We start from the raw sequence: 115,343 nt of genomic DNA, 5'->3' as shown, positions 1-115,343 counted from the left end.
TTGGCACGGTCTAATAAACCAATCCAAAGACTTTTAATATCTGGAATACGATAACTCGGCAACTCCATTAACAAAGCATGTTCAGATTTGTCTTTTTGGAAAAATTTCAACACAGTAGCAACCAACAAGGCACTGACAATACCAGACATATACAATGCAAATAGCACTAGACCTTGTAAGTTGAGGAATCCCCAAACTGTTGTGGATGGAATAAATGCCGCAATCAGCAAAGCATAAACAGGTAAACGTGCAGAACATGTCATGAGTGGTGCAACAAAAATCGTGGTTAAACGATCTCGTGGATCACTAATACTTCGTGTCGCCATGATCCCAGGTACTGCACATGCGAAACTTGATAATAATGGAATAAAGGCACGACCACTGAGTCCTGCTTTAAACATTAATTTATCAAGTAAAAATGCCGCACGTGGTAAATAACCTGATTCTTCTAAGACTAAAATAAAGAAAAATAGGATCAGAATTTGAGGAAGGAAAACAACAACGCTGCCTGCCCCTGCAATAACCCCATCAACGACTAAGCTATGTAGCAATGGATGCGAAATATATGCACCAATTGTTTCACCTAACCATCCAAAAATGGACTCAATCCCGTCCATGAATGGTGCTGCCCAAGAAAATACGGCTTGAAACACCACAAACATCATCAAGGCAAGACTGACTAAACCCAATACTGGATGTAAGAAAATTTTATCGAGAAAGTCTGTTCGCTTATCTTCTTGATCAACAAAAACCACCACATCTTTTAAGATTTGATCGATTTTTTCATGGTTTGAACCTGAAAGCTTAACATCACTCAATTCAACATCTGGTGTTTTGAATTTTTCATCGTCCAAAGCAGCCATCAAGTTTTCAATACCTGCATTTCTCACCGCAACGGTTTCCACAACGGGAATACCTAAACGCTGTGATAATTTTTGCGTATTGATCTGCATACTACGACGGCGTGCTTCATCCATCATATTCAGGACAAGGAGAATCGGCTTACCTTGCTCAATAACCTCTAAAACCAAACCAAGATGAAGTTTTAAGTTTGTCGCATCGACAATACATAAAAATGCATCTTGATCTTGTTCTTCCACAATTTTGCCCATCACTACATCACGTGTGATTGCTTCGTCAGGACTTGTTGCATTGAGGCTGTATGTACCAGGTAAATCGAGCACCCGTACCGTGCGGCTTGACGGTAAGGTAAATGTTCCCACCTTGCGTTCAACAGTAACACCAGCATAGTTCGCAACTTTTTGCCGTGTTCCTGTTAAATGGTTGAAAAGTGATGTTTTACCGCAGTTAGGATTACCGACTAAAGCAATACGTAAAACTTCGCTCATGTCGATGCTCCTTCTACTGTTATTTGAATCTCAATCTTTTCAGCTTCAATTTTGCGTAATGCAAAGCGAGTAAAACCAATTTGGATCAAAATAGGGTCGCCACCAAAGATACCTTTGGTGATCACTTGCACATATGTACCAGGTACAAACCCCAATGTTTCCAAACGACTCGCTACTAAATCTAGCTGATTGACATTATTTTCAGAGGTACGATTGACCTTGCAAATAATGGCAGTTTGCTTCACTTTCAAGTCAGACAAACGCACTGAAACTAACCCTAAAATTAATTCGATAATGATTTTATTATACATACAAATGAGAATAATTACCAAATAAGGTTTGATTACAATTCTCATTTACCACAATCATTCGACTTCACTAATTTTTTAGTCTACATTCCCACAATAAAATGATTTCTACATTACATTAAGCCCATGCTCAATAAAAAACCACGTATTCCTGTCGCTGTGACCATTCCAGAAAATTTAAGTTTTTTACAAGGATTCCGCGATTATTTGATTGCGCAAACGGTTAGCCCACATACACGCAATGCTTACTTATCAGATTTAATTCAAGCCAGTCTCTGTGTAAAGTCACATCTCCCCCAATGGACACATGACGATATTTCGGATGTACTGATTGAGTTGACCAAACTAGGTAAAAGCCCACGTTCGATTGCACGCACCCTCTCTGCTCTGCGTTCATTTTATAAATTTTTACGTGAACAAAAAATTCGTTTAGATAACCCTGTTGCAGCACATAAAACACCGAAACTAGGTCGGGCTTTACCAAAAGATTTGTCTGAGCAAGATGTTGAAGCATTAATTCAAGCACCGAATACTGAAACTGCACTTGGCTTGCGTGATCGTGCCATGTTTGAGGTGTTGTACGCCTGTGGATTGCGTGTTACAGAGTTACTAAATTTAAGATTAGATCTGATCAACTTAAAACAAGGTTATTTACGCATTACAGGGAAAGGCAATAAAGAACGTCTCGTTCCTTTGGGTGAAGTGGCGTGTGAATGGGTTGAACAATATTTAGCGCAATCACGAGGACAGTTATACAAATCATCCACCGATTATTTATTTTTAACACAACACGGCGGCATCATGAGTCGTCAAAATTTTTGGTACGCCATTAAACGCTATGCACTACAAGCAGGAATCCAAATCGAATTATCTCCGCATACGTTAAGGCATGCTTTTGCTACCCATTTATTGAATCATGGTGCAGATTTACGAGTCGTACAAATGCTTTTGGGACATAGTGATTTATCTACAACACAAATTTATACGCATGTTGCTCAAGCACGTATGCAACAACTGCATCAGAAATATCATCCTAGAGCTTAAAATGATGACTTTGGTATGTATCGCCAATTTACATCCCTTAATCAAGTTTTAACGTACGTTTGTGAAAATTTTGCTATGCTCATTCACTCAAAAAGAATTCCCTAAAATCGCGCTGATAAACATAAAGAGTTATTTATGCAATTGAATCGTTCAAAATTGATGCTGGCTTGTCTTGTGACAAGTGCTATGGCATTGGGTGCTTGTTCAAAAAACCAAGATGCCAAAAAAGATGATAATTTGACTGCAACCTCACCTGCCACTGGTGAAGCATCCAATTTAACTGAACGAAATGAAACGCAACGCTTAATTCAAACCTTGCAAGCCAATTTCAAAAAAGCGGACATTAACGCAAAAATTTTAGATGTTAAGCCAACTGAAATGCCAAATATGTATTGGGTCAGCATGGAAGGCATGAGTTCGGTTTATGCAACGGCGGATGGTAAATATTTAATTCAAGGTGATATCATTCGTTTAGGCGATAAAAAACTCAGCAGCATTGGAGATAAAATCCAATCAGGTGAGAATAAAAAACATCTGGCTAACTTAAAAACTGAAGATTTATTGGTTTATCCTGCGCAAGGTAAAACCAAGCAAGTGATTTATGTATTTACCGATGCAAGCTGTCCGTATTGCCATAAATTACATGAACATATTCCTGAAATTACCGCAAAAGGCATTGAAGTCCGCTATATCGCTTGGCCTCGTGGTGAGCAATTTATCCCTGCCATGGAAAGTGTCTGGTGTAGTGCAGATCGTCATGCTGCATTTGACCAAGCAATTGCAGGTGTAACACTTGCACCAGCGACGTGTAAGAATGCTGTTCGTGACCAATATGCTTTAGGGCTTAAAATGGGTGTGAATGGTACGCCTGCTATCTACAATGCAGATGGTGAATATCTAGGTGGTTATATGACTGCTGATGAAATTGAAAGTCGTTTAAATAAATAATTTTTATTAGTAAATTTACTATTATTTATACCTCAAGATAAAGCATATAAAGATGTGCCAAACGCTAGAGTCTGGCGCATTTTTTAGCTATGATCTAAGCTTAATATAATTTATATACATAATTTGGAGTGTGACGTGAAACCAGTTCGTCTGGCAATACTCGGTCTAGGAACCGTAGGCGGTGGAGCCCTTAAACTATTACAAGAAAATGCTGCCGAAATTAGACGTCGCACAGGTCGTGAAATTGAAATTACTCATGTGGGCACTCGTCGTCCGCGTCCAGATTTAAACTTACCTGCAAGTATTAAACAAAGTTCAGACTTGCTCGATATTGTTCGCCAACCCGATGTTGATGTCGTGATTGAGGTCATGGGCGGTATCCACCCTGCCTATGAAGTGATTATGGAAGCCATTAAACATGGCAAACAAGTGGTTACTGCAAACAAAGCCTTATTGGCAGAACATGGGAATGAACTGTTTAAAGCAGCAGATGATCATCATGTCCAAATTGCTTATGAAGCTGCAGTTGCTGGTGGTATTCCAATCATTAAAGTTATTCGTGAAGGTCTTGCAGCCAATAAAATTGAATGGTTAGCAGGTATCATCAATGGTACAGGCAACTTTATTTTGACTGAAATGAGCGAAAAAGGTCGTGCATTTGCCGATGTATTAAAAGAAGCTCAAGAACTTGGTTATGCAGAAGCAGATCCAACGTTTGATGTTGAGGGAATTGATGCAGCACATAAGCTCACCATTCTTGCTTCATGTGCATTTGGTATTCCTTTACAGTTTGATGCGGTTTATACCGAAGGCATCAGTAAAATTACTGCTCAAGACGTTAAATATGCAGAAGAATTGGGCTACCGCATTAAGCACTTAGGTATTGCACGTCGCTCAGATAAAGGCATTGAACTTCGTGTTCACCCAACCCTGATTCCAGAAGATGAACTGATTGCCAATGTAAATGGCGTGAAAAATGCTGTCTTAGTACAAGCCAATGCAGTCGGTCCAACTTTGTATTATGGTGCAGGTGCAGGTGCAGGGCCAACGGCTTCTGCTGTAGTTGCAGATGTGATCGATATTGTCCGTGACATTATTTATACAGAAGATGGCTCAGGTACGATTCCCCAATTGGCATTTGAAGCTTTAAGTGATATTCATCTTTTAAAACCAGATGAAATGACCACTGGATATTACATCCGTATAAATGCAGAAGATCAAACTGGCGTACTTGCAGATGTGACCACGATTTTAAGTCGTGCAGGAATTAGCATCGATGCCATCATGCAACAGCCTCGTTTAAAAGACCTGATCCCTATCGTGATTTTAACCGATCCTGTTGTGGAATCTAAAATGAATGAAGCTTTGGCTCAAATTCAAGCTTTACCTGTGATTCATGGCGAAATCGTAAGAATTCGTTTAGAATTGCTCGATAACTAATCAGGTTTTAAATCCCCCTCAATCTTTCTGCAAGACTGAAAGAAATGCTTAGAACTTAAACTGAATTTAAATTCCTAAGCATTCAGTACTTTATAAAAGCACTGAGGGGTTAAAAGAATATCTCTATTTGCTCTACATATAATTGGAACACCATCATGTCTAATGCCAATCGCTACACAGGACTTGTTGATCGCTATCGTGACCGCTTACCAGTATCTAAAACCACACGTGCTATTTCTTTAAATGAAGGTAATACACCGCTCATTAAATTAGACAATATTCCACGTATTATTGGTAAAAATGTTGAAATTTATGTGAAGTATGAGGGTTTAAACCCAACTGGTTCATTTAAAGACCGTGGCATGACCATGGCAGTAACGAAAGCAGTTGAAGAAGGCTCTAAAGCGATTATCTGTGCGTCTACAGGCAATACTTCTGCTGCCGCTGCTGCTTACGCTGCTCGTGCAGGCATCAAAGCCTTTGTACTTATCCCAGAAGGCAAAATTGCCATGGGTAAAATGGCGCAAGCAATGATGTATGGCGCAGTGACTATGCAAATTCATGGTAACTTTGATGATGGTATGCGTCTTGTTAAAGAAGTTGCAGACCAAGCACCTGTAACGATTGTAAACTCAATCAACCCGTACCGTTTGCAAGGTCAAAAAACCATTGCTTATGAAATTGTTGATGCTTTAGGTCGTGCGCCAGATTACCATTGCTTACCTGTGGGTAATGCAGGGAATATTACAGCACATTGGATGGGTTATACCGAAGCTGTTGCAAACCAATCCGTTGAAGAATTTGAACAAGTGGTTTATGACGCTGAAACTGATAAATTTACGGGGCCAAACCCTGTAGGTCGTCCAGTAATGGTTGGTTATCAAGCTTCTGGTGCTGCACCATTCTTACGTGGCGGTCCAGTTGCAAACCCTGAAACGGTTGCAACAGCAATCCGTATTGGTAACCCACAAAGCTTTAATCATGCAAAAGCTGTAGTACGTGATTCTGAAGGTTGGTTTGATGAATTGACTGATGCAGAAATCTTAGAAGCACAACGCTTACTTTCTATGTATGAAGGTGTATTTGTTGAGCCTGCTTCTGCTGCGTCTATCGGTGGTGCAATCCGTGATATTAAAGCGGGTAAAATTCCTGAAGGTTCTGTTATCGTATGTACCGTAACAGGTAATGGTCTAAAAGATCCAGACACTGCAATTAAGCAATGTGCGGATGCTGTAATGTTGACAATTGATGCTGAAATGAACCAAGTACGTGATTCTATTCTTTCTAATATGTAATTGGCTTGAATGTAATAAAAACCTGCCTCGTGCAGGTTTTTTTTATCTTTACATCTTACCAATCAACAATCCAATCCTCATTTTACATAAGCTATAAAAAAGCCCCGAGATCGGAGCTTTCAAATTCACAAACAAGCTTTCAAGCCAAATCAATCAAAACTGAATGGTCAGAATGAATTAAATACGTTTAGGTAAGTGGCTCACCCAATTTAATAGATTAGTTGCATCGTTAGTACGTGCTTGTGATGTACTCGCACCCAATAACACCACAACTGCAGGACGGTTATTTACAGTGGTGTGCATTACCACGCAGCGCCCAGCTTCATTGATATAGCCTGTTTTTGAAATATTAATATTCCAACCGCCATTACGAACCAATGCATTGGTGTTGTTTGATTTAAGCACTCTATAGCCCAAATTAAAATCATAGTGTGCAGTCGTTGAGAATTGGCGAATCAAGCCATACTGTGAAGATGCACTCACCAAAATGCCCAAATCACGTGCAGAAGACACGTTACGTGGATCTAAACCAGTCGATTCAGCATAATGGGTTGATGTCATACCCAACTGACGTGCTTTAGTGTTCATCGCAGCAATAAACGCCTGACGACCACCGGGATAAGTGCGTGCTAAAGCGGCAGCAGCAGGATTTTCAGATTTCATCAATGCCACAAGTAACATTTCAGCACGGTTCATCGTATCGCCAACTTTTAAAGTTGAACTTGAATTCTTACCACCCGCTCCTGCAAAGTCAATTTGCTGCAGGGTAATGTCCTCAGACATATTTAAACGTGCATCGGCTGTTATCACGCCTGTCATCAATTTAGTAATGGATGCAATTGGCATCGATGTATTGGTATTTTTGCTATACAGCACTTCACCTGTTTTAGCATCCATAACCAATGCAGCACGTGCGTTCACAGAAGGTTGTGAACTATACGAGTTAGTATCAAAAATTTGTACTGCTTTATTGCTACTTGCGGCCGCTACAGAACTTGAAGGACGAATCGTCGTTGTTAATGTTGTTGAACCCTGTGGAGAAACCTCTTCACCATCATCCTCAATAGAGTCATCATTTAACAATTGACTTGCGTCAGCAGAAGACCAGCTGAGTGCAGCTTGCCCAACACCCCCTGAAGAATTTATCACGAGATCTGCAAAACTAGTTGAACTCAAACCGAGTAGCACTGAAATGCTCAGCGCATGCATTAACATATTTTTGGCATTTTTCACGATAACTTACTCATCTCAGGGAGGTTTTCACAAACTTGCGAATTACCTCAAATATGACTTACATTTACACTCAAACGTGACTATATTAAAACAAATATTTTAATCACACTGTATTGTGTATAAATATTGAATGGATATTAGGAATAGCATTGCCAATTTTGTTATGTCATTGCAAGTGTTTTTTGCTTTGTGTAACAAAAATATTGATATTTGGAATTTAAGGAGGTGTACGTGTGATTACTGTTTTAGTGGTAGATGACCATGAATTAGTAAGAACAGGCATCTGCAGAATGTTAGAAGATCAAACTGATATTCAAGTCATTGGACAAGCAGAATCTGGCGAAGAAGCAATTACCATTGTCAGACAGCACCATCCAAATGTGGTGTTATTAGATGTCAATATGCCCGGTATAGGCGGGGTTGAAACTACGCGTCGATTATTACAAACAGCGCCAGAAACCAAAGTTCTTGCAGTCAGCGGCTTAGCAGAAGAACCCTACCCATCATTGCTATTAAAAGCAGGCGCGCGTGGATATATCACCAAAGGTGCGCCGATTACTGAAATGGTAAGAGCGATTAAAAAAGTCATGCAAGGTGGTAAATATTTCAGTGCCGATATTGCTGAACAATTGGCAAGTTCATATTTATCTGACACACAGACCTCCCCATTCGATGCACTGTCTGAACGTGAAATGCAAGTGGCGATGATGGTGGTCAATTGTATTAGCGCACAAGAAATTTCTGACAAGCTTTTTGTGAGTGTTAAAACTGTCAATACATACCGTTATCGTATTTTCGAAAAACTCAATCTCGATAGCGATGTAAAACTGACTCATATGGCAATTCGTTATGGATTGATCAAACCTTAAAATATTTTAAAAATACGGCCTGAGTAAATTTATGTTGCCTACGGTATCTATGCCTATTTATCAAACCATTTACCGTTTAGGCACGCTGTATACACTTTATCGTATTATCATTTCATTTTGTTTAATCATGATCTTCTTGATTACACTTGAGAATCAAACGATACATTATACCTATCCCAGTCTTTATTTTTATTCTGTCGTTAGTTTTACTGCCGTTGCAGTGGCACAAATGGTACTGCTCAAGTTCTATCCTCATGGAATTCGCCGTCAGTTTATCGGTTTATTTATGGTGGATATTCCTTTTTTGAGCGCGCTCACCTTTTCGTTGGGCGGCCCTAATCTTTCCATTGGTATTCTTTTTGTTATTACTGTTTTTACAGCCAATTTTTTACTCAGTAAGAGCCAAGCACTTTTTATTACTTTAGTTTCAGTGATTACGGTTGTTTATCAGCAATTTTTGGGGAGTTTTTTCGATTTCTCTAATTTTAACAATATTGGCAACAGTGCTTTATTGGCTTTTTTATTTTTTATGGTTTTTGGAATAGGTCAAATTGCGATTAACCGTTTCCAACTTTTAGAGTCAATCAATACACATCAATCTATCGAGTTATTTAAACTACAAAATATTAACCGCTATATTCTAGAACAAATTGAAATGGGCTATTTGGTTCTCGATGAACAATGCAAAATTATTGTCAGTAACCCTGCCGCGTGTTTACTTTTAGGTATTTCGCCACTCTATGCACATGAGCAATATCATTTATCTAACTTCCAACCTGATTTATACGAAATATTCAAAGATGCGATTCTACATGATGGTGAGCGCTTCCAATTTGAATCACATCAATCCACTCATATTTTAGATATTCAAGTGCAAAGATTGATCGTCCCGAACCAAGCACTTACACTTTTAATCCTAGAGGATGCACAAAAAATAAACCAAAAAGTTCAACAACTTAAATTAGCGGCATTGGGACAATTATCCGCCAGTATTGCCCATGAAATCCGAAATCCTTTAGCCGCAATTGTTCAAGCCAATGATTTAATGATCGAAAGTGACCAAGAACAACAGCTTATTTTAACTAAAATGATTACCAAACAATCTCAGCGTATTGATAATATTATTAAAGATACGTTGGATATGGCAAAGAATAGAAAAACTACAGCGTCTAAAATCGATCTTAATCATTTCTTTGATGATTTATTTTCAAATGATTTAAAAGATGTTTGTGAAAAAATTAAAACCAATATTCATTCACATTTTTTTATTTATTTTGATGATTCACAGCTCAGACAAGTGTTGATCAACTTAATTCGTAATGCTTTGCGTCATAATGACCCGAATTCTGAATATATTTTGGTGAACGTTTTCAAAAATGAACATCAGCTGTGTATTGATGTGATTGATTATGGCGAAGGCGTCACAAAACAACACCTTTCACAATTATTTCAACCATTTTTTAGTACCGAAATTAATGGAACTGGTTTAGGATTGTACCTATCGCATAGTATCTGCGAAGCGAATCAAGCGAAATTAATTTACGTAGAGCAAAAAAAACAAGGGGCATGTTTCCGTATCGAATGCCCATTCACGGATTAGATTAGGTTTTTGGGGATATGACTACACGACAGCCATTGGTTTTACTTGTCGATGATGAACAAGATTTATGTTTACTCATGCAAATGAGCCTCTCCCGAATGGGAATCAAAACACATATGGCGCATCATTTACAACAAGCCAAATATTTCTTTAATGAATACAAATATGATGCTTGTATTACTGACTTAAATCTTCCTGATGGTAGTGGCCTAGATTTAGTCAAGCATGTATCGCAACATTATCCTAAAACCCCTATAGCAGTGCTTACAGCTTATGGAAATATGGAAATTGCCATTGCTTCTTTAAAAGCAGGTGCTTTCGATTTCGTCAGTAAACCGATTAACCAATCGCATTTACAGCAATTATTGCAAAAAGCATTGCATGTACCCACGATTGATCTAGATGTAGCGACAAGACCCATCGAACAATCTATGTTGATTGGTAAATCACCAATTATTTGTCAGCTTAGAGAATCCATTAAAAAAATTGCGCGCTCGCAAGCACCTGTTTTTATTACAGGTGAATCGGGCACTGGGAAAGAGGTCGTTGCCAATCTGATTCATAGACTCAGTAATCGTAGTGATAGCCCTTTTGTCGCGATTAACTGCGGTGCAATCTCTGAAGACTTGATGGAAAGTGAGCTTTTTGGGCACAAAAAAGGTTGTTTTTCAGGTGCGACGCAAGATAAGCAAGGCTTAATTCAAAGCGCAAATGGCGGAAGTTTATTTTTAGACGAAATTGCAGAGCTTTCTTTAGCCATGCAAGCCAAGCTGCTTCGTGCTGTACAAGAAAAGAAAATTCGCCCACTCGGTAGCGAAACTGAAGTCGAAGTGGATTTTCGAATTATTAGCGCAAGTCACCAAAATATTGAAGCACTTGTCGATCAGGGTAAATTCCGTCACGATCTATTTTTCAGAATCCATGTGATGGATGTCGTGTTGCCTCCGCTCAGACAACGTGGGCAAGATATTCTAATTTTAGCAGAACATTTTATTCAACTCATTTGTGCGGAATGGCAAATTTCGGTGAAAAGCCTGACGGATTCTGCAAAAAAGTTTTTGCTGGAACAACACTACTCAGGCAATGTTCGTGAACTACGGAATATCATCGAAAAAGCCATTACTATGAGTGATGACATCATTCTCGACATTCATCACCTACAGCCTGCTCCGCATCGTAATGTAAGTGGCATCGCATTCCATCGCACAGCACCTTACGCATCTGCCGTAATACCTACTCAAACACCAATGACTGATCCAATCCATACAGCTCAAAACATTCCTGAAGAAGGTTTAGAGCAATATTTGGAAAAAGTCGAAAAAGAAGTTTTGTTGTCTGCTTTAAATCAAACCCATTGGAATAGAACGCTAGCAGCGAAAAAATTAGGCATGACTTTTCGTTCTTTACGCTATCGTTTGAAAAAATTTGGTTTAGATACAGATGACGATGAGTAATGAAAATCGATTTTCATCAATCCTAAACAAAAAAACTGAGACTTAAAATCTCAGTTTTTTTGTTTTAGAAGAGCGCATTCGATAAGACTAGCGATGTTTTAATAATTGATCTGCAACATTATTCAAATAGGTCTCTTCTTTTATATCCAAAGCCCACGGATAATCTAAATTTGGGCGAATACCCTGCCCATCTATCATATTACCGTTGGGGGTGAAATAATGCGAAACCGTCATTTGCACTGCTGCACTATTGGGCAATGGAAATAGTTTCTGCACGACACCCTTGCCATAGCTTTTCTCACCGATCACCCATGCACGATTTTGTTCTTTCATTGACGCAGTAAAAACTTCAGCCGCAGATGCCGAACGACCGTTGATTAAAATTCCTAATTTAATATTGGAAAACTCATCACCCGGTAAAGCTTGGAATTGTTGATTACCTTCAGAACGGCTCTTTGTTGAAACAATCGTTCCTTGGTTTAAAAATAGATCAGCTGTTTCAACGGCGGCAGACAACAACCCACCTGGATTATTGCGTAAATCAAATAAAACGGCTTTCACTCTTTGAGAACTATACTCCTCAATTAATCGTTTAATTTCATTTGCAGTATCTTGCTGAAATACCTTCACTTTTAAAACTAAAACCTGATTATGTAATAAAACAGGTTCAATATCTGCCACGTCTAATTTTTTATTTCTAAGCACAGACAATACTGGGCTTTTTTCATTGAGCTGTAACTGTAAAGTGGAACCAATTGATCCATGCAATAAATCATCAACTTGCTCTGCATTTAAGGTTTTTAATTCTTGGTTTTCAAGTTTAAAAATCGTGAATCCATTTTTTAAACCCAATTTAGCAGAATCAGAATTTTCTTTTAAATTTCGAATTTGCCATTGATGTGTATGGTTATCAAAACCCAATTCAAAATCCACAGTCGCCAGATCACTTTCTGTATATTGCATCAATTGCTTATATTCTTCAGGCGACAAATAACGTGAATAACGATCTAAACCACTAATTAAACCTTTGATTGCTTGTAAGAACAGAACATCATCCGGTTTTTCTTGGACATAATTATCTTTGACAATTCCGTAAATCTGAACAAATTGTTCAATCGATTCAATGGGCACTTCTGTGATGGTTTGCTCCATATCTCCATCAAAATCAAGAGCAGCATTATCTGCTGCCCATACCGAATGGCTTCCACTCGCAAGTAATCCTGTTAAAACAGCAATATATTTCCAAGCTTGAGCCATTCACACACCTGTATCTTTATCTTATTAATTCAACGTAATTAAATTACGTCCTTTCATGTCTGATGGCACTGGAAGATTCATCAACGTTAATATCGTCGGTGCAACATCTGCCAATACGCCACCGTCTGCAATGACTGCATCTGTAGGGCCGACATAAATAAACGGCACAAGTTCAGTGGTATGTTGCGTATGTACTTGACCACTCACATAGTCTTGCATCTGTTCAACATTACCATGATCAGCTGTAATTAACATATGTCCATGTTTTGCTATCACGGCTTCATATAAACGCCCCAAACAGGTGTCTACAGCTTCAACTGCTTTGACTGCCGCATCAAATACACCTGTATGTCCAACCATATCACCATTGGCAAAGTTAACAACCAACAAATCAAACTCGCCTGAATTGACTGCTTTAACCAATTCATCCGTCACTTGTGGTGCGCTCATTTCAGGTTGTAAATCATAAGTAGCAACATTAGGTGATGGAATCAAAATCCGTGTTTCACCTGGATACTCATCTTCACGACCACCACTAAAGAAGAAGGTCACATGCGCATATTTTTCTGTTTCAGCAATACGTAACTGCGTTTTACCTAAATCAGAAAGATATTCTCCAATCGAATTTTTTAATCCATTCGGCATATAAGCAACAGGTGCATCAATGGTTGCTTGATAACGCGTTAACATGACAAATTTAGCGAGATTGGGTACAACTTTACGCTCGAAACCTGCAAAATCTTTTTCAACAAAAGCTTTGGTTATTTCACGTGCACGGTCTGCACGGAAATTCATAAATACAACACTGTCACCATCAGAAATTTTAGCAATTTCACCAATACGTGTTGCTTTAACAAATTCGTCATTTTCATTGGCTTGGTAAGCTTGCTCTAAACCTTCTAGCGCAGAATCCACAACACGGAATGCTTCACCTTCTGTCAATAAGCGATAAGCTTGTTCAACACGATCCCAACGATTATCACGATCCATTGCAAAATAACGACCGATCATTGTCGCAATACGACCTTGATTTGGATATTGTGCAAATACCGCATCTAACTTTTCTAATGAAGGCTTAGCGCTACGTGGCGGTGTATCACGACCATCAAGGAAAGCATGTAAATAGACTTTTACACCACGTTTCAATGCAAGTTCACACATGGCAACAATATGGTCTTGATGTGAATGCACACCACCTTCTGACAATAAACCCATGATATGCACTGCACCGTTCGCAGCATTGGCTTTTTCTACAGCATCAATCAACACTTCATGTTCAAAGAAATCACCCGTACGAATGTCTTTGGTAATACGCGTAAAATCTTGATAAAGCACGCGACCAGCACCCAGATTCATATGACCGACTTCGGAGTTACCCATTTGCCCATCTGGAAGCCCGACATCTTCACCAGAGCCTGAAATTAAACTATGCGGATGCTTGTCTTGCATCATGGTTAGATTTGGCGTTTTTGCTGCTAAAAACGCATTATCTTCGACCGCTTCACGATGACCCACACCATCCATAATCACAAGAACGTGAGGGATTTTGCCAGCAGTTGCATCCGTCATGATTTACACTCTTTTTACTGTTTACAATTTAATCGTCATATCTTACCGTTTTTTTACGGCAGACTCTACGCTCAAACGATGGTAATCATTGATCTCCACCATCTGAATTTTTCATCTATTTTAAATTTTAATGATGGAGCTGAATCCATATTGCAAATTATCGTGCCCGATAAAGCAAATAACTGCCTACACCAAACATGAAGAAGATTGGAATAAAAACAAACCAAGCAGGTGATGGTGCATAAACCAAACTTGCATAGCCCAAAAAGTCTTGGATGTAATAAAAACCTAAGCCTACAAATAAAGCGATAACCAAACGAAAACCCATCGATTGTTGACGCAATGGCCCAAAAATAAATGAACAGGCAATCAACACCAGTGCCAGTAATGCAAATGGGGAACCGATATTTTTCCAAAACGCCAATAAATAGGTTTTTGGAATCTGGCTATATTCATTCATATACGTCATGAAACTGACCAATTGACTCGGTGCTAAATCTTCAGGATCTATCGTCACCATATGTACGTATTTAGGCTGCAATGCCAGTGCTAATGCTTGCTGATCCTGACTCACAACTTGCGATTGACCATTGGCAAGGATATTCACTTCAGCGCTCTTTTGCAGCTCCCATTGTCCATCTTTGACAAACTGACCTTGTTCCGCATTTAATAAGGACTTCAAACGATATTCATCATTAAAATCTAACACTTGAACGTTCTTTAACGTCCCTTGGGCATTGGCATAATCAATATAAATAAAACGCTGCCCTTCTCGTGCCCAATAGCCTTTGACTTCACCCAATGCGGTAACACTGCGATGGCTTTTAATACTTTTTGCCTGCTCACTGGTGTAAGGAACAACAAACTCACTCAACACGAATGAAAGAATCACCAGAAGCAATGCTGAGCGCATCACCCAGCCCACAATCCTCCATAAACTTACACCTGATGCACGCATCACAATCAATTCACTATTGGATGCCATTGAGCCAAGACCAAGCACAGCGCCAATCAATGCAGAAATAGGCAGAATATCGTAAAGATAACGTGGCGCACCCCACAATACATACTGCAAAGCATTCCAAGCCGTATAACCTTCTTTTAAATCACTTAACTCACCGAGATAAGTAAATAAAATCTGCAAGATAGATAACACCGCTGTTGCACCTAACATAGCGAGCACTGAGGTTTTTACTACATATTTTGCGAGAATTCTACGTGCTAACATTATGATCTCACTCGCTGAATGTGTTTCTTAATTTTAGGTGCTAGTTTTTGCTTTCTAGAAAATAAAGCTGCGGCAATGGCATAAACCAATAATACGGCGAGATATGCCCACATTCCCACCTCATCTTTACTGACACGAGTTTTGATTGCCATGAGTGCCACAATCAAACTGGCAAAAATCAATAAGGCTGGAAATAGTTTTAAATAACGACCTTGACGAGGGCTGACTTCACACAAGGCTGTTGCCAACATTAAAGCAACGATCATTGTAAATGGAACAAAAATTCGCCACCCCAGTTCACTCTGAACCACTGGATCATTTTTATTTTCAAGTAACTTTCCAAATGAAAGTGCTTCTACTTCACCACTGTCAAATTTAGCTTCTTTATCGCTTTCTATCCGCAAACGCCATGTTTGAAATTCTGCTTGTGAATACTTGGCAGAGTTCTGATAAATTTCATAACGACGCCCTTGGATCAGATCTACGACACTCGCTGAGTCATTTGCAATCTCTATTCGAGTCGCTTCTTTCGCTAAAATAATTTCGTCAGGTCGACCTTCTTTTTCTGCACGTTTATAAACAAAGACATCTTTTAGATTTTTACGATCTTCAGATAAAGAGCCTGCATAAATGGTATACATACCTGCGGAAATAAACTCACGAGGGCGAACAGAATCGAAACCTGTCTTCACTGCTTGAGTTGATATCAATTGCTCATACTGACGCAACCCCCAAGGTGATATCCAAATCATCAAAACACTTTGTACACATAGGTAGATAACCGTAAGCGGTATTAACAAACGAGCCAACTGAATACGGCTTACTCCACTCCCATTGAGAACTGCCATCTCATGATCGACATATAGACGACCAAAGACCAACATTAAACCAATGAAGAAACCTAATGGAAGAATTAAGGTTAAAAATTCAGGTAATCGATAGCCAATAATACTGAACAATATGCTTGGATCGATACGTCCCATCGCAGCTTGACCAAACCGCTTGATCAATTGCCCGCCCATCATGATGACAGTCAATAATGTAACGACCACTAAAGAAGTCGAAACCACTTGTTTGACGAGGTAACGTCGAATAATCAAATTAATCTTCCAAATAAGAGTAAATCGTGAAGTAGCGTTAGTTTACTCGAAGTTAAAAATATAAAACCACATTGAAATTCTATCATTGGAAGTGGTTCAATGGTTTAATGAATTGCAACCGTTAAAAGGCACCAATACAGCATATGAAACTTACGATAAATACATTGTTTTCAGCGCCTACATCTAGCCAGTCTTTGTTTATTCTGGTGGATTCTGAAAACCTAAAAAAAACCCAAGAAACATATAAAATCAATGATTTAAATACATTGACCGAAACCATTCAGTACAAAGCTGGATTCAATGAAACATTACCATTGATCGGAAAATTGTCGCAAATTACACAATGTACTCTAGTGGGCATTGATAAAGCATCTGAAACAAAATCTGCAAAATTAGCAAAAATTGCACAAACGATTATCAAAGCTTCACAAAAAAAATTCAAACAAATCAGTATTGATATTTCAGCACTACCTGTTGAATTGCATTATTTATTTGCTTTGAATCTGACTCAAGTAGCTTATGGTTACGATGAGTTTAAATCGAAAAAAAATGAATTTAGCTTAGAACAAATTGAATTGATTGCCGCTCAATCTTCTTTAGATGCAGCGCAAATCAAACTCATCGAAGCGATTCAAAATGGACAAAATTTTGCACGTGATTTAGGCAATTGCCCTCCAAATATTTGTTTCCCAGAATATTTAGCAGAACAAGCTCAGGCTTTAGCGACTGAATTTCCAGATTTATTAACAGTGACTGTTTTAGAAGAGCAACAGCTTGCAAACTTAGGCATGCATGCTTTTCTTGCTGTGAGCAAAGGCTCAGAACGTCCAGGTCGTGTGATTACCCTTGAATATAAAGCCAATACAGATCAAGCACCTATTGTTCTTGTCGGTAAAGGTGTGACGTTTGATACAGGTGGTATTTCATTAAAGCCAGGTTTAGGCATGGATGAAATGAAATACGATATGTGTGGTGCGGCATCGGTTCTAGGTACAATTCGCGCATTATGCGAAGCCAAACTTCCGATTCATGTCGTGGGTGCAATTGCTGCGGCTGAAAATATGCCTTCTGGACATGCAACTCGCCCGGGTGACATTGTGACCACTATGAGTGGGCAGACTGTAGAAATTTTAAATACCGATGCCGAAGGTCGTTTAGTACTTTGCGATACATTGACCTATGTTAAGCGTTTCAACCCAGCTTTAGTCATTGATATTGCGACATTAACAGGTGCTTGTGTTGTGGCTTTAGGCTCAGTGGTTTCAGGTTTATTCACGCCAGATGATGAATTAGCTGAAGAATTAACAATGGCTGGTCAAACTGCATTTGACCGTGTGTGGCGCATGCCTGTGTATGACGATTATCAAGAACAACTTGATTCTCCATTTGCAGATATTGCCAATATTGGTGGTCCAAAGGCAGGGGCTGTCACAGCAGCATGTTTCTTACAACGCTTTACTCGTGATTACCGTTGGGCGCATTTAGACATTGCAGGTACAGCATGGAATTCTGGTGCAAATAAAGGTGCAACAGGTCGTCCAGTACCCTTATTGATGCAATTTATTGCCAATCGTGCGCAATCAAATGGCTAAAATTAGCTTTTATTTGTTTGAAAAAAGCCCTGAACGACAGGTCGAAAGTGCCTGTCGTTTATGTCGTAAAATTTTGCGAAATACAGCTAAAATTTGGTTGTATTGCCCAGATGTAGAAATGCAGCAACAACTCGATGATCGTTTGTGGAGCTTTGATCCTGCTAGCTTTTTAGCACACGGAATTGATCAAACACATGCACCAATTTGTATTTCTGCACAGCTGCCTATGCCGACAACGTCACCCGACTCGAGTTCTAGTGAATGGATTGTGTTTAATTTTAACAATCAGCCACTTGAACAAGTGACGCATTTTGGTCACATTATAGAAATTGTTGAAAATAATGAGTCTGCGAAGCAAATAGGTCGTGAAAAATACAAAGCATATCGACGGATGGGGACAACACCTCAAACTTTCAAACTCTAATTCATTGAGATTTAATATTTAAAAGTCAAGGAGATGCGTGGTGACATTAAATGTCGGTCAAGATTTTAAAAAGCGTTGGTTAGATACGCCAGTTGCCGTGCGCCAAACTTTTGTCGATGACCTCAATCGCATCTGTGACCTTTTAAGCCCAGTAACGGACATTCAAAATTGGCATAATAATGATCAACGCCAAATGCAAGTTGCACAATTGCAAGTTGAAAAGGCCTATGCCGATTTAAAAGCACAACTGATTGAAGAAGCACGTGTGCGTAAACAACTGGCTTTAGAAAATTCTTTAGCAGAAAAACGTGCCCTGCAACAAGCTTATGATGTGCAGTTGCAACAAGATGAAATTCAACAATTTGCCAAGCAAAAATTGACCCTTCAAAATCTTCGTCAACAAATTGATACTGATATTTCACTATATAGTGAAAAATATTGTAAAAACCCAGACACCCCTGCAACAGACTATGCCAATGGTCAGTTGAGAATCGCCGATGCACAAATGCTGTCTGAATTAGACAGTGTACGTTTACGGCTTGAACTTGAAGCTGAAACTCTCATAGAACAAACAGTCAATGCTTTTCGAGCTAAACTTGAAATAGCGGCTAAAGAAGAAATAGATTACGTGCTCGCCAATTCAAACTTTTCAGCCGAATAATTGCAGCGGTTATTTACTGTAATTTTAAAGTAATTTTTTAATGTCATTAAAATGCAATATTTATGTCACAAGATAGTCATGCATCACGAAGCGATAATCAGTTTAGTGTTGGGGATAAAACTATTTAAGCGATTTTTTTTATCAATACGATTCATTATTGATACAAAATGAACCATCGCATTCAGTGGGATAAACAAAATGGATCTGTTAAACCAAATTTCGAACCAAATTGAACAACTTAATTCAGGTGAAAAATGGACTGTATCTGTGCAAGATTTATTGATTAGTCGTGCAGATTTTCAATCTGTTTCTGTTTTTTTGAGTCGTGAGTCCGAAAAAGGGCTATTCTCTTTGTCTGACTTAGGAACAATCAAAGCTAGATTTGATCAAACATCTTTAACCATCATTAAGAATTAATACCATATTGCACTAAAAAAGCCCTATATGGGCTTTTTGTATTCTCAGAAGAGCAAAACTAAAAAGAATCAATAATGAGCGATAGTAAATTACCTGCCCCATAACCAATGCCTAACAATAATGCGATCCAAATCCAGCCACCCAATACGTTATACAACATAAATACAGGCATCTTCATATGCCCTGCGCCTGCCGCAAACGGTGCAAATGAACGTACAAAAGGTACAAATCGAGCCACAAGGATAGTTTTACCACCGTGCTTTTCAAAATAATGATTGGTTTTTTGTATATATTCAGGCTTAAACCAACGCGAATGCTTGTGAAAAAACTTAAAGCCCAAAGCTCTCCCAGTATAATAATTCACGGCATAACCCAAGATTGAAGCACTAAATAGCAGTACACCCATATAATGTAAGTGCACAGACTCGGCTGTAGAACACAATGCTCCAATTGCGATCAGCAAACTATCACCAGGTAGAAAGAACATAAATACCGAGCCTGTTTCTGCAAAAATAATCAAAAACAGAATCGCATAAATCCAAAGCCCATAATTTTCTAATATGGTGGGCAGTAATTGTTCTAAATGCAGTAAAAAATCGAGCAATATACAATTCTCTTTAATGGACTCTTTGCAATATATTCGTCTATTTTGACGATGTAAATATGAAAAAGCCTAAATTAATTAGGCTTTTTCATATTTAGTGCGAATTTTATTATTTCAAAAAGCCGTTCTGAGCCAAAAATTCCATGCTTAATTTTGACTCTGCTTTCGGTTCAGCCGCTTTATCACCTAACAATAGACGCTCAATATAACGTGCCAAAATATCAACTTCTAAATTTACTTTCGCCCCGACTTTCCATGTCCCAATATTGGTACGTTCAGCTGTATGCGGGATAAGATTTAAACTCAGCACATTTCCACGTAAATGATTAATGGTCAAACTAATACCATCTACGGTCACAGAGCCTTTTTCTGCTAAATATTTGGCAATTTCAGCAGGTGCAGTCACTTCAAAGTAAAGCGAGCGAGCATCTGAGCGCACCACGGTAATCTCACCTACGGCATCGACATGACCACTGACAATATGCCCACCAAAACGTGTTGTTGGTAACATCGCTTTTTCTACATTAACAGATTGACCGACCTTCCAACTGGCTAAAGTCGAGCGATTCAAACTTTCACGAGATACATCGGCAGCGTACCAATTATCACCCCATTCAATCACGGTTAAACAAATACCATTGGTCGCGATAGAATCACCTAAATGAACATCAGACATATCTAAGCCTGTGTGAATACGCAAACGTATATCACCACCAACACTTTGTAAACTCTCGACTTTACCTAAACTTTCAATGATGCCTGTAAACATAATTCTACCCTGCTACCTCGGTGAATGAGGCTTTTAAAACATGTACTATGGTGTAGCATCTACCTTTTTTAAAGGAGAATATTCATTTTACCAGAGTGCTAATTGCGTACTCGCACCTGAAGTATCCACACCACCTAATTCTGCAAAATGATAGAGCTGCCCCAATAACTGACGTAATGGTGGCCCAGATTTGGCATGTGTATCAGTAATAACAATAAACTCAAGTACTCGTGCACGTTCAGACTGGCGCTGTTTACTTACCCGATAACGAGGTACATCTTGTGTCAACAAAGTTACTTTGCCACGTTTTAAATTTGCTGCCAATAAATCTTTAGCTTCAATATTTCCATCAGTGGAATAACTGGTGAGAATATAGCGCGCATTAATCGTTTCCAATAATTTCTCATATGCTTCTTGTGCATATTTTGAAGAATTATATTGGCTCGGCCGTTCCTTACGCCAAGCACGGTCAATCCCGCTTTTAAAGCCCTTGGTATCAGGTGTCGGTAAATCTGCTTGATCCCAAAGTGTTAAGGAGTTGAGTACATGATAATTACTGCTATAAGCGTGTTGATTATAAGGTGGATCTAAATATGCCACATCAACTTCAAAACTACTCATTTGATTGGCTAAATGCTGTGCATCGACACACCACATTTCAGCCATAGGTGTTTTTTGCTTATTATCACCGACTTCACTGAAACGGCTTGGTGTGAGCCAAAGCAAAGATTCTATTCGCTCTAAAGCAGTTTGGGTTTTCCCACCCCAACCATGGTGAAAGCTTTTGAATACGCCACTGGTATTACTCACAAAACTTGCTGAATAAAGTAATGGAGCAAGCAGAGCACTCATTTCCACATCATCAATTGCACCCTGTGCCTGCCAAGTGGCAATCTGCTGACGAATAGCATCTATACGCATACCATTACGGCGTTTAAAGAATAAACGGTCACGTGCAGGATCATAAATTTCATCATTACGGGGGCAAAGATTATGGGTCACCCAACCTTTCACTTCAGGTAAGCGATTTAAATAATCAATAGCTTTTTGATAACCACCTAATTCTTTAAACGCAGGCGCATCAGTACAGGCAAGAATCGCATGGTTCAACGCATGACTATACGGTTCCCAATCATTGGCAATCACACGATAACCATTTTGACGGGCTAAACGTGAGACCACACCACTTCCTGCAAAAAAATCTGCAAAAATCGGGGCACGTTTACTGCCTGTATTTAATGTTCCAGTGATTTCCAGTGCTTCAAGAATCAGATGTAACAAACGACGTTTGTTCCCCAAATAAGGAACAAGCTGATGAAAAAGATATTCATCTGTTGTACGCGCAGAATGGCGACGTTTGTGATAAACCGATGGTGATGGCGACTCTGAATTCATACTGACTCTTGGGAAGGGATGAGTCTTAAGCGAATATCATCACCCAATTGAGTGACGTCTTGTAGCTTAAAACGAAGTTGTTGCGCCATATGTTCAAATTCTGCATTGAACATAGCACGTGCTGATTGACCTAAAAAGGTAGGGGCAACATAGCTGATCAATTCATCAACCAAATTTTCCTGCAAAAATGCAGTGGATAACGTTGCACCTGCTTCAACCAACACATCATAAATTTGAAAATCTTTTAAAGTGTGCAGCAAATCTGTTAAAGATTGAACGTCTAATTGTACCACGCCTAACTGTGCAAGTTCCTTGCGAAATGGTCCCATGACCATGACTGTTTCAGGCTGTTGAAGAATCTGTGCCGTTAAAGATAAACGCCCCTGACGATCTAAAATAATACGTGTGGGTTGGACAATATTTTCTATATCAACATTTGGTAAAGAACGGACATTTAATAACGGATCATCGACTAAAACGGTATCAATACCAGTAATCACTGCACCAGAAATAGCACGCCAATGTTGCACATCTTGGCGTGCTTCTATACCTGTAATCCACTTCGACTCACCAGAAGCCATTGCTGTACGACCATCTAAACTTGATGCTATTTTCAAACGTACATAAGGCATATTGCTTGCCATTGCTTTTAAAAATCCAAGATTTAATTGTGTAGCTTGTTGTTCGCAAATACCTGTTTCAACTTGAATTCCAGCTTGACGTAAAATATCTACACCCTTGCCCGCGACCAATGGATTCGGATCTGAACATGCGATGACCACTTTAGCAATGCCTGCTTCGACCAGACCTTTTGCACACGGCGGTGTACGCCCATAATGCGCGCAAGGTTCTAAAGTCACATAAGCTGTTGCACCAAAAGCAGACTTTCCTGCTTGGCGCATTGCAAAAACTTCTGCGTGTGGTTGCCCTGCTTGAGGATGAAAACCTTCACCAATCAATTGTCCATCTTTGACAATCACACAACCGACATTGGGATTAGGACGAGTGGAATATTGTCCAAGTTTAGCCAGCTCAATCGCTTTCTGCATCCAAACTTGATCCGAATTAACATCTACATGCTTTGCATTCTGATTTAATTCAGACATAGTGTTCCTAAAATTGCTCGTAAATAGGCTGCAAATAAGACTTGGATTTTACTCATCTTGATCACGATATTGCATTTGTTCAATTTGATGACGGAAAGCGTCTATATCTTGGAAATCTTGATAGACTGATGCAAAACGTACATAAGCCACATGATCTAAAGCAAATAGAGCCTGCATAACAATTTCACCAATGGTGCGTGAACGTACATCACGCTCACCCAAACGGCGAATTTGTAATTGAATATCACTCAAAACTGTTTCAATCTGCTCTTGAGTAACAGGTCTTTTTTGTAAGGCATGCATTAATGAACGGCGTAATTTTGCCTCATCAAAAGGTTCATTTTTTCCGTCAGACTTGGTGACACGTGGCATAACCACTTCATAACTTTCAAATGTGGTAAAACGCTCACCACAATTAATACACTCACGACGTCGACGAATCTGACAGCCTTCAGCTGCCAAACGCGAATCGATAACTTTACTATCAGCGGCGTTGCAAAATGGACAATGCATAGTGGTTTAATTGAACAAAATTCGTAATTTGAACTAGTGTAGCAAAAAAATCTGAGGTTGTTGAACATTTCGCAATATATAGAAAAAAAACAGCCCAAATGGGCTGTTTTACACAATATATAGTTATTGCCTATAAATTACACATCATTGATATTATTCAATACGTTCGCCATGCTGACTGAGGTCTAGGCCCATACGTTCATCATCAGATTCAACACGAATGCCTATCACTACATCAATGATTTTTAAGATGATAAAGGTTGCAATACCTGAGTAAGCAATCGTTGCCAGTACACCTTCAACTTGTACCCATAATTGATGCATCATATCTGTAGGCGCTTTATCACCCATGATAAATGAGCTTGCAAATACAGCAGTTAAGATCGCACCGACAATACCACCAACACCATGTAGACCAAAGGCATCTAAAGAATCATCTGCTTTAAGAATACGTTTTAGACCTGAAATACCCCAGAAGCATACAACGCCACCAATGATACCCATGATCAATGCGCCACTGACTGTGACGAAACCTGCTGCGGGTGTAATCACCACTAAGCCTGCTACCGCACCAGATGCCGCACCCAATACAGAACCTTTACCACGTACAATTTTCTCAACAATTAACCAAGAAATTGCTGCTGCTGCCGCTGCGATTTGAGTTGTTACCAAGGCATACGCTGCTGAGCCATTCGCACCAAGTGCAGAACCACCATTGAATCCGAACCAACCTACCCACACAAGGCTTGCACCTAATACAGTTAAAGCTAAGTTATGTGGCGCCATAGATTCTTTGCCTAAACCCATACGCTTACCGAGCAAATAGGCTGCCACTAAACCTGCAACACCTGAGTTAATATGAACAACTGTACCGCCGGCAAAATCAAGCGCACCATCATTCATTAACCAACCACCACCCCATACCCAATGAGCAATCGGTGCATACACCACGATGACCCAAACAGTAATAAAGGTAATCCAAGCACTAAACTTCATGCGGTCAGCGACTGAACCACTAATGATCGCAACCGTAATAATTGCAAAAGTCATTTGGAAAATAACGAATAAAATTTCTGGAATCGTACCACTAAGCGAATCTGTAGTTATACCCGATAGCATGACTTTATCGAGACCGCCAATTAAGGCATTACCTGATCCAAATGCCAATGAATAGCCAATCACAACCCATACAATACTGACAACTGCAGCAGCACTAAAGCTATGCGCCATCGTACTCAAAACATTTTTTTTACGAACCATACCACCATAGAACAGTGCTAAACCTGGAATGGTCATCAATAAAACAAGTGCTGTAGAAACTAAAATCCAAGCCGTATCACCAGTGTCTGCTTTTGGCTTTACGTCTGGTATTGCTGTAGGTGTCGCCTCAGGCACAACAACAGGTACTGTAGCGGTAACTACTTCACTTGCAGCAACTATAGCTGTTGATGCGGGTTCAGTTACGTTTTCTTCTGCCCACGCAACTGACCCGCCAAGGAGTGCGCCAGACAGGCTGAGCGCTAATAGCATTTTTTTCATTCGTATCCCCCAACCCAATTTTGTAAGTTATGTATTGATATACACAACAAGCAAACTTTATGCCAAATTAAACAGCATCTGGCCCTGTTTCACCCGTACGAATACGAATAACTTGCTCTAAATTAGTTACGAAAATTTTTCCATCACCAATTTTCCCAGTGCTAGCAACACGCGTGATCGACTCAATGACCGAGTCCACCATGTCATCACTAATTGCAATTTCGATTTTTACTTTAGGTAGAAAATCAACAACATATTCTGCACCACGGTACAGTTCAGTGTGACCCTTTTGACGACCAAAACCTTTAACTTCAGTTACGGTAATCCCTTGGACGCCAATTTCTGACAATGCTTCACGTACATCATCTAATTTAAACGGTTTTACAATTGCGGTTACGAGCTTCATATTGTTTTCCTTCGGCTTATTTCACCAGTAAGGTTTTATGTTCAATTTTCATGCCAATCTTCTCAGCGGTTGGGGATGCTCATCGGATTAACATGATTAGTATTTATAACCTATTCTATACACTTAGGAGAAGTTTGAGATTTAAAAAATAAACATTTCTACAAGAATATTAACGATTAATCATCGGATTATTCTATTTGACCTCATTATTACTTAGGCAAAAAAAAAAGAGCGATGGTACACTAGGCCAATAATATAAACCTTTCGGATTCCTCATGATTGAAACATTATTACAAGCAATTCTGGAACAAGTCGATCAACCTAAAAAAGACCTAGAATATAACTTACGCGCACTACTCAATGAAGCTGTATCTAAAATGGATCTGGTATCTAAAGATGAAATTGAACGTCAAAAAACTGCACTTAATAATGCCAATCAACGACTCAATACATTGCAAGAACAAGTAAAAGCCCTCGAAGTTTTAATCCAAAAGAAAAGCTAATTATTTTTTGCACAAATTTAGTGCATAAAAAACAATAAAACGATTAAAAATAAAGCAAATTGGAATAACAATAATGTCTTTTGCAAAAATTTATACCCGAGGTTTACTTGGATTACATGCGCCTTTAATTGAAGTTGAAGTACATGTCAGTGCTGGACTGCCCTCTTTAACCATTGTCGGTTTAGCCGAAGCTGCCGTTCGTGAAAGTAAAGATCGTGTACGTTCTGCCATTATTAATAGTGGTTATCAGTTTCCAACCAAACGTTTAACTATCAACCTAGCACCAGCCGATTTACCCAAAGATGGTTCACGACTAGATTTACCCATTGCTTTAGGTATTTTAATTGCAACGGGACAGTTGCCTGAAAATGTCACAGATGAATTTGAATTTATTGGCGAATTGGCTTTAGATGGACATTTGCGTCCAGTCACAGGAACGCTGACAATCGCAATGGCTTGCCAATCTGCAAAACACCAACTCATGCTTCCTAAAGAAAATGCAGATGAAGCTGCGCAACTGCCTGAGTTTCAAGTTTTTGCAGCAGGACATTTAAAACAAGTCTGTGAACATTTTTTAAGCTCGAAAAAAATAGATGCGACTATTTCTAAAAAAGCTGAACAATCAAGTTATTACAAATTCGATTTAGAAGATGTTAAAGGGCAACTCCGTCCAAGGCGTGCATTGGAAATTGCGGCAGCAGGCGGACACTCCATCTTATTTAAAGGTCCGCCTGGTACAGGAAAAACACTACTTGCATCACGTTTACCCAGTATTTTACCTGCGTTAAATTCGCAAGAAAATTTAGAAGTTGCCAGTATTTATTCCGTTGCAAATGCCCAACATCATTTTGGGCAACGTCCGTTCCGAGCACCACATCATACTGCTTCCGCAATCGCATTGGTCGGTGGTGGTTCTCACCCTAAACCTGGTGAGATTACTTTAGCTCATTTAGGCGTTTTATTTTTGGACGAGTTACCAGAATTTGACCGAAAAGTTCTAGAAGTTCTGCGACAACCACTGGAATCTAAAGAAATCATTATTTCTCGTGCCTCACGACAAGTAACCTTTCCTGCAAATTTCCAACTCATTGCAGCAATGAATCCCTGCCCGTGTGGTTATGCTTTTAATCAAGATAGTCGTTGTCAATGTTCTGCCGAATCGATCAAACGCTATCAAAATCGAATTTCGGGACCATTATTAGACCGCATTGATTTACATATCGATGTGCCGCCATTAAAAACACAAGAATTACAAAATGATAATGCTGTAGAGAACTCTGCAACGGTGAGAGAGCGTGTCATTCAGGCCTTTCATTGGCAAATTCAAAGACAAGGTGCATTAAATCACTCACTTTCACCTAAGCAATTAGAAGCTTATGTCATTCTTGATGAAGCTTCGAGAAAAATGATTGAAATGGCACAACAACGCTTAAATCTTTCTGCTCGTGCCTATCATCGTATTTTACGAGTTGCAAGAACCATTGCAGATTTGGCACAAAGTGAACAGGTTCAGAGTATCCATTTAACAGAAGCTTTATCCTATAGAGGAAGCCAAGCCTAAATTTTTAAAATTGAATGAGGACACGCTATGCTCAATTTAACTTTACGCAACGAACAAGTAGATGATACTGAAGCGATTTTCAATCTCACCAAGCGAGCTTTTGAAAATGCTGAACATACAGATCATAATGAACAATTCATTGTTAATGCATTACGTAATGCTCAACAGTTAACAATTTCCCTTGTTGCAGAACTTGATCAACATATTATTGGACATATAGCTGTTTCACCTGTAGAAATTTCTTCTGGAGCAAAAAACTGGTATGGACTAGGACCTATTTCTGTTGCGCCAGAATATCAACGACAAGGGGTGGGATCTACTTTAGTGCAACATGCTTTAGAGCAACTCAAACAATTTTCTGCGGCTGGATGTGTTGTTTTAGGTGACCCTAATTACTATTCAAACTTCGGATTTAAGGTAGTTTCAGGGTTAATTTTAGCGGATGTTCCGATTGAATATTTTCAAGCTATTTCCTTTGATGGAACCTTTCCACAAGGTGAAGTTCAATATTCCCAAGCTTTTGCAGCAACAGCATAATTTACAGGCTCATTGAGGATATTTTTGCAAATAAAAAAGGTGACTTAAAGTCACCTTTCCTAAACGTCACGATCAATTCATCATGCTTAGAATGCTTTGGTTAGGGTAAATACTGCACCCGTTTCCACACCGCGTTTACCTGCATGACTTAAACCATCAGTATCGATATTACTACCAATTGCAGCCAATTCTGCGGTTACAGTTGGAATAGATTTGAGTGTATACGTTACACCAGCTTTCCAATCGACATAGTTGTCTTTACCATTGAAGCTATATTTATCTTCATCCACAGTGGTATAGCCCACATTCGCAACACCGCCAAAACCTGTTGCACCAAATGGTACTGAATAACCTAAATTAATATTCCAGCTATCTGCTTTAGCGCCCGCATAATCATTGGTATAGTTAATATTGGTTAAAATGCTATCGCCTTCAGTAAGCGCATTTTTAAAGATTAATTTCCCGTACAATTCTGCCCAATTCAGGTCGCTTGCACTTGGATAACCATAATACCAAACACCTACATCTAAAATAGGTTTTCCAGCAAAGCTGTCTAAAGCTGTTGAATAACCAATGAAAGGATCAAGCTCTAAGTGTGGATCAGGGCCGCCAAAATTTACATTTGAACCCCATAAGCCACCATACAATCCTGAGCTATGAGACAAAGTAAAACCAGCTTGCACAGCAGGATCATTTGCCGTTTGCGTAATCCCTCGATAACGATAATCACTCGTTATGGCAGCGCTACCAGAAAAACTTAAACCTAATTTAGCAAGTGCATTATCTTCAGCCATTGCCATTGTTGCTGTAGAAGATAAGACCGCCAGTACCAGTGCTTGAGTAGAAAATTTCATCTTGAGTGCTCCCCCATCATACGATGTCTATTTGTTTTGCTTAAATTTGATGAACTCGTAATGTATTTAGCAATTGCTATGCCAACTTTGGCTGTATGGTGTAAAAGCACATCACTGTAAGATGCTAATAATTTGTTATTTATAATATTATTTTTTTTAAATAGTCGTAATTGATGTGCATGGTGCTGTTGATGAAGTTCTATTTCATTCAATACAGCAGTGAGAATATACATATTGACCTACTTTGATCCTAACGCTAAGAGAACAGCAGTATCGAAGCGCAGCCCGTAAAATTGCTATTTCCAAAAACAGTAGATACGTAAAAATAAAGTAAAATAAGCAAATAGACGGGTATCCTATAATTAAAAACTTGGTTTTGTATTATTTTTGAACATAAGTTGTGATGAATTTTATAAAATGCTTAAAAAAAGTGCATTATTCATTCCAACAATGCACTTTTCACTATCATAACCATTTTCTAACCATCATTTGAAAATGGTTTGAGTTCGAAGAATCGAATCCAAATGCTCGAACTTCAAATTAAATTAGAAACTGTAATTTAAACCCAAGACAGCATGATTATCCAATTCTTCACCTAAGCGATCCTCACCACCGACCACATAGTCAAATGAAGCAGTTAAACCAGTATTTGTAAAACTCTTACTCACTCCCACACGCGCTTCATTAAAAGCAAAATTTTGAGTGGTTTGGATAATATTGTCATCACGTTGACTGTTATAAACCGAACCGCCAATTGATGCATTAAACAGAAAATCTTGCGGCAAAGCATGGCTATAACGTGCGCTTAAATAAGTATCTCCAGCATTGCCAAAAGAAGCATCTGCCAATATAACCGCAGCATTCAAGCTAAGATCTTTATAAGCAACTTCGGCAAGTACATCAAATGCTGTAGTACGACGATGATCATTTCCTTCTGTATAAACCGTCCCACCATTTTGGTAAAGATATGCCGTCGTTTGTAATTTATAGCTCCAATCTTTGCTGATTTGATGGTGATAAGCTAGATAAATGTCATGTTCAAAACCATGGTCGTGCTGCTCATCTGTAGAATCATAATCTAAAGTTGATCCCCAATAACCCACAGAGAAACCACTTTTATGGGCATATTCCACACCACCTTGTATGGCAATGTCATTATTTTCCACACCACCACGGTAGATATACTGAGAGACTAATCCTACATCTCCAGAAATTATGCCCTCTGATGTCGAAATCTGGCTTTCTTCTGCAAATGTGGAACACGTAAGTATACATATAGGCACGGCCCATACGCATTGAGTGAGTAGTGAATTCATGAGGTCAGTAAAAGTAGGGAGAAAAATAAAGCAGAATTTTACTATTTTTTTAAACTTTTGGTAAAATATTACTTTAAATCGCCCATTTTTTTAAATGAATTGTATCTTTTCTGATTAATGAAAGATTTTCGCCCTCCTTATACTTTTTCCGTATAAGTAAATGACTTAATATTCAGTAAATATATTACAAAAATGAAATATTCTTGATCAAAATAGATTCTTTTTTATAGATTAATTATACAATTCACCTATTATCTGTTCTGAATTTAATCAGACGGTACTATATTATCTCGCTTACGAGGCAACTCATGTTGAATGTTCCAAAACTTACTTTAGCGGTATTAATTAATGCTGCAATTTTTACTCCTGCCTTTGCTAGCGAACAAAGTGATGCAAAAGGTTTTGTGGAAGATGCAAATGGTTCAGTATTATTTCGCACGGGTTATATCAGCCGTGACAAGAAACATGGCATAGAAGACCAAAATTCATTTGCACAAACGGCAATTGTTGACTTAGATTCAGGCTTCACTCAAGGTATCGTCGGTTTTGGTATTGGCGTCGTTGGCGATGGTTCTTTTAAGATTGGCGATAACAACCATTCTAGCAACAACATGATCCCACGTGATAATCAAGGTAATCCTTATGATCATTGGGCGCGTGGTGGTGCAAATGTAAAAGCTCGCTTCTCAAATACCACTGTCCGTTATGGTACACAAGTTTTAGATTTACCTGTACTTGCCAGTAACACAGGACGTTTAGTTCCAGAATATTTCGAAGGTACGTTATTAACCAGCCGTGAAATTAAAAACTTAGAATTGGTTGCAGGTAAATTTACTAAAGATCAAATGTCGGATCAAATCAATAGAGATTCTGATGTGAATGGCAATGGACTCGATAGTGCTATTGTTTGGGGTGCCAAATACAAATTTGATGACCAATTAAATGCATCTTATTATGGTTTAGATTCTAAAAACACTTTAGAGCGTCATTATATCAACGCCAACTATAAATTGCCTTTGCAAAACAAAAGCTCTTTAACATTTGATTTTAGTGGTTATCACACTGAATGGGACAAAGCTGCAGAAACTTACTCATCATCTATTGGCAATAAAGATGTAGATGGTCGTAGCAATAATATATGGGCTCTATCAGGTACATATAACCAAGGCCCTCATTCTGTGATGTTGGCTTACCAACAAAATACAGGAAATACAGGTTATGACTATGGTCAAAATGCTGATGGCTTTCAAAGTATTTATCTACCGAACTCATATTTGTCTGACTTTATTGGTAACCATGAAAAATCAGCGCAAGTACAATATAACTTAGACTTTAGCGGTTATGGTGTTCCCGGTTTAAATTGGACGACTGCATTTGTTTATGGTTGGGACATTAAAGTCCGTAATGTGACGGATGAAGCGCAAGAACGTGAATTCTTCAACCAAGTGAAATACACCATGCAAAGTGGTTTTGCCAAAGATGCAAGCTTACGTGTACGTCACTCTTACTACCGTGCAAGTGAAGCTTATAATCCTGTCTATATTGGTGATACCAACGAATGGCGTGTATTCCTTGATATTCCTGTGAAATTATTTTAATTCTCAGACAAAATATTAAGTTAAAGAAACCTGCATTTTATGCAGGTTTTTTATGAATCATATTCTATATAAGATGTATGATATTCACTGTATAAAATCAAAAACATATTTTATGAACAATATAAATATATTTATGAATCAAATTTTTATAGATATTTATGGACTGATCTATTTTGAGTCAAGTAATGGTGATTTTTCTGTTTTTGACGATTCAGATATTATTGAATATGAATTACATTTCGATAAAAATATTCTTAACATTCGAGGAGATCAACTCGCTATGGGTGTAGATACATTTATCAATAAAAAATGTAAGGATTTAGATATGGATGAATTTGGAATACTAAAAAAAATAAAATTAAACGAAATGACGAGTGTAAAACAAGCGATTGGAGAACCGCTTAGAGCCATACAAAAAATTGTTTATCAATCCACTCAAACAGGTATTTCACTCATATTCAAGGATATGAAAATGATATTTATAAACCTTGGCGACGAAATTTATATTTATAATCATCTTACACAAGAATTATTGCATGATGGATACCAAGAAATCTGTGAATAAATGAAAGACTACGTTTATTTTAAAAATTTTCATTAAAAAAACCTGCACAATGTGCAGGTTTTTTTATTTTTAGATCTGAATGTCATCGTTCATTATTCAGCTCTAAAGCAGCTTAGAACATTATTTTTTCGCAGCTTCGATTGATTTGATTACTTCAGCTTTCGCAACTTCAGAACCTTCCCAACCCGTTAACTTAACCCATTTACCAGGCTCTAAATCTTTATAGTGCTGGAAAAAATGTTCAATTTGGTTGATCAACAACGGTGGAAGATCTGTATATTCTTGAACATCTTTATACAACGGTGTTAATTTTTCATGCGGAACTGCGATCAGTTTAGCATCGATACCACCGTCATCTTCCATGTTCAATTTACCCACTGGGCGGCAGCGAATCACTGAACCATGAACCAATGGATGTGGCGTTACAACCAATACATCTAATGGGTCACCATCTTCAGACAAAGTATTCGGCACATAACCGTAGTTTGCAGGATAGAACATTGCCGTACCCATGAAACGGTCTACAAATAAAGCATCTGAGTCTTTATCGACTTCATATTTAATTGGCGATGCATTTGCAGGAATTTCAATGATCACATAGATGTCATTTGGTGCATCTTTACCCGCAGGGATATTGCTATAGCTCATACGATACTCTTTTACAGTGGAGTCTAATTTAAAATCTTGTCGATTATAACGCTAAATTGCGCAAACAGTTGTCGATTATACATTTTGCTGGATCAAAGTGAATATGGCTTTATCGAGAAATCGGTTTACATCATGCGAACAATCAACAGTAATAAAACAACTGGGCACGCCATTGAAAGAAACCAAATAATTGATCGTAATGCAGAAATATTAGCAAGATAACAAATTGCATAGATAATTCTTAGAATAATATAAGCAATACCCAGCATCATAATCAGATGTTGCGGAATCACCATATATTCAGCCATTAAAACCGAGCTGATAAATAAAGGAAGACTTTCAAAACTATTTTGCTGTACTGCATTGGCACGTGCTGCAAGCCCAGTGGTCTTGGCTAGAAATTCACGCGGATTTTTATTATCTGCAACAGTAAACCCACCCGCTGCTTTGGCGATAATGGTAAAAGCATAAGGAAGTAAGCAGGCAATTAAAATTAGATATATGATGCCATCTATCCCAGACATGATTTTTTCTCATGGAGTACGAATGCGAGTTATCATAGCATGGCATTAACAGAATGTTTTTTGTTAAATATAGAGTTTTGATAAATTGTGTAGTAAGGGGCTGTATTGTGCAACAAGATCAAAAAGAGTTGTTTGAGGGTTTATCAAAACAGCAACAACAACATGCAGAAATTGATCGTATCTTAAAAATTACATTACCAATTATGGCTTTTTTGCTTTGTGTGATTTGTGCGAATTATAATTGGCAATCAACACTAGGCACATTGATTATACTCATCTTGGCTTTTTTTGCTGTTGGCATTAAACGAATGAATTTATATTTATGGTTGGCCATTATAGCGGTGTATTGCCTCGTAGATATTTATTTTAGCTATGGAACAATCAATCCTTCTGCCTTAGGTCGTCAAATGGGGACGATGCTCACATTTACCGCAATTGTCGGGCTCAGCCGTCCTTATTTCGACAGTTGGTATAGTAATTCGAAAAAATATCAGCTTTAAAATAAAATCGGATTCAACCATACATTTTAAGTCTAATTTGTATTTTCTACAGCTAATCTTTAAATAGAAAAAGCGCCAATTTTGGCGCTTTTTCAGTATCTTACGAGCAATATCTAACGTGTGATTACTTACGTAAATCTTTACGCAAGATTTTACCTACATTTGATTTTGGTAATTCATCCAAAAATTCAACATAACGTGGACGTTTATAGCCTGTTAAATTCTCTTTTGCATATGCCAAGATTTCTTCTGTCGTTAGTGTCGGATCTTTTTTCACTACAAAGAGTTTCGGCACTTCACCTGATTTTTCATCAGGTACACCAATCGCAGCAACTTCCAATACTTTTGGATTTAGTGCAATGATTTCTTCAATTTCAGAAGGATATACATTGAATCCTGAAACTAAAATCATATCTTTTTTACGATCTACGATTTTAAAATAACCACGAGCATCCATCACGCCAATGTCGCCTGTACGGAAATAACCATCTGCGGTCATTACTTTGGCAGTTTCATCTGGACGATTCCAATAGCCTTTCATGACTTGCGGACCACGAATCGAGATTTCACCTTGCTCACCTTGAGCTAAGTGATTGCCATCATCATCCAGAATTGCAACATCGGTTAAAGGCAATGGAACGCCGATTGTACCGCTGAATTCAGTTGTCGCAGGTGGATTTGCTGTTGCAACAGGTGAAGTTTCAGATAAACCATAACCTTCAATAATGATTGAACCCGTTAACTTTTTCCAAGCATCTGCAGTTGACGGCAATACAGCCATACCACCGCCCATCGCCATTTTCAATTTACTGAAATCAAGCTGTCTGAATTCTTCATTGTGTACTAAAGCATTAAATAATGTATTTACTGCTGGGAAGAAACTTGGTTGATATTTACGTAACTCTTTAATCACTGCAGGTAAATCACGTGGATTCGGAATTAAAATATTCGCTTGACCTTTGTACATGCCATACATTGCACAAACCATGAATGCAAAGATGTGATACAGCGGCAATGCACAGAAGATACGATCATCTTTCGAGCCATCACCGACACCAAATTTACTTTGGAAAATACCATCACACTGCAGCAAGTTTGCAACAAGGTTACGATGCGTTAACTCAGCACCTTTCGATACGCCTGTTGTACCACCAGTATATTGTAATACTGCTGTATCGCTCAGGGTCATCGTTGGGCGTTTGTAGTTATTTGGATTCACTTTTGCAAGTGCGGTATTAAATTTCGTGTGACCTGGAATATTCCATGCAGGAATTTGCTTACGTACAGTACGTAAAACAAAGTTCACCAAAGTACCTTTTAGCGTTCCAAGCATGTCACCTACAGAAGCAACAACAACGTGCTTCACAGGAGTTTTACCTAAAATTGCTTGGTATACAGTGGCAAAGTTTTCAACAATAACCAATACTTCTGCAGCAGAGTCATTTAATTGATGTTCTAACTCACGTGCAGTGTAAAGTGGATTCACATTCACTAAAACTAAACCTGCGCGGAACACAGCCAATGCAACAACTGGGTATTGCAATACGTTCGGCATCATCACTGCAACACGAGAACCTTTTGCAAGTCCAAGGCTTTGAAGATAGGCAGCAAATTTACGGCTAGCAAGTTCAAGTTCACTAAAAGACAGCGTTTTATCCATAAAGATAAAAGCGTCACGTGAACCAAATTTCTGGAAATTTCGCTCAAAAATATCAATAAGCGAGGTGTTTTCCGGTGGCAATTCTACTGTCTCTGGAATCCCAGTTTTTTGGTATTCAGCGAACCAAATCTTTTCCATTATGCCATGTGCTCCAATCAATAATCCTTGGTTTTAAACTATTTTTTTCAATATTAAGCTTCATTTTTTAGTTTCTGTCTGCTTAATATTACATCCATATCTACGAATACTTTCCATATATAACGTATTTCGTGCTATGGATGCTAGTTTTATCTTTGAATCAACAGTCTATTTGCTTTTTGATAGCCACGTGGTAAGAGTTGCCCCTTTGACGCGCGCTTCCCTATATATTTTTGTAAATCATCGCCTTTTAATTTTAGTTGCTGCTGCCCTGCAAGCACTTGAATTATTTCATCTAAATTTAAAGTTAGCATAAATTGGATGAAATCATTACTTTCAAGTTGTATCAACTTGTTTCCTTTGCCTTTGCTTAGCGTTGGCAAATCTGACAAATCAATTAAAAGTAAACGACCCGCTGAACTAAGTATAGCCAAATGCGTATGATTGCCAACCGCTTCTATCGGTAAAGCTTTAGCACCATCGGCAACAGTTAGGAACGACTTGCCTGCTTTAGCATTGGTATCCAGTTGTTTTGCTTGGGTTTTAAACCCATAACCATTCGAGCTGACAGCGACAATTTCATTATCATCTTCTTCAATGACAATTTGAATAAAGCCGACACCATTTGCAGGTGAAAGTTTTGAACTCAAGGGTTCACCTAATCCGCGCGCGGACGGCAAACTATTGATAGCAAGTGCATAACTGCGGCCTGTTTCATCCAGTATATAAACCTTCTGATTGGTCTTACCCTGCGCTGAACTTAAATACTGATCGCCTGCTCGGAAGTTCAGACTGCTTGCATCAACATCATGCCCTTTTGCCGAACGAATCCAACCTGCTTCAGAAAGTACAACAGTTACGGCTTCAGCAGGCATTAAATCCTGTTCGCTGATAGCTGTTGCTTCAGAACGCTGCACGATTGGCGAACGACGATCATCACCAAATTTTTTCGCATCATCTTTAAGTTCTTCAATGATCAAAGATTTTAAAGATTCAGGATTTTCTAGTTGTTCACGAATAATCGCTGCTCTTGCTTCTAATTCATCCTGTTCACGGCGCATTTCCATTTCTTCAAGTTTCGCCAAATGACGTAACTTGAGTTCTAAAATGGCTTCGGCTTGAATTTCATCAATATTGAAACGCATCATCAATACAGGTTTAGGCTGATCTTCTTCACGAATGATGCGAATGACTTCATCAATATTTAAATAAGCAATGATTAAACCACCCAAAATATGCAGGCGTTTTTCAATTTTATTTAAATGATATTGTAAACGGCGAGTCACTGTATTTTTACGGATTTCAATCCATTCAAGCAAAATACGTCGAATAGATTTGACCTGTGGACGACCATCTGCACCAATCATGTTCATATTGACACGATAGCTCGACTCTAAATCTGTCGTTGCAAAAAGATGACTCATCACTGCATCTGCATCAATACGATTTGAACGTAGCACGATCACTAAACGTGTTGGATTTTTATGATCAGATTCATCACGTAAATCACTAACCAATGGCAATTTTTTCGCCTGCATCTGATCTGCAATCTGAGTGATGAGTTTAGAACCTGACACCTGATACGGTAATTCAGTGATCACAATTTCATTTTTTTCAATAGTATAAACCGCACGAGTACGGTAACTACCACGACCTGTGATCTGTATTTTCAACAATTCTTCTGGTGGGGTAATAATTTCCGCTTTGGTCGGTAAATCTGGTGCAGGAATGTATTCAGCAATTTTTTCATCAGTCAGATTTGGATTACGGATTAAAGCAATCGTGCCTTTCACCACTTCACGTAAATTGTGCGGTGGAATATCAGTTGCCATCCCAACAGCAATCCCTGTTGTACCATTAAGTAATATATTGGGTACACGAGCAGGTAGGTTGACTGGTTCTTTCATTGAACCATCAAAATTATCCTGCCAATCACACGTTCCTTGTCCAAGTTCTGACAATAGTACTTCGCTATATAGCGATAATTTTGCTTCGGTGTAACGCATCGCAGCAAATGATTTAGGGTCATCGGGTGACCCCCAGTTACCTTGTCCTTCGATAAAGGGATAACGATAACTGAAAGGTTGTGCCATCAATACCATGGCTTCATAACACGCTGAGTCGCCATGAGGGTGGTACTTACCCAACACATCACCCACAGTACGTGCAGATTTCTTCGGCTTACCACTATTTTTTAAACCGAGTTCGCTCATCGCAAAAACAATACGACGCTGTACGGGTTTTAGACCATCACTAATATGTGGTAATGCACGATCCATGATCACGTACATGGCGTAATTGAGATATGCCTGTTCGGTAAATTCTGCTACGGAACGATTTTCTGTCGCATGATGCGCAAGGCTTGTCATAACAACCTGTTATCCTAAATAAATGCGAGCTAAATGTGTTTTTGGTTCTATGTTCTATGCTATGTCGCAGGGTCTGACGACACAAGAGCAAGCGTGTGACACAACGACAATTTGCGTCTTCAGATGTTTCTAATGTCGTAAAATTATCCATTTTTAAGGAAATGAGCAACTGATTATTTTTATTTTAATAATTACTCTCGCCTTCAATTAATTTTCACGATATTGAAAACCAGATTAATATGAACAAATCCATGACCAGTACAGGAACACCATCGCAAATATTACTATCACATGGCAGCAAAGATACCCCTATTAAAAATTGATATAAGACGTACCCTTAATTCAACAAAAGAGCTGTGTTACTTTTGCTTCAAAAAGTAAGAATACCCCTACAAAAATCTATTTAAACTTTCCAATATAAGATGAAGTGATATTCATCTTTTAGTCATTTAACAATCTGGATAAAGCATCGAAATATTCAAATCAACCTACAATCCAATCTCTTCCAACGTCTTGCCTTTGGTTTCTTCACCTAACACTAAAATCACGGCAGCAACCGCCAATAACACCGCAGTAAACATCATAAAAATAGCGCTAAAACCATTACTTGCCACCATCATATGCGTGACCACCAATGGTGCAACAATACCGCCCATACGCCCAACCGCAGATGCCCATCCCGAACCAAAAGCACGAATATTTGTCGGATACTGCTCAGGTGTGTAGGTATATAACACGCCCCATGCACCAAGGTTAAAGAACGACATCAAACAGCCCCACAGCATGATCGTATTGACAGACGTTGCCTGACCGAAGAAATAAGCAGATACAGCACACATGCCAATAAAACCTGCCAATGTTGGCTTACGTCCAAGTTTTTCCACTAACCATGCGGCGACGATATACCCCGGAAGTTGTGCCAAAATCATTCCCAAGACATATTCAAAAGATTGCACAATGGTAAAACCCTGTTGCACTAACAGACTTGGTAACCATGTAAAAATTCCATAATAAGAATAAACAATACCGAACCAGATTAACCACAACATGAGTGTACGTTTTGCAAAAGCGCCTGACCAAAGCTGTGAAAACGAAATATTCTGCTTTTCTGCTACAGGTTTGACTTCAATAATTTTAATCACTTCTACGCCACATTGACGTTCAAGTTTTTGTACCAGTGCATGTGCTTCTTCAATCCGCCCACAGTTGATGAGATATGGGACAGATTCAGGCACATTTTTTAAAATCATAAATACATAAATGGCAGGTAAGCCACCAATTAAAAAGGCAATGTGCCATCCATACGTGGGAATGACGAAATAGGAAATTAAAGCAGCTACAAGCCAACCGAGTCCCCAAAAACTTTCTAATAGGACAATAAAACGACCACGAACATGTGCAGGTATGTACTCACTCACCAAAGTCACAGCAACAGGTAATTGCCCACCTAAACCTAATCCAACAATAAAACGAAAAATTAAAAGCCATGTTAAATTCGGTGCAAAAGCACATAAAGCCGTGGCAATACTATAAGTCACCAATGTAAGAGCAAATACAGTACGACGACCAATCCTGTCCGCTAAACCACCTGAAAGCACAGCACCAATCGCCATGCCGACAAAGCCGATAGATACAACCCAGCCTTTTTCCGAAGGTGTCATTTGCCATTCTTCTGCCATTTTTGTCAGGATGAATGAAATGAGCCCTGTATCCATGGCATCGAACATCCAGCCGAGTCCGATCACCCAAAGTAAGGTGTAGTGAAATTTACCAATCGGCAGCCGTTGTACCCGTGATACTAAATCCATAATGATTTCTCTGAATAAGTGAAAATGGAGGTACTGCTTTCACAACAGAATTTATTGTTTTGTATATTCTTTTGATCATCTGAATTTAAAGCTAAAAACAAATCATCCGTTTTATTCAAAATTAGATAAGAATTGAATAAACATCTTACATAAATCCCCTAAATTTCACTTAAAGAGCAAAATGAAGAGGATTATAAATGATGTGAGAAGTCTATTATAAATCAAGTTTCATCTTTAGAAGATGCCGATTGTGCATCATCATCTTTATAAATAAATTTCGGCATTTCCAGCCCAAAATAAATCGCTATACAGCGCAGTGAAAATCCAAAAACCAATGTTGAAATCACTGTAATTTCAAGAGATAGCCCCATTTTTATACAGAACCAGTAGAAAATTACCGCAACAAAAGAGATCGATGCATAGAGTTCTCGACGGAACACCAAAGGTACATCATTACATAAAATATCACGCAGAATACCACCCGACACCCCAGTTAATACCCCAGCTACAGCACATACGACAAAGCCATGCCCCATCTGTAAAGCAATCTGACAGCCAATGATGGTAAAACCGATTAAACCAAGTGCATCTAATAATAGAAAGATAGAATGTAAGTGCTTCATCCATTTGGCAATGAGAATGGTGAAAAAGGCTGCACAGCATGTAAGTACTAAGTATTCGGGATGTTTAACCCAAGTCAGTGGATAGTGTCCTAGCAACACATCTCGGACGGAACCGCCACCCAAAGCTGTGACACATGCGATCAGCACTACACCGAACCAGTCCATGCTTCGTCGTCCTGCCGACAACGCTCCTGTCATGGCTTCCGCTGTAATTGCGATAATATAAATAATGGTGAGTAACATTGCCCTTCATCCACTGAAGGTAAAAGATGCACGCTATTTTAAGTTAAATTGCATGAAAAGCTAGAGATATTGTGCGCAACATTGCTTAAATTTTTTGCCTGATCCGCAAATACAGGGCTGTTTCATCGTAAGCTGCTGATCTGTTGTTGGATCGAGAAAATACCAAGCACCATCATGTTTTACAAAATGCGAAACTTCATGGTGAATTTGCTCTTTTTGCGAATTGTCTTTCGCATCTGCATAGTGTGCTTTAAATTCAACTTGAGCATGATTTTTATCAAGTTTTTCTTGCGCTTGCACGATTTCCAGTTTGAGCCACTGATTAGCTTTGCTCCAATCTGCAATCGCTTTGATATCTAAGCTTTGCTGTTGTCCAATTGCCGTGGTTTCAACAATGTAATCAATCTCTTCTTTTGCAAATGCGCTGTAACGTGAACGCATCAGTTGTTCTGCACTTTCTGCTTTTTTCTGACCTAGATGTAAAGGCTGGCAGCATTCGCTATAGAGTGGTGAACCGCAGGGGCAAGGAAGATTGTACATAGAAAAACCATATTAGAAATACTAAAGTATAAAAACTTAATGAATCACTTTCATCACACTCTAAAATTATTTTTAGCATTTAAAAAGCAAAATTTATAAAGTATTTTACAGTTTACATTAATCCACCTACTTTAGAAAAGAACCTCAAAAACCATCACTAAAAGCAACACATATCACTGAATATAAAAGAAAAAATGAATTAAAAATCACCAATTTCAGGTATATATATCCACCATTCATATTGATAATTTTATATTTCCTCCACACGGAATTTAAGGAAATAAAATGAAAAAGTTTTTTCTGGCATCATTAGCCTTATCACCACTTTATTTATCTACACAAGTGATACATGCTGAAAAGTTCACACTCGCCGTTATGGGAGATCCACAATATAAATGGTCTTGTTCTGCTGAACAGTCTATATATCCAAAGGATGTAGATATAAACACGTTATCTGATTATTGTTACAGTGTTCAAGGACAAAAAATAAATCAAGAAAAAGATAGTAATGAAAAAGCTATTAAAGCGATTAAAAATTTAAGAGATAATGCCTCTACACCATTTAAAGGACTTATTATTAATGGTGATCTAACATCTTTTGGTCATGACTACGAAAGAGAGTTTTTTCATAATAATTACACCATACATAATCCGAAAAAAGATGATTTACTTATTTATCCTGGGCTAGGTAATCATGATTACCAAAATAATGTTAATGACTGTGGCGCCAAAGGTACTCAAGGTCGAAATAATTGTGCTGGTGGTATGATGCATATAATGGCTGATTGGATATTAGGATATAAAGGATTAGATAAAGGGAAAACACCTGTTTGTAATAAATTACTTATATCATGCGATATATACGCATTCAACAAAAACCCTTGGCAAACCACAGGTAATCGAAATGTTAACGGAAGCCTTGCTTACTCATGGGAAATAGGAGATTTTAGATTTATACAATTACAAAACTACCCTCATTATACCGTGACATTTAAAAGAGGTTGGAATAAAGGCGCATCTTCGTGGACTATGCAAGCCAAGAACTCAATGGTATGGTTAGGAAAACAGTTAGAAGATGCTCATAATAATAATAAATATGTTGTTTTAAATTTACATGATATTCAGTATTATTTTAATGAAAATGGCGATCAGAAAAAAGAACTTGAAGACCTCATTAAACAGTATCAAAAGAATATCCGAGCAATATTTGTAGGTCACTTACATCAGAGAATTGGAAAACATGGTTCATTAGGAGGTGTTGATATTATTTATTCAGGAGCACCTATTGCTGGAAGATTCCTTAAAGTTGAATTTGACTCAACTAAAACCGATCCAACTAAAGACAAAACCTGTATTACTGTTACTCCTACAATGACCGTTGCAGGTACTCCTCTAAATCCTCTAACTTCATTTACAATAAAATGTGAACCTCTGCCTGAACCTACACCTACTACGTAAACTAATCAAAAAGGGAGCTTTTAGCTCCCTTTTTGATATTAAACAGCCCGACATGATTTGACGCAGTTCTGTCACATTAAGGAATAAATTAAGATTTTCTAAAATTAACATAATACACCTTATGCGAAATAAATAATTTATTTTGTTATAAATCAAAATCTTACAAACAACATAAAAGCCCAGCCTCAACAGTTTTGGCTTTTTTTCGGATTCTTCACGTTCCACGTCTAGTATTTTATCATTGTTCCACAATTTTCATTAGGTACAGTAAACAAACTACTCAATAAAAAAGCCAGTCTTTCGACCAGCTCTTTTTATTCAAAAAATCACTTACTCATCTTCAGATGGTTCAAGTGCCACTATATGCACTTTATCAATCTTATGACCATCCATTGTGACCACTTCAAAACGATATCCATCAGCTTGAAGCTTTTCGCCATTTTGTGGTAAACGACCCAAATGAGACAAGATATAACCTGATAATGTTGAATACTGTTCAGATTCATCAACCAGATCACGACCTAATAACAATGACACATGACGAATATCAGTAGAACCGTCAAGCATTAACGAACCATCGGCTAGACTTTCTGCTGCTGTCTCAAGTTCATCTTCATCAGGAAACTCCCCTGCAATCGCTTCCAATATATCAATTGGAGTTGCAATTCCTTCAATTGAACCATATTCATTTAGGACAATCGCAAGCTGTAAGGGCGCTTGACGCAGCTGTTCCATCACCATTAACACTTGCGCATTTTCATGCACAATCACAGGTTCACGTAAATGCTTTTCAAAATCGAGTACACCTGTTTCGATATAATCATTCAACACTTTATGCGTGAGCACCACACCTGCAATATTGTCTAACTCACCATGTGCCACGATTAAACGTGAATGTGTCATCGACATCAAATGTTGTTTAATTGAGATAGAATCATCATCTAAATCAATCCATTCCAACTCTGGACGTGGTGTCATAACGGATTTTACTGGACGCTCAGCTAAGCCTAAAACCCCCTGTACCATCACACTGTGATACACACCATTTTCAGGGTCAAACATTTCATCTGCCAACGCTTGCGTCGCAAGTACATTTTCAGATTTATGATGTTGATGATCGGCTGTACTTAAGCTTTTTCCACCCAGCATTCGCATGACTGCCGAAGCTGTGCGAAAGCGTAAATCTGTCGTCGTGACTGTTTTTTCTTGGTTTTTACGCATGGTTTGATTCAAGAATTCAATCATGACCGAGAAACCAATGGCTGCATACAAATAGCCTTTTGGAATGTGATAACCAAAGCCTTCGACAATCAATGAAAAACCAATCATCATGAGGAAACATAAACACAAAATCACAATAGTTGGGTGTTTATTCACAAATGCCATGAGTGGTTTTGAAGCCCACAACATGATTCCAACTGCAATCACTACGGCAATGATCATTACCGAAAGCTGTTTCACCATACCAACAGCAGTAATCACACTATCGAGAGAGAAAACAGCATCTAACACAACAATTTGAACGATCACCATCCAAAAAGCAGCATGTACTGGATTTTCTTCTTTAATCGATCCTTTACTTTCTAATTGCTCACGTAATTCCATTGTTCCTTTAAATAAAAGGAATACCCCACCAAACAATAAGATCAGATCTCGCCCTGAAAATGAGTGATCTAAAAAATGGAACAAAGGCTGAGTAAGCGTAATCACCCATGCGATAGATACAAGCAGTACCATACGCATACAAAGTGCGAGTAACAACCCAATAATGCGCGCTTTATTACGCTGTTCTGGCGGTAATTTTTCCGCAAGAATGGCAATAAAAACAAGGTTATCGATACCTAAAACAATTTCAAGAACCACTAATGTTGCGAGACCAACCCACGCAGACGGATCTGACATCCATTCAAGTATCATTGATCTTGCTCCATTGAAGATGTGCAATAGCGATGTTCAGCATATGAGCGCTGTTTATTTGAGAACTGAAGAAGGAACTTTAGTTTATTTTGAAGTTTTGTTTTGTCTAAAGATTGTGCATTTTCGGAGCGACTACAACCACTACCCATGATGATTCATTTGTTGATAAACGTGTATCTAGTATAGGTAAAATCGCCAAAAAATTCATCTTAATTTTTAGCATGGCGCAATACTTACTGTTCTTTACAGTCACATTACAAAAAATTTAAAACAGTTCACTTTTTCCAATATCGTTGTCATATTTGTGACCTAAAGTAGAGCTAAAAGACAGAACATGCTAAGTTAAGGTGAAAAATAAATTATGAATAGCGCACTTAAATCTATGACCAATGAAACTGAAATGCTTAACCCTGAAATTAAAACCAATCAACATTTAATTGCTTTGTATTGCGGCTCTCGTTTTGGAAATAATCCAATTTATAGGCAAACTGCTATTGAGTTGGCGCAAGGCATTGCAGAATATGGCTTTGGTATTGTCTATGGTGGTGCAAGTATTGGCTTGATGGGTCAAGTTGCAGATACCGTGATTGAACATGGTGGTGAAGTGGTTGGGGTTATCCCTGAATTCATGTTGGATTATGAAATTGCCAATAACGATTTAACTGAATTACATATTGTCAAAAATATGCATGAGCGCAAAGCGATAATGGCAGAACGTGCCAGTGCCTTTGTTGCTTTACCCGGTGGATTTGGTACGTTTGAAGAGATTCTAGAAATTGCCACTTGGGGTCAATTGAATCAGCACCAAAAACCAATGATGCTTTATAACGTGAATGGTTTCTATGACCACATGATTGCACAATTAGACCATGCCGTTGCAGAAGGTTTTATTCCCCCACAACACCGTGCCAAGCTGATTGTCTGCCATCATGCAGAAGAAATTTACAATGCAATTAAAAATTTAGAAACACCTAAGCAGTTTGTCGTTTAATCCTACTGAAGCGATGGATGAACTTTTTCTGAAGTGATACTGCTTTGTTAATAATTCTAAAATTTTCACCTCCTTATTGTTCAAAGGAGGTAGTTTTTCTTATCTAAAATTATTTTTAATATAACAACTTCTTAAAATTTCTAAATTCATTAGTTTTGGAATATTTGCCAACCATAGATCAAGCCTGCTGCTGCAATAATCCAGCACAGTGTTGCCACACCTAAACACGACCACATCGGTAATTTAGTTGCCAACACATATACCATCAGCAAATAAATAAAATAAGGAATCAAAGACCATAGACCAAACAGTGCCGTTTGTTTTAATGCTTCTGCACCCCGTTGCTGCGTAACAATCACATGCGCGATCAATGCAAATGTAGGAAATAAAGGCACTAAACCTGCAATATAAAATGCCTTACTTTTCGAAAGAATAGAGATCAATAAAACAACAGCAGCGCCTAAAATACATTTTAAAAATAAAGATAACATTGATACTTACTCTATATACAACACAATCATGTGCAGAGTTTACGCCAAGATTGATTCATTTATAAAATATGAGATGTTTTTAAAACAGAAATTGAAAATATCAAAAATGATGCACAACAAATTTCTATGACTATTTAAAATCTATGGCGTAACTTATGACGATAAACAAATGCAAAAAAAGCAAATAATAGCGTCGCACCGAATAGAAAAATTAACTTAACATTCATGTAATTAGAATTAAAATCGAGTTGTTGTGATGATGCAATACGCGTAGCCGATATAGACTGAGTATACGTAGCAGATTGTATGTCTTTAAAATTTAATTCACTGAGCTGTGCAGGTTTTTCACCTTTACCCACCACGACATAAGCCGCAACAATATTAAAGTCGATTGGATTTTGATAAGCAATTTTTACTTTTGTTGGCTCATAACTGTTGTATTCAGGAATCCAATCATTCACTTGGCTATAAATACGAATAGTATCTGTTTCTTCTACAATAGGATCTTCAATTTTTTGATCTGTTTCACTTTCAATCCATTGTTTTAATGCTTTGAATTGGTTAAATGAAAAATAATGAGTTTGAGATAAATCTTCCGCAACCAACGATGTCGTGACTGTATGCTCACTAGGTTTCGCTTTATTTAACAATCCTTGGTTTTGAATGACAAAATCCAATTTCGAAGTTCGTCCTGGATAATTTTGCTGAGCAACCAAATACACAGCCGTCCAAATTTGATCACCTGCTTGTACATTTTCTAATTCTAGAGCGTATTCTTGATTTGGTTTTAAATTGATATTTTGGTCAAATAGAATATCGGATGCTTCTTGCGCAAAAGCATACTGACAAAATGCGCAACAAAGAACCAAAATAACTTTCTGTATATCCATAATCAGAACCAATAAAAATGTGACAAACTTCACAAATATAATATCGCTAAACTCAAATCGCTCACAAAAATTTTGTCTGACAATTTTATTTTCTAGACAAACGGTCGTTTATTTGAAGAATAAAATCATCGTGTTATATAACCTTGATCATTTAGTTTGCAATACATTCACAATAATTTAGCTTAAAATATTTAGGAAAAAATCCTATTATGAATGTAGATTTTAACGATGCCATTTCCTCCAATAAATAAACATCAGCGCCCCTGCAATCACAAAAAAAATAAGAAATTTTGCTTCCATTCTTGCCAGTGTAGATTCTGGGCGATTTGATACATCACGAAATTGTTGTTGTTTTTCTTCGGCACTCAGATTGCTGTTTTGTTTCATTAAATCTGTAATCTGTTGTGGCTTATCACCTTCTCCAACAATCACATAAATTGCCAAAGGTTCGAAACCTTCTTGTATGGGTACACCTACGCTCAGCTTCATCGTTGTTACACCATAGTCAGGTACCCAATCTAATACTTGAGCATAGGTACGAATCACATCACTATCATAAACAATAGGATCTTCAATTTTAAAATCCGTCTGGTCTTCAATTTTATCGGCAATGTCATCAAATTCTTTCAGTGAAAACTTTTTGCGTAACGGTAAATCATCAGCGATTAATAAAGTTTGGGTTACTTTTTCCGTGGGATTGGCTTTATTAATTAAACCTTCTGGCAAAACCACTAAATTCATTTGTGCTGTACGATTTGGAATAATCTGCTTGCCAACAACATAAATCGCAGTCCATGCTTGAGTGCTGGGCGAAACACCCTCAAACTCCATTTGTCCTGCATGTTCTGTATCTAATTTTAAAAATTGTTCGAATGTCACAATTTTGGTTTCGAGTGCAAAGGCATGAAGACTAAAAACCAAAGCCATTCCCAAAAATAATATTTGCTTTAACATGACTGACTCTGCTCTAAACCATTTTATTTTGAATAAATTATAAGTATTTCCGTAACATATAAAAATTAGACTGTGAAAATTGGTTAATATGCCAATAAGTATGTGAATAATAATATTTTATGTTAACTTTACCAAAGCCGTCACATATTTAAATGGTCAGTTAGATGACACAATTTGTCGTTTAAAAACTATTTTTTACAGCTTGAACAAAATTAAATCGCTATCATATATAACCTTCAATTTGCACAATTCCGAGATGTTTTATGAGCCAAAGTCACATCCGTATTCGAGGTGCACGTACCCATAACCTAAAAAATGTGTCCCTTGATATTCCACGCGACAAGTTTGTGGTGATTACGGGGCTTTCAGGTTCAGGTAAATCTTCCCTTGCATTTGATACCCTGTATGCCGAAGGTCAGCGTCGTTATGTCGAATCACTCTCTGCATACGCACGTCAATTTTTATCGCAAATGGAAAAACCTGAAGTCGATTCGATTGAAGGTTTAAGCCCTGCGATTGCCATCGAGCAGAAATCAACAAGTCATAACCCACGCTCAACTGTGGGAACGATTACTGAAATTTACGACTATTTACGTCTTTTATATGCTCGTGTCGGTACGCCATATTGTCCAGAACATGATTTACCAATGGTTGCACAGACTGTTTCAGAAATGGTCGATGCCGTAAAAGGACTGGAGGAAGGTACGGCTCTCATGTTGCTCGCACCTGTCGTCCGTGACCGTAAAGGCGAGTACACCAACCTATTTGAACAATTACAGAGTCAGGGTTTTGTTCGTGCCCGTGTGGATGGTGAAGTCATTGATATCGATACGCCACCTGAACTGGATAAAAAGAAAAAGCATACCATTGAAGTGGTTGTTGACCGTTTCAAAGTCCGTGATGACTTAGGCAACCGTATTGCAGAAAGCTTTGAAACTGCTTTACGTTTAGGCAGTGATATTGCAACGTTATCGTGGATGAATGGCGAACACAGCGACCGTACATTCTCGGCAAAACATTCTTGTCCTGAATGTGAACGTGCTGTTGGTGAACTTGAACCTCGCCTATTCTCATTCAACAATCCATTTGGTGCATGTCCTGTTTGTGATGGTTTGGGAACACGCAGTCATTTCAGTGCAGATAAACTTATTCCAAGTCAGGATGTTTCGATCAGTCAGGGTGCAATTCGTGGTTGGGACAGACAACGTCCTTATTATTATTCCATGATTGAGAAAGTCGCTGCACATTTCGAATTTTCTTTAGATACACCGTGGAATGAGTTGGATGCAGATACCAAAAAGAAATTCCTCTACGGCACAGGCAAAGATAAGATCGATTTAAGTTATGTCGATGAACGTGGTCGTAAACACAGCCGTGTACAACCATTTGAAGGTATTCTGCCGCATTTAGAACGTCGTTACCGTGAAACTGAAAGTAATTATGTGCGTGATGATTTAGCGCAATATTTATCTAATGCTGCCTGCGATGCCTGTGATGGTTCACGCCTGAATGAAATTTCGCGTAATGTCAAAATCTTAGACAAAACTATCGCTCAGATTACCAAAATGTCGATTGGCGATGCCGAAAGCTATTATCAAGATTTACAGCTTGAAGGTGCGAAAGGCGAAATTGCCGATAAGATTTTTAAAGAAATCCGTGAGCGTTTGCACTTCCTTGTTTCTGTGGGTCTAAATTATCTAAGTCTATCTCGTTCTGCGGAAACATTGTCTGGCGGTGAAGCACAGCGTATTCGTCTAGCTTCACAAATTGGTGCAGGCTTAATGGGCGTGATGTACGTTTTGGATGAACCATCTATCGGACTACATCAACGTGATAATGATCGTTTGCTTGAAACCTTGGTACGTTTACGTGACTTAGGTAATACCGTACTCGTCGTTGAGCATGATGAAGATGCCATTCGTGCTGCTGACCATATCATTGATATTGGCCCGGGTGCTGGTGTCCATGGTGGTCATATTATTGCGGAAGGAACTTATGAAGAAATTTTGGCAAATCCAAATTCACTGACAGGTCAATACCTATCAGGAAAATTAAAAATTGAAGTACCAAAAAAACGTATTCAACCACCAAAGCCTGAAGAACAAATCAAGCTCATGGGTGCATCTGGTCATAACCTGCAAAATGTTGATCTCATCATTCCGTTAGGTATCATGACCTGCGTGACAGGTGTTTCGGGTTCAGGTAAATCAACACTGATTAACCGTACTTTACTACCGCTTGCTGCAACACAATTGAATGGTGCAACGACTTTAACCGCAGAAAAATTCGACTCGATTGATGGTTTACAATTCTTAGATAAAGTTGTCGATATTGACCAAAGTCCGATTGGACGTACCCCACGTTCTAACCCTGCAACATATACAGGTTTATTTACCCCAATTCGTGAGTTATTTGCACAGACGCCTGAAGCCAAAGCACGTGGTTATGCCGCAGGTCGTTTTTCGTTTAACGTGAAAGGTGGTCGCTGTGAAGCCTGTGAAGGTGACGGCATGATCAAGGTAGCAATGCATTTCTTGCCTGATATGTATGTGCCTTGTGATAATTGCCATGGTGATCGTTATAACCGTGAAACCTTGGAAGTTGGCTATAAAGGCAAAAATATTTCCGATGTTTTGGGTATGACTGTTGAAGACGCTATGCATTTCTTTGAGGCGATTCCTGTCATTCACCGCCGTTTAGAAACATTGAATCAGGTAGGTTTGGGTTATATCCGTTTGGGTCAGTCTGCAACAACGCTTTCAGGCGGTGAAGCACAACGTGTGAAATTAGCACGTGAATTGGCAAAGCGTGATACAGGCAAAACCATATATATCCTTGATGAACCGACTACAGGTTTGCATTTCCACGATATTGCTAAGCTTTTGGATATTCTTCATGAGCTGCGTAATAAGGGGAATACCATTGTGGTGATTGAACACAATTTAGACGTGATTAAAACTGCTGACTGGGTAATTGATTTGGGCCCTGAAGGTGGTGCAGGTGGCGGTATGATTATTGCGGAAGGTACTCCTGAAGAAGTGGCGAAGTCTAAAGTTTCACATACAGCGAAGTTTTTAAAGCCACTGTTAAAATAAGAATCTCCCCTAGCCCCTCTTTTATAAAGAGGGGAATTCCCTCCTTTGAAAAAGGAGGGTTAGGGAGGATTAAAAGTTAAAAAATTCTCAACTTTTAGGGGGAATAATGCGATTTTCAGAAAGATATGGATATAAGCCTATAAGAGAAATTATTCAAAAAGAAAGTATGGATGAAAACTTACGTAATGGAATTTGGAGTTTATTCATCGTATCAATCTCATGGAAATATAAATACATCAAATTTAAAAACACTCATAATTGCTTATTGGTTTAATTTTTTCAAACAACCCATCGATACGATTCCCATTCAATTTGAAAAAGTATTATGCACAGTCAGAAGTTCTTTTTTAACTGCAAGTGGCATGAGATTTATAGCTTCATTCAAGAAACATTAGAAAACTATCCAAAAGAATTAAAGAAAAATAAGAGTTCTTCATTAAAGAATTAAATAATTGTTTGGAAAAAGAAAATAGCGTATATCGAATAATCAATAATGAAGTTACCCCTATTACTTCCGAACAAGAGATCCAATCCATCGAAGATGCCTTAGAAAATGCAAATCAATATTCAGGTGTACAACAACATCTAAATCAAGCTTTAAAATTGATGTCAGATCGTCAAAATTCTGACTATCGAAATTCAATTAAAGAATCGATTAGCGCTGTTGAATCTATTTGTAAAATAGTCACAGATGATGAAAAAGCAACTTTAGGAAAAGCTTTAAAAATAATTGAAGATAAATTTGGGTTACATTCTGCACTTAAAGGAACTTTAAGCCAACTGTACGGTTATACTTCTAATGGCGATGGTATTCGTCATACAATGCTTGAAGAATCAAACCTCAGTAATATCGATGCAAAATTTATGCTCGTTGCATGTACCAATTTCATTAATTATTTAATTGAAAAAACTAAAATTTAATTTCATTAGGTAAGAGGAAAAAATGAGTAAAACTAAAAAATTTAAATTTCTAATATTAATTCCATTTTCTCTAATGAGTTTAAACGCCCTCGCCGACGGCTATATCAACGAAAACATGCTGATTTTTACTTCATCGTCAGATGGAAGCGATGACCCATGGAAAGAACACCCAAAATGTATCGCAATAATCCAACCTGCCGAAACAGCTAAAACGTGGACAGTTCAATATACCTATGCAGACAATAAGCCACTGACATCACCATTTATCACCACACAAAAACCTTCGACAAAGCCAAATGAATGCGAAAATAAAATCCATTTTCCAGATAATATTGTCGGTTCAGGCATATTTGAAAGCTTTTATCCTAATGGCAAAAAGCGTAGTCGTATTGAATATACCGACGGTACATATCAAGGAAAACTTGAGTTTTGGTTCGCCAATGGTCTAAAAGAACAAGAATCCTATGTACTAGATGGCTCAACTACTGGAGATTACAAAATGTGGCATCCCAATGGTCAACTCGCCCTTTCCATGAAATATAAGAGTGAGCAAGTAAATGGAATGAAACAACGCTGGTATGAAAATGGTGAACCGTGGACCTATGTCCGCTTTGAAAATGGCGTGATGATTGGTGAACTCAAACAGTGGTTTCAAAACCAAAAATTAGAACGCCAAGGACAATATCGCAATGGTTTACGCCAAGGCGAGTACAAAATTTGGTTTAACGATGGCACACCAGAAGCAATCTTAAATTATCAAGCAGGGAAAATTATCTCAGGTCAGTGTTGGAGTGAAAACGGTAAAGAATTGACATTAAAAAAATGTATCAACAATTACGGTGACGAAGAATAACCTACGCATAAATGGTGGTAGCGAAATCACACTACCACTTTATTTTTACCCTGTACTTTTACCTTAAACAAAAACTTATCTGCCTGAATAAAGGCTTAATAGTTTTCTGCTCCAGTCACTACATCGATACTCGCAAATACTTTCAGCAATTTGAATAAGCCAATCTTACCGAGCATGTTCAATCAAGATTAAAAACTCATCTCCACCAAAACTTACAATCGGATTAGATTGGCAATATTCAATACACCTAACTTTTATTAGCGTACATAAAAAAACAAACCTAATTTATCCAAAATATCTAAAGTTAATTGTTTACGTTCCGCAGGATCATCACCCGATTTCATTTGCATATTTAAAGCAAAAGCAGTGACTTTTCCATTGGGTTGTTCCACCCATCCCGTATACCAACCGACTTGTGGTTCTACATCCATTCCCCAACCACTTTTGGCATAAAGTTTTGTATCACCACGACGTTCAATATAAAGCATGTCTTTAACTTGTTGTTGAACAGTGCTGTCAAAAGCCAATTTTTTCATTGCCAGCTGATAAGCAAATTGGGCCTCTTGCTCTGGACTAATTTTTAATGGTCCCACTAACCAAAAACTGTCGATTTGTGATCCAATTTGAGCATTACCATATTGGATTCGTTGTACTTCTTGTTGCATCAGATCATGACCAATACGTCTTGCTAGCACTTGATAGACAGGTACAGCCGAAACCTGCATCGCTTCTGCCAAAGTCATATCTTTTTCCCATGCAGGAATAAAACGCTTTTCACCATTCCATTTAAATAGTTCGGTAGTTGTGACTTTTTGATGTTGTAGACCGATTAACGCATTCAGCATTTTAAAAGTAGATGCAGGAATATATTGCGTATTTGAACGTTTTAAATCGTTGCCATAACGTTTTAATGTTGAACCGTCATAAGTGACAAATACCGCTTGAGTCTGAGCATGATTAAACAATAAAGGAATATCCTGCGCGCGTTGAGTTGTTATAGTCTGACCCTCTTGATGATGATACTGACAACCTGAAAGCAATAAATTCACGAATAATGCACACATGCTTATCTTTTTCACAACACCCATCAATTTAACTCACTGTTCTGAATGACTTTCTCTACTCATATTCTCAAGTTTTGGCTTTTTTATTGGAATTATTTTTAATTTGAATGTAAGAAAATATTTACACGTGCAACATATCAGTGCATAATGCACCTCATTAGGGCGGTTTAGAATGATTCCTCAGCAGAATTTCTAAATCTTCCTCAGATTTTGGCGAAAAATCCCAGTTTTCTTGAAAATTGGGATTTTTTTTGGCAATAATCATGCCAATGTTGATACACCAGTGAAAATAATGATCCAATCTAGTGCGTAATCAAACATATTGGATAGAAATAAATTCCAAAATAAAAAAAAGCCCAGTCTTGGGGAAAACTGGGCATATAAACTTTAAAATCAGTTAAAGTTCAATTTTTAACCAATGAACTTTATTCGTCAATTATGTGAAATAGATCCATATTTGTAAAGTTGATTAAAATGATAGTTTTTGAATTAATTATCGGATTTTTAAATAAATGAGTTTATAAACACATTATAAACTATATGATATGTATTTAATCATTAAATAAAGCTTTACCACAACCGAGTCGACTAAAAAATCCAACTATTGAACACTACCTCATGATTGATAATACCGATTGCTTTCTGATAATTGAAAAAAAATTTAATAGGAAATTTAATATTTTGTCATATTTTTGACATGAATTAAAACTTTCTTATCAATTTACTGTCTTGTTCTGATTGATTTTTTTATAGGGTTGACTTGTAACAAACCATTTGTCTATTTTTTAGACAGCATATTTTTATTTCTTTTTCAATTATTCAATGTTCTTAAACATCATTGACTTAATATATTGTTACAATACAATGCCGTGTGTTTCAACAATTCGTCCTATCGGAAAAGATTATGAAAAAACTCGGTTTAGCCACTGCTTTATTATTAGCCATGACTGGTGCTCAAGCTTATCAATTCGAAGTTCAAGGTCAATCTGAATACATCGATACGACTGTAAATGACAAAGACTTCACTGGCGGTCTTCAAGGTACTTACTTCTTCAAAAATGTTGACTCTTCAAAAGGTCCATTGGCTGAAGCAGCGTTCTTAAACCAAGCGTCTAACGTATCTTTGGCATATAACTATGGCGAATTAGATTCTGACGTTGTTGTACATAACTACGGCGCTAAAGCTGAAGTTTATGTTCCAACTCCATATGTACCTGCATACGCGAGTGCTTCTTATAGCCACACTATCCTTGATGGTAAAAATGGCGCGTCAAATGATCAAGGCGACCGTTTTGCATTTGAAGTAGGTGCTCTTGCTACTCAAAACTTCCTAGTTGCTGTTGGTTACACAAATGTTGCTGACCAAGCTGCTCTAGATGCATTCAATGTTATGGGTAACGGCGTTGCTAAAGCAGTTGCTGAAGCTGTAACAATTGGCGAAGACCAAGATGCGATCACTGCACGTACTAAATACGTTGGTGCTATTGACGGTACTAACATGTCTTTAGCGTTTGAATCAGGCATCATCTATGGTGATGCGACTGCATACCAATTGAAAACTGACCTTTATTTAAATCCTAAATTAAGCGTTGGCGCATCTTATGCAGCTTCAAGCTATGCTGGTACTCCAGATTCAGCTTGGGGTGCTAACGTAAATTACTTCATCACTCCTGCTATTGCAGTTGGTGCTAGCTATGTAAATGCTAACTATGAAGGTAACCGTGCTCAAGACGAAATGCTTGCTGGTGACACTCAAACTGTTGGCGTAAATGCTAAATTCCGTTTCTAATTTTTTAGAAATTGAATCAAAAAAAGGACTCATATGAGTCCTTTTTTTTTTGCGCAAATTATTTAATTTCGAACCACACTTAAGAAATGTAAATGACGTTCATATTGGTCAATAATGTCTTGGAGTAAATCTTCTTGCGTCCACTCCATCACATCATAATTTTGACCACCTTCCCTCAAGAAAACTTCAGCTTGATAAAAATCATCTGATTGTTGATGCATATCATTCATCATAAAACTTGCTGCTACCGTTTTTCGAGCAATGACTTTATAGATAAAATTAAATTCATCATGATGATCTACACTCAATTGCACTCCATCTTCAGTTTCTTTGATCAGTACATTTAAATCACGGCGTTTAAATTCAAAACGCACACTTTCAAATGCTTTCACAACATCTTTTTGAATGTAGTGCTGCACTTCTGCATAGCGATGTGGATAATGCATAATCAGCCCTAAGCGTTGCTGCCAACTTCTTGGGTTCTGCACAGCTCTTGGCGTAATTCGTGCCACTTGCAAGGCTTGCATTTTCATAGCATCTAAACGTAACGCTTTGACTAAGCCCCAACATAGCAGCAACATGATAAAAGTGAATGGTAATGCACTCATCATCGTGGCAGATTGCAAAGCCCCCAAACCACCAACCATCAATAAAATAATGGATAGGATTGCCATAAGCGCTGTCCAAAACAACCTTTGCCAAGTCGGAGAGTGTTCAGTTTTTGCAGTTAAATAATCTGTTACTAACGCCCCTGAATCCGCAGAAGTCACAAAAAATAAAATCACCAAGACTGTTGCGACTAGACTGGAAATCCCTGCAAAGGGTAACTGGGTTAACATCTCAAATAATGCGACAGATGAATCTTTTTGCACTGCCGAAATTAACCCAACATTGCCCTGCTCTAAAATACTGAATAAGGCAGCATTTCCCATGAAGCCCATCCAAATCAGCGTAAATCCTGTCGGAATAAGCAGTACTCCTACAATAAATTCCCGAATAGTTCGACCTTTAGAGACTCGTGCAATAAACATTCCCACAAATGGCGACCATGAAATCCACCATGCCCAATACATAATTGTCCAACCGCCAATCCAACCATTGGATTGATAAGCATATAAATTAAAGGTCATGCTAAATAGATTGGAAATATATTGCCCAGTGTTTTGAATAGTGCCTTGTAGGATATAAACACTTGAACTGGTGAGAAATACAAAAATGAGTAGTAACAATGCTAAAAGCAAATTCAGCTCAGAAAGCCGCTTGATGCCTTTATCTAAACCCATAAAAACAGATAATGAAGCCAGTGCACTGACAAAAATAATCAACATGATTTGGGTACTAATACTGCTTTCCCAGCCAAATAAATAATTCAATCCTGAATTAATTTGGGTCACACCAAAACCCAAAGTCGTTGCTACACCAAATACCGTACCAATGGTGGCAAAGGTATCTACTGCATCACCAATTGGACCATAAATTTTTTGACCAATAATTGGATATAAACCCGAGCGTACTTTGAGAGGTAAGTTATAGCGAAAGGCAAAATAAGCCAAAGTTAAACCGACAATGGCATAGATTGACCATGCATGTAAGCCCCAATGGAAGAAGGTGATTCTCATGGCTTGTTGTGCGGATTGAATACTTTGTGGGTCACCTGTCGGTGGGTTGACATAGTGCATGACGGGTTCAGCGACCCCAAAAAACATCAGTCCAATTCCCATACCTGCGGTAAACAGCATGGCAAACCATGATCCATTGCCATATTCAGGTTGGCTGTGATCGGGTCCTAGTTTGATTTTCCCCATGTCTGAAAAAGCAATACAAATCAGGACAATTAAGAATATGGCGACTGATAATACATAGAACCAGCTAAATGAATCAGTGATCCATAGATTCATTTGTTGGGTCATTAACTCGAAAGCATTTGGTGCAAAAACAACGACTGCTAAAAAAAGTGCAATAATTCCTACAGTGCTGAAAAAAACATTTGGATTGACATTATCAAACCACTTGGCTTTTTTGGAAGGCATAGTTCCTCCAGGTTTTTATATTTGATGGATAGACTTTTTAAAGTCAAAGAAAGGCATTCACAGATGTGAAAAAAGACGAACCCTGCAGAATAACGATTGGGTTCGGGGCATATTATAATTTAAATTATCATTTTCAACAATTTAGTAAATGTAACAACACCTTATTGTTATGATTTAGGTTTAATATCAATATATTGCAAAGCAATCATCCGTGAGACGATGAGGGCAAAATACATCACACCACAAAACATTTGCAACATTGCAAGCACACGAGCTGCGGGTGAAATCGGAATTAAATCGGATAAACCCGTCGCAGATTGCAAACTAAAACTAATAAATAATAGGTCTAACCATGATTGGTAGTCTGCAATATGATTTGGATTTTGAAAACTTTGTGGAACTAATAATTGGCATACACTATATAAAAATGCAAATCCCCAAGCGATCAGAGTAAATACAGCACCCGCAGCAAAAAGTTCATCCTTAGTTAAATAACGGTCTTCAAACATATAACGAATCAAACCATAAGCGGCACAAAAATACGCTGCTGCCTCAAATAAATGGGTAAAAACTTGCAATGTGACTGAACTAAAACCCATCAACATGAGCAATGAGAGTAGAAATGCACCAATGACAAAAGTTAAGCCCAAAATGGTAAATGTCGGGGTTTGTCGGATCACTTTGGCAATCATTAATAATGCAAAAACACCCAATGACCATGTAAGAATCTGATAACTTCGACTGCCACTGGTATATACCGATAAAATAAGAATGAGTAACTGCACCAACAACAACCATGCTGAAGGTAATAATTTAAAGCCTGTCCAAAAGTCGATGATTGAACGCATATTTTTAGATTCTGTTTGTTTTTATCAGTTTTAAAATTAACACATTCATCAACATTGATAAATTTTTTCTGATTTTAAAAAATTAAAACGCCATAAAAAAACACCTCCAAGGAGGTGTTCTTCATATTATCGCATCGTTTCAATTAGTGATCTGAAGTGCCTGAGATACCAATACCTGTTTGTGAACGAACGTATTGTGCATCAAATGCTTTGCGTTCTGCTTCTGCACGTGCTGATTTATCAGTCACAGAGAAGAACCAACAGCAGAAGAATGCAAGTGGCATAGCGAAGATCGCAGGACCATTGTATGGGTTAATTGGTGTATCAGAGATTTTTAATGTATCTACCCAAACTGCTTTAGATAAGATAATTAATGTTACTGCTGTGATTAGACCAGCCAAACCACCAATAACCGCACCACGTGTTGTTAAACCTTTCCAGAACATTGAAAGTACAAGGATCGGGAAGTTTGCACACGCTGCAACAGAGAATGCCAAGCCAACCATGAATGCAACGTTTTGTTTTTCGAAAACAATACCTAAGATCATTGCAAAAATAGCAAGACCTAAAGTTGCAATCTTAGACATACGTAATTCAGATTCAGGGGTTGTTTGACCTTTCTTGAATACGTTTGCATACAAGTCATGAGAAATTGCTGAAGCACCTGACAATGTCAAACCTGCAACAACTGCAAGAATGGTCGCGAATGCTACTGCTGAAATGAAGCCCATGAACAAGTCACCGCCAACAGCATCAGACAAGTGAACCGCAGCCATGTTGTTACCGCCAACAAGTTCTAACTTACCAGTAACCGCCATTTTTGCAACGTCGATGAATTGTGGGTTGTTTGATACGAAAAGGATCGCACCGAAACCAATGATGAATGTTAATAGGTAGAAGTAACCAATAAAGCCTGTCGCAACAACAACTGATTTACGTGCTTCTTTTGCATCTTTAACCGTAAAGAAACGCATAAGAATATGGGGTAAACCTGCTGTACCGAACATCAATGCAAGACCTAAAGATAAGGCATCGAGTGGATTGGCAGCCAATTTACCTGGCCCCATGATGTGGCTTGCTTCAGCGACAGTAACGTCATGTACTTTTGCAAATACATCAATAGACTGTCTGAACATTTCTGCGAAGCTATAACCTACAGAATGCATAACCATGAATGCCATGAAAGTTGCACCTGAAAGTAACATCACCGCTTTGATGATCTGTACCCAAGTGGTCGCTAACATACCGCCAAAGATCACGTAAGCCATCATAAGAAGACCAACGATTACAACTGCGATGTTGTAGTTCAAACCAAATAATAGTTTGATGAGCTGACCTGCACCCACCATTTGCGCGATTAAATAGAATGCAACAACAACCAATGAGCTAATAGCAGCAAGTGTACGTACTGGTTTTTCTTCTAGACGGAATGCAACCACGTCTGAAAGATTATATTTACCTAAGTTACGCAAACGTTCTGCAACTAAGAACAATACGATTGGCCAACCCACCATGAAACCAAGTGAATAAAGCAAACCATCAAAGCCTGAACTAAACACCAATGCGGAAATACCCAAGAACGATGCTGCTGACATATAGTCACCTGCAATCGCTAAACCATTTTGGAAACCTGAGATTCCACCGCCTGCTGTATAGAAATCTGCAGTACTCGTGGTTTGTTTTGCTGCCCATTTGGTAATGAACAAAGTTAAGCCGACGAAAATGGCAAACATGATAATTGCATGCCAATTGGTCGCTTGTTGCTGGGCTTCACCCAAATCAGGGCCAGCTTGCGCAAGGGTAGAAAGCAGTGCAGTAGATGCTAGAGCTGCTTTAGTTTTTAAAGAGTTCCATTTCATCTTAGTGTAATCCTTTCTCATGAGCGATCGCTTCAACTTCTTTCATAGCATCATTGGTCAAATGATCTAATTTATTATTGGCAATGTATGAATACACACCACACAAAATGAAAGATAGAACGATAATACCCAGACCTAAAGGAATACCCCAAGTCGTAACCCCACCAGGAGTGACCGTCGTTAATAAGAATTCCTTGTTGTAACCAACTAAAAGCATAAATCCAACGTAAACAAACAACATAATTGCAGTTAGTGTCCAGCTCAATTTACTTTTTTTAGCAACCATTTCTTTGAATTTTGGATTTTGTAGAATCGCATCTACTTGTCTCTCATCCATAACCATGCTCCTTGTTAAGCGACCAGTCCTCTGGTTGCTTTTTTTAATCATTTTTAACACTGTTAAAATTAACAATGTTGTGGGGTTCTCGTAACTTAGACTTTGGTCGTTAAATTTTGATCAAATTGAACGTGTCAGTTCACCGATGCGCTATTATAGCCATAGCTTTTTATACTGTAGTCCTTATGAACAGTTGGTTAATTATAGGGGTTCTCGCCCTTTACATCCTCATTCTATTCGTCTGCGCCTTCTTTGGAGAGAAGCATGCGAGTCGATTAAGTACACGCGGAAGGATGATTCTCTTTAGTCTAACATTGGGCGTTTATTGCTCTTCTTGGACATTTTATGGAGCAACTGGCGCTGCGGTTCGTGAAGGGATTATTTTCCTCCCCATTTATTTGGGACCACTACTGTTCGTTTGGCTCGGTTATGATATTTGGCGACGTTTAGGCCGTGTACGTCAACATCATGCTATTTCTTCTATTGCTGACTTTGTCGCTGCACGTTACGGCAAAAGTGGAACATTGGCGTCTTTAGTCACCATTCTTGCTGTCGTTGCGATTATTCCTTATCTTGCTTTGCAATTGCGTGCTATTGCGCTCAGTGCATCTGTAATGCTCGATCACAACACAGAGGTCATATCTAGTACAACCAACGGTGTATTGGGCTTAACCGCTGTTTTAGCCATCTTGGCGATGATGTTTGGAACACGACAAATTGCCAATACAGAACAACATGGCGGCTTAATGCTCGCAGTGGCATTTGAATCTTTTGTAAAACTCTTTGCGCTGCTGTGTGTGGCATTTTTCTTTATTTTCGATGCGCCTGAAAATATTGTGCAAATTTCCAAAGATGTACAAAAAACTTTTCATGAAGTTCAATTGTTTGGTGTCCCTGAAACTTTTTGGGTTCAAACACTTTTAGCCGCATTAGCCATTATTTGTTTACCACGACAGTTCCACGTTGCAGTGGTTGAACTACGTGATGAAAAACATATTCGTGGCGCACGACGTTGGTTTGCGGCATATCTAATACTCACAATTATCGCCATTATTCCAATTGCCAGTTGGGCACTGCATGCTGCACCACATTATTTAACTATTCCAGATGTTGCCGTTTTATCTTTACCGATCAGCTACAACCAAGACTGGTTATCGCTCTTAGCCTTTTTAGGCGGATTTTCAGCATCGACAGGTATGTTATTGGTATCGTCTGTTGCCTTGTCTATCATGCTCAGTAATGACTTGATCATGCCTGCATTATGGCAATTTGGCATTCTTTCACGGCATGATAAACGCTTACCACAAGTGCTTAAATTTACTCGTCGAGTCTGTATTCTTGCCGTCATGTTATTGGGCTTTTTATTCTTCCATTTCTTTAATGATATTGATCAGTTATCTACCTTTGGACTATTAGCATTTAGTGCTGTGGCTCAATTCTCCCCTGCCCTCATTGGTGGTTTGTACTGGCGTGGCGGTAGCCGTCAAGGCGTGTATGCAGGTTTAGTGGTTGGCTTTATTCTTTGGTCATATACCTTATTATTCCCAACCATTTTACGCAGTTTACCGAACGAATATAGCCAGCTTGCACACCAACTTTTAATGTATGGACCATTGGGTGTTGAATGGTTACGACCAGAAGCATTGTTAGGTTTTGAATCTTTCGCTCCCCTGACACATGGTGTGATTTGGGCACTGGGTTTAAACATCACGCTATATATCTGGGTTTCTAGAATTTACCGCCCCAGTATTGCAGAACAAATTCAGGCAGAAAGTTTCTTCTATTACGAAACCAAGCCATTGCCTGCACAAAGCACATCCACAGATATCAGCTATTTACATCATGATGTTGCGAAATTAAAAGTTGGCGATTTAATTGCGCTCGCGAAACGCATTACAGGTGATGGGCCAGCCACTCACGCATTTAAACAGTTCTGCACCATCAATAATGTAGTGTTGAATGAAAATAGTAGTGCCAATGGTATGTGGTGGCGTTTTACCGAACAATATTTAGCAGGCACGATTGGAGCTGCATCTGCACGAACATTACTCACCACAGCAATGGTGAATAATGGTTTAGCTTTAGGTCAAGTCGCCAATATTCTTGATCAAGCTTCACAATGGCAACGCTTCAATCAAAATCTCATTATGACCATGATTGACCATATGACCCAAGGGGTGAGTGTGGTCGATGAAAATATGTGTTTGGTCGCATGGAATAATCAATATTTAAAACTTTTTGATTATCCAAAAGATCTGGTTTATGTCGGTTGTCCAATTTCAGATTTAATTCGCTATAACGCTGAACGTGGTGAATGTGGACCAGGTTCCATCGAAGAGCATGTGCGTAAGCGGATTCATTGGATGAAAGTCGGTAGCGCACATGAGTTTGAACGTATCCGTAAGGATGGTCGTGTCATTCAAATGCGTGGTAATCCAATTGAAGGTGGTGGTTTTGTTACAACCTTTGCCGATATTACCGCCTTCCGTGAAAATGAGGCTGTTCTAGAAGCACGGGTATCGGATCGTACTCAACAACTTGGCGATGCATTGACCGAACAACAGTTGGCACGTGAGCAAGCAGATAAAGCCAATATGTCGAAAAGCCGCTTTATTGCAGCAGCCAGTCATGACCTACTTCAACCTATGCATGCTGCACGCCTGTTTAGTACCGCCTTAGAACAAAGTATTCAATCCGATGAAGACAGTAAAACCTTACAACAACTTGATCGAGCCTTACATGGTGCAGAAAGTATGCTGTCTGCCTTGTTAGATATTGCACGTTTGGAAGGTGGCTCTATTCAACCTAAACGTCAAGCTTACCCACTGCACGATTTATTGAGTGATCTAGAATTACAATTTAAGTCTATTGCAGCACAACGTAATATCCAATTTAAAGTCCATGATGTGCAGTTTTGGATTGATACTGATCCGCAATGGATTCGTCGTATTATCCAAAATTTCGTCAGTAATGCCCTACGTTATACTGCACGTGGCCGTGTCATTGTTGGTGTATTACGTGATGCAACACGTCCGCAACATATTAAAATTGGTGTTTGGGATACAGGCCCCGGTATTGCAGAAGAACAACGCATTAAACTGTTCCAAGAATTCGAACGTTGTGGACACACTTCTCCATGGGGTGAGCAAGGTTTAGGACTTGGCTTAGCCATTGTGCAACGTATGACCAGTCTATTGGACTACCCTGTACATGTTTATTCAGAGTTAGGTAAAGGTTCCTGCTTTATGATTGAAGTGCCAATTGTGGCTGCACCAAAAGTCACGACTTCTCCAATTCAAGCGATACCACTCAAGACCAAAGCCTATAAAATTCTATGTTTAGATAATGATGAAACTATTTTAGAAGGTATGTCGACCTTACTGACCAAATGGGGCTATCAAGTATTCAAAGCCACTGAACCTGAACAAGCCTTGGAAATAATTCAGCAGGAAAATATTCAAGTGTGGTTGGTCGACCAACATTTGAATCATGGCAAAATCGGTTTAGATTTTATTGTTGAAAATCGTCAAGAAAATGTCCCATCTGCGTTAATCACTGCCGATTCTGACCCTGAATTACCGCAACGTGTTAAAGATTTAAATGTGGTCTTACTTAAAAAACCATTGAAGCCAGCATCATTACGAGCATGGTTATCGGGTTTGAAAATATCTCAATAATCGGATGTTATATTTCAGCACTTTATGAAGCTTTTTCCTTTAGAGGAGAAAGCTTTTCTTTTTGCACATTCAAATGAATATTCCTCATTTTTAAATATCTAAAAAATTTCTTCTTCATCTTTTGAAACATTTATAAGGATGCTGAACTTAAACAATAGACATATTTTTTAAGTGAAATAGCAAATTTTTCTTGGATTTATGCAAAAACATTCAAAAATTAGCAAAAGTGAATCAGTTTGATTGACCAAAAAATTCAAAGTACCCTTTTCTATGGCAAAGAACATCAAAATACTCAATATACACTTGTATAATTAGTTACAAATTCACATTCCATTGATTTCAATCATTAAAAATACACATTTTCAACCTTGTACAACTTTAGTCGCATTCTTATTGCATCTCAAATAATTCCAAAATTAGAACATTGTTAGAAAACGCTTAAATGTGCAGGGATGCAACGTTGATGCGTCATCAATTTTTTAAATAGGATTTTTGCTATGAATATTTCAGAATTTGTTCCGCATGGAATTCATCAAACTCAACAATTCCATCGTCAATACGGTGTAAATGCCATCTTGCCTGAAATTAATTGGCGAGAAATTTTTAAATTTACCAAGTTGAACGATACCCATATTCAAGCTTTAAATTCACTGTATCAAAGTGCTGTACCACTTGCGTTACAAATTTTTGATGAACTTAAACTTGATGTATTTGCACCGACCGCATTTCATCCACAAGGTTTGGGATTATTTGACAAATTAGCGCAACAAGAAGAAAAACTGGTGCAACGCTTAGAAGATGAATCGAGTTGCCTAAATGACGAAGTACGCCATCAAATTTGGAGTATGTTGCTTCGTGGTGGAGCAGTTTTGGTCTTTAAAGCATGGTTGGCTAAAGTCAAAACCAATGAAAATCAATTGGATATGACCCAATTTGATGAACTTTCTGACCTACTTTTCATTAAAACGTCTCCAACAACATTGGCACACCGCTTAGATGTAAATGCACAAGCAGATTATGACCATATCTTCTTAATGTACGGTAATGATATTTTCCTTGACCGTTTTAATAGCTTAGAAACAGCTGCATTGTTCGTAGATTTAGGCGTTTACGATGCTGCTTTTTTAAGTCTGCGTGATGATCGTGTTGCAGATTATTTAAAAAGCAAAGGCTATGTGACTCAAGATCAGATCGATGATCTAAAATGTGCTTTGAATCCTTTAGGCTGTCCAGACCTTGTTTCTAAACAAGATTGTTTGGCTTAATTCATTCAAAGATCATAAAAAAGACCTCAATTGAGGTCTTTTTACTTTTTATGAGCAGCTTAAACTTTCTTTTCTTCTATATTCAAAGCACCAATCGCTAAAACCGCCTGTGTACGATTCTGTACACCTAATTTACGGAAAATAGCCGTAACGTGCGCTTTAATGGTTGCTTCTGAAACGTCCAATTCATAAGCAATTTGCTTATTCAATAAACCTTCTGCCACCATCATTAACACACGGAATTGCTGTGGTGTTAAAGACTGGATACGTTCAGCCAAAGCCGTTTCATCTGCAGCACGTGGGTCAAAATTCATATTTGCTGTCGGTAAATTTGGCGGTAACCAAAGATCGCCCTCTAGCACTTTACGAATTGCTTCACCAATCAGGCTCGGATGCGCTGACTTCGGAATATAACCCATTGCACCATGCGCAATCGCACGTTGAATAATAGAGGGTTCTTCGTGAGCTGACACAATAATAATTGGAAGGGATGGATACTGCGCACGAACATGCACCAATGCAGAGAAACCTGAAGCACCGGGTAAGTTCAAATCCAATAAGACTAGATCTGGTTCTGGACCATTTTCCAAACGTTCATAAAATTCATTAACTGCCGCAGTTTCATTGATCTGAGCTTGTGGCAAACTATAACGAACCGCCTGAATTAACGCATGGCGAAACAGTGGATGATCATCAACGATTAAAATATTCATAAGCGAAGCGAGAGATCTCTCTAGCACAGTTATTTCATTCTAACCGCACTATTGCTATTAAGGATACGTAAATCTTAACGAATTTTTGGATTATTTATCGGCTTTAATTATTATTCCCTACATTTTTTATGTTATTCAGCAAAATTGAGATTTAAATATCATTTTTAATTATAAAATAAAGATATAAAAATGAATTGCTTATTTGAATTTAAAATAACATTTAGCTTCATGTACTTAAAGCATTTATCTGATGGTTATTTAAACACATTTGAGGTTATCTTAAAAACTGATAACCAATCTGTTTTTGCTTATTTTACAGGGCATCCCACAATATAGATTAATAAATGGTATCCCGAGATTAAGTTTATTAGGTCGCCAACATGTCTATTTTTACTCAACAAAAACCATTAAATATTGTTGCAGTTTCAGGTGGTTTAAATAATCCATCAAAAACAGAAAGTCTAGTTCAAGCAATTATTGATGAACTTGGCCAAGCAACGCCAATTAATGTGCATTTCATTAAATTCAGTGAAATTGGGCAATTATTGGGTGGTGCGATTTACCGCAATCAACTTCCGCAACGTGTGCAAGATGATTTGGCTGCTGTTGAAGCTGCCGATGCGTTGATTGTCGGCACACCCGTTTACCGTGCTTCATTCACAGGTTTATTTAAACATTTTTTTGATTTCGTAGAGCAAACAGCGCTTGTTGATGTTCCTGTTTTACTTGCAGCTTCTGGTGGTTCAGACCGTCATGCTTTGGTCCTTGAGCATCAACTTCGCCCATTATTCAGTTTCTTCCAAGCACAGACTTTACCGATTGGTGTCTATGCAACGGATCGTGACTTTACGCCTGAATACACCATTAAAAGTGAACATCTGCAAGATCGTATCACCTTAGCCGTGGCACGTGCTTTACCTATTTTGGAATGGGCTCCTGCCAAAGGTCAACGTGCAGAAGTGGTCAAAGCCAAAACTGAACAAGCCAATCAAAACTTAGGTATTAACAAACAAATTGAACAGGAAGATGTTTTGCCATCGGCTGCTGTTCCAAGTTTGGATGCTGCGGAGAATCTATTACATGCAAAATCTAAAACTCCACAATCTCAGGTTGCTTAATAACAACCTTATATAAATTGATCATAAAAAATAGAGGATGAGAAAATGTCGAAATATCTCTTTAATAACGATCCATTAAAAAATGCCCCATCAAATAACAATGAAGCCGTTAAATTTGCCTATTGGGTTCCCAATGTCAGTGGCGGCTTGGTAGTCAGTAATATTGAACAACGTACAGATTGGAGCTATGACTATAACGTCCGTTTGGCGCAAGCTGCGGAAAAAAACGGGTTTGAATATGCACTGACTCAAATTCGCTTTACCGCAGGATATGGGGCGGAAAATCAGCATGAATCAGTAAGTTTTAGTCATGCTTTATTAGCTAAAACAGAAAAATTAAAAGTCATTGCAGCAATTCTTCCTGGTCCGTGGAAACCAGTCCTAGCAGCAAAACAATTGGCAACCATTGATTATTTAACAAATGGTCGTGTGGCGATTAATGTCGTTAGTGGTTGGTTTCGTGGCGAGTTTGATGCCATTGGCGAGCCGTGGCCAGAGCATGATGAGCGTTATGTCCGTTCGGAAGAGTTTATCCGTACTTTAAAAGGCATCTGGACGACAGATAATTATAGTTTTGAGGGTAAATATTACCAATTTAAAGATTACACTTTAAAACCAAAACCTGTGCAAAAGCCACATATTGAAGTGTTCCAAGGGGGTAGCTCTCGTGCCGCACGAGACATGGCTTCTCGTGTTTCCGATTGGTATTTTACCAATGGCAATACACCTGCCGAGCTGAAAAAGCAGATTGATGATATCCGTGAAAAAGCCAAATTGAATCATCATTCAGTCAAAATTGGTGTAAATGCCTTCATCATCGCCCGTGATACTGAAGAAGAAGCCAAGCAGGTTCTACAAGACATTATTGATGGTGCCAATGTCGAAGCAGTCAATGCTTTTGGTGATGCAACGCGCGAAGCAGGTGCTGCGTCTAAAGAAGGTGAAGGTAACTGGGCAAAATCTACTTTTGAAGATTTGGTGCAATATAACGATGGTTTTAAAACCAACTTAATCGGTACGCCACAACAGATTGCAGAACGAATTGTTGAGCTTAAAAGTGTGGGTGTAGATTTAGTGCTTTCAGCCTTTTTACATTTTATCGAAGAAGTTGAATATTTTGGTGCAAAAGTGCTGCCTTTAGTTCGTGAATTAGAAGAGGCTCAAAAAAGTCAAATCACCGCAAAATCAGCTTAAAATAAATGTTTGAAAAAATAGTGCTGTGAAAACAACAATAAATAATTAAAAGTTTTGCAGTTTTTCCCTCTTGACTCGGCTTGAGGGATTTTTTTATTTTAATTCTTCAATAATTTTTTTAACTTATCACTATGGAAAAAATCAAATATTCTATTACCAAGTCGATCACTGCATATTTCCAAATGCATATAGAGCTTGTTACTACCTCACACATAGTTGATCAACAGACGCAATTATCAAAACCTTATACATCAAAATTCATATTACAATTAAAGTCCATAAAATACATTTTGATTAATTTAATCCACATCACATTAAAGCTACTTTATATAACACAATTCAATTTAAAAACAAAAAGATAGCTTCAAAAAAACAATACTCAAATCAAAATTCCCCATATAATCGAATGATCTTTTTATGACATTTTTGTCATTATTTTTATTTTGGGGAACGCATCATGGCTTTAAACGCTTTAGCATTTAGAACCACATTATTGGCACTATCTTTATCCATCGGATTAACTGCCTGTGGTGGGGGCGGTAGCAGTAACGGAGATTCTGCTCAGCCAGAAGAAAAACCTATTATTCCGCCTGTGATCGTTCCCAATGACCGTGTGAAACTGGCTTTAGAAACAGGGAGTGCCGCAAATTTAACAGAACAAGATCGCCAAACACTCATCAATTTAGCCTTGAATACCGCAAAACAACAACAGAATTGGCAAAAAAAACTGCTTACCGCTTTGTATAGCAATACCAATAATCAGCCGCTACAGCCCTATTTACAATTTACGCCAAATGCTTCAATTAATATATATCCAACCGATTTAAGTACAGCATTGCCGATTGCAGTCAGTGATAAAAACTGTAACTGGGCACTGACTTTACAGAACAATAAAGGCTGTGGCTTGGGCGTTGCCAGTCAAATTGGCAATGGTCGTGCCCTCGCCTACGGACAGAATATGTTCAATGGTGTATTGAATAGCAATCCAGATTTCACCCAATTTACCGAAGTACTAAACAACAGCCTACGTTGGCTTATTACTGGTGATACCAAACAGGCAGTGAATAAAGTACTAAATGTCTCTGTACAAGGTATGCCCGTTGATCAAGTTAAACGCTATTTGGAACAACAACTTGGAACAACTGTAACATTTCCAGAATGTAATGCTTTAGATCCTAAAAATGCCTGTTGGCAAGACCTTGACCTGATTGTAATCAGTTCCAATATTGCCAACCAAACATTTGAAAAAGAGCTAATTGAAAAATATTTAAAAGCAGGTAAAGCTGTTTATTTTCAAGCCAATACATATGGCATGAATAGTAATATTGATAAAGTGTTGGCAGCAATGAATATGCAAGCCAACAATAGCTATTATCGTAATAAAGATGAAATTCTGCTGTCGGCTAAACTCAGCCCTCAACAACGCTGGGATCAATTCAATCAAATTGATGCAACCATTAATGTCTTACAATATTTTGCAGATCCCGCTGCGGTTAATTTAGGCGAACTGAAATCTGACCATGCCATCATTCAAGGCATCAATACGCTATCCAGTTCATTACAGAATTTGAATAATCAGGGCCTTTCTGCTTTTAGCGAGCAAAATACCAACAGTATTTTAAAACCACTGGTGTTGCTTGCAGATCTATGGCGTCCAAGCGTAAATTACAACAATTTAAAGAAAAATGGTGATGCTCAGGCATTCATGCAAGCCTACGCCTCCGATGCATGGCTCGATTATAAACGTCATGCAACCACAGCATCGCTTACTGGTGCAGGCGACTATATGCCTGTAGAAGCTCAAAATATGCCTGTCAGCAGTGACTGGGAAACCATCACGGTCACCATTCCGCAAACTTCAGGAATTACCGCCATTGGTCGTGCCAGTATTCCTGCCAAAGCGATGAGCATTCAAGTGGTAGATGCTCAGGGTGCAAATCTGTCAGTACAGACCAGTTATTTACGAGCTTGGGGTAATCCATTTGATGATGATGGCTATAAACGCCCACTGCGACCAAACAGTTATAACGTCAAACTGGATACGCAGCAGGACAATGCTTTTATCAGTCCATTTGGTGGACCATTGATGCTAACTTATAACAATGCCAAGGCAGGTAGCACCATTACGCTGAAAATTAAAGGCAGTGCAAAATATGCACATTATGACTTTACCCAAGAGATGTCTCAGGCTGAAAAAAGTCAAGCGACTCAGGTTCTACAAAGTAAAACCTTTGGATGGAATACCTTTAAATTTGTCGGCGGGGAAATTCAGCAGACCAATGCCTATGCCCTTAAAGCGATTGGTAATTTAACACCCGATGTATATATCGAAAGAATCAAGACTGTGATATATGACAGTAACCATATTGCCAATGGTTATAACAACATGCCACTGGATAACAGCACTCAGCAATACTGTAATACACTGGGATGGGATTGTACGGGTACGATTCACCGCGCACCAAATGTTCAGCATTTTGTCGGATGGATTGCGACCTGTGGTTTCCTCTGTTCTGGTAATCCGTCAGATGGTTCAACTGGACTGGATATTGGTTGGGGATGGGTACATGAACTGGGACATAATACAGTTCAAGGTGTTTTAACCATGACCTTCCCATCGACAGAGAATAAGACCACCATCGGCTGCGGTACAGAATGTAATAATAATATTCTGGCGGGTTTGAGCATGCTTCGTAAAAATGAAATTTATGGCTTGGACAATAATGGTAATAACTTTAACCATCCACAGTTATACAACTACATTAAAACCAATCGTGACAGTGGTTTAAGCGGTGAAGCTTTACGCACGAATATGGAAAAAATGCTTTGGCAAGGCAGTGACAATGCCAAACAGGCTGTTCACATGCAACTTGCGCTGAACTATACAAAATTGCATCAGGGCAAAGCGAAACCCAACTCTCAAGGCGTGATGGAATTTATGCGCTTACTGAATATTTCACAGCGTCTATACAATCAGATTGATTTGAGCAAAGCTTCTGAAGCAGACAAAAACAAACTGGGCCTAGGCGCATACAGCAGCAAAAATCTGACCAATCCTGAAATGATTTATGTACTGAGCTCAAAAATAATCGGCTACGACTTGAGTGAGATATTCAAACTCTATGGTTTACCTATCAGTGATACGGCTCATGCATCGGTTGCTATGCTGAATTTACCTGCTGCACCGTTAAATTTCTATGCACAACCTGCCAACCGTTCGAATTACTTAAACGAAGGCACTTGGATCACTTTGCCCTCTACAGGTGTTGTTGCAAATTATCCATATTGATGCTGTTTGAATTAATACATCTTTACTGATCATTTGAATGATCCACAAAACAAAAAGCCCTGAGTCAATATGACTCAGGGCTTTTTGTTGGGTTATTTGAATTGGTATAAATTAGTATTAACACCAAAATATTATGGATAAAGCTTTATGAGTAAAAACTCGGATCAGGCACTTTTCCTGTCAGCACCCACTCCCCAATTTCTTGATATTTATAATCAATTGGATCATGCAAAGTTTGTGTACGCACATTGCGCCAGAAACGATCTAAATTAAGTTGTGCTGTGGTTGCCCTCGCACCCATCACTTGGAAAATATTTTGTGTCACAAATAAAGAGGTATTGGTCGCTGCAATTTTCGCAGTCGCAATAGCAACAGAGACTTCTCCACGCTGCTCAGAAGTCAAATTCTCTCCAATATTCCAAGCATGCTGTAGGGTTTCCACAGCTTTATTTGCCAATAAACGAACACTTTCAAGCTGCACATAGAACTCGGCAAAATGCTTTTGAGTAAATGGGTCATTTACTACATTTTCAACCAATGATTTAGACCATGCTTTTTGGCTTTGCACCGTTTGCTTTGCCACTTCAAAAGCACCTTCTGCAACCCCTAAAAATAAATGCACAAAAATCAGCTGTGCAATCAGCGGACGTAAACTTGAATACGGAGTACTTAATGGCCCAGGATTAAGCAATAGCTCATCTTTATGAATTTTAACCTGTTCAAAGTGACTGCTACCACTGTCCGTTTGGCGCTGTCCCATATTGTTCCAGTCCCCTAAAAAGCTGACACCTTCACGTACAGTAGAAATCGCCGCTATCAGTAATTTTCCTGCATCGTTATAGCCTGAACACAACAAAATGTCCGAATCTATTGAACCTGAACAAAAGCTTTTATCACCCTGAAAAATATATTCATGTTCAGAGATTTGTTCTACTACCGTGCGTTTATCCAAAGGATTTAGAGTATTACCCCAAAATAAATTGTCTTTTGCTGTTTGTTCAAACCACTTCCCATATTGTTCAGGCTGTGCAAAAAGCTGCACTGTTGCGATCAGTAAATGATGAAATCCATATACATGCGCTAAAGAACTGTCCACTTGTGCAATAGTTTGAATGGTTTTGAAAATAGTCGACCAGTCTGCCCCCTGACCACCGTATACTTTAGGGATGGATAAACCGAGCAAGCCACTATCACGAATTAAATCACGTTCCGCTTTAGGATTACCACCGAGCTTATCCCGTGCTGCTGCTGTCTGTGCAAACTGATTTGCCAGTTGTTGTGCAATTTCAAGCGGATGCTGAGTAAAACTCGGTTGTGCTGCGTTCATTATCCAGTCCTTATATCATTCTATTTTTAGCTTAGCAGATCACTGCAATATTCCTTATCTAAATGCCTGCTGTGCTTATTCTATAATTTAAAAACATCAATCAAAAATACCGCCTGAAACATTCAGACGGTATTCAACTTTCAGATAGAATTTAAAGTTAAATGATTAAAACAAAGGCTTTAACTATTGGCTTTTACTTCCGTAATCAATTGATCTACGACACTTGGATCTGCCAATGTTGATGTATCACCGAGACTATCCAATTCGTTTGCGGCAATTTTCCGCAAAATACGACGCATGATTTTACCCGAACGTGTTTTAGGTAATGCAGGTGCCCAATAAATTGCATCAGGTGTGGCAACGGGTCCAAGCACTTTACGCACCCAACCAACGAGTTCCTTTCGTAACTCATTTGTTTCAGCTTCACCCGCCTGTAAGGTGACATAAGCAGCAACGCCCTGACCTTTAATATCATGTGGCATACCCACCACAGCGGCTTCAGCCACTTTTTCATGGGCAACCAAAGCACTTTCAATCTCTGCTGTACCTAGACGGTGACCCGATACATTCAGGACATCATCCACACGACCTGTGATCCAGTAATAACCATCTTTATCACGACGCGCACCATCACCAGTAAAATACGTTCCCGGATAAGTAGAAAAATACGCTTCAATAAATCGCTCAGGGTCACCCCAAATAGTACGCATCTGACCCGGCCAAGAATCCTTAATAATCAGATTCCCTTCGCCCTCGCCTTCAACTACGTTACCATCAGCATCGACCAATGCAGGCTGTATACCAAACAATGGACGAGTTGCCGAACCCGGTTTCAGTGGCGTTGCACCGGGTAATGGAGAAATAAGAATACCGCCTGTTTCCGTCTGCCACCAAGTGTCTACAATTGGACAACGGCTTTCACCCACCACCGTATAGTACCAATTCCATGCTTCAGGATTAATAGGCTCACCCACAGAACCCAGTAAACGCAAGCTGCTGCGATCACTTTCACGGACAAAAGCATCACCCTCACGCATCATTGCGCGAATCGCTGTCGGTGCTGTATAGAGAATCGTAATATTGTGTTTATCGACAATATGTCCTGTACGTGCCCACGTTGGATACTGTGGAATCCCCTCAGACATGACCGTGGTTGTACCGTTAGAAAGTGGACCATACAACACATAAGAATGCCCTGTAATCCAACCGACATCTGCGGTACACCAAAACACATCATTTTGTTTTATATCGAATACTTCACGGAAGGTTGAATTGACATAGGTCAGATAACCGCCAGTGGTATGCAAGACACCTTTTGGTTTTCCAGTTGAGCCTGAAGTATAGAGAATGAATAAAGGATCTTCGGCATTCATCGGTTCAGGTGGGCAAATATCGGTTACCGTCATGATTTCCATGTGGTACCACAAATCACGCCCTTCTTTCATCTCAATTGGATGTCCCGTGCGATGTACCACAATCATATTCTGCACAGAAGATGTGCCATCCAGTTTCAGTGCAGCATCGACATTTTCTTTCAGTGGAATCGTTTTACCACCACGCATGCCTTGATCCGCTGTGATCACCAATTTGGCTTGGCTATCATCAATACGGCTTGCCAATGAGTCAGGTGAAAACCCACCAAAAACCACGCAATGCACAGCACCAATACGAGTACACGCCAACATTGCAATCGCTGCCTCTGGAATCATTGGCATATACAGCACAACACGGTCGCCTTTAGTAATACCTTGTTTTTTCAGGACATTGGCAAAACGACAGACTTCATCATGTAACTCTTCGAAAGAAATGATTTTATGACGTGATGGATGATCACCTTCCCAAATAATTGCAGGTTTAAGCGGATGCTCTTTTAAATGACGATCTAAACAATTTGCGCTGACATTCAATTCGCCATCTGCAAACCATTCAATTTTAAAGTCATTATTGTCAAAACTAGTATTTTTCACTTGCGTAAATGGTTTTATCCAATCCAGTTTATTCGCAGCCTCTGCCCAAAATGCATCTGGATTATCTATAGACTGCTGATATCGTTCAAAATACTGTTGTTCATTTGTTCTTGCTGTTTTTACAAAATGTTCTGGCGCTGGATATATTTCATTCATATTTATACTTCCTTGGTTTTTTCACCCCATCACGGGATGTATGCCTACGTTCTTGATTTTATTACTTGCATGCTGTCAGTATTACGATAGCGCATTTTGTATAACAATTGTGCTTTGGTCGTAGATGCGGCGTTCACTCTAACGACATGAATTTGCTAAGTCATTTGCAAAAATATTCTGATTTTCAATATCTATGCACTTCTTTTGATCTTATAATTTATCTAGGTAAAGACATATGACTTTTTTCAGAAAAAAACATTTACTTATCGAGCATCTTTAATTTGGACAAAACTGTCATGCAAGCTCAAGAATCCGCACCGTTTTTTTCAAAGAAACAAATTTCTGCAACAGATCATCCATTATCCAGCCAAGGACGCTTCACACGCTTAAGTTATATTGCATGGTTGGGCTTATTACAGCTTTTTTTCTCAATTGCAGCACTACTTTTAAGTTTTACATTGGGCGTTGTTAATTTCAGTGCACTACATTTAAGTCAACCTGCACTCAGTTCACTTTCATGGATAGGTGAACTTTCATATTTCATCTTATGCGCTTTATATATTTATAGCTTGGTCATCGTCATTATTCGCAGACTCCATGATCGCAACAAATCTGGTTGGTTGATCCTATTATTCCTCATTCCAATTGTTCAATTTTTTATGATGTTGTATTTACTCTTCGCTCGAGGTTGCAACCGTGCTAATCGTTTCGGACACCCACGCCCTACGACTTTTATTGAAAAATTAATCGCTTGGTCAATGATTATTGTCTTCGTTATTGGCTTATTTACATCTGTAAGTGTTGTGTCGTATTTAGTAGGCTCGGGAAATATTGACAACCCAAGTGTGATACTTCAACAAGGTACTGAATATTTTTAATATTTAATCTTTATGAAAATTTGTTCACTTTTACTCCATAAACTGTGCGGTTATTTATTTGTTCTGCGATAAACTGTAATCAAAGCTGAACATCTCTGAAAATTCAGGCAAAATATCGCGATCATTTTATTGGACATCGTTGTGACTGAAGAAGTAAATACATTAAGTGAAGTCGCACAAGACACCTCGCAATTGATCCACGCTGCAGGTGAAAAAACTGCACAAACGGTCATTCAACATACTGCAAAATATAATGATGCTTATAGCACCATCGATAAAATTATGGATGGTTTTTGGGAGCGTGTACCATATTTATGCATTGCATTAGTGGTACTTATTGTTTTCTGGATATTGTCAAAAATTTTCAAACTTTTTGTTCGTAAAACTTTAGAAAATCGCACCTATACACGTCAAAACCTAGTATTGGTACTGAATCGAGTGGGTAGTACCGCAATTATCTTCTTCGGTTTTCTCATTGCAATGGTCATTGCGATTCCCGGATTTACCCCTGCGCAATTGATGAGTGCTTTGGGGATTGGTTCGGTTGCAATCGGTTTTGCGTTTAAAGATATTTTCCAAAATATGTTGTCTGGTATTCTAATTCTTTTGGGCGAACCTTTCCAAATTGGTGATGATATTATTGTCAATAATATGGAAGGAACAGTTGAAGATATTCAAATTCGCGCAACGTTCTTACGCTCACCAGATGGTCGCCGTATCGTCATTCCAAATGCAACGGTTTATACCAGTCCAGTGACTGTAAATACGGCGTATCACCGTCGTCGTTGTGAATTTATTGTCGGTATTGGCTATGAAGATGATGTGCAAAAAGCCAAAGATATTATTCTACAATTGCTTGACCGAGATATTAAAATTCTCAGTCAACCCGGCTTCAGTGTCAATGTTGCCACTCTTGCGGACTTCTCGATTAATTTGAAAGTCCAATGGTGGGTCAATACCACAGAAACTTCAACTTCCGCTTCTGTCAGTGAAGTGCAAGAACTGGTGATTGAAGCCTTTGCCAAAAACAATGTTTCTATTCCTTACCCTGTTCAGGAAGTGAAAGTTTACCGTGGTGATCCATCGGTAGATGATGCCAACTCAGGTCGCGCCAAATAAGCGCCCCAATACATAGGGAATTGCGCTTTCAGTTCGCAAAATACGGTTGCCTAAGCTCACTGCTTGGCAGCCGTTTTTTATGAGCAAATCAATTTCATAGGGAATAAAACCACCTTCTGGGCCAATAATGACGCTACATGGATGATCGATGGCAAAAGGCATTTTCTGTTCTGCATAAGGATGAGCCACGTATGCAGGATTTTTTTCAGCAATCAATGTCGGTAATATATCTTCTGTAAAAGGTTTAAAGCGTTTATATAATTCAATTTTAGGTGCAAAGGTATCACCTGCTTGCTCCAAACCTAAAGTCACATAATGATCAAGCTGTTGTAAAAAAGGTGTTTGCCAATAACTTTTATCCACACGATAACTGTGAATAAGGATCAGCTTATCTACCCCCAATGTGACAGCATCCATAATTAAACGGCGTAAAACCTTTGGTCGGGGTAATGCAACAATCAAAGTCACAGGCAATTTTTTTGGAATTGATTCTTCTTTTAAAGGCCTAAGTTGAATTGAGTTTTCTGAAATATCAATAATTTCAGTTAAATAGCGTTTTCCCTCACGAATACCAACTCTTAGTGTGTCTCCAATTTTGACATCAACATGGGTTTGTAAATGCTCAATTTGCCTTTTCGAACTGATTGTCCATATGTCCGATTGAGTTTGACGAGGGTCTAAAAGAACAATATTCATAAATACTGATCAATCACAGCAATATGCTTCTGCAAAGAGCCCTTATTCCGATCCAAAACCTCAATTGCATGTTGACTCAATGTATGTGCAAACATTTGATCTTCTAAACAACGTACCAATAACTGAACCACATCATCGACAGACTGCCCTACTGCAACAGCATCGGCTTGTACAAATTCATCCACAATGGCTTGGAAATTAAAATAATTTGGACCAATCACCGTTGCTACATTCAAAGCCATTGGCTCTAGAATATTATGTCCACCACCTGGCTCATTCAATGAACCACCGACAAAACAAGCCTGACTCAGCGCATACCACAGCCACATTTCACCCATACTATCTGCCAAATACACTTGCGTATCCGCTTGAATAGCTTGCTTTAAACTACGACGCTGTGTATTTAAATTGAGTGCTTGTGCCATATTAAACACACCATCAAAACGCTCAGGATGACGTGGTACAACAATACATAACCATTCAGGATGTTCATTCAAATACGGTTTTAAAGCAGCAAGTAACTTCTCTTCTTCTGGAGAATGAGTACTGGCAATGGTGATAATTTTACGTGAATTTAAATTCCAATCTCGTTTTAACTGCTGCGCTTTTTCGACAAAAGATTCAGGTGCAGCAATATCAAATTTAATGCTACCAACCACATTGGTTTTATTCTGTGGAATCCCTAAATCAGTAAAACGCTGCTGTGTTGCGACATCTTGCGCCAATAAACAATCCAAACCCTGCAACATTGGACGGGTTAAACTTGGGACTTTACCATAACCTTTGGCAGACTTTTCCGAAAGTCGTGCATTGACCAAAATACATGGCACATTAAATTGCTTTGCTTGATCAATCAAATTTGGCCAAAGTTCTGTTTCAACCAGAATAAGTAATTTCGGTTGATATTTCTGATAAAAATCAGCAATTAAATAGGTTTGATCGGCAGGTAAATACACCGCTTGAAATAAAGCTTCATACGCTGCTTTTAAAAAGAGCGACTTAGAACGTGCCTGACCTGTTTTAGTGGTATTGGTGACTAAAACAGCATGACCTTGTTGAAGATAATACTCAATTAAAGGCTGTGCAGCATTGGTTTCGCCTACAGAGACACAGTGAAACCAAAGTGTTTGTTTATTTTTGGCGGTTTGAAATGGGCCAAAACGTTCAAGATATTCCTGTTGATACTCTTGCAAATTTTGCGCACGTTTTTTGATTCGCCATTTATACAATGGCTTAACGATTGCGAGTGCTGTGTTATACCAAAAAGGAGTAGCCAAACAAATGCCCCAAAATAGATTTAATCGGCAAATATAACAGAGCTGTATGCAGTTGTTAATCAATAATATTGAAGGATTTGTTGCGTGGATAAAGCACTTATTTATTTTATAAAAATCACAAGTTAAGCCAAACAGTCACTTGTATTTAAAACGATACTTATACCAATCGTTAGAATTAAATTAATATAAATGATTTGTTTTTATTCTTTAATTGGCTGTAAAAATGATTGGAGCTATCGCGATAGGCGACATGGATGTCGCCGTTGGGCAAGGGTGATAGGATATCCCCCTTTGCCTAACAAAGGATTTTTGTTACTTTTAATCCTTAAAAGTTAGGATTAAAAGGCTGCATCTATACATTCATAAACACAGCCTCTCAACTTTAAGCGGGTAATTCACCCTCAATTTTTTCTTCTAAAGTAGGATAATCAATATAACCTTGCGCAGTTTGCGCACCGATCATATTTTCAAATACCAACTCATTCAAAGGTGCATCTTGAACTAAACGCTCAAATAAATCAGGATTGGCAATGTAAGCCTTACCAAAAGACACTGCATCAGCTTGACCTGAAGCCAATAAATCAATGGCATCTTCACGACTCAGTTTCATATTGGCAATATATGGTACACCACCTGAACGCTGTTTCATGTATGCACTCATACTGTCATCGGCTAAATATTCACGAGTAAAGAAGAAGGCTATTTTACGCTGCCCCAACTGTTCCAATGCATAACCAAATGTTTCACGTGGATCAGCATCACCCATGTCATGTTCATCGCCACGTGGCGCAAGATGCACACCTACACGACCTGCACCCCACACTTCAATTAAAGCATCCATCACTTCAATTAAAAAACGTGTACGATTTTCTACTGAACCACCGTACTCATCTTCACGCTGATTGGTCGAACTTTGTAAAAATTGATCGATTAAATAACCATTGGCTGCATGCAGTTCCACACCATCAAAACCTGCTGCTTTGGCTTTGATAGCTGCCTGCTTAAATTGCTCAACAATGGCTTTAATTTCAGCAATATCTAAAGAACGTGGTACGACATAATCACGTTTAGGACGCAATAAACTCACTTGACCCGCTTGTTGTACATTACTTGCAGAGACAGGTGTTTCACCATCAAGTAGATCTGGATGTGATACACGACCCACATGCCAAAGCTGTGCTACGATCAAACCACCTTTGTCATGAACAGCTTGTGTAACCTGTTTCCAGCCTTCAACTTGCGCTTCTGTGAACAATCCTGGGGTATTTAAATAACCATTGGCTTGTTCGGAAATGACTGTTGCTTCAGAAATAATTAAGCCTGCGCTTGCACGCTGCGCATAGTGTTCAGCCATGATTGCCGTTGGTACACGGTCAGCTGTCGCACGGCTACGGGTAAGCGGTGCCATGATCACTCGGTTTTTTAGTTGTAAATCGCCAAGTGTTAAAGGAGAGTTAAGTTCAGCCATATTTGCCTCATCACTCAAACGATAAATTCCAAATAAAATTTCGCATCGTTTTTTAGCCTCTTGTTCATTTTTTCCTAGTCGGAAGAAATACGGAAGGAACGATGTAAATTTTGAATTGTGGATTTACAGTGAGTTTTGTAAATATTCAATATATTGCTGAATGAGGATTTCATTGCGTGAAAAATATGACCATTGACCATATTTTTCTGCTTGAATTAAGCCTGATTGCTGTAATACCGATAAATGATTAGACATCGTAGACTGAGAGACATTACCGAGCTTCTCGATATTCCCTGCACAAATACCACGACTAAAGCCTCCACACTGCTCTTCAGACAAATATTGCTGTGGTTTTTTCAACCATTCCAATATTTGACGTCGAGTCGGATTTGCCAAAGCTTTAGAAATTAAATCAACATCCATACCTACAACTCGTATCAGATATATTCAATACAGAGCAAAGCCCTATTCAGCACCTTTACAATCAATATATCGTATTTTATCGATTTTAATATCGATTTTTTTAGATATATTGTAAAGATATCGTTAAGACTTTGCTTTTATTGAAAATTAAATTAAAGACCTTGCTTTAAACTAGCTTCAATAAATTTATCCAGATCACCATCCAGTACTGCACCTGTATTTGAACTTTCCACACTGGTGCGTAAGTCTTTAATACGTGAATCATCCAGTACATACGAACGGATTTGACTGCCCCAGCCAATATCAGACTTGGTATCTTCTAAAGCCTGTGCAGCATCTGAACGCTTTTTCATTTCCAGTTCATACAATTTTGCACGGAGCTGTTTCCATGCATGATCACGGTTGGCATGTTGTGAACGTTGGTTCTGACAAGCCACCACAATACCTGTTGGGGCATGGGTTAAACGCACCGCTGAATCGGTTTTGTTAATGTGCTGACCACCTGCACCAGAGGCACGGTACGTATCAGTACGAACATCGGCAGGGTTAATATCAATTTCAATATTGTCATCAATTTCAGGTGATACAAATACTGCCGAGAACGAAGTATGGCGACGGTTACCCGAGTCAAATGGTGACTTACGTACTAAACGATGTACGCCAGATTCAGTACGCAACCAACCATAAGCATATTCACCTTCTACACGGATGGTTGCAGATTTAATTCCTGCAACATCGCCGTTAGATTCTTCCATCAATTCAGCTTTAAAGCCATGACGTTCAATCCAACGCAAGTACATACGCAACAACATAGAAGCCCAATCTTGTGCTTCTGTACCACCAGAACCTGCTTGAATTTCCACATAGCATGGATTTGGATCCATTGGATTGCTGAACATACGACGGAATTCAAGTTTTGCCAATTCTTCTTCTGCAGATGTTAATTCAGCCTGAACATCGACCAACAAACTTTCATCATCTGCTTCAACAGCAAGATCAAGCATAGCCTGCGCATCATCAAGCTGTGTAGACAAGCCTTCCAAAACGTTGATTACGTTTTCAAGTTCACCTTTTTCTTTCGCCATCGCTTGTGCACGGCTTTGATCATTCCAGATCGTCGGGTCTTCTAACTCGCGGAGAACCTCTTCTAAACGCTCTTTCTTTAGATCGTAGTCAAAGATACCCCCGTAGTGTTAGACCACGGTCATTTAAGTCTTTTAGCTGAATTAGATAAGGATTAATTTCCACGAGTTTAAATCTCACATTTAACGTTTTTTAATTCGCAGGCATTCTACCACAGAGTGAAAAAAGTTGAGATATCGCTTTTTTGTCAAACAATACGATTGACTCGTGTGTACCTTTTATGAACAATACACACGCTTTGGAAACACTATTACATTTTTTTTACAACAAAAACTTCTTAAGGAAAATGATATGAAACGCTCACTTCTTGCTTTAGCTTTAACAGCAATCGCTACTTCTAGCTTCGCATATGATGCTCAAATTGATGGTGGCTTCACGTATTTTGATTTTGATAGCAATGCAATTGACACTGCTGGACAATTAGATGCTAAAGCTACTTTCTATTTTACACCTGTTCAAACTAAAAATGGCCCTCTTAACGAAGCAGCCTTTTTAGGTCATAACAGTAATGCTTATGGAAAATATACTTATAATTATCTAGATAGCGAACCTTTCTATGATTTTGATGGAAAAAATACAGCTGAAGTAGATGTTCATCAAATTGCTGGTGGTCTTGAATACTTCTATGAACAATTTTATGTCAATGGTGAAATTGGTTTTGGTCAAAGCAAAACTGAAGTAACTGTTGGTGGTAATAAATTTAAGTCGGACGACGACGTTACAACCTATCGCGCATTGGTTGGTTTTATGCCAATCACTAACTTACTCTTAGCAATAGGTGTAGACGGTTATCAAGGTGATGGCGACGATGATGCAAATAATTTTGCGCTTAAAGCGAAATATGTCACTCCAATTGGTCAAGCTGGACAATATTTAAACCTTGAAGCAGATGGTTCTTTGGGTGATGTAGATAATATGACCATTGGTGCAGATTATTACTTGAACAAAACATTCAGCTTAGGTGCAGCTTATAATATCCAAGATGATGGTGATGACAATATTGACTCGTTCTTAATTCGCACTAAATACTTCTTAAATGATGCCTTTGCTGTAGGCGGTGCAATTGGTTTTGGTGATGATATCCAAACTTACAATGTGAATGCAACATTCCGTTTCTAAGTTTTAGACACTTAAAACTAAAAGGCATTTCAAAATTGAAATGCCTTTTTTATTACCAAATATGTCTAATATTCATCCAAAGCCGACTATTCTCCACACTATCCACACAATTTTAATAAAACAAAACATAAATTTTATTTATCTATTTTCAGCAACTTAAGCAATAAATATTACACAAACTCACCGAGATTACACTCCCGTTACCATAGCGTGGTTGACGATAATTATATTTCCCTTAGACTTGAAATTGTAACGAAACATGTATAAATCAATCAATTCTTCATAAGGGCGAAATTCCATGAAAAAATTAGCAATCGCATCTGCAATCTTTTCCGTAGCCGCTTTAACTGGCACTGCACATGCTTATCAAGCCGAAGTTGGTGGTTCATATACATACAATGATCCAGATAATTTTGATGCAACCCATAGTTTTGGTGTAGACGGTACTTACTACTTCAAACCTGTTCAAACCCGTAATGCACCGCTTAACGAAGCTGCGTTCTTAGACCGCGCAAGTAATGTGAAAGCCAATGTCGAATATGCCAATAACGATGGTATTAAAGATACACAATATGGCGCAGGACTTGAATATTACGTACCTAACTCTGACTTCTATGTAAGTGGTCGTTTAGGTCGTGATGAACTTAAGATTGATAACACTAATATCAATGATAAATTAACAACTTATGGTGCCGAAGTCGGTTATTTACCTACAGCAGGTTTATTACTTGCACTTGGTGTGACGGGTTATGACGTTAAAAATGGTGATGATGGTGCAGACCCAACAATACGTGCAAAATATGTCACTAAAGTCGGTCAATACGATGCGAATTTTGAAGCATTTGGTGCTTTTGGCGACTTAGATGAGTATAAAGTACGTGGTGACTTATACTTAGACAAAACATTAAGTGTTGGGGCAGACTACTATAATAATGATCTAAGTGAACGTGATGAATTCGGTATTTCTGCAAAGAAATTCATTAATCAAAATGTAAGCTTTGAAGGTCGTGTCGGTTTTGGCGATGACTACAACACGTACGGTGTTCGTGCAGCGTACCGCTTCTAAGCAAATCGCTTATCGGCATACCGATCAAAAAACCGCTCAATTGAGCGGTTTTTTATTTTCCAATACAGCATTCAAAATTAATGTTCTAAATACAGCATACGTAATTGTAAACTCACATTGCCATTAAATTGATTTTTATCCAATTCATACACAATTCGAACATTTTTCTGCATTGGATCAAAATTAAATTTATTCAATGCATTAAAAGCAATTGCATCTACAGATTGACCATTTGCCAAAGCTAGTTTTAATTTTAGATGAACATCTTTGAGCCAACGATAATCCAATATCTTAAATTGACCTTCAAAAACAGGCGAAGGAAACTTTTGTCCCCACGGCCCTAAAGACTCAATCAAATCTACCGTTTGAATTTGAAAGGCCTGAGCAGGCAATTCTCCATCTGTCCAAAGCGTCGCTTGAAATAATTCATTATCAGATTGAGCAATAAGCTGAGTAAAAATCTGTTTAAATGATTCGAAATGTTGTTTTTGAATGGTTAAACCTGCCGCCGCCGCATGCCCACCAAAATGACTAACTAAATGTGGATATTGTTCAGCCACTTTTTCAATACTGTCACGAATATGAATCCCATCGATCGAACGTGCTGAACCTTTGATGTGAATGCCATCTTCATCGGCAGCAAAAACAATACTGGGACGGTGAAACTGTTCTTTTAAACGCCCCGCGACTATTCCAATAACACCTTGATGCCAATTTTCATCAAACATCACCAATGCCGCAGGTAAATTTTCTTGATCTAATTGTAATTTTTCCAGTTCAGTTAAAGCTTCTTGCTTCATCTGTGACTCGACTTGACGACGTTCTAAATTTAAATCATTCAGTTGCTGTGCAAAAGCATAAGCCGCTTGCATTTCACTGGCGAGTAAACATTCAATACCAATGTCCATGGTATCCATACGCCCTGCTGCGTTAATTCTGGGTCCAAGGACAAAACCTAAATCAGAAGCTTTTAACTCTGCAGGATCACGCCCTGCAATATCCAACAATGCACTAATACCCATACGACATTGATTTTGTTGAATACGTTTAACACCAGCATCGACTAAAATTCGGTTGTTATAATCCAAACTCGCGACATCGGCATAGGTTCCCAAAGCAACCAGATCTAAATATTGGCTGATTTTTGCTGTAGATTTTGCTAATTTTGCACGATGACTCGTTAAATTTGCCAATAAATAAAATGCAACGCCCACACCTGCCAAAGCTTTACTTGGAAATTCACAACCGAGCTGATTTGGATTGACCACCGCTTCGGCTTTTGGCGTTTCTTTAGTGGTTAAATGATGATCGGTAATAATCACCTGCATGCCATGCGTTTGAGCTTGAGCTACGCCTGCATGACTGGAAATACCATTATCGACTGTAATGAGTAGATCAGGCTGATACGTTTCAAAAGCTAAGTCAGCAATTTTAGCGGTTAAACCATAACCATATTTAAAGCGATCTGGAACAAGATAATTTACATTCGCCCCCATTTCACGCAAAGCAAGAATCATCAATGCAGTACTGGTCGCACCGTCCGCATCATAATCTCCAACAATGACAATTTTTTTCTGTTCATCAATGGCTTGATCGATGATTTGAATGGCCTGTTCTAAGCCCTTCATATTCGGTGCAAGTAAATATTTAAGTTTTAAATCGAGTTCTTGTTCAGACTGAACGCCACGACGTGCCAAAATTTCAGCAATGAAAAGCGATACGCCCTGAAATGTATCGGGACGCGTCACTAATGGTCTTTGTTTAATTTGAATTTTTTGCATTATTTTTTGATTACTTATGGCATTAAACGTTGTAATTTCCACGCACCATCAATTTTTTCATAAGCCAGACGGTCATGTAGACGATTCGGACGACCTTGCCAAAATTCATAATAAGTTGGTTCTAAACGATAGCCTCCCCAAAATTCAGGTTTAACCAATTCTGCTTGTTCACCAACACGAGCATGTAAAGCTTGAAAGTTTTGCTGTAAAAGTTCGCGACTTTCAATCACGCCACTTTGTGGAGTGCTGATATGTGCTGCAATTTGGCTATCTCTGGGACGTTTATGATAATAATCTGTCGATTCTTCTACAGATATTTTTCGTACAATACCGCTCACACGAATTTGTCGTTCCAGTTCATCCCAATAAAATAACAATTCAGCATATGGATTTTCAGCTAAATCCAAACCCTTTTGACTGTCATAATTGGTATAAAAATCATAGCCTGCTTCTGTCGCACCACGTAATAAAACAGTTCGTACATGCGGACGACCTTGTGCGTTTGCGGTCGCTAAAGACATAGCATAAGGTTCATGGAGTTTTGCTTCTAATGCGGAATTAAACCAACCGAGAAATTGCTCATGTGGAGCAGCATCCACATATTCCTCATGAAGTTCACCTTTTTGATAAGTGAGGCGAAGCTCGCTTAAATCTTTAATTACATCACTCATGAACCTAGACCTTTCATTCCCCTCTTTACTCAAGAGGGGTTAGGGGGAGATTAACTTACCCATTCACATTTTTAAAAACTGACTTATTAAAGCACCTAGTTTTAAAGTAGCGAGCTTTAAAATCATTAAGCTGCATTTTGACGAACAGCATCAGCCAAAGAATTTGCTAAATCAGTCACTTCTTTTAGATTATCACCTTCAACCATGACACGAATCACAGGCTCTGTACCCGATTTACGAATCAATAATCGTCCACGACCTTTGAGTTGCACTTCGGCTTTATCAAATTCAGCGACTAAAGCAGGTACTGCAAATGGATCAAACATTTGCTCAAGGCGGACATTGACCAATACATTCGGGAAAACTTTAAAATCAGTAACAAGCTCATCCAAAGATTTATCCTGTTCTACCATCACGGTTAAAACTTGTAGCGCGGCAATAATGGCATCACCTGTTGTACTCTTATCTAAAGTCAAAATATGACCTGATGGCTCGCCACCAATGACCCAATTTTTTTCTTCTAAATTTTGTAGTACATAACGGTCACCAACATTAGCACGAACAAATGGCACACCTGCTTTTTCAAGTGCCAATTCAAGCGCCATATTACTCATGACAGTACCCACAATCCCTGCTGGCTTATGATTAGCTTGCGTCGCAAGAATATACAAAATGTGATCGCCATCAATTAACTGACCATGGCGGTCGACCATGACCACACGGTCTGCATCACCATCAAAAGCAATACCCAAGTCTGCTTGATTGTCGATCACAGCTTGTTGCAAACTTTCAGGGTGCGTTGAACCACAATCTTTATTGATATTTAAACCATCCGGATCGTTATACATTGCAATAACTTTTGCACCCAACTCACGGAATACCGCAGGACCTACGCTATACGCTGCACCATTAGCACAATCCACCACAATTTTTAAATGGCGTAGATTATAATGGTATGGGAATGTCGATTTACAAAATTCGATATAACGCCCATTGGCATCTTTAACACGAACACTTTTGCCCAAATTTGCAGTGTCTTCAATCACAATGTCGTTTTCAAGTTCTTTATTGATCGCATCTTGAATTGAATCTGGCAATTTTTTGCCTTCATCTGAGAAAAATTTAATACCATTATCAAAATATGGATTATGCGACGCTGAAATCACAATGCCTAAATTGGCATGTAAAGCACGTGTTAAATGTGCAATAGCAGGTGTAGGTAATGGGCCAAGCAAATGTACATAAACGCCAGCGGCATTCAAACCTGCTTGCAAAGCTGCTTCTAAAATATAACCAGATAAACGAGTATCTTTACCCATGACCACAATTGGTTTTGATTTTGGGCTAATTTGCTTTAATACTTTCCCTGCAGCAAATCCTAATTTCAGTGCGAATTCAGGGGTAATCGGGAGTTGACCAAATTGTCCACGAATACCGTCTGTTCCAAAATAACTCATTCTTTACCCACTTATTATATGTTGTATAACAATCAATTTTTCAATAGCACTACTTTACACCAAAAAAAAAAAGCCGTCATAACTTGACGGCTTTTTCAATTAAATCACAACAAAAAATTAACCCACACGATAGTTCGGTGCTTCTTTAGTGATCGTTACATCATGCACATGAGATTCAGACATCCCTGCAGATGTAATTTTTACAAACTTCGCATTTTGGCGAAGGTCTTCAATCACGGCAGAACCTGTATACCCCATAGAAGAGCGTAAACCACCCATCATTTGATGCACAATATTGCCCATAGGCCCTTTGTAAGGTACGCGACCTTCAATGCCTTCTGGTACAAGTTTCTCTGCACCTGCTTTAGAGTCTTGGAAATAACGATCCGCAGAACCTGTTGCTCCTGCCATCGCACCCAATGAACCCATACCACGGTAAGCTTTGTAGTAACGACCTTGGAAAAATTCAACTTCACCAGGGGCTTCTTCTGTACCTGCCATAAGTGAACCAACCATGATCGTACTTGCACCTGCACCAATCGCTTTTGCGATATCGCCAGAGAAGCGGATACCACCATCTGCGATTAACGGAATTTGATCTTTTAGTGCATTGGCAACGCTGTCAATTGCAGACATCTGTGGCATACCAATACCCGCAACAATACGCGTAGTACAAATTGAACCAGGACCGATACCTACTTTAACTGCATCTGCGCCTGCATCAAGCAATGCCAATGCAGCATCACCCGTTGCAATATTTCCACCAATCACTTGTACTTGCGGATAGTTTGCTTTCACCCAACGTACACGTTCGATTACACCTGCAGAATGACCATGTGCAGTATCCACAACAATCGCATCTACACCAGCTTCAACCAACGCTTCTACACGGCTTGGGGTTTCTGCACCTGTACCAACAGCAGCACCAACACGTAAACGACCTAAATCGTCTTTGCAGCTATTTGGATAAAGTTCTGCTTTACGGAAATCTGTAACCGTAATCAGACCTTTTAACTCATTGTATTCACCAACAACCAGTACTTTTTCAATACGGTATTGTTGTAATAATGCTTGAATATGTTCTTTAGATTCGCCTTCACGAACTGTTACTAGACGATCCTGACCCGTCATGATATTGCTGACAGGTTGTTCTAAATTGGTGACAAAACGTGTATCACGACCTGTCACAATACCGACTACTTTGCCATCTTTAACAACAGGTACACCACTGATGTTATTGGCTTGAGTAATCGCGAATAACTCACGAACAGTTGTTTCTGGGGTGACAGTGATAGGATCTTTCACCATGCCCGCTTCGAATTTTTTCACACGGCGAACTTCTGCAGCCTGTGCAGAAATATCCATGTTTTTATGTAGAATACCAATACCACCGTTTTGCGCCATCGCAATAGCCATACGTGACTCAGTCACAGTATCCATTGCTGCTGAAACCATAGGAATATTCAGATTGATGCCGCGTGTAAGGCGTGTCTTTAGGGAGACATCTTTTGGGAGGACAGTAGAGTAGGCAGGGAGTAATAAGACATCATCGAAGGTCAGAGCTTCTTGAACGATAGTCAACATAACAGTCTCGCTGGTAATTTCCGTGAGCTATTATATACAAATTTCAGTTTAAGTTTCATTTTTTATTGTGATGATTTTTTATTCTCTATCACACTTAATGTTCAATATTTTTTATCTATAAAATAGGCTGTGAATATAAAACGTCTATGAATTCAGCGCTGCCATCACTCTTTTTTTATAATATTTGATTGTAAATTAATCAATTTCTCACCGTTTCGAGACATAAATACAAGCATACTTTGACTGAGGATTTTGAACAGTTAAAAGAATATCACCTGATAAATAACGATATTTTACAAACCAATATATGTCACGATCTGCCAACATGGTTTCAGAAATAGAATAAAGATCGGAGCATTTCGATCCAGCGTTGTAATCGCCATTATATTTCCACCACTGCTGCAGCAATGCTTGATCACTGGTTGCTGTTCTTTGTTGAATAAAAAAGTATAAAAAAAGCAAAACTATGAACAAAAAGATAAGACTGAGGATTTTCATCATCGAGCGCTAACACACCTGATCAAAGTCTTCATCATTACTTGGATATGCAGGTTCAATGTCGATGAGTGGAATCAAATTATATGCAGAACGAGCTTTATTGCATTGTGCATCGCCTGCCTGAACCTCTTTACAACTGGAACTCCGCTGCTCATACATTGTACAACTCACCTGCTGACCAATTTCACCCGAAAGCATGACACAGCGCGGTTGTTGTTGATTGGTGCCTTTCATACAAGAATAAACAGCGGTTAGTGGCTCTACCACTTCTTGCGGCATAACATCCCCTTCTGCCCAATAAAAGGACACTCGAAAGAAGGCACAACACGCTCCACAGCTTAAACACGCATCCTGCGCTGCAATTTGAGATAACATTTCTTAAGATTCTCGTTATCAAATTAAATTTTGTTCGAAAATCCTAAGAACATTGACTTAAAAACTCAATACATTTTTCAGTTTTTTTATTTAGGACAAGTAAAAATCGATTCGTCCATCAAATCGATACCACACTGTAAATTTTCAATCCAATCTAAGAATTGATTAATCATCTCTTTACCAACAAATGGCTTACCGTGTTGTGGCACTATCATTTCAATATCCATTTGGCGCACCATTTTCACCCACAGACGGATAATGCGATTGCTACACATATAACGCTGATGAAAACCGTGCATGCTTGGAATATGTGATAAAAAACTCTCAATCGGTGCAGTCGCATCATCAACAATTGAAGCACCCATATCACCCGAAAATAAAATTTTTGAAATTGGATCGTAAAATTGGAAGTTACCAACAGAATGTAAAAAATGAGCAGGCACAACAATAATTCGAGTTTCGCCCAATGGAATAGAACCGCCTTGGTCAGGTAATTCGATTAAACGCTCCAGCCAACCGCCTTTCATACGATCACTCATAAATGCTGAATTTAAATGTGGTAAAAAGCGTGCCCATAATTTTGAAGCAACCACTTTGGCATCTGTATAAACCAACCAACGCGGCATAGACGTAATAATGTCTGGATCTTGATGTGATGCCATGACATAGTCTAAATTTTGTAAACGAGTATATTTATTCAACTCCATGGTCAGTGGTACATAAGTCAAATCACCACCTGGATCCAACACTGCTGCACGGTCATTATTCAAAATTAAAAACTGATTGGCTTGTACACCTTCACCCTTAACTAAACTGGTAAAACTAATGCATTTATGAATGCCATTATCAAACAAAACATGTGACGTGGTGCGATCTAAAGCCATACCCAAAAACCCCAAAACATTTTTTAAAATAAATCTTTACTTATTCCATACAACATATAAGGTTTTCTTTATAGTTACAATAAAGACACACCCTAAGTTTGATTATTATTTGTGTGATTTTTCTCATAAAAGTAAAAAACCCTAAACTAAGTAGGGTTTTAAATAGAATTGAATGAAATATTTTTAGCTACGATCAGGCTTTAGAAAAAATAATGTTGAACCAATGCAGCAACACCGATAATCAAGAAAATAGCTGCACCAATTTTATGAATTAATGCAATAGGCAATTTATCTGCGAGTTTATTACCAATAAATACTGCAGGCGCATTCACAAGCATGATGCCGAGCGTTGTCGCCAAAGTCACCCAACCTACACTGTCAAAGCGAGCGGCTAAAGCAACTGTGGCAATTTGGGTTTTATCACCAATTTCAGCAAGGAAGAACAATACAAAAGTCGCACCAAACACGCCATATTTTTGCCATTTATTAATGCTTTCAGATTCATCATCCAATTCATCAGGAATCAGCAGCCAACCCGCCATTGCAATAAAGCCCAGCGACACGATCCATAATAATACGGTAGGACTAAGTACAGTGGTGATCCATTGTCCAAGTACGGCAGATACACCATGATTGAGAATGGTAGCGAGTAAAATTGCGAATAAAATAGGAATCGGTTTGCGGAATTTTGCAGCTAGAAGCAAGGCAAGCAGTTGGGTTTTATCACCCATTTCAGATAGCGCAACAACCACTAAAGAGATGAAGAATGCAGATAACATGTTGGGGTCTCTGGCTAGCAATATTTACCGATGACCTATCCCTCCTGCTAGCCAAAAAGAATAGTCGCCTATTCAACGCAGAGTGATAAATCAAAGGTCTTGCCAACAAAAGATAACTGAGGACGCAATAAAACATCATCTTCAGCTAAATTGGTTCTTTGCTATGATGACCACGCTCTGTTGAGCAATTATGTTGATCATCACCTATTCATTCTTTTTGCAAAAATGAATAGCGGCTACTCCCCAATGAAGTGAACTCTATTTTAAAGTGCTTAGGATGACATTTCAATGAAATTCATCCAAGAAAATATATTTCATCGTCTAAAAATCAAAAAACCTGCCGAAGCAGGTTTTTAAATTCATCATATTGATTAATGAAGCTTAAAGCAAAATATTACGAATATCAGCCAAAAGCTTGGTCAATTTATTGCTAAAACGTGCTGCATCTGCACCATTAATAACACGATGATCATATGATAATGATAATGGCAACATCAACTTAGGATCAAAACTAGAACCATTCCATACAGGTTGCATGGTCGCAGGTGAAATTCCTAAAATCGCTACTTGAGGCCAATTAACCAATGGTGTGAATGCAGTACCACCAATTGAACCCAGACTGGTAATGGTAAAGTTTGCACCTTGTAAGTCTTTCGGAGAAAGTTTCTTATCACGTGCTTTTTTGCTCAACTCACCCAATTCAATAGCAATTTGCTTTATCGATTTTTGATCAGGATTGCGCAATACCGGAACAGTCAAACCATCTGGAGTTGCAACAGCAATACCCATGTGGATTTCATTGCGTAATAACACACCTTTTTGATCATCCGCCAAATGCCCTGCGAAATAAGGTTCTTCTTTCAGTAAGAAAGCTACAGCTTTGGCAATGAAAGCAAGGATGGTTAAACTAATACCATCTTGTTTAAATTTACCTTTTAGCTCACCACGCCAAGCTTCAAGCTCAGTAATATCAGCTAAATCAAACTGCGTTACTTGTGGAATAAAGTTATTCAATGACAATTGTGGAACAGAAACCTGTTGCAAACGTGTCATTGCAGCGACTTCACCACCGCCAAATGCACTGAAATCTGGTAATGCAGGCAAACCTGAAGCTACAGCTGTTGTACTTGCTACAGGAGCAACTTGTGGTGCAGTCAGACGAGTTTTCACATAGGCAAACACATCATCTTTGATCACACGTTCATGCGGCCCAGATGATTTTACCTGAGACAGCACAACACCCAATTCACGTGCAAGTTTACGTACCGCAGGACCTGCATACACTTTAGCATTTTCAGCTTGTTGTGCTTTAGATAACTTTTCAGTACCTGCTTGAGCAACTGCTACTTCAGCTTTGGAAGCTGATACTGTCGTTTTAGCAGCTGGTGTTGATGCAGCTTGTAGTACTTGAGCAGCTGGTTTGTCTTGCGGTACTGGTGCAGTCTGACCTTGTGCTTCAATTGTCACTAAAGCCGTGCCCTGGCTCACGGACTGATTCAATTCCACATGAATCGCCGTCACCGTACCTGCAACCGTACTTGGTACTTCTACAGAGGCTTTATCCGACTCAGCAACACATAGGCTCTGGTCTTTTTCAACTGTATCGCCCACATTAACTAAAATTTCAGAAATCGTGGCTTTATCTACACCAAGATCAGGAACAGCAATTTCAACTTTACCCGATTGGGTTGGTGCTGATGACTCTTGTGCAGTAATTTGAGTCGGCGTTGCTGCCGTTTGTGGGGTCGCTTTAGAAGGTTCTGCCACTGAACTCGTTGGAGCTCCTACAGTTTTCACTGTAATCAGTACCACGCCCTCTTTGACACTGTCACCTTCTTTGACAATAATACTTTCGACAATTCCTGCGACTGTACTTGGAACTTCAACTGTGGCTTTGTCAGATTCGACCACAACAATACTGTCTTCAACGGCAATTTCATCACCGACTTTGACTAGAATCTCACCGACCAGTGCTTTTTCCACGCCAATATCAGGCACTTTCACTTCTACTGTTTGCGTTGAAGTAGCTACAGGAGCACTCGCCACTGCCGCAACTTGTTCTGCTTTAACGTCTACAGCAGGTTCAGCTTTCACAGCTGCCTGAACCATTGGTGCGTCGTTTGTCGCAGTTGCATCAGCAGATTCAACTTCAATCAGTACAGCACCTTCTGAAACCTCATCACCTTCAGATACAGCAATACTTTTGACTACCCCTGCCAAAGTGCTTGGCACTTCAACAGAGGCTTTATCCGACTCAAGCAAAACGATGCTGTCATCGACAGAAATCGTATCGCCAACTTTGACTAAAATTTCAGCGACAGTGGCTTTATCTACACCAATATCAGGAGTTTTAATTTGCATTATTATTTCTCCTCACTTGATTCTGTATAAGCTGCAACTTCTGAAACAGATGGGTGCGCTTGAGGTAACCAAGCGACTGGGCGATCTACATCCAATTCAAATGAAGAGATTGCATCTTTCACTAAACGTGCATCTACCTCGCCTTCGTCTGCTAACTTTTTCAATGTCGCAACCACAATGTGAGCAGCATCTACACCAAAATAGCTACGCAAATTACCACGAGTATCTGAACGACCATATCCATCTGTTCCTAAAGCCACGAATGGACGGTTGTCTGGAAGATAAGCACGGATTTGTTCGCTATACGCACGCATATGATCTGTCGCAGAAACCACGATACCATCTGTGTCACGCAACAACTGAGAAACCCAAGACTCTTTACCATCTTCAAGTGGATGTAAACGGTTGTATTCTTCTACAGCCATACCGTCACGTGCCAACTCGTTGTAGCTCGTAACACTCCATACATTAGAATGGATTTGATACTCATCACGTAGGATTTTTGCAGCTTTAATCACTTCACGTAAAATCACACCCGAACCAAGCAACTGAACAGTCGCTTTAGTATCTTGTTCAAGCTGATACATACCACGCTTAATACCGTCTTCTACGCCTTCAGGCATTTCAGGGTGTTCGTAATTTTCGTTCATTACAGTTAAGTAATAGAACACACGTTCCTGATTCACATACATGCGTTTTAAACCATCATGCACGATCACAGCTAATTCATAACCGAAACATGGGTCATAAGATACACAGTTAGGAATAGTATTGGCTAAAATATGTGAATGACCATCTTGATGCTGTAAACCTTCACCGTTCAAAGTGGTACGGCCTGCTGTTGCGCCAAGTAAGAAACCTTGCGCCTGTGAGTCGCCTGCTGCCCATGCAATATCACCAATACGTTGGAAACCGAACATAGAGTAATACATATACATTGGAATCATTGGCAGGTTATTGGTTGAATAACTTGTACCCAGTGCAGACCATGCGCTCATCGCACCTGCTTCGTTAATGCCTTCCTGAAGCATATGACCGTCTTTTGCTTCACGATAGTTCATGAGCTGTTCTTGGTCTTCAGGGGTATAATTCTGACCATGCGCTGCATAGATACCCAATTGACGGAACATACCTTCTAAACCAAAAGTACGTGCTTCATCAGGAACAATCGGTACAACACGGTCTTTAATCGCTTTCTCTTTTAACAAAGCAGCAATTAAACGTACCATCACCATCGTAGTAGATTGTTCTTTACCAGCACTCCCTTTGAGTACACCATCAAAAACTGAAAGTTCTGGAATATCTAATATTTCGCTGTCTTTGCGACGCGCAGGTAAATAACCACCCAATGCTTCACGACGAGCCTTCATATACTTCAATTCAGGTGAATTTTCACTTGGACGATATAACGGTACTTCTTGTAATTGCTCATCTGTAAACGGCAAGTTAAAGCGATCACGTACATATCTCAGCGAGTCAATCTGCATTTTTTTAATTTGATGCGTTTTGTTGACTGCTTCAATTTCTTCAGACAAGCCATAACCTTTTACGGTATGCGCTAAAATAACCGTTGGCTGACCATTACTCTTTGTCGCTGCGGCATAAGCTGCATAAACTTTAGAAGGGTCGTGTCCACCACGATTTAAATTCTCAATATCTTCATCGCTTAAGTCTTTAACCAACTCAGCAGCTTCTGGGTACTTACCAAAGAATTTTTCACGGGTATAAGCACCGCCTTTCACTTGATAACGTTGATAATCGCCATCTACAGCTTCAGCCATACGTGCTTTGAGCGCACCTGAAGTATCTTTATCGAGTAATGAATCCCAATGACGACCCCATACCACTTTAATGACACGCCAGCCTGCACCGCGGAAAACTGACTCAAGTTCTTGAATAATTTTACCATTACCACGAACAGGGCCATCTAGACGCTGTAAGTTACAGTTCACAACCCAAATTAAGTTATCGAGTTTTTCACGTCCTGCCAGTGAAATAGCGCCAAGACTTTCTGGCTCATCCATTTCACCATCACCCAAATATGCCCAAACCTTGCGATCTTCTTCTTTAATCAATCTACGATTCATCAAATATTTTTGAATATGCGCTTGATAGATCGACATAATTGGGCCAAGACCCATCGATACAGTGGGGAACTGCCAATAATCTGGCATCAAATAAGGATGCGGATAGCTTGAAAGACCCTGACCACCGACTTCACGACGGAAATTATTCAACTGATCTTCAGTTAAACGACCTTCAAGATATGAACGTGCATAAATACCAGGTGCACAGTGACCTTGATAATAGATCATATCACCGCCAAAACTATCGCTATTGGCGCGGAAGAAATGGTTAAAACCAACATCATATAAAGTTGCAGAAGATGCAAAGCTTGCCAAGTGACCACCCAAGTCATCACCTGTTTTATTGGCACGCAGCACCATTGCTAAAGCATTCCAACGAATTAAAGCACGGATACGGCGTTCCATATCCTGATCACCCGGCATTGCAGGAGATTCTTCCACAGAGATTGTATTTAAATACGGTGTATTGATACGTTGAATAGGAACATGCTTCGCAATCGCTTGTTGATATAATTTTTCTAATAAAAAAGCAGCACGATCCGTTCCCATATGTTGCAACACGGAATCAAAGGCATCTTGCCATTCTTGGGTTTCTTGAGCGTCTGTATCACCAAAATACGCCATAACACACCTATTCCTTGATCTAAATTCTATATCTTATATGTACCATGTTTTAGGCTTGTTAAGTTATCGTTACAAATGAATGAGGATTGTGTGCATTATTTAGTAACTAAATAGTGACTCACCAAATTTTACACAGAACAACAAAAAACCGCCAATTTAGGCGGTTATTTATACAATACTAATTTCATTTGATGATACTTTGAATATTGTATCTAATTCTTTAAAAACGAGCTGCCAATCTAGTGATATAAAGCAACATTTTATGCCCTAAATACTTTAAGCCATTCAGTCTTAAAATATTTAATCTCTAAATTTAAGGCAACATCGCTAAATAAGAAGATGGGTTCTTACGCTGACCATCTTTCACTACTTCATAATGTAAATGTGGACCCGTACAACGCCCCGTACAACCGACATTGGCAATATGATCGCCCGCTTGCACTTGGTCACCGACACGAGCAACTAAACGTGAAGCATGCGCATAACGCGTGATATAACCATTACCATGATTAATTTCAACATATTGACCATAACCCGTACCCCAACCCGACTTGGTTACAATACCTGGACCAGTCGCATAAATTGGTGTACCACTTGGCGCAGACATATCTAAACCTGAGTGATGTTCAGCACGACCACCCATATTACGACCACCAAAATCTGAACTGACACGCTTAAGATCTGGCAATGGATGAGTGACTAACCATGAATAAGGAGAGTTTCCAGTATAGCGAGAGCTTGAATTCGAATTGGTAGAAGTTGAGCTTGAACCGTATTTTTTGGCAATGCTTTCATTATTCAATTCAATTGGCTTGTCTTGACTACGTAAAGTGACACTCACTTTAGCGCTAGCAGGAAGATCAAGATCATCTGGATGGGTATAAGAGCCTTGAGATAATGTTTTAGATAGTTGTTCTAAACGATCAGGAGCTGATGAATTTTGAGTCTTGACTTGAACCAAATCAGCGAATGCAAATGAAGCAGCTGAAGCGGCCAATGAAAAAGCCAATAAAATACGTCGCGTATGCATAAAAAACCTCTTAAACTGTTCTTAGTTAATTCCCTTGCGTGATCTCATCCTTGATATCAACTGAAATGAGCGCTTAAGATAGGACATCACCATGTAGGAACAATGTATGTCTGAACCAAAAAACGTCTTTCAACCAACAAGACAACACATAAAAACAGGAAACTTATCGTTTCTTACAAAGCAAGTTGCTGAATGGCAAAAACTTACTAAATTAATTCAACCGCTATTACCCCAACCCGAGGTATGGCAAGTTGTCTGTTATCAATACGGTATTTTGACCATCACCGGTGAAAATCAAGCCATGATTAGTCAACTCGGTTATCTTCAAAAACAGTATATTTCTCAATTATCACAAATCAGCGAATTACGTGATTTGCAGAAATTACAAGTTCGTTTACGGAATCAACAACAAGAAACCGAAACACACAAGCAATCCAATAAAACAACAAAAAGCATCGAAGCTGCAACAGCAGATATGTTACAAAATGCCGCCAGCTTTGTGAGCGACCCTAAGCTTAGCCAAGCTCTACTACGTTTGGCAAGCAATAAAAAGTAACCAATATAGTAATATTTATGATTTAGCAGTGATTAAAATGTGATCGATATCACAGTCAACCTTGTTATACTATAACAGAACCCCTAAAAGACAATAACTTATGTCACACTTACAAAATGTATTGGGCATAATTTTTCGTCATCAAATGTTACAATTTCATAGCTCGTTGGATCACTTTTCACATTGCGTAAAAGCTGATTATTCAGTGCATGTCCAGATTTATAACCATCAAACTTGGCAATAATTTGGTGTCCAAGCAAATATAAATCACCAACAGCATCTAAAATTTTGTGACGAACGAACTCATCAGCAAAACGTAAGCCTTCTTCATTGACCACACCAGTATCATCTAAACCAACCGCATTATCCAAACTTGCACCTAAAGCCAAATTATTCGCTTTTAAATAATCCAAGTCTTTCATAAATCCAAAAGTACGTGCACCACTGACTTCATAGACAAATGTTTCTGTAGAAAAGTCGATGGTTGCAGATTGATATTCTTTGGCAAATGCTGGATGGTCAAAATCAATCGTGAAATTAATTTGAAATCCATCGTGTGGAGAAAAACTGGCACGTTTATCTTCAATTAAAGCTTCTACAGGTTTTAAAATTCTAATAAATTTTTTCGGTGCATCTTGTTCAACCAACTCACCTTGCATGAGCAGATAAATAAACGGTCCTGCGCTGCCATCCATAATCGGGATTTCAGAGGCAGAAACTTCAACAATTAGGTTGTCTATACCTAAACCCGCAATCGCACTGGTCACATGTTCAATCGTACCCACTTTAGCCTCATTGTTGACCAAATTTGAACACATGAATGCTTCTTGAATCAGCATTGCATCTGCTTGAATATCAATAGGTGGGTTTAAATCGATTCGGCGAAATACAATACCCCCATCCGCCACATGGGGCAAAAAGTTAATCATGACTTTTTGTCCGCTATGTAGTCCGATGCCACTCGCTTTAACGACTCGATTCAGGGTACGTTGTTTCAACATGCTTATTCGGTCTTCAATTCTCAAATCCGTTATACGTTAGCACATTTAACCATTGATAAAAAACAAAAAAGGTAATGAATCTCACTACCTTTTTTGATCACATCAATTCTTTTTAAGAATTATCAACTATTTACGCTGTTGATTTTTCAAATAATCTTGAATACTCATTGGCGTTGAACGTGCGTTAGAACTTGGTGCTGCCGTAGATTCCTCTTGGCGTTTGTTAATCGCAGGAATATCATCTTCATCCACGACTGTATTTTGCGCCACATGCTGTTGCGAATATGCGGTATTAGTCGTGTTCGTAGACATTCTACGTTTTGCATCATTCGCATCTGATGCATTACGTGTTAAGCCTGTCGCAATGACAGTCACACGAATTTCATCACGCGCATCTGGATCAAATACAGTACCAAAGAATACTTCACCTTCTTCAAGATCGACAATTTGGTTAACAACATCGGTAATGATTTCAGTTTCGCGTAATGTCACATCTGCACCACCAGTGATGTTAATTAACACACCCTTGGCATTCATAATATTGACATTATCTAACAATGGACTGCGGATCGCCAAACGTGCAGCTTCTTCAGCGCGATCTGGACCACTGCTCTTCCCTTCACCCATCATCGCATAACCGCGCGTACTCATCGCAGTTTTTAAGTCGGCAAAGTCAAGGTTGATATGACCTGGACGTACCACAAGATCGAAAATACTACGTACTGCATTTAACAACACGTCATCCGCTTTACGGTAAGCATCCTGCATAGAGATGTCACCATAAACGCTGAGTAAGCGCTGGTTTGGAATAATAATTAAAGAGTCTACATGTTGCTCTAAAGCTTCAATGCCTTTTTCAGCAGAACGCTGACGGCGACGACCTTCAAAATTAAATGGCGTTGTCACCACACCTACAGTAAGAATGCCCATTTCTTGAGCAATTTCAGCCACGACAGGTGCAGCACCAGTACCCGTACCACCACCCATGCCTGCAGTAACAAATACCATGTCCGCACCTTCAAGGTGTTGACGGATTTGCTCACGGCTTTCTTCAGCAGCAACTTGACCAACATCTGGATTAGCACCAGCACCTAAACCACGGGTACTTTGCTCACCCAATTGCATTTTAAATGGAGCATTCATACGATCAAGGGCTTGTTTATCTGTATTTGCACAAACAAATTTTACGCCTTTGATGTCAGATTGCACCATGTGCTGAACAGCATTACCGCCGCCGCCGCCTACACCAAACACAGTAAAACGGGCTTGACCGTTGTTATCGGTTTGTTCATCTTCTAAAAATTCAAATGAGGCCATGACCTTTAAATTTCCTAATATATTTGGCAGTCACTTAAGCCCGTATACTGCCTTGATCTTCAATAATAAAAATTGTTTTTAGGATGCTGCTCATTGCAAAGCTTGTCAAGTTTTGGACGGCATGCTTACAACTTCCTAACAATATTCCCAAAAAAATATACCTAAAAAATGCCTTTTAATTTGTTATTCAAAGCGTTCCAACCACTTACAATCCGATCTAAAAATGGTCGTTCGCTTTGTACTTCAGACTCTTCTATTGCTTCTTGCATATCACTTTGACTAAATAATAATAATCCAGCTGCTGTAGCATACATGGAACGACGCAAAGATGGTAAGTGCTGATCATCTGCAACCACTTGTAACGGTGGGTTTCCAAGATGTGCAGAGACACCTAACATTTTACGTGCCAATGTGACCATTCCTTCAATTTGGCACACATCACCCGTCAAAACCACACCATGATATAAACTTTGTAACGCACCGTGTCGCTCTAACTCTGCTCTTACCATGCTCAAAATTTCTTCGTAACGTGCAATGATAATCTCAGAAAGTTCAATACGGCTAATGGTTTGTGGGCCATCTATTCCCTCAAACTGAATCATATGATCAGGTTTAACTTGATGAATATCTACACAACCATGTAACAACTTGATTCGTTCAGCTTCATCTGTTGTGGTTTGCAATACAGCTGCGATATCACGAGTCACATTTTCACCACCACGCTGAATGGTATGTGCGAGAACTAAATGTCCTTCAATATACACTGCAATATTGGTTGTACCTGCACCAATATCAACAAGGCAGACACCATATTCTTTTTCATCTTTCAGCAAACTTGCTTCCGCAGTTGCCAAACAAGACACTACCATTTTCTCAACCGAAATATTGGCACCTTTCATTGCACGATCAAGATTTTGCATAGTTCCGATTGGCATCATCATCAATTGATAATGTGCAGTCATACTATTAGCAGATAAATTAATTGGGTTTTGTACCCATTCAGCTGAATCATCCAGCTCAAAACCTAAAGGCACAGCACTTGCTAAATAATGATCTGCCGTCATATGACTGGCTTTGGCAAGCTCTAATACTCGAACAACTTCTGTGGTTGTAATGGTTCGTTCAACATTCGAAATTGGAGTTCGACCAATTGCATAATGGCTCTGTAAGTCAGTGCTTGGAATAGATACCCATGCCGAATGTATACGACATTCAGCCATATCTTCAGCTTCTTGAACGGCTTGTTTTATCGCATTTGTGACTTTATCCAGGCTCACAATTTTACCTTTATTCATTCCTTTATTGCGAGCACTAGCCATGCCAATGACCTGAATATTATCAGGAGCATGTACTTTACCAATCAGTACTGAAACTTTATGTGTCCCAATGTCTATCGCAACAACCGAGGGAACAGCTTCATTCATCGCATCACTACCATTATCTTCATTGTTTATGTTTGGCTTAATGCCTCTTTATCCAGCCAAGTATTATGGCTTTGCAACTACCCCACCTGCAACGGCTATGTCATTACTGGTTACAACAAATTGACCATTCAAAATTTTGGGTGGCGTTGAATTTCTCCATTGAATTGCCAACCCATTTCGGTAGCGCAAATCAATCGCAGAAATATTCGACCAAACGGGTTTCAAATCTGTTTGTGCCAAATGGCTTAAACGTTGTAGCTTACTCATAGTTTGATCTTGGTCCACAATAATGCGTAACCCTGAATCAAACTGCATAAACCAAGTCATTCGCTCTGTAAGATATAACTCTTTTAAACGCAAATTGACTGGATGGAATAATTGATTAATCTCATTATAACGACGCATCATGACTTTGGATTGGCTGAGGGGCCCATGAAGCAATGGCAGGTTTGAATGTTTTTTCATCACGGCTTCTATATAGACATCCCCAGCATCACTCAACAATCGCCCAGTTCCCCAACGAGCAATCGCATGACGCGGCATAACCCGCACTCGAATACCGTTAGGCCATGCACGTGAAACAACAACATGATCGACCCATGATACTTCAAGGGCTTTATCTCGGATTTGTTCTAAATCCGAAGTAAAATAATTATCTTTCACAACAGGTGTTAAATGTTGTGACATAAATTGTGTTTCTACCGCCGAATTTGCTCCAACCACTTCAAGGGTTGCGACTCTTCCATCGGTAATCACTTTATATAACCCGTATATTCCTGCCAATAAAACCACTACAGCAATCAGCATGAGCAACCAACTTCCCACGTTTAGAAGTTTATCCTTACGTGTAGGCGGCTTGTCATGAATGGATGTAATGGCCGCGCGTTTACGGCGCATTGAAGCAGGAAGTTGAGCCATAAACTTAGTGTGCTTGTTCCGTTAATGTTTGTTCCAGAATTGCGACACATAACTCATCAAAACTATAACCTACAGCATTTGCTGCTTTGGGCACTAAAGAATGACTGGTCATACCAGGCACAGTATTCACTTCTAACAACCAGAAATGGCCTTGCTCATCGAGCATTGCATCAATACGTCCCCAACCACTCGCTCCAACGGCTTGAAATGCACGTAAACATAATTCTTGTAAACGTTTTTCTTCTGACTCACTCAAACCACACGGAATACCATATTCCACATCATTACGGTTATATTTTGCTTCATAGTCATAGAATGCAACATCTGCAGGCGGCTGTAAACGAATCACAGGTAGCGGCTGACCATGAAGGAATGAAATCGTATATTCACGACCTGTAATCCATTTTTCAGCCATCACTATTGCATCATGTACAGTTGCTTTATCTATTGCAGCGGCAAGGTCTTCAGCTTTTTCAACCTTGCTCATACCTACACTCGAACCTTCGTGCACAGGTTTGATAATTAAAGGCAACCCCAGACTTTCAATCACTTCATTTAAATCAGAATCTTTATTGATGATACGATATGGTGCAGTCGGTAAATCAGACCCTTGCCAAATTTGCTTAGTTTTGACTTTGTCCATACCAATTGCAGAACCTTGAACGCCAGTACCTGTATACGGCACATTCATCCATTCTAATGTTCCTTGAATTTGACCATCTTCACCACCACGACCATGCAATACAATAAAAGCACGGTCATAATTTACAAGTTCAGTCACGCTACGTTCATGCGGATCAAAACCTTCCGCATTTACCCCTGAACGTAATAGTGCTTCTAATACAGCTTTACCACTATCTAATGACACCTCACGCTCAGCAGATTTCCCACCAAGCAATACCGCTACTTTGCCGAATTTAGAAGCATTTGACACGTTTAAATCCTTAAACTTATAAGTTAGTCAATTTAATTCAATTACTTGACTCTATTCTATTGCTTTGACTGAATAAAGCCACTTTATGCAATTATTTTAAATAAAGTTTGTTCTGAGCTAATTCTACAGAAATCGCCCCCACGTTACCCGCACCTTGTGTCAATAACAAGTCATTTGCTTGTAACACTTTTTGAATGGCATTGGGTAAATTACCTTCCACAGGATCAATCAGGATCGGCTCAACCTCTCCACGTAAGCGAATACTGCGTGCCAAAGCACGACTATCTGCGCCAACAATAGGCTTCTCACCAGCAGAATAAACTTCTAAAAGCAATAATTGGTCAACTTGTGACAATACATCTACAAAATCATCGAAACAGTCACGTGTACGACTAAAACGGTGTGGTTGGAACATCATGACCAAACGGCGATCTGGATGGCTTGCACGTGCAGCTTTAATCGTCGCTTCAACCTCTTTAGGATGGTGACCATAGTCATCCACCAGTTTCACAGTCCCTTCGCCCAGTTCAAATTCACCTTGAACTTGGAAACGGCGGCCAACACCACTAAAGCTTTCTAAGGCTCGTGCGATTGCAGCATCCGAAACACCTTCATCCGTTGCAATACCAATCGCAGCCAAGGCATTTAAAATATTATGCAAACCCGGTAGGTTAATGGTAAGACGTAATGGTTCACGACCTTTACGTAAAACACTAAAGTGTGACTGCATGCCTATCTGTTCAACATCGACAGCACGGATATCATTATCTTCATTAAAACCATAAGTTAAAACTGGACGACCAATACGTGGCATGATTTCACGAATATTAGCGTCATCACCACAGACAACAGCCAAACCATAAAACGGCATTTTTTGTAAGAATTTTACAAAAGTGTCTTTCAATACATCAAAGCTACCGCCATAGGTATCCATATGATCTGCATCGATATTGGTTACGATTGCAGCCATAGGCTCTAAATGCAAAAATGATGCATCTGATTCATCTGCTTCTGCAACAATAAAACGACTCGCACCCAATGCGGCATTGACACCTGTACGGTTCAACAAACCACCGATAACATAAGTCGGATCCATATTTTCTTCCGCCAACATACACGTCACTAAACTTGTTGTTGTGGTTTTACCATGTGTTCCTGCAACAGCAATACCATGACGGTAACGCATCAGTTCACCCAGCATTTCTGCACGGCGCACCACTGGCGTACGTGTTTCAATCGCGGCTTTAACTTCTAAGTTTTCAGGATCAATCGCTGTTGAAACAACAATAACGTTCGCACCTTTAATATTATCAGCCGAATGCCCAATAAAAACTTTAATCCCATTTTCTTCAAGTTGAGCTGTGGTTTTAGACGGTTTAATGTCTGAACCAGAAACTTTATAGCCTTGATTTTTCAATACTTCTGCAATTCCACACATCCCTGCGCCGCCAATACCGACAAAATGGATATGTTTGATACGGCGCATTTCTGGAATTTTAATCAGGCTTTTTGCTTTATCAGCAGGGCTTGTTGGAGACATAATTTACTCTAACTTACAAATCTTGAATTAAACCAACCACGCGTTGTGTCGCATCTGGTTGAGCTTGTTGACGAGCTTTTACAGCCATTTCCATCAAAAGTTGACGGTTCATCAACGGCGTTAATAAATCTTTTAACGAATCAGGTGTCATCGTGCTTTGCGGACAAATTTTCGCAGCACCAGAATTTTCCAAAAATTTAGCATTGGCAGTTTGATGATCATCTACAGCACTTGGCAATGGAACAAATATTGCTGCCACACCTGCAGTTGCTACTTCAGTCACAGTGAGCGCACCTGCACGGCAAATAATTAAATCCGCATTGCTATAGGCTTGAGCCATATCTTCAATAAAAGGTTGTACTTCTATTTGAAGGTTTTCTGGCGCATTTGCATAGCATGCTTGTGTTGCATCTTGTTTATTTTGCCCACATTGATGAAACACTTTTAATGGAACATTCAATTGTTTTAATGCTTGAGGAACACACTCATTTAACGCTTGTGCACCCAAAGACCCACCGACAATCAGTATATGAATAGGTTCTTGTACAGCTTCACGCTCTTTATAACGGAAAGATGGGTTATATATTGCAGTAATTTCCGCACGAACAGGATTGCCTGTTGTCACAATTTTATCACTTTTGGGAAACGTATTTGGAAAAGCTTCACAAACTATATTGGCAATACGTGACAATTGCGTATTAGTAAAGCCTGCAACTGCATTTTGCTCGTGAATAATCACAGGAATACCCAACAAACGAGCAGCCAAACCACCAGGTCCTGCGACATAACCGCCAAAGCCTGCAACTGCATCAACTTTAAGCTGTTTCATGTAGCGCATTGCACTGAGTGTTGCTTTTAAAATTTTGAATGGTGCAGCCAATTTACGGACAATACCATTACCACGTACACCTTGAATATCAATTTGATAAATTGGAATATCGTGTTGTTGTAAAAGTCTATTTTCCATACCCGTTGGAGTCGCCAACCAAGACACCTGACAGCCTTGTTGTTGCAATTCTTTCGCAACTGCCAATGCAGGGAATACATGTCCACCCGTCCCTGCCGCCATCATCATGACGTGTTTGGGTGTGCTTTGTTGAGGTTTGGTCACGGTTTAATTCTTCAATTCAAAAATAAATGTTTAGCGAATATTTAAAAAAGCAATTGTAATCACAAACAGCTATGGGGAAAAGATTATTTACTTTTTTTCACCAAACCGATCATTGTTTTTTTCTACTGATTTGAAAGTTTAAACTACTTTTATCATTAATCTGCTAAAAATTGTTTAATTATTGATTATTTTTTAAATTTCCCTACACGTCCTCATACTTTGAAATAAAAACAGAGTCTTCAAAGACTCTGTTTTTATTGCTTTCATCCAATCTAAAACTGTTAAATCATCGGATGATTTAACACAGCTAGACCAATTATGCTGATTTTCCAGCTTCTAAAACATCAAATAAATCATCAGCGATAGATGTACCAAATCGTGCATCAATTTCACGAATACAGGTTGGACTGGTGACATTAATTTCTGTGACATAATTTCCAATCACATCTAATCCTACAAAAACCAAACCTTTTTCTTTTAAAAATGGCCCCACTTGAGCGGCAATGGCTTTATCATTTTCAGTCAATGGACGCGCTTCACCTAAACCGCCTGCTGCCAAGTTGCCACGAACTTCACCATTTTGCGGAATACGAGCTAAGCAATACGGTACAGGCACACCATTGATCATCAAAATACGCTTATCACCATCTACAATTTCAGGGATATAACGCTGCGCCATAATCGGTTGTGTACCATTTTCGGTTAAAATTTCAATGGTTGAACCAATATTGACGCCATCTTGATATAAACGGAAGATCCCCGTTCCACCCATACCATCTAATGGTTTTACAATTACATCACCATGTTCTTTTAAAAATTCACGAATCAAACTTTGTTGTGAAGTCACTAAAGTCGGCACTTGTAAATCTGGAAATTGGGTGGCGAATAATTTTTCATTACAATCACGTAGGCTTTGTGGTTTGTTAATGATCCATGCGCCTTCACGTTCAGCCTGTTCCAGAATATATGTGGTATAGATAAAATTCATATCAAACGGAGGATCTTTACGCATCAGCACCACATCATAATCTGCGAGTGATGCTTTGTTTTTTTCACCCAGCTCGTAGTAATGATTATGATCTTCAAAGACTTTTAATGGTGAGATCAAACCAAACGCTTTACCATGATCGATATATAAATCTTGTTGTAATGCATAGCCTAACTCATGTCCACGACGTGAAGCTGCCCACAGCATTGCCATGGTTGAATCTTTTTTAAGGTTTACATTTTCGATGGGATCCATCACAACAAGTACGCGCATATTGATGCTCTTATAAAATTTTGGATTGGCAGCAGTATAACGGAGAATGTCGTGTTCTTTTCCAAAATTTCGCTAAACTGTGAGCAATTATTGTGAATAGATTTTATTGATATGCAACAAGCGATTATTGGATTTCATTTGGATGATGAACAACATTGGATCGCTGAACTTGCTTGTGGTCATATGCAGCATGTCCGTCATACACCACCTTGGCAAAACCGCCCATGGGTGATGACTGAACAAGGTCGGCAGGAAAAATTAGGAATGACGTTGGATTGTAAAGCGTGTGATACCTTGTTCAAATAAATCGTGACTTAATTTTTAATGGTGACATGGATATTTTGAGCGGCACTCACATTCTATTGATATTTATCAGAAAAATGAACGTTTTATCCAAAATATCTACCCACTCAATTCTAAATTCAACTTCCGCTCAGATTAACTTTATTTTTCTTGAAATTGTTGCTGCTGATTTTCGATTAAATATTGGCGTGCCGCTCGTGGATCACGTGGTAAATCTAGTTTTACACGACAACCAACATCAATATCATCTTTTTCAAAAATAATAATTTCAGCATTAATTTCAATTGGACGACCAATTTCAAAATCTGTTTGATCCAAGCTCTCTCCAAACGATTCAGCATATTTTTTTTCTAAATAGCCAATGGTTAAGTCTTGAATCGTCACTTTAATGGCATAATGTTGATTGGCACATTCAGGTTCACGTTGCACACAGGCTTTTTTGATATAACCAGATGCTCGTGGTCTAAGCATCAACTCATTGATTAACTTTTTTTGTGTATGGCTATTGATATTTAAAACCAGCCCAAACTGCTCTAAACCTTTCCATTGAAATGGATATTGACGAAAATACATATCCCGTTCAAATTGGTAACGCTGCCAACGACGTTGATCAACGTGTTTGACAAAAATAATACCGAGCACAATAACAACGGCAATGATTACTAAGATCAACATTGAAGATGGTACCCAATCCTATAAATGAATCATAAAAATAAGGAGCTTATGCTCCTTATCTTAACTAATTTTATAATTTATACACCATATTTCACACGATAAGCTTCCATTTTTGCTAAAGCTTCTTTTTCACCTTTAGCATCTAAGTAGTCCATCAAGTCTTTCATGGTAATTAAAGCATGTACTGGAATCTCAAGTTCTTTTTGAACTTCTTGAATTGCAGACAATTGACCCTGACCTTTTTCTTGACGATCTAAAGCCACCAAAACACCCGCAATTGATGCGCCCGCATTTTTAAGAATAGTCACAACTTCACGGATTGCTGTACCCGCTGTAATCACGTCATCAATAATCCAAACTTTTTTACCTTCAACGGATGCACCAACCAATACACCACCTTCACCATGATCTTTGGCTTCTTTACGGTTAAACCCCCAAGGCACACTTAAACCATACACTTGAGACAACGCCACCGCTGTTGCAGCAACAAATGGAATACCTTTATAAGCAGGACCAAAAACCACTTCAACATTGTTACATTGTGTTAATTTAGCAGCATAGCCTTGAGCTAAAAGTGATAATGCTTCACCGTCGTTGAGTAAACCTGCATTAAAAAAATAAGGGCTTACACGGCCTGATTTTAAAGTAAACTCACCAAATTTAAGCACACCACGTGATAATGCAAGTTCGATAAAAGCTTGAGGGTTAAATTGAGCTGGCGTTGACATGAGGTGCTCCAAAATTCATACATTGAGGTTATGACTGCACATGATACCAAAGAGTAGCTATCCAAGTGATCAAAAAAATTTAAGAGTTGTCTCAATTAACGTCAATGGTTTGCGTGCTTCCGTCACTAAAGGCTTACTTGAATGGATGGAAAAATCAGAGGCAGATGTAATTTGCATACAAGAAAGTCGTATTACCCATGAACAATGGACAGATAAATTCAAGCCTGAAGGTTGGTTTACCCATTTATTTCCTGCCGAAAAATCAGGTTATGCGGGTACCGCCATTTATAGCCGTTTACCTTTTAAATCTGTAAAGAATGGTTTGGGCTTTGAACTTGCAGATAGCCAAGGTCGCTTTATCTCTGCAGAGTTTGATATCGGTTTAGACAAACCTGTCTATATTTGCTCATTATATTTACCTTCTGGGTCATCTGGTGATGAAGCCCAAGCACGTAAAGATCATTTCTTAGAAGAATATACAAAAATACTTAAACAATGGCGTGATGAAGATCGATCGATCATTATTTGTGGCGACTACAACATCGTTCATAAACGTATCGATATTAAGAACTGGTCAGGCAATCAAAAAGCATCGGGATGTTTACCACATGAACGTGCATGGCTCGATCATATTTATGATGATTTAGGCTATGTCGATACTTTCCGTGAAGTTCGCCAAGAAGCTGAACTCTACTCGTGGTGGTCGAACCGTGGGCAAGCACGTGCGAAAAATGTCGGTTGGCGTATCGACTATCATGCCTGCTCTCCAGACTGGAAAGACCGTACAGTCAATGCTTGGGTCTATAAAGACGAGTGGTACAGTGACCATGCACCCGTGATTATTGACTATAAAATTTGATTGTAAATTACACATTGAGTTAACAACCGTTCACTCAATGTGAGCAAAAATCTTACAAAGCTTGCCGTATTATCTTATGTTTTCTTCATATAAATAAGCGCATTATTCATCCACGGCACAGGGACATTGTCAGGATGACAGCAAAAGGATAGGACGCCGTAGGACGAAACAGAAATAAATATTTTAGATATTTATTTTCAAGGATGTGACATTGGACGTTGTACTGAGACCCGCATAATCAGGATGATTTGATGCGGGTTTTCTCTTTTCTACCCAATTATTTTATAAGCTATAAAATAATCGCTAATAATACAATTCGCTGAGTTAAATTTATCCTTCAATCAAAATAACGAATTGAATCAAACAAGCTTATCTATACTCATTCAGAATAATGCGAATCATACGCTGCAACTTAAATATAAAATTAACCGCTTAGTGTTAAGCTTTGATTACATCATCGATATTTTTAAAATTATTTTACCTATTCTTATACGGTATCCATGAATAATTTTGCTAATCTTTCTATCAAATTAAACAATTGAATATTTAGGTTGATAAAATGTTGAAAATTTACGGAATAAAAAATTGTAACTCCATGAAGAAAGCCTTTGATTTACTGGCTGAACTTGGTCTGAGTTATGAGTTCCATGACTATAAAAAACAAGGTCTCGATACTGATACAGTAAAAACTTGGCTAGATGCTTTAGGGCAAGATGTCATTCTAAATAAAAAAGGTACCACTTGGAGAAAACTCACAGAGCAAGAACAACAACTGGCTTTATCCAGCGAAATAGCATTAATCAATGCATTAACAACACACACCAGTTTAATTAAACGCCCTGTGATTAATCAAGATGGTCATTATGTGGTGGGTTTTGATGAAGATAAAATCAGAGCTTTAAAATAAATATTTAAATCTTTGTCCACATTAAAACTGAAAAACAATACTAAAAAACCCGATGATATCATCGGGTTTTTTATACACTTTAAAAAGTAATTAGTTTGCACGAATCCAAACTTGGTTACGGCCCAGCGCAGAGATGCCGATATAGCCACGTAATTTCAGCTGATTTCCAGCCAACTCACCTTTCAGCTTATAGGTCTTACCATTTTTTGGATCTAGAATCGTACCATTGTCATAGTTTTTACCACCCACATTTTTCAAACCATTGACAATCGTCACACCTTTAAGCGGCTTGTTCTGATACGGTCCTTCACATTTAACACAAGCATTTTCTTCACCTGGTGTAACAATGCTCTGAATGGTCGCACTTAACGTACCATTTTTTTGTTCCGTAAATTTCACAATCGCTTTCGGCTGTTTTGTGGTGTCATCAATTGTTTTCCAAACAGTTCCATTCAGTGGATCGGCGGCATTTGCAAAAACTGTTGCAGACAATAATCCTAATGCAAGAACGATTTTTTTCATTGTTTTGTTTTCCCTAGTCTAATTGACACTATATAGTATTAAAAACTCACATCCATTTAGCAATTTTTGTATGTGACTATATAGTGTACCCTTGTAACGAATGTTGGTAAATCCGCAAGAATAAAGACAAAAGCTTAACAATATGGAATAAACATGAAGATTAACCCTGCACTGAAACAATATCTTACAGAATCAATTCTTAAATCAAGCTTCAAATTTCCAAGTCGCTTTAATCTCCCACCTGTGACTGCACGCTTTGGTATCGAACAACTCACACGTATTTTCCCACAACGTAAAGATGTCACAATTCGCCCTTTACGTATTGCAGGTCTGCATGCAGAAGAAATTAAACCGCAAGCCTACTCAACGCAAATGATTTTACACATTCATGGTGGTGCATTTTTTGTAGGCTCAATCAAAACACACCGTTCATTTTTATCTGAAATTGCAGCATGCACTCAAATGCAAATTTTGCACCTAGATTATCCACTCGCTCCAGAAAATTGCTTTCCCGAAGCAGGTGATGCCATTTTTGATGTTTATCAACACTTATTAGATCAAGGCATACAACCCAAAGATATCATCGTTTCTGGAGATTCTTGTGGTGCAAATTTAGCACTAGCATTACTTTTAAGAATTAAAGAAGAAGATAAAAAACAACTGCCTGGTGGTTTAATTTTGATGTCGCCATTTTTAGACCTAACCCTGACAGGGGAATCTTTGCGTTATAACGAAAAACTGGATGCTTTATTGTCAATAGAAGCATTGGAGTCTGGCATTGATTACTACGTACCAAAACACCTGGATCGCTCTCTCCCCCCTATTTCTCCAATTTTTGGCGACTTTGAAGGGCTGCCTCCAACATTGGTGCAAATTGGTTCAAAAGAAATTCTGCTTTCCGATGCTCAGCGCTTCGAAGAAAAAGCAAAACAAGCAGGTGTAAAAGTGACTTATAAGCTATACACCGGAATGTGGCACAATTTTCAGATGTTTAGCCCTTGGTTTGATGAAGCGAAAAAATCTTTGGCAGATATTGCTGAATTTGCCCATAAAATTGATCGTGACTGATTTTACGTTAATACTTTCTTCAATTTTTTCCGATTTAAAAATGAGCGTTAATATTTAAATATTCTGACTCAGTTTTATAAAGTTTTTATTTTAAGTTCAGATCATTCTTATGATGATCTGAACTTATTTCAATAATTAATGATAAATACATCAAAAAACCGTCATATGTCCATTACAAACTATTTATTTTAAAAAAATAATACAAATAAATATTGAAAAAAATCTTAATAATTCTTACAACTGCACGATATTTTTACCATAAATTACCAAAATATGACATATTATTAAAATTTACTGCAAAATACATCACGATATAAATAATAATGAACATATGCATCGATTAATTATACAAATTTTAGTTTGAATTCCATCAAATCAATTGCTACATTTGTATAGTCATACAATAAAAATCAAGCGTATGGATGGAACAGAATATGCGAAATAAAATTTATTCAGAAAGACGTCGTAAACTTCACTCCCTATTCAATCAGGGGCGAATTCAAACATGAGGTGCGACAGTTTGAAAAGTCTTATGATAATCAACAAGCTGAGCAAATTTCTCTAATGGTGTAAGCCAATCTAACGCTTT

Annotated in this window: 99 protein-coding genes and 1 riboswitch (1 of these 100 running past the window's edge); of the genes, 38 read left to right on the top strand and 61 right to left on the bottom strand. The window is 38.7% G+C overall.

Annotated features, from left to right (window positions below; all coding sequences use genetic code 11):
* A protein-coding gene (gene feoB / locus ACG94X_RS00495; protein WP_419381787.1) for a ferrous iron transporter B crosses the window boundary here: on the bottom strand, positions 1-1,349 show its 5' portion. It extends 514 nt beyond the left edge of the window; only the first 1,349 of its 1,863 coding nucleotides appear in the window; the start codon lies at positions 1,347-1,349; its stop codon lies beyond the left edge, outside the window.
* Positions 1,346-1,615: a FeoA family protein gene (locus tag ACG94X_RS00490; RefSeq protein ID WP_419381991.1), complete on the bottom strand. Its 270-nt coding sequence runs from the start codon at positions 1,613-1,615 to the stop codon at positions 1,346-1,348. The genes feoB and ACG94X_RS00490 overlap by 4 nt, the downstream gene beginning before the upstream one ends.
* 168 nt (positions 1,616-1,783) lie before the next feature.
* On the opposite strand from ACG94X_RS00490, the gene xerD reads away from it, so the two are divergent.
* The 4 genes from xerD to thrC all read left to right on the top strand — a co-directional run bounded on the left by xerD (position 1,784) and on the right by thrC (position 6,384).
* Positions 1,784-2,701: a site-specific tyrosine recombinase XerD gene (gene xerD, locus ACG94X_RS00485; RefSeq protein WP_419381786.1), complete on the top strand. Its 918-nt coding sequence runs from the start codon at positions 1,784-1,786 to the stop codon at positions 2,699-2,701.
* Positions 2,702-2,836: 135 nt separating this feature from the next.
* Positions 2,837-3,649, top strand: a complete 813-nt coding sequence (locus ACG94X_RS00480) for a thioredoxin fold domain-containing protein (protein WP_419381785.1) — start codon at positions 2,837-2,839, stop codon at positions 3,647-3,649.
* A gap of 135 nt (positions 3,650-3,784) precedes the next feature.
* Positions 3,785-5,089 (top strand): homoserine dehydrogenase, encoded by a 1,305-nt coding sequence (locus ACG94X_RS00475; protein ID WP_419381784.1) that lies wholly within the window; start codon positions 3,785-3,787, stop codon positions 5,087-5,089.
* A gap of 155 nt (positions 5,090-5,244) precedes the next feature.
* Complete coding sequence (gene thrC / locus ACG94X_RS00470; protein WP_419381783.1) at positions 5,245-6,384, top strand: threonine synthase; 1,140 nt, start codon at positions 5,245-5,247, stop codon at positions 6,382-6,384.
* Positions 6,385-6,561: 177 nt separating this feature from the next.
* On the opposite strand, the gene pbpG is transcribed toward thrC, so the two are convergent.
* Complete coding sequence (gene pbpG, locus ACG94X_RS00465) at positions 6,562-7,617, bottom strand: D-alanyl-D-alanine endopeptidase PBP7/8 (protein WP_419381782.1); 1,056 nt, start codon at positions 7,615-7,617, stop codon at positions 6,562-6,564.
* A gap of 233 nt (positions 7,618-7,850) precedes the next feature.
* Here pbpG and gacA point away from each other — a divergent pair, with 233 nt between their 5' ends.
* The 3 genes from gacA to ACG94X_RS00450 are packed head-to-tail and all read left to right on the top strand — an operon-like array spanning position 7,851 to position 11,540.
* Positions 7,851-8,486, top strand: coding sequence for a response regulator transcription factor GacA (gene gacA, locus ACG94X_RS00460; RefSeq protein ID WP_419381781.1), 636 nt, complete (start codon positions 7,851-7,853; stop codon positions 8,484-8,486).
* 31 nt (positions 8,487-8,517) lie between these two features.
* A complete protein-coding gene (locus tag ACG94X_RS00455) occupies positions 8,518-10,086 on the top strand; it encodes a sensor histidine kinase (protein WP_419381780.1) in 1,569 nt (522 codons plus the stop codon).
* A 17-nt stretch (positions 10,087-10,103) separates the two neighbouring features.
* Positions 10,104-11,540: a sigma-54-dependent transcriptional regulator gene (locus tag ACG94X_RS00450; protein WP_419381779.1), complete on the top strand. Its 1,437-nt coding sequence runs from the start codon at positions 10,104-10,106 to the stop codon at positions 11,538-11,540.
* A gap of 87 nt (positions 11,541-11,627) precedes the next feature.
* On the opposite strand, the gene ACG94X_RS00445 is transcribed toward ACG94X_RS00450, so the two are convergent.
* The 4 genes from ACG94X_RS00445 to lptF all read right to left on the bottom strand — a co-directional run bounded on the left by ACG94X_RS00445 (position 11,628) and on the right by lptF (position 16,694).
* A complete protein-coding gene (locus ACG94X_RS00445) occupies positions 11,628-12,797 on the bottom strand; it encodes a S41 family peptidase (protein WP_419381778.1) in 1,170 nt (389 codons plus the stop codon).
* Between the two features lie 24 nt (positions 12,798-12,821).
* A complete protein-coding gene (gene gpmI, locus ACG94X_RS00440) occupies positions 12,822-14,366 on the bottom strand; it encodes a 2,3-bisphosphoglycerate-independent phosphoglycerate mutase (RefSeq protein WP_419381777.1) in 1,545 nt (514 codons plus the stop codon).
* Positions 14,367-14,523: 157 nt separating this feature from the next.
* A complete protein-coding gene (gene lptG, locus ACG94X_RS00435; protein WP_419381776.1) occupies positions 14,524-15,594 on the bottom strand; it encodes an LPS export ABC transporter permease LptG in 1,071 nt (356 codons plus the stop codon).
* Positions 15,594-16,694, bottom strand: coding sequence for an LPS export ABC transporter permease LptF (lptF, locus tag ACG94X_RS00430; RefSeq protein WP_419381775.1), 1,101 nt, complete (start codon positions 16,692-16,694; stop codon positions 15,594-15,596). The genes lptG and lptF overlap by 1 nt, the downstream gene beginning before the upstream one ends.
* A 143-nt stretch (positions 16,695-16,837) precedes the next feature.
* On the opposite strand from lptF, the gene ACG94X_RS00425 reads away from it, so the two are divergent.
* From ACG94X_RS00425 to ACG94X_RS00410, 4 genes are all read left to right on the top strand, one after another.
* Complete coding sequence (locus ACG94X_RS00425) at positions 16,838-18,286, top strand: leucyl aminopeptidase (protein WP_419381774.1); 1,449 nt, start codon at positions 16,838-16,840, stop codon at positions 18,284-18,286.
* Positions 18,279-18,710 (top strand): DNA polymerase III subunit chi, encoded by a 432-nt coding sequence (locus tag ACG94X_RS00420; protein WP_419381773.1) that lies wholly within the window; start codon positions 18,279-18,281, stop codon positions 18,708-18,710. The genes ACG94X_RS00425 and ACG94X_RS00420 overlap by 8 nt, the downstream gene beginning before the upstream one ends.
* A 40-nt stretch (positions 18,711-18,750) precedes the next feature.
* Positions 18,751-19,371 carry a cell division protein BlhA gene (blhA, locus tag ACG94X_RS00415; RefSeq protein WP_419381990.1) on the top strand — a complete coding sequence of 207 codons (621 nt, stop codon included), beginning with the start codon at positions 18,751-18,753 and terminating at the stop codon, positions 19,369-19,371.
* A gap of 198 nt (positions 19,372-19,569) precedes the next feature.
* Positions 19,570-19,788, top strand: coding sequence for a hypothetical protein (locus ACG94X_RS00410; protein ID WP_419381772.1), 219 nt, complete (start codon positions 19,570-19,572; stop codon positions 19,786-19,788).
* A 58-nt stretch (positions 19,789-19,846) separates the two neighbouring features.
* Here the strand turns inward: ACG94X_RS00410 and ACG94X_RS00405 are convergent, their stop codons facing one another.
* The 7 genes from ACG94X_RS00405 to glnK form a co-directional block, all read right to left on the bottom strand.
* Positions 19,847-20,392 (bottom strand): VTT domain-containing protein, encoded by a 546-nt coding sequence (locus tag ACG94X_RS00405; RefSeq protein WP_419381771.1) that lies wholly within the window; start codon positions 20,390-20,392, stop codon positions 19,847-19,849.
* 109 nt (positions 20,393-20,501) lie between these two features.
* Positions 20,502-21,161: a riboflavin synthase gene (locus ACG94X_RS00400; protein WP_419381770.1), complete on the bottom strand. Its 660-nt coding sequence runs from the start codon at positions 21,159-21,161 to the stop codon at positions 20,502-20,504.
* Positions 21,162-21,248: 87 nt separating this feature from the next.
* Positions 21,249-22,556, bottom strand: coding sequence for a DNA adenine methylase (locus ACG94X_RS00395; protein ID WP_419381769.1), 1,308 nt, complete (start codon positions 22,554-22,556; stop codon positions 21,249-21,251).
* The gene (gene ribD, locus ACG94X_RS00390) at positions 22,553-23,662 is read right to left on the bottom strand and encodes a bifunctional diaminohydroxyphosphoribosylaminopyrimidine deaminase/5-amino-6-(5-phosphoribosylamino)uracil reductase RibD (protein ID WP_419381768.1); all 1,110 of its coding nucleotides are present in this window, start codon (positions 23,660-23,662) and stop codon (positions 22,553-22,555) included. Before ribD ends, ACG94X_RS00395 begins: the two co-directional genes overlap by 4 nt.
* A 48-nt stretch (positions 23,663-23,710) precedes the next feature.
* Positions 23,711-24,175: a transcriptional regulator NrdR gene (gene nrdR / locus ACG94X_RS00385; RefSeq protein ID WP_419381767.1), complete on the bottom strand. Its 465-nt coding sequence runs from the start codon at positions 24,173-24,175 to the stop codon at positions 23,711-23,713.
* A gap of 153 nt (positions 24,176-24,328) precedes the next feature.
* A complete protein-coding gene (locus ACG94X_RS00380) occupies positions 24,329-25,714 on the bottom strand; it encodes an ammonium transporter (protein ID WP_419381766.1) in 1,386 nt (461 codons plus the stop codon).
* A gap of 67 nt (positions 25,715-25,781) precedes the next feature.
* Entirely contained in the window at positions 25,782-26,120 is a 339-nt protein-coding gene (glnK, locus tag ACG94X_RS00375; RefSeq protein ID WP_004868205.1) for a P-II family nitrogen regulator, read from the bottom strand.
* A gap of 275 nt (positions 26,121-26,395) precedes the next feature.
* Here glnK and ACG94X_RS00370 point away from each other — a divergent pair, with 275 nt between their 5' ends.
* The 3 genes from ACG94X_RS00370 (at position 26,396) to ACG94X_RS00360 (ending at position 28,721) form a co-directional block, all read left to right on the top strand.
* The gene (locus ACG94X_RS00370) at positions 26,396-26,623 is read left to right on the top strand and encodes an accessory factor UbiK family protein (protein WP_419381765.1); all 228 of its coding nucleotides are present in this window, start codon (positions 26,396-26,398) and stop codon (positions 26,621-26,623) included.
* Between the two features lie 73 nt (positions 26,624-26,696).
* Positions 26,697-28,184 carry a YifB family Mg chelatase-like AAA ATPase gene (locus ACG94X_RS00365; protein ID WP_419381764.1) on the top strand — a complete coding sequence of 496 codons (1,488 nt, stop codon included), beginning with the start codon at positions 26,697-26,699 and terminating at the stop codon, positions 28,182-28,184.
* Between the two features lie 27 nt (positions 28,185-28,211).
* On the top strand, positions 28,212-28,721 hold the full coding sequence (locus ACG94X_RS00360; protein ID WP_419381763.1) for a GNAT family N-acetyltransferase: 510 nt from the start codon (positions 28,212-28,214) through the stop codon (positions 28,719-28,721).
* Between the two features lie 86 nt (positions 28,722-28,807).
* On the opposite strand, the gene ACG94X_RS00355 is transcribed toward ACG94X_RS00360, so the two are convergent.
* Both ACG94X_RS00355 and ACG94X_RS00350 read right to left on the bottom strand, forming a co-directional pair.
* Positions 28,808-29,575 carry a TorF family putative porin gene (locus ACG94X_RS00355; protein WP_419381762.1) on the bottom strand — a complete coding sequence of 256 codons (768 nt, stop codon included), beginning with the start codon at positions 29,573-29,575 and terminating at the stop codon, positions 28,808-28,810.
* Positions 29,576-30,120: 545 nt separating this feature from the next.
* Positions 30,121-30,891, bottom strand: a complete 771-nt coding sequence (locus tag ACG94X_RS00350) for a TorF family putative porin (RefSeq protein ID WP_419381761.1) — start codon at positions 30,889-30,891, stop codon at positions 30,121-30,123.
* A 308-nt stretch (positions 30,892-31,199) separates the two neighbouring features.
* Here ACG94X_RS00350 and ACG94X_RS00345 point away from each other — a divergent pair, with 308 nt between their 5' ends.
* Together ACG94X_RS00345 and ACG94X_RS00340 are read left to right on the top strand one after the other, a co-directional pair.
* Positions 31,200-32,489 (top strand): OprD family outer membrane porin, encoded by a 1,290-nt coding sequence (locus ACG94X_RS00345; protein WP_419381760.1) that lies wholly within the window; start codon positions 31,200-31,202, stop codon positions 32,487-32,489.
* A gap of 52 nt (positions 32,490-32,541) precedes the next feature.
* On the top strand, positions 32,542-33,054 hold the full coding sequence (locus tag ACG94X_RS00340; RefSeq protein ID WP_419381759.1) for a hypothetical protein: 513 nt from the start codon (positions 32,542-32,544) through the stop codon (positions 33,052-33,054).
* A gap of 120 nt (positions 33,055-33,174) precedes the next feature.
* Here the strand turns inward: ACG94X_RS00340 and ppa are convergent, their stop codons facing one another.
* Positions 33,175-33,702 (bottom strand): inorganic diphosphatase, encoded by a 528-nt coding sequence (ppa, locus tag ACG94X_RS00335; protein ID WP_419381758.1) that lies wholly within the window; start codon positions 33,700-33,702, stop codon positions 33,175-33,177.
* 125 nt (positions 33,703-33,827) lie between these two features.
* Positions 33,828-34,226 carry an MAPEG family protein gene (locus tag ACG94X_RS00330; protein WP_419381757.1) on the bottom strand — a complete coding sequence of 133 codons (399 nt, stop codon included), beginning with the start codon at positions 34,224-34,226 and terminating at the stop codon, positions 33,828-33,830.
* 104 nt (positions 34,227-34,330) lie between these two features.
* Between ACG94X_RS00330 and ACG94X_RS00325 the strand changes: the two genes are divergently transcribed.
* Positions 34,331-34,726, top strand: coding sequence for a hypothetical protein (locus ACG94X_RS00325; protein ID WP_419381989.1), 396 nt, complete (start codon positions 34,331-34,333; stop codon positions 34,724-34,726).
* A 124-nt stretch (positions 34,727-34,850) separates the two neighbouring features.
* Here ACG94X_RS00325 and ACG94X_RS00320 read toward each other — a convergent pair whose 3' ends face one another.
* The 5 genes from ACG94X_RS00320 to ACG94X_RS00300 form a co-directional block, all read right to left on the bottom strand.
* Positions 34,851-36,524: an AMP-binding protein gene (locus tag ACG94X_RS00320; protein ID WP_419381756.1), complete on the bottom strand. Its 1,674-nt coding sequence runs from the start codon at positions 36,522-36,524 to the stop codon at positions 34,851-34,853.
* 149 nt (positions 36,525-36,673) lie between these two features.
* A complete protein-coding gene (gene parC, locus ACG94X_RS00315; RefSeq protein WP_419381755.1) occupies positions 36,674-38,893 on the bottom strand; it encodes a DNA topoisomerase IV subunit A in 2,220 nt (739 codons plus the stop codon).
* Positions 38,894-39,381: 488 nt separating this feature from the next.
* On the bottom strand, positions 39,382-40,701 hold the full coding sequence (gene niaP / locus ACG94X_RS00310; RefSeq protein ID WP_419381754.1) for a niacin transporter NiaP: 1,320 nt from the start codon (positions 40,699-40,701) through the stop codon (positions 39,382-39,384).
* 221 nt (positions 40,702-40,922) lie between these two features.
* A complete protein-coding gene (locus tag ACG94X_RS00305; protein ID WP_419381753.1) occupies positions 40,923-41,567 on the bottom strand; it encodes a trimeric intracellular cation channel family protein in 645 nt (214 codons plus the stop codon).
* Between the two features lie 60 nt (positions 41,568-41,627).
* Positions 41,628-42,107: a YchJ family protein gene (locus tag ACG94X_RS00300; RefSeq protein WP_419381752.1), complete on the bottom strand. Its 480-nt coding sequence runs from the start codon at positions 42,105-42,107 to the stop codon at positions 41,628-41,630.
* A 285-nt stretch (positions 42,108-42,392) separates the two neighbouring features.
* Between ACG94X_RS00300 and ACG94X_RS00295 the strand changes: the two genes are divergently transcribed.
* A complete protein-coding gene (locus tag ACG94X_RS00295) occupies positions 42,393-43,565 on the top strand; it encodes a hypothetical protein (protein ID WP_419381751.1) in 1,173 nt (390 codons plus the stop codon).
* Positions 43,566-43,895: 330 nt separating this feature from the next.
* On the opposite strand, the gene ACG94X_RS00290 is transcribed toward ACG94X_RS00295, so the two are convergent.
* Entirely contained in the window at positions 43,896-45,482 is a 1,587-nt protein-coding gene (locus tag ACG94X_RS00290) for a TerC family protein (RefSeq protein ID WP_419381750.1), read from the bottom strand.
* 361 nt (positions 45,483-45,843) lie between these two features.
* On the opposite strand from ACG94X_RS00290, the gene ACG94X_RS00285 reads away from it, so the two are divergent.
* Entirely contained in the window at positions 45,844-46,473 is a 630-nt protein-coding gene (locus ACG94X_RS00285) for an LOG family protein (RefSeq protein WP_419381749.1), read from the top strand.
* 149 nt (positions 46,474-46,622) lie between these two features.
* Here the strand turns inward: ACG94X_RS00285 and ACG94X_RS00280 are convergent, their stop codons facing one another.
* The 3 genes from ACG94X_RS00280 to ACG94X_RS00270 form a co-directional block, all read right to left on the bottom strand.
* Positions 46,623-46,964 (bottom strand): GlpM family protein, encoded by a 342-nt coding sequence (locus tag ACG94X_RS00280; RefSeq protein WP_419381748.1) that lies wholly within the window; start codon positions 46,962-46,964, stop codon positions 46,623-46,625.
* A 134-nt stretch (positions 46,965-47,098) separates the two neighbouring features.
* Positions 47,099-47,854, bottom strand: coding sequence for a hypothetical protein (locus tag ACG94X_RS00275; protein WP_419381747.1), 756 nt, complete (start codon positions 47,852-47,854; stop codon positions 47,099-47,101).
* A gap of 222 nt (positions 47,855-48,076) precedes the next feature.
* Complete coding sequence (locus tag ACG94X_RS00270; protein ID WP_419381746.1) at positions 48,077-48,808, bottom strand: hypothetical protein; 732 nt, start codon at positions 48,806-48,808, stop codon at positions 48,077-48,079.
* Between the two features lie 263 nt (positions 48,809-49,071).
* On the opposite strand from ACG94X_RS00270, the gene uvrA reads away from it, so the two are divergent.
* The 4 genes from uvrA to ACG94X_RS00250 all read left to right on the top strand — a co-directional run bounded on the left by uvrA (position 49,072) and on the right by ACG94X_RS00250 (position 53,677).
* Positions 49,072-51,903: an excinuclease ABC subunit UvrA gene (gene uvrA, locus ACG94X_RS00265; protein WP_419381745.1), complete on the top strand. Its 2,832-nt coding sequence runs from the start codon at positions 49,072-49,074 to the stop codon at positions 51,901-51,903.
* Positions 51,904-52,009: 106 nt separating this feature from the next.
* The gene (locus ACG94X_RS00260; RefSeq protein ID WP_419381744.1) at positions 52,010-52,177 is read left to right on the top strand and encodes an AbiJ-NTD4 domain-containing protein; all 168 of its coding nucleotides are present in this window, start codon (positions 52,010-52,012) and stop codon (positions 52,175-52,177) included.
* A 182-nt stretch (positions 52,178-52,359) separates the two neighbouring features.
* Complete coding sequence (locus ACG94X_RS00255; RefSeq protein ID WP_419381743.1) at positions 52,360-52,824, top strand: hypothetical protein; 465 nt, start codon at positions 52,360-52,362, stop codon at positions 52,822-52,824.
* Between the two features lie 22 nt (positions 52,825-52,846).
* Entirely contained in the window at positions 52,847-53,677 is an 831-nt protein-coding gene (locus ACG94X_RS00250; protein ID WP_419381742.1) for a toxin-antitoxin system YwqK family antitoxin, read from the top strand.
* Positions 53,678-53,934: 257 nt separating this feature from the next.
* Here the strand turns inward: ACG94X_RS00250 and blaOXA are convergent, their stop codons facing one another.
* Positions 53,935-54,765: a class D beta-lactamase gene (gene blaOXA, locus ACG94X_RS00245; RefSeq protein ID WP_419381741.1), complete on the bottom strand. Its 831-nt coding sequence runs from the start codon at positions 54,763-54,765 to the stop codon at positions 53,935-53,937.
* Positions 54,766-55,645: 880 nt separating this feature from the next.
* Between blaOXA and omp33-36 the strand changes: the two genes are divergently transcribed.
* Positions 55,646-56,530: a porin Omp33-36 gene (gene omp33-36 / locus ACG94X_RS00240; protein ID WP_419381740.1), complete on the top strand. Its 885-nt coding sequence runs from the start codon at positions 55,646-55,648 to the stop codon at positions 56,528-56,530.
* Between the two features lie 62 nt (positions 56,531-56,592).
* On the opposite strand, the gene ACG94X_RS00235 is transcribed toward omp33-36, so the two are convergent.
* From ACG94X_RS00235 to ACG94X_RS00220, 4 genes are all read right to left on the bottom strand, one after another.
* Positions 56,593-58,560: a glycine betaine transporter gene (locus ACG94X_RS00235; RefSeq protein WP_419381739.1), complete on the bottom strand. Its 1,968-nt coding sequence runs from the start codon at positions 58,558-58,560 to the stop codon at positions 56,593-56,595.
* A gap of 167 nt (positions 58,561-58,727) precedes the next feature.
* A complete protein-coding gene (locus tag ACG94X_RS00230; RefSeq protein WP_419381738.1) occupies positions 58,728-59,408 on the bottom strand; it encodes an ion channel in 681 nt (226 codons plus the stop codon).
* Between the two features lie 143 nt (positions 59,409-59,551).
* Entirely contained in the window at positions 59,552-61,267 is a 1,716-nt protein-coding gene (locus ACG94X_RS00225) for a cation acetate symporter (RefSeq protein WP_419381737.1), read from the bottom strand.
* A 1-nt stretch (position 61,268) separates the two neighbouring features.
* Positions 61,269-61,604, bottom strand: a complete 336-nt coding sequence (locus ACG94X_RS00220) for a DUF485 domain-containing protein (protein ID WP_419381736.1) — start codon at positions 61,602-61,604, stop codon at positions 61,269-61,271.
* Positions 61,605-61,789: 185 nt separating this feature from the next.
* Here ACG94X_RS00220 and ACG94X_RS00215 point away from each other — a divergent pair, with 185 nt between their 5' ends.
* Together ACG94X_RS00215 and ACG94X_RS00210 are read left to right on the top strand one after the other, a co-directional pair.
* The gene (locus ACG94X_RS00215) at positions 61,790-65,281 is read left to right on the top strand and encodes a hybrid sensor histidine kinase/response regulator (protein ID WP_419381735.1); all 3,492 of its coding nucleotides are present in this window, start codon (positions 61,790-61,792) and stop codon (positions 65,279-65,281) included.
* 497 nt (positions 65,282-65,778) lie between these two features.
* On the top strand, positions 65,779-66,546 hold the full coding sequence (locus ACG94X_RS00210; protein ID WP_419381734.1) for a hypothetical protein: 768 nt from the start codon (positions 65,779-65,781) through the stop codon (positions 66,544-66,546).
* Positions 66,547-66,605: 59 nt separating this feature from the next.
* On the opposite strand, the gene ACG94X_RS00205 is transcribed toward ACG94X_RS00210, so the two are convergent.
* Positions 66,606-67,259 carry a response regulator gene (locus ACG94X_RS00205; protein ID WP_419381733.1) on the bottom strand — a complete coding sequence of 218 codons (654 nt, stop codon included), beginning with the start codon at positions 67,257-67,259 and terminating at the stop codon, positions 66,606-66,608.
* A 380-nt stretch (positions 67,260-67,639) separates the two neighbouring features.
* Between ACG94X_RS00205 and msuE the strand changes: the two genes are divergently transcribed.
* The 3 genes from msuE to ACG94X_RS00190 all read left to right on the top strand — a co-directional run bounded on the left by msuE (position 67,640) and on the right by ACG94X_RS00190 (position 72,860).
* A complete protein-coding gene (gene msuE / locus ACG94X_RS00200; protein WP_419381732.1) occupies positions 67,640-68,377 on the top strand; it encodes an FMN reductase in 738 nt (245 codons plus the stop codon).
* A gap of 45 nt (positions 68,378-68,422) precedes the next feature.
* Positions 68,423-69,571 (top strand): dimethylsulfone monooxygenase SfnG, encoded by a 1,149-nt coding sequence (gene sfnG / locus ACG94X_RS00195; protein WP_419381731.1) that lies wholly within the window; start codon positions 68,423-68,425, stop codon positions 69,569-69,571.
* Positions 69,572-70,028: 457 nt separating this feature from the next.
* Positions 70,029-72,860, top strand: a complete 2,832-nt coding sequence (locus ACG94X_RS00190; RefSeq protein ID WP_419381730.1) for an ImpA family metalloprotease — start codon at positions 70,029-70,031, stop codon at positions 72,858-72,860.
* 145 nt (positions 72,861-73,005) lie between these two features.
* Here the strand turns inward: ACG94X_RS00190 and ACG94X_RS00185 are convergent, their stop codons facing one another.
* On the bottom strand, positions 73,006-74,187 hold the full coding sequence (locus ACG94X_RS00185) for an acyl-CoA dehydrogenase family protein (protein ID WP_419381729.1): 1,182 nt from the start codon (positions 74,185-74,187) through the stop codon (positions 73,006-73,008).
* Between the two features lie 179 nt (positions 74,188-74,366).
* Positions 74,367-76,310, bottom strand: coding sequence for an acetate--CoA ligase (gene acs / locus ACG94X_RS00180; protein ID WP_419381728.1), 1,944 nt, complete (start codon positions 76,308-76,310; stop codon positions 74,367-74,369).
* 296 nt (positions 76,311-76,606) lie between these two features.
* On the opposite strand from acs, the gene ACG94X_RS00175 reads away from it, so the two are divergent.
* Entirely contained in the window at positions 76,607-77,188 is a 582-nt protein-coding gene (locus tag ACG94X_RS00175) for a DUF805 domain-containing protein (protein WP_419381727.1), read from the top strand.
* Between the two features lie 141 nt (positions 77,189-77,329).
* The gene (locus tag ACG94X_RS00170; RefSeq protein ID WP_419381726.1) at positions 77,330-78,307 is read left to right on the top strand and encodes a mechanosensitive ion channel family protein; all 978 of its coding nucleotides are present in this window, start codon (positions 77,330-77,332) and stop codon (positions 78,305-78,307) included.
* On the opposite strand, the gene ACG94X_RS00165 is transcribed toward ACG94X_RS00170, so the two are convergent.
* The 5 genes from ACG94X_RS00165 to prfB form a co-directional block, all read right to left on the bottom strand.
* Complete coding sequence (locus tag ACG94X_RS00165) at positions 78,290-79,003, bottom strand: 16S rRNA (uracil(1498)-N(3))-methyltransferase (protein WP_419381725.1); 714 nt, start codon at positions 79,001-79,003, stop codon at positions 78,290-78,292. The genes ACG94X_RS00170 and ACG94X_RS00165 overlap by 18 nt on opposite strands.
* Positions 79,000-80,280, bottom strand: a complete 1,281-nt coding sequence (locus ACG94X_RS00160) for a 3-deoxy-D-manno-octulosonic acid transferase (protein ID WP_419381724.1) — start codon at positions 80,278-80,280, stop codon at positions 79,000-79,002. Before ACG94X_RS00160 ends, ACG94X_RS00165 begins: the two co-directional genes overlap by 4 nt.
* A 382-nt stretch (positions 80,281-80,662) precedes the next feature.
* Entirely contained in the window at positions 80,663-81,748 is a 1,086-nt protein-coding gene (locus ACG94X_RS00155; RefSeq protein ID WP_419381723.1) for an alkene reductase, read from the bottom strand.
* Between the two features lie 123 nt (positions 81,749-81,871).
* A complete protein-coding gene (locus ACG94X_RS00150; protein WP_419381722.1) occupies positions 81,872-82,171 on the bottom strand; it encodes an ArsR/SmtB family transcription factor in 300 nt (99 codons plus the stop codon).
* A 152-nt stretch (positions 82,172-82,323) separates the two neighbouring features.
* A protein-coding gene (gene prfB / locus ACG94X_RS00145) for a peptide chain release factor 2 (protein ID WP_419381721.1) occupies positions 82,324-83,419 on the bottom strand; the annotation gives its coding sequence in 2 pieces (ribosomal slippage) (positions 82,324-83,346 and positions 83,348-83,419; 1,095 coding nt in all).
* Positions 83,420-83,605: 186 nt separating this feature from the next.
* Here prfB and ACG94X_RS00140 point away from each other — a divergent pair.
* Together ACG94X_RS00140 and ACG94X_RS00135 are read left to right on the top strand one after the other, a co-directional pair.
* Positions 83,606-84,433 carry a putative porin gene (locus ACG94X_RS00140; protein WP_419381720.1) on the top strand — a complete coding sequence of 276 codons (828 nt, stop codon included), beginning with the start codon at positions 83,606-83,608 and terminating at the stop codon, positions 84,431-84,433.
* A 298-nt stretch (positions 84,434-84,731) separates the two neighbouring features.
* Positions 84,732-85,499 (top strand): putative porin, encoded by a 768-nt coding sequence (locus tag ACG94X_RS00135; protein WP_419381719.1) that lies wholly within the window; start codon positions 84,732-84,734, stop codon positions 85,497-85,499.
* A gap of 77 nt (positions 85,500-85,576) precedes the next feature.
* On the opposite strand, the gene recJ is transcribed toward ACG94X_RS00135, so the two are convergent.
* The 10 genes from recJ to ACG94X_RS00085 form a co-directional block, all read right to left on the bottom strand.
* A complete protein-coding gene (recJ, locus tag ACG94X_RS00130) occupies positions 85,577-87,280 on the bottom strand; it encodes a single-stranded-DNA-specific exonuclease RecJ (protein ID WP_419381718.1) in 1,704 nt (567 codons plus the stop codon).
* Between the two features lie 14 nt (positions 87,281-87,294).
* Positions 87,295-87,951, bottom strand: a complete 657-nt coding sequence (gene pdxH / locus ACG94X_RS00125; RefSeq protein ID WP_419381717.1) for a pyridoxamine 5'-phosphate oxidase — start codon at positions 87,949-87,951, stop codon at positions 87,295-87,297.
* A gap of 125 nt (positions 87,952-88,076) precedes the next feature.
* Entirely contained in the window at positions 88,077-89,408 is a 1,332-nt protein-coding gene (gene glmM, locus ACG94X_RS00120) for a phosphoglucosamine mutase (RefSeq protein WP_419381716.1), read from the bottom strand.
* Positions 89,409-89,525: 117 nt separating this feature from the next.
* Positions 89,526-90,992 (bottom strand): IMP dehydrogenase, encoded by a 1,467-nt coding sequence (guaB, locus tag ACG94X_RS00115; RefSeq protein WP_419381715.1) that lies wholly within the window; start codon positions 90,990-90,992, stop codon positions 89,526-89,528.
* Positions 90,993-91,499: 507 nt separating this feature from the next.
* Positions 91,500-91,865, bottom strand: a complete 366-nt coding sequence (locus tag ACG94X_RS00110) for a YkgJ family cysteine cluster protein (protein ID WP_419381714.1) — start codon at positions 91,863-91,865, stop codon at positions 91,500-91,502.
* A gap of 86 nt (positions 91,866-91,951) precedes the next feature.
* On the bottom strand, positions 91,952-92,749 hold the full coding sequence (locus tag ACG94X_RS00105) for an oxygen-binding di-iron domain-containing protein (protein WP_419381713.1): 798 nt from the start codon (positions 92,747-92,749) through the stop codon (positions 91,952-91,954).
* A 200-nt stretch (positions 92,750-92,949) separates the two neighbouring features.
* Positions 92,950-93,528, bottom strand: a complete 579-nt coding sequence (locus tag ACG94X_RS00100) for a TMEM165/GDT1 family protein (protein WP_419381712.1) — start codon at positions 93,526-93,528, stop codon at positions 92,950-92,952.
* A gap of 104 nt (positions 93,529-93,632) precedes the next feature.
* Positions 93,633-93,785, bottom strand: a riboswitch (yybP-ykoY riboswitch).
* 124 nt (positions 93,786-93,909) lie between these two features.
* Complete coding sequence (locus ACG94X_RS00095) at positions 93,910-95,889, bottom strand: 2-oxo acid dehydrogenase subunit E2 (RefSeq protein ID WP_419381711.1); 1,980 nt, start codon at positions 95,887-95,889, stop codon at positions 93,910-93,912.
* Positions 95,890-95,891: 2 nt separating this feature from the next.
* On the bottom strand, positions 95,892-98,600 hold the full coding sequence (gene aceE / locus ACG94X_RS00090) for a pyruvate dehydrogenase (acetyl-transferring), homodimeric type (protein WP_419381710.1): 2,709 nt from the start codon (positions 98,598-98,600) through the stop codon (positions 95,892-95,894).
* A 313-nt stretch (positions 98,601-98,913) separates the two neighbouring features.
* Complete coding sequence (locus ACG94X_RS00085; protein WP_419381709.1) at positions 98,914-99,630, bottom strand: M23 family metallopeptidase; 717 nt, start codon at positions 99,628-99,630, stop codon at positions 98,914-98,916.
* Between the two features lie 106 nt (positions 99,631-99,736).
* Between ACG94X_RS00085 and ACG94X_RS00080 the strand changes: the two genes are divergently transcribed.
* Positions 99,737-100,186 carry a DUF721 domain-containing protein gene (locus ACG94X_RS00080; protein ID WP_419381708.1) on the top strand — a complete coding sequence of 150 codons (450 nt, stop codon included), beginning with the start codon at positions 99,737-99,739 and terminating at the stop codon, positions 100,184-100,186.
* A 98-nt stretch (positions 100,187-100,284) separates the two neighbouring features.
* Here the strand turns inward: ACG94X_RS00080 and lpxC are convergent, their stop codons facing one another.
* From lpxC to gshB, 8 genes are all read right to left on the bottom strand, one after another.
* On the bottom strand, positions 100,285-101,187 hold the full coding sequence (gene lpxC / locus ACG94X_RS00075; protein WP_419381707.1) for a UDP-3-O-acyl-N-acetylglucosamine deacetylase: 903 nt from the start codon (positions 101,185-101,187) through the stop codon (positions 100,285-100,287).
* A gap of 126 nt (positions 101,188-101,313) precedes the next feature.
* Positions 101,314-102,504 (bottom strand): cell division protein FtsZ, encoded by a 1,191-nt coding sequence (ftsZ, locus tag ACG94X_RS00070; RefSeq protein ID WP_419381706.1) that lies wholly within the window; start codon positions 102,502-102,504, stop codon positions 101,314-101,316.
* 161 nt (positions 102,505-102,665) lie between these two features.
* Complete coding sequence (ftsA, locus tag ACG94X_RS00065; RefSeq protein WP_419381705.1) at positions 102,666-103,928, bottom strand: cell division protein FtsA; 1,263 nt, start codon at positions 103,926-103,928, stop codon at positions 102,666-102,668.
* 63 nt (positions 103,929-103,991) lie between these two features.
* Positions 103,992-104,846, bottom strand: coding sequence for a cell division protein FtsQ/DivIB (locus ACG94X_RS00060; protein WP_419381704.1), 855 nt, complete (start codon positions 104,844-104,846; stop codon positions 103,992-103,994).
* Between the two features lie 4 nt (positions 104,847-104,850).
* On the bottom strand, positions 104,851-105,780 hold the full coding sequence (locus tag ACG94X_RS00055) for a D-alanine--D-alanine ligase (protein ID WP_419381703.1): 930 nt from the start codon (positions 105,778-105,780) through the stop codon (positions 104,851-104,853).
* A 91-nt stretch (positions 105,781-105,871) separates the two neighbouring features.
* Positions 105,872-107,320 carry a UDP-N-acetylmuramate--L-alanine ligase gene (gene murC / locus ACG94X_RS00050; RefSeq protein ID WP_419381702.1) on the bottom strand — a complete coding sequence of 483 codons (1,449 nt, stop codon included), beginning with the start codon at positions 107,318-107,320 and terminating at the stop codon, positions 105,872-105,874.
* A gap of 13 nt (positions 107,321-107,333) precedes the next feature.
* Complete coding sequence (gene murG / locus ACG94X_RS00045; protein WP_419381701.1) at positions 107,334-108,431, bottom strand: undecaprenyldiphospho-muramoylpentapeptide beta-N-acetylglucosaminyltransferase; 1,098 nt, start codon at positions 108,429-108,431, stop codon at positions 107,334-107,336.
* 316 nt (positions 108,432-108,747) lie between these two features.
* Positions 108,748-109,692, bottom strand: coding sequence for a glutathione synthase (gene gshB / locus ACG94X_RS00040; RefSeq protein WP_419381700.1), 945 nt, complete (start codon positions 109,690-109,692; stop codon positions 108,748-108,750).
* Positions 109,693-109,803: 111 nt separating this feature from the next.
* On the opposite strand from gshB, the gene ACG94X_RS00035 reads away from it, so the two are divergent.
* Positions 109,804-109,998 (top strand): DUF3565 domain-containing protein, encoded by a 195-nt coding sequence (locus ACG94X_RS00035; protein WP_419381699.1) that lies wholly within the window; start codon positions 109,804-109,806, stop codon positions 109,996-109,998.
* 138 nt (positions 109,999-110,136) lie between these two features.
* On the opposite strand, the gene ACG94X_RS00030 is transcribed toward ACG94X_RS00035, so the two are convergent.
* Complete coding sequence (locus tag ACG94X_RS00030; RefSeq protein WP_419381698.1) at positions 110,137-110,670, bottom strand: hypothetical protein; 534 nt, start codon at positions 110,668-110,670, stop codon at positions 110,137-110,139.
* A 77-nt stretch (positions 110,671-110,747) separates the two neighbouring features.
* Entirely contained in the window at positions 110,748-111,398 is a 651-nt protein-coding gene (gene pyrE / locus ACG94X_RS00025; protein ID WP_419381697.1) for an orotate phosphoribosyltransferase, read from the bottom strand.
* A gap of 40 nt (positions 111,399-111,438) precedes the next feature.
* On the opposite strand from pyrE, the gene ACG94X_RS00020 reads away from it, so the two are divergent.
* Positions 111,439-112,257 carry an exodeoxyribonuclease III gene (locus ACG94X_RS00020; RefSeq protein WP_419381696.1) on the top strand — a complete coding sequence of 273 codons (819 nt, stop codon included), beginning with the start codon at positions 111,439-111,441 and terminating at the stop codon, positions 112,255-112,257.
* A gap of 559 nt (positions 112,258-112,816) precedes the next feature.
* A complete protein-coding gene (locus tag ACG94X_RS00015) occupies positions 112,817-113,164 on the top strand; it encodes a Spx/MgsR family RNA polymerase-binding regulatory protein (RefSeq protein ID WP_419381695.1) in 348 nt (115 codons plus the stop codon).
* A gap of 90 nt (positions 113,165-113,254) precedes the next feature.
* Here ACG94X_RS00015 and ACG94X_RS00010 read toward each other — a convergent pair whose 3' ends face one another.
* On the bottom strand, positions 113,255-113,686 hold the full coding sequence (locus ACG94X_RS00010; protein ID WP_419381694.1) for a DUF2147 domain-containing protein: 432 nt from the start codon (positions 113,684-113,686) through the stop codon (positions 113,255-113,257).
* A 153-nt stretch (positions 113,687-113,839) separates the two neighbouring features.
* On the opposite strand from ACG94X_RS00010, the gene ACG94X_RS00005 reads away from it, so the two are divergent.
* Positions 113,840-114,754 carry an alpha/beta hydrolase gene (locus ACG94X_RS00005; protein ID WP_419381693.1) on the top strand — a complete coding sequence of 305 codons (915 nt, stop codon included), beginning with the start codon at positions 113,840-113,842 and terminating at the stop codon, positions 114,752-114,754.
* Positions 114,755-115,343 lie beyond the last annotated feature (589 nt).

The organism is Acinetobacter psychrotolerans (assembly GCF_048552595.1).
Classification (GTDB): domain Bacteria; phylum Pseudomonadota; class Gammaproteobacteria; order Pseudomonadales; family Moraxellaceae; genus Acinetobacter.
The sequence above is the reverse complement of the archived record's forward strand: the minus strand, read 5'-3'. Positions and strand labels throughout refer to the sequence as shown.

Excerpts from the sequence above, each read along its gene's own strand:
- ACG94X_RS00020 (WP_419381696.1), top strand. The coding sequence starts at position 111,439 with ATGATACCAAAGAGTAGCTATCCAAGTGATCAAAAAAATTTAAGAGTT.
- ACG94X_RS00360 (WP_419381763.1), top strand. The coding sequence starts at position 28,212 with ATGCTCAATTTAACTTTACGCAACGAACAAGTAGATGATACTGAAGCG.
- ppa (WP_419381758.1), bottom strand. The coding sequence starts at position 33,702 with ATGAGCTATAGCAATATCCCTGCGGGTAAAGATGCACCAAATGACATC.
- ACG94X_RS00030 (WP_419381698.1), bottom strand. The coding sequence starts at position 110,670 with ATGTTGATCTTAGTAATCATTGCCGTTGTTATTGTGCTCGGTATTATT.
- murC (WP_419381702.1), bottom strand. The coding sequence starts at position 107,320 with ATGTCTCCAACAAGCCCTGCTGATAAAGCAAAAAGCCTGATTAAAATT.
- aceE (WP_419381710.1), bottom strand. The coding sequence starts at position 98,600 with ATGGCGTATTTTGGTGATACAGACGCTCAAGAAACCCAAGAATGGCAA.
- ACG94X_RS00155 (WP_419381723.1), bottom strand. The coding sequence starts at position 81,748 with ATGGCTGAACTTAACTCTCCTTTAACACTTGGCGATTTACAACTAAAA.
- ACG94X_RS00410 (WP_419381772.1), top strand. The coding sequence starts at position 19,570 with ATGGATCTGTTAAACCAAATTTCGAACCAAATTGAACAACTTAATTCA.
- ACG94X_RS00290 (WP_419381750.1), bottom strand. The coding sequence starts at position 45,482 with ATGATACTTGAATGGATGTCAGATCCGTCTGCGTGGGTTGGTCTCGCA.
- pdxH (WP_419381717.1), bottom strand. The coding sequence starts at position 87,951 with ATGAGTGATGTAATTAAAGATTTAAGCGAGCTTCGCCTCACTTATCAA.
- ACG94X_RS00270 (WP_419381746.1), bottom strand. The coding sequence starts at position 48,808 with ATGTTAAAGCAAATATTATTTTTGGGAATGGCTTTGGTTTTTAGTCTT.
- ACG94X_RS00140 (WP_419381720.1), top strand. The coding sequence starts at position 83,606 with ATGAAACGCTCACTTCTTGCTTTAGCTTTAACAGCAATCGCTACTTCT.
- ACG94X_RS00175 (WP_419381727.1), top strand. The coding sequence starts at position 76,607 with ATGCAAGCTCAAGAATCCGCACCGTTTTTTTCAAAGAAACAAATTTCT.
- ACG94X_RS00320 (WP_419381756.1), bottom strand. The coding sequence starts at position 36,524 with ATGGAAAAGATTTGGTTCGCTGAATACCAAAAAACTGGGATTCCAGAG.
- niaP (WP_419381754.1), bottom strand. The coding sequence starts at position 40,701 with ATGGATTTAGTATCACGGGTACAACGGCTGCCGATTGGTAAATTTCAC.
- ACG94X_RS00080 (WP_419381708.1), top strand. The coding sequence starts at position 99,737 with ATGTCTGAACCAAAAAACGTCTTTCAACCAACAAGACAACACATAAAA.
- ACG94X_RS00150 (WP_419381722.1), bottom strand. The coding sequence starts at position 82,171 with ATGGATGTTGATTTAATTTCTAAAGCTTTGGCAAATCCGACTCGACGT.
- ACG94X_RS00085 (WP_419381709.1), bottom strand. The coding sequence starts at position 99,630 with ATGCATACGCGACGTATTTTATTGGCTTTTTCATTGGCCGCTTCAGCT.
- recJ (WP_419381718.1), bottom strand. The coding sequence starts at position 87,280 with ATGCAAAAAATTCAAATTAAACAAAGACCATTAGTGACGCGTCCCGAT.
- gpmI (WP_419381777.1), bottom strand. The coding sequence starts at position 14,366 with ATGACGGATGCAACTGCTGGCAAAATCCCTCACGTTCTTGTGATTATG.
- ACG94X_RS00110 (WP_419381714.1), bottom strand. The coding sequence starts at position 91,865 with ATGTTATCTCAAATTGCAGCGCAGGATGCGTGTTTAAGCTGTGGAGCG.
- ACG94X_RS00100 (WP_419381712.1), bottom strand. The coding sequence starts at position 93,528 with ATGTTATCTGCATTCTTCATCTCTTTAGTGGTTGTTGCGCTATCTGAA.
- gshB (WP_419381700.1), bottom strand. The coding sequence starts at position 109,692 with ATGCGCGTACTTGTTGTGATGGATCCCATCGAAAATGTAAACCTTAAA.
- ACG94X_RS00340 (WP_419381759.1), top strand. The coding sequence starts at position 32,542 with ATGAATCATATTCTATATAAGATGTATGATATTCACTGTATAAAATCA.
- ftsZ (WP_419381706.1), bottom strand. The coding sequence starts at position 102,504 with ATGGCCTCATTTGAATTTTTAGAAGATGAACAAACCGATAACAACGGT.
- ACG94X_RS00210 (WP_419381734.1), top strand. The coding sequence starts at position 65,779 with ATGAATATTTCAGAATTTGTTCCGCATGGAATTCATCAAACTCAACAA.
- acs (WP_419381728.1), bottom strand. The coding sequence starts at position 76,310 with ATGAATGAAATATATCCAGCGCCAGAACATTTTGTAAAAACAGCAAGA.
- ACG94X_RS00215 (WP_419381735.1), top strand. The coding sequence starts at position 61,790 with ATGAACAGTTGGTTAATTATAGGGGTTCTCGCCCTTTACATCCTCATT.
- ACG94X_RS00330 (WP_419381757.1), bottom strand. The coding sequence starts at position 34,226 with ATGTCTGGGATAGATGGCATCATATATCTAATTTTAATTGCCTGCTTA.
- nrdR (WP_419381767.1), bottom strand. The coding sequence starts at position 24,175 with ATGCATTGTCCATTTTGCAACGCCGCTGATAGTAAAGTTATCGATTCG.
- ACG94X_RS00250 (WP_419381742.1), top strand. The coding sequence starts at position 52,847 with ATGAGTAAAACTAAAAAATTTAAATTTCTAATATTAATTCCATTTTCT.
- ACG94X_RS00220 (WP_419381736.1), bottom strand. The coding sequence starts at position 61,604 with ATGGATGAGAGACAAGTAGATGCGATTCTACAAAATCCAAAATTCAAA.
- ACG94X_RS00305 (WP_419381753.1), bottom strand. The coding sequence starts at position 41,567 with ATGTTACTCACCATTATTTATATTATCGCAATTACAGCGGAAGCCATG.
- ACG94X_RS00005 (WP_419381693.1), top strand. The coding sequence starts at position 113,840 with ATGAAGATTAACCCTGCACTGAAACAATATCTTACAGAATCAATTCTT.
- ACG94X_RS00480 (WP_419381785.1), top strand. The coding sequence starts at position 2,837 with ATGCAATTGAATCGTTCAAAATTGATGCTGGCTTGTCTTGTGACAAGT.
- ACG94X_RS00135 (WP_419381719.1), top strand. The coding sequence starts at position 84,732 with ATGAAAAAATTAGCAATCGCATCTGCAATCTTTTCCGTAGCCGCTTTA.
- ACG94X_RS00260 (WP_419381744.1), top strand. The coding sequence starts at position 52,010 with ATGCGATTTTCAGAAAGATATGGATATAAGCCTATAAGAGAAATTATT.
- ACG94X_RS00225 (WP_419381737.1), bottom strand. The coding sequence starts at position 61,267 with ATGAAATGGAACTCTTTAAAAACTAAAGCAGCTCTAGCATCTACTGCA.
- ACG94X_RS00275 (WP_419381747.1), bottom strand. The coding sequence starts at position 47,854 with ATGGATATACAGAAAGTTATTTTGGTTCTTTGTTGCGCATTTTGTCAG.
- ACG94X_RS00395 (WP_419381769.1), bottom strand. The coding sequence starts at position 22,556 with ATGAATTCAGAGTCGCCATCACCATCGGTTTATCACAAACGTCGCCAT.
- ACG94X_RS00300 (WP_419381752.1), bottom strand. The coding sequence starts at position 42,107 with ATGTACAATCTTCCTTGCCCCTGCGGTTCACCACTCTATAGCGAATGC.
- msuE (WP_419381732.1), top strand. The coding sequence starts at position 67,640 with ATGTCTATTTTTACTCAACAAAAACCATTAAATATTGTTGCAGTTTCA.
- ACG94X_RS00425 (WP_419381774.1), top strand. The coding sequence starts at position 16,838 with ATGAAACTTACGATAAATACATTGTTTTCAGCGCCTACATCTAGCCAG.
- ACG94X_RS00185 (WP_419381729.1), bottom strand. The coding sequence starts at position 74,187 with ATGAACGCAGCACAACCGAGTTTTACTCAGCATCCGCTTGAAATTGCA.
- ACG94X_RS00205 (WP_419381733.1), bottom strand. The coding sequence starts at position 67,259 with ATGAATATTTTAATCGTTGATGATCATCCACTGTTTCGCCATGCGTTA.
- ACG94X_RS00455 (WP_419381780.1), top strand. The coding sequence starts at position 8,518 with ATGTTGCCTACGGTATCTATGCCTATTTATCAAACCATTTACCGTTTA.
- ftsA (WP_419381705.1), bottom strand. The coding sequence starts at position 103,928 with ATGAATGAAGCTGTTCCCTCGGTTGTTGCGATAGACATTGGGACACAT.
- ACG94X_RS00295 (WP_419381751.1), top strand. The coding sequence starts at position 42,393 with ATGAAAAAGTTTTTTCTGGCATCATTAGCCTTATCACCACTTTATTTA.
- ACG94X_RS00190 (WP_419381730.1), top strand. The coding sequence starts at position 70,029 with ATGGCTTTAAACGCTTTAGCATTTAGAACCACATTATTGGCACTATCT.
- ACG94X_RS00230 (WP_419381738.1), bottom strand. The coding sequence starts at position 59,408 with ATGCGTTCAATCATCGACTTTTGGACAGGCTTTAAATTATTACCTTCA.
- ACG94X_RS00345 (WP_419381760.1), top strand. The coding sequence starts at position 31,200 with ATGTTGAATGTTCCAAAACTTACTTTAGCGGTATTAATTAATGCTGCA.
- ACG94X_RS00450 (WP_419381779.1), top strand. The coding sequence starts at position 10,104 with ATGACTACACGACAGCCATTGGTTTTACTTGTCGATGATGAACAAGAT.
- ACG94X_RS00420 (WP_419381773.1), top strand. The coding sequence starts at position 18,279 with ATGGCTAAAATTAGCTTTTATTTGTTTGAAAAAAGCCCTGAACGACAG.
- omp33-36 (WP_419381740.1), top strand. The coding sequence starts at position 55,646 with ATGAAAAAACTCGGTTTAGCCACTGCTTTATTATTAGCCATGACTGGT.
- ACG94X_RS00445 (WP_419381778.1), bottom strand. The coding sequence starts at position 12,797 with ATGGCTCAAGCTTGGAAATATATTGCTGTTTTAACAGGATTACTTGCG.
- glnK (WP_004868205.1), bottom strand. The coding sequence starts at position 26,120 with ATGAAGCTCGTAACCGCAATTGTAAAACCGTTTAAATTAGATGATGTA.
- glmM (WP_419381716.1), bottom strand. The coding sequence starts at position 89,408 with ATGAGTTATTTTGGAACAGACGGTATTCGTGGACAATTTGGTCAACTC.
- pyrE (WP_419381697.1), bottom strand. The coding sequence starts at position 111,398 with ATGTCAACGCCAGCTCAATTTAACCCTCAAGCTTTTATCGAACTTGCA.
- ACG94X_RS00280 (WP_419381748.1), bottom strand. The coding sequence starts at position 46,964 with ATGTTATCTTTATTTTTAAAATGTATTTTAGGCGCTGCTGTTGTTTTA.
- ribD (WP_419381768.1), bottom strand. The coding sequence starts at position 23,662 with ATGTCTGAATTAAATCAGAATGCAAAGCATGTAGATGTTAATTCGGAT.
- ACG94X_RS00365 (WP_419381764.1), top strand. The coding sequence starts at position 26,697 with ATGTCTTTTGCAAAAATTTATACCCGAGGTTTACTTGGATTACATGCG.
- parC (WP_419381755.1), bottom strand. The coding sequence starts at position 38,893 with ATGACAAGCCTTGCGCATCATGCGACAGAAAATCGTTCCGTAGCAGAA.
- ACG94X_RS00235 (WP_419381739.1), bottom strand. The coding sequence starts at position 58,560 with ATGCCTTCCAAAAAAGCCAAGTGGTTTGATAATGTCAATCCAAATGTT.
- ACG94X_RS00355 (WP_419381762.1), bottom strand. The coding sequence starts at position 29,575 with ATGAAATTTTCTACTCAAGCACTGGTACTGGCGGTCTTATCTTCTACA.
- ACG94X_RS00370 (WP_419381765.1), top strand. The coding sequence starts at position 26,396 with ATGATTGAAACATTATTACAAGCAATTCTGGAACAAGTCGATCAACCT.
- ACG94X_RS00010 (WP_419381694.1), bottom strand. The coding sequence starts at position 113,686 with ATGAAAAAAATCGTTCTTGCATTAGGATTATTGTCTGCAACAGTTTTT.
- ACG94X_RS00015 (WP_419381695.1), top strand. The coding sequence starts at position 112,817 with ATGTTGAAAATTTACGGAATAAAAAATTGTAACTCCATGAAGAAAGCC.
- ACG94X_RS00035 (WP_419381699.1), top strand. The coding sequence starts at position 109,804 with ATGCAACAAGCGATTATTGGATTTCATTTGGATGATGAACAACATTGG.
- thrC (WP_419381783.1), top strand. The coding sequence starts at position 5,245 with ATGTCTAATGCCAATCGCTACACAGGACTTGTTGATCGCTATCGTGAC.
- xerD (WP_419381786.1), top strand. The coding sequence starts at position 1,784 with ATGCTCAATAAAAAACCACGTATTCCTGTCGCTGTGACCATTCCAGAA.
- ACG94X_RS00380 (WP_419381766.1), bottom strand. The coding sequence starts at position 25,714 with ATGAAAAAAATGCTATTAGCGCTCAGCCTGTCTGGCGCACTCCTTGGC.
- ACG94X_RS00165 (WP_419381725.1), bottom strand. The coding sequence starts at position 79,003 with ATGAATATTGTTCTTTTAGACCCTCGTCAAACTCAATCGGACATATGG.
- lptG (WP_419381776.1), bottom strand. The coding sequence starts at position 15,594 with ATGTTAGCACGTAGAATTCTCGCAAAATATGTAGTAAAAACCTCAGTG.
- lpxC (WP_419381707.1), bottom strand. The coding sequence starts at position 101,187 with ATGTTGAAACAACGTACCCTGAATCGAGTCGTTAAAGCGAGTGGCATC.
- uvrA (WP_419381745.1), top strand. The coding sequence starts at position 49,072 with ATGAGCCAAAGTCACATCCGTATTCGAGGTGCACGTACCCATAACCTA.
- ACG94X_RS00350 (WP_419381761.1), bottom strand. The coding sequence starts at position 30,891 with ATGAATTCACTACTCACTCAATGCGTATGGGCCGTGCCTATATGTATA.
- ACG94X_RS00400 (WP_419381770.1), bottom strand. The coding sequence starts at position 21,161 with ATGTTTACAGGCATCATTGAAAGTTTAGGTAAAGTCGAGAGTTTACAA.
- ACG94X_RS00285 (WP_419381749.1), top strand. The coding sequence starts at position 45,844 with ATGAATAGCGCACTTAAATCTATGACCAATGAAACTGAAATGCTTAAC.
- sfnG (WP_419381731.1), top strand. The coding sequence starts at position 68,423 with ATGTCGAAATATCTCTTTAATAACGATCCATTAAAAAATGCCCCATCA.
- ACG94X_RS00095 (WP_419381711.1), bottom strand. The coding sequence starts at position 95,889 with ATGCAAATTAAAACTCCTGATATTGGTGTAGATAAAGCCACTGTCGCT.
- ACG94X_RS00060 (WP_419381704.1), bottom strand. The coding sequence starts at position 104,846 with ATGGCTCAACTTCCTGCTTCAATGCGCCGTAAACGCGCGGCCATTACA.
- guaB (WP_419381715.1), bottom strand. The coding sequence starts at position 90,992 with ATGTTGACTATCGTTCAAGAAGCTCTGACCTTCGATGATGTCTTATTA.
- blaOXA (WP_419381741.1), bottom strand. The coding sequence starts at position 54,765 with ATGGGTGTTGTGAAAAAGATAAGCATGTGTGCATTATTCGTGAATTTA.
- ACG94X_RS00105 (WP_419381713.1), bottom strand. The coding sequence starts at position 92,749 with ATGGCTTTAGATCGCACCACGTCACATGTTTTGTTTGATAATGGCATT.